The following is a 115,343-nucleotide window of genomic DNA, read 5'->3' on the forward strand; positions in this document are numbered from 1 at the left end:
CACGCCCATTTGCTTCGTGGCAGCTAGCACACTGTTGTGTGTAAATTTTTTCGCCTTGTGTAAAGAGCTTGGCGCCAAATGCTGCTGAAGTGACAAGCTGTACGGGTTCGGGCGGTTCACCTTTTTGCGGTAATGCTTTCAGATAAACTGACATAGCCCGAATATCTTCATCAGACAGATGCTGCAAGCTATTATGCACCACTTCGGCCATTGGCCCAAATACGGCGCCGCGTTGCGAAACGCCTGTTTTTAACAGATCGTCGATATGCTGGAGATGCCAATCGCCAAGACCGGTTTCTTTATTTGACGTTAATGAAGGGGCATACCAATTTTGTAATGGGATTAAGCCCCCACCAAAGGCTGCGCTTTGGTCGGAACCACCCAGCGCGTTAATGCTGGTGTGGCACATCGCGCAGTGGCCCAGGCCTTCAACCAGATATGCGCCGCGATTCCATTCAACTGATTGAGCTGGGTCGGGCTGAAACTCCCCTTCAGAGAAAAAAAGCGTGCGCCAGCCGATTAAGAGGTTGCGATTATTGAACGGAAACCGCATCTCATTAGGCCGGTTTGGTTGCTTAATGGCTGGCACTGAACGCAGATAGGCATAGATTGCATCGGAATCGGCGCGTGTCACCTTGGTGTAGCTGGGGAACGGAAAGGCTGGATAAAGCAAGCTACCATCTTTTGAGCGCCCGTTATGCATGGCGCGATAGAAATCGTCTGAGCTCCAGGTGCCAATCCCGGTTTCGTTGTCAGGGGTGATGTTGGGCGTATATAGGGTGCCAAATGGTGTCGGCATAGGAAGGCCGCCGGCGAACTGCTGGCCACCCCGCACCGTATGGCATGCAATACAATCTCCTGCGCGTGCAAGATAGTGGCCGTGCTTGATCAATTTGGCTTGATTGTCGGGTGTGCTAGCGGGGCCACTATGGCTGGAGGCTGGGATGTTACCCCGCCACAGTATAGGGGTAAACATAGCCACGGCGGCAAGTATGAGCGCTAATAGTGCGGTGGCCAACAATCCGAATAAGGTCTTACGTTGCATGCTGAGTTCCTTGATTTTTCTAAAATGGCGCTTTTAACTCAGTGAGGCTGGCTGCCACATGAGAGCGGCAATTTTAGTGAGCCTGCTGGAGCGGGGGCGGCATTGGGGGGCGCTGGTTGCATCGCAAGCCAGGTGGAGACAGCACGGATATCGGTATCACTAAGCTGGATAGCAACGGTATGCATGCAATCGGGAGCTGTCGCATGGCGAATCCCTGAACGCCATGCACCGAGTTGGGCGCTGATGTAATCAGCATGTAAGCCAACTAGGCCTGGAATGGCGGGCTCCATCCCGGTGAGGGCTTGACCATGGCACGCAATACAAGCGGGTACATTTTTAGTCGAGTCCCCATGAAGAGCAATCCGCCGGCCGCGTTCAAGCTGTGATGGCGGCAAGTTGGAGAGCTCAGGCACTGGGTAGGGTGGATGTAGGTTGGCGTAATACACTGCGATTTCACGTAGATAATCGTCAGAAAGATAGGTTACGAGGTAATTCATTGGCGCATATTTACGCCGGCCTTCACGAAAATGTTTCAGTTGGTTGTACAGGTAATCGGCGGGTTTGCCGGCTAAGCGGGGGAAGTAATCATTGTCGGTTCCTTCCCCTTGGTTGCCATGACAGATAGCGCAAGCTTGCACCCGCGCAGCAATCGTATCTGGGGCCCGTAGGGAAGAGGTCTCAGCATGGGCGAGATTAAATAATCCGCTGCTACTCACAACTAGGACCGCCAAAATGCGGTGAAAAATAGGTTTTAAAGCCACCCGGGACTCCGTTATATATAAACAGGCATCAACTAGGCTTGGTCTAGCCTAGCGATATGATAATTCTTCGTGGTTGCGTATTTTATCATCGAGTGATTCAGAGAGGATATTTGTATTTTTGACTCTATACCCAAATCACTATACAATATTGCCTTTTCGTGCTTAAAGCCGAAGAAATTAAACGATTAATTTATTAATGAGGTACACACAATGTACGCGGTCATAAAAACCGGTGGCAAGCAATATAAAGTTGCAGCCGGCGAAAAATTGAAAATAGAACAGATACCGGCAGACATTGGCGCAGAAGTGACTCTTGACCAGGTATTAGCAATTGGCGAAGGTGAATCAATCAGATTCGGCGCGCCACTGGTGAGTGGAGCTAGCGTCAAGGCTACCGTTGTTGCCCAAGGGCGGCATCAGAAGGTCACGATCTTCAAGATGCGTCGCCGCAAGCACTATCAAAGGCATGCTGGCCATCGGCAGAACTATACTGAAGTGCGCATTGACGCAATTAACGGTTAAAGCGGTCTAAGGAGTTACTCATGGCACATAAAAAAGCAGGCGGGTCATCACGTAATGGCCGCGACTCAGAGTCAAAACGGCTTGGCGTTAAAGTATATGGCGGCCAGGCAATCAATGCGGGCGGCATTATTGTGCGCCAGCGCGGTACGCGTATGCATCCAGGCGAGAATGTCGGCATCGGTAAAGATCATACGCTGTATGCGTTGACTGATGGTCACGTATGTTTCACAATTAAAGGCAAAGCGAGCAAAAAGATGGTCAACGTGGTTGCTGTAGCTGCTTAACGCAGACCACGTAGTCGTCCGGTTTGTCCGGCTCAATGCAAAAGGCTCCGCCAGCAAGCGGGGCCTTTTGCGTTAATACGCTCAATATAATCAGTGGCAGGCTGCGTACTGTAGCAGATCGCTTCGCGAGGCGACGGCGGACCAAATTGTGCAAACTATGGTCAATTAGAACTACAATGGATTTGTAGCCTATTTTAGGTGAATGGGCAATTAAAGCGGGTTGAATAAACACAATGAAATTCATTGATGAAGTAAAGATAGAAGTCTTCGGTGGCGATGGCGGTAATGGCAGCGCCTCGATGCGGCGTGAGAAATTCATCCCGTTTGGCGGGCCGGATGGGGGGGACGGCGGACGGGGCGGTAGTGTCTACGCTGTTGCCGACCGCAATATTAATACTTTGATTGATTACCGCTATGCTAAAAAGCATCTGGGGGGTAGAGGCCAGAACGGACGTGGTGCCGATTGTTACGGCAAAAGCGGCGAAGATATTACGTTGCGTATGCCAGTGGGTACGATTATCACGGATCTTAACACCGGTGAAACCGTTGCAGATCTGACGGAGCACGAACAGCGCGTTACGCTTGCTCAAGGCGGGAGTGGCGGGTTAGGCAACCTCCATTTCAAATCGAGCACGAATCGCGCGCCGCGCCAAAAGACAGAAGGAAAGGAGGGCGAATGTCGGATGCTTCGCCTGGAATTGAAAATACTGGCGGATGTCGGCCTATTAGGTATGCCTAATGCGGGTAAATCGACTTTTATCGCGTCCGTTTCCAATGCTCGGCCAAAAATAGCAGACTATCCATTTACCACGCTTGCGCCTAATTTAGGCGTCGTGCGGGTCGGCCCTAGTAAAAGTTTTGTGATTGCCGATATTCCAGGTCTGATTGAGGGCGCCGCTGAAGGGGCTGGACTCGGCCATCGTTTTTTGAAGCATTTGCAGCGCACTAGCTTGTTATTGCATTTAGTTGATATGGCGCCTTTTGATGAAGGCGTTGATCCTGTTGCAGAAGCACGGGCAATTGTGAATGAGTTGCGCAAATACGATACGCAGCTTTATACCAAGCCGCGTTGGTTGGTGCTTAACAAAATCGATATGGTGCCGGATGATCTGCGCGCGGCACAGATTGCCGAGTTTGTTAAACGCTTTGGCTGGGAGGGGCCGGTGTTTGGCATTTCTGCGCTGAATGGGCAAGGTTGTGAAGCGCTGACTTATGCCGTTTATGATTACCTTGCCAAGCATGGACCCGCCGGCCTTGCTGCTGAAGCTGAGCAGTTAGCGCTGGATGCACGCTTTCGGGAGGGGCCGCCAATAGATGCCGACGATGCAGGCCCTCTCTAAGCATACCTCGCTGCCGGCGATTGCTGTCGCCAAACGCCTGGTGGTTAAGGTGGGCTCAAGCCTGGTGACCAATGACGGGCGTGGACTCGACCATGGCGTGATGCGTAGCTGGGCTGAGCAAATCGCCGGTTTGCGCAGACTCGGTAAAGAGGTCGCGCTGGTGAGTTCAGGGGCGATTGCCGAAGGGATGCAACGCCTTGGCTGGAGCTGCCGTCCGCGTGAGATTGACGAATTGCAGGCGGCAGCGGCAGTTGGCCAAGTTGGGTTGGCGCAAGCGTATGAAAGTCATTTCAATGCGTACCAGTTGCGTAGCGCGCAAATTCTTCTGACTCATGCTGATCTGGCTGAGCGCGAACGTTATTTAAACGCTCGCTCGACCCTGCTGACATTGTTGCGTCTAGGAGTGGTGCCGATTATTAATGAAAACGATACCGTCATTACCGATGAAATTAAATTTGGCGATAACGATACGCTAGGCGCTCTCGTAACCAATCTCATAGAGGCTGATGCGCTGATCATTTTGACTGACCAGCGTGGTCTGTATACCGCCGACCCGCGCCAGGGTGCAAATGCGGTTTTCGTGGCTGTGGCCGAAGCTGGAGATCCCGCCCTTGAAGTGATGGCAGGCGGCGCCGGAACGCATATTGGCCGTGGTGGCATGCTCACTAAAATACTCGCTGCTAAGCGGGCCGCGCATAGTGGGGCATGTACGGTGATTGCGAGTGGGCGCGAACCTGATGTGCTGACCCGGCTTGCAGGGGGGGAAGCAATTGGCACTCGACTGGTTGCGCGCACGGCGCGAATGGCTGCGCGTAAGCAATGGATGGCGGATCACTTACAAGTGCGCGGCCATGTTGTGATTGATGATGGCGCATGCGCTAAGCTCGCGCGGGAGGGCAAAAGTCTACTGCCAATCGGTATTGTGAAAGTACAAGGCGTGTTTGCGCGAGGCGAAGTGATTGTTTGCCTAAGTCCAGCGGGCCAAGAAGTGGCGCGAGGGCTCACCAACTATAGTAGCGCAGAAGCGCGACTCATTCAGCGCCGGCCCAGCAGCGAAATCGAGGCTGTCCTGGGTTATATGCTTGAGCCTGAGTTGATTCATCGCGACAATCTGGTTTTAAGCTAACGTTATCTAGCGCGCCAGCGGCATTAGCCGTTTTCTACTAATGCCGCTGGCGTAGTATTGATAGGCTGCTTCTCTGCGCGTACCGGCAAATGATGGACAAAGCGCGATAATTCAGTCAGCGCCAGTTGATACACCTCACGTTTAAATTCAATCACCGCCTCGCGCGGTACCCAATACTGATGCCAGCGCCAAGCATCAAATTCCGGTTGTCCTGTGGCGCGCAAGCAAATATCGCAGTCGCGGCCGACCATGCGCAGCAAAAACCAAATTTGTTTTTGCCCACGATAATGGCCACGCGCATCGCGCTTGATATATCTGTCCGGCACCTCATAACGCAGCCAGTCGCGTGTGCGGCCAAGGACTTTGACATGTTCGGGTTTTAGGCCAGTCTCTTCATATAACTCCCGATACATTGCTTGTATCGGGGTTTCGCCATATTGGATGCCGCCTTGCGGGAATTGCCACGAGTGCTCGCGTATCCGTTTGCCCCAAAACACGTCATTGCGTGCGTTTAAGAGAATGATGCCGACGTTTGGGCGAAAGCCATCGCGATCCAGCATACAACTACCCTTGAATCCTTTAAAATAGCTCGATTATAAACAATAGCGGGCGCGGTGTACGATCTTAGTCCACAGCGCCTGTTTTTTTACACCCTGCTTGGGAAACTAAATGAAGGCCTCTCGTTTTTTTATCAGCACACTTAAAGATGCGCCCGCTGACGCAGAGATTGCCAGTCACCAGCTTATGCTGCGCGCTGGTATGATTCGGCGCGTCGCCGGTGGGATTTATACTTACATGCCATTGGGGTTGCGTTCAGTGCGTAAAATCGAAGCGATTGTACGTGAGGAGATGAATCGAGCGGGGGCGCTTGAGTTGCTGATGCCAGCGGTGCAACCTGCCGAGTTATGGCAGGAATCGCAGCGTTGGACCCAATACGGACCAGAACTGCTGCGCTTGAAAGATCGGCATCAGCGTGATTTTGTGATTGGACCCACGCATGAGGAAGTAATTACTGATATTGCCCGTAAAGAAATCAAAAGTTATCGGCAAATGCCAGTCACTTTTTATCAAATTCAAACCAAATTTCGCGATGAAATCCGGCCACGTTTTGGGGTCATGCGCGGACGTGAATTTACCATGAAAGATGCCTATTCCTTTGATCCGGATAATGCGGGTTTAGAGCGCTCATATCAGCAAATGTATGATGCTTATGGACGCATTTTTAAGCGACTTGGTCTCGTGTTTCGTGCAGTGGCGGCTGATAATGGGTCAATCGGCGGTTCTGGCTCGCATGAATTCCATGTGATTGCGGATACGGGAGAAGACGCCATTGCTTATTGTCCTGCCTCAGACTATGCCGCCAACGTTGAAGCTGCTGATGCACTGCCATTGATTGAACAACGTGTCGAGCCGCAAGCGGCACTGACCAAGGTGGCTACGCCGGACGCCGAGAAATGCGAAAGGGTCGCAGCACTCCTTGGCGTTTCGCTTGAGCATACAGTTAAATCGATCGTCCTGGCGATTGATGCTAACGCGGAGGTTGACGCTAGTCCACTCACACATCATGGTAGTGGCAGCTCTATGCCGCAGATTTGGTTGCTGCTATTGCGTGGTGACCATACGCTCAATGAAGTTAAATTAGGCAAACTTCCGGGTGCCACCGGCTACCGTTTGGCCAGTGAAGCAGAAATTATTGAATGGTTTGGCACCCGACCGGGTTATTTGGGCCCGATAGGTACGCAAAAGCCGGTCAAAGTATTCGCTGATCGGACTGTAGCTAAGATGAGCGATTTTATTGTGGGTGCGAACGAGGCGGGTTTTCATCTGACGGGAGTGAATTGGGGGCGCGATTTGCCGGAGCCGGTGGTGGCTGACCTGCGTAATGTAGTTGCTGGAGACCCTTCACCTGATGGTAAGGGAGCATTGGCCATTTGCCGGGGGATTGAAGTGGGCCATGTATTTCAACTTGGCACGCGTTATTCGCAAGCATTAGGCGCGACCTATCTTGATGAGTCGGGCAAGGCGCAGCCAATGGTGATGGGATGTTACGGCATTGGCATTACCCGCATTCTTGGGGCGGCAATTGAGCAGAATTTTGATGAACGTGGCATCATTTGGCCTGAGGCGATTGCACCGTTCGAGGTCGTTATATGCCCGATTGGCTATGAGCGTAGTGAAACGGTGCGAATGGCGGCGCAAGGTTTATACGCGGAGTTGCTTGAGATGGGAATCGATGTGATCTTGGATGATCGTGGCGAGCGTCCAGGGGTGATGTTTGCTGATTGGGAGCTGATTGGCGTACCGCACCGGCTAGTGATTAGCGAGCGAGGCCTTAAAGAGCGTCAGTTTGAATATCAAGGACGTCGGGATGCTCAGCCGACCTTAGTGGATGTGACGGCTGCGCCAGCATTCATCTCAGCTAAAATTCACGCAGCATTTGAAAATTAAAGGAAAAGTATTGTGCAATATGATTTTATAACAGCGACCATTTTATTGCTTTTGATTATTGATCCGCTTGGCAATATTCCTATTTGCATTAATGCGCTCCGCAATGTCGCCGCCGAACGGCGCGTCTGGGTGGTGCTGCGCGAAGTGGGGATTGCTTTTGTGACGTTGTTGATCTTTATGCTGATGGGCGAGCATTTTTTGCGTCTGATGCACTTGACTGATACATCGTTGCAACTTGCGGGCGCCATTATCCTTTTCATCATTGCTCTGCGGATGGTTTTTCCAGCCGCGGATGACCCAATGACCGCTGAAATCATCGGTGAGCCGTTGATTGTGCCACTCGCGATTCCTGCGTTAGCGGGACCATCGGCAATGGCGACGGTGATGCTGCTTTCTTCGCAAGGGCCCGGGCAGACTATGGAGTGGATTGGTGCGCTGACTGTCACGATGGGGGTTTGTGCATTTGTGTTGATTTTGGCAGATCGCATTCAGCGCTTTCTCGGTCCGCGCGCGGTGATCGCCATTGAACGCTTGATGGGGTTAGTATTAATTGCGATTTCGGTTGAAATGCTGCTGGCCGGAACGCGTGCGTTTATTCGTCAGCTTTGATGCAGTCATGCCTGGTAGCCGCCCCGCTCTTTTTAGGGGGGGCGGTATTGAGGGTAGATTCCGCAGTAACTTGAGGGACTTAGCGCATACCTGGCATCATGCCTTTTAGGCCACGCATCATGTTCGCCACGTTACCCCCTTTGAGCTTTTTCATCATCGTGCGCATTTGATCGAATTGCGACAGCATTCGATTGAGTTCTTGCACCTGGACCCCCGCGCCGGCAGCGACCCGGCGTTTGCGGCTGGCTTTAAGGAGCTCCGGTTTTTTGCGCTCAAGGGGCGTCATGGCGTTAATCATGCCTTCCATGCGGCGTATTTGGCCTTCGGCTTGATTCATCTTCAGCGGGTTGCTGGCTGCCTGAAATTGTGCGGGTAATTTATCAAGCAGTGATGAGAGGCCACCCATGTTTTTCATTTGCGAGAGCTGCGTCTTAAAGTCATCGAGATTAAAGTCCCCCTTTTTGACCTTATTGGCGAGTTGCTGTGCGGCCTGTATATCAACTTTATGTTGCGCTTGCTCGACAAGAGAGAATAGATCACCCATGCCGAGAATCCGGCTGGCCATGCGGCTCGGGTGAAACACCTCGAGACCGTCAAGTTTTTCACCTACGCCCACAAATTTAATCGGCCGGCCTGTAATATGACGCACTGATAAAGCCGCGCCACCGCGTGCATCGCCATCGAGCTTGGTTAATACAATACCCGTCAGTGGCAGCGTGGCACTGAAGGCTTGGGCACTATTCACTGCGTCTTGCCCGAGCATGGCATCGACCACAAACAGAGTTTCAGCGGGGTTTAATGCGCTGTGTAACGCTGCAATTTCTTGCATCATAGCTTCGTCGATACCCAGGCGGCCGGCGGTGTCGACGATTAATACATCATGGTAGTGGCGTTGTGCCCAATCGAGTGCTGCCTGCGCGATTTCAAGCACGGATTGTTCGGGCTGCGAAGGAAAAAAGTCAGCCTTGGCCTGTTCGGTCACCGTTTTGAGCTGAGCAATGGCAGCTGGGCGATAGATGTCGCATGAAACAGTCAGTACCTTTTTTTTCTGTTTTTCGCGCAAAAACTTGGCAAGTTTACCCACGGTGGTGGTTTTGCCCGCACCTTGCAAGCCTGCCATTAAAATGATCGCAGGCGCTTTAACCGCCAGCTGTAATTCGGCGGCTTGGCCTGCATAATCGCCGCCCATGACGGCGGTGAGTTCGCGCTGGACAACGCCGATTAACGCTTGGCCTGGCGTCAAGTTGCCGATAACCTCTTCGCCGAGGGCTTTTTCTTTTATGCTGGTAGTCAATGCGCGCACAACCGGTAGCGCGACATCTGCTTCGAGCAAAGCCAGGCGCACCTCGCGCAGCATTTGCTGTGTATTGGCTTCAGTTAAACGGGCTTCGCCGCGCAGCGTTTTGACGATGCGCGCCATGCGCTGAGTTAGAGTATCAAACATAGAAATAGTGAATGAGCTGTAGTTTTACAAACAACTTTTGAGAAATCAGGGACTCAGGGTAAACTAAGGTTATGACTATTGTACTGTACCTGTTGACGGCGGCGCTCTACGGTGGCTTGGCATCTGTAGCTTGGTACCAGCGCTGGCGGGGAGGTTTCGCGATTAATTATAGTGGCTTGCCGGCGCAGCCACGTTTGGGCTGGAACCGTTTATGGCTTGCGGGCGCACTCCTCTCGCATGGGGGATTACTGTATATCACCATCTTTTTGCCGGATGCGATGATTTTTGGTTTTGCCTTTGCTTTATCAGCAATGCTGTGGCTTAGCATTGGCATTTACTGGCTTGAAAGTTTTTTCTTTGAGTTAGAGGGTTTAAGTTTATTGGCCTTGCCACTGGCTTGTGTCGCCTCGTTATTGCCTCTTGCATTTGGTGGCGTGCAGTTACTGCCCTATGCCGCCAATCTGCTTTTTAAATTTCATTTTGTGATGGCGAACGTCGCTTACGGCTTGTTGGCCCTGATGGCTTTGCATGCACTGCTGATGTTACTGGTTGAGCGTAGATTGCATCGTGTTGTGGGCCAGTCTATGCAGCACGCGGCGCTAGAACAAAACTGCTTAGGCCGCTGGCTGGATTCGTTGCCGCCATTGCTCACGCTGGAAAAATTGCTATTTCGTTTAATCGGCGCCGGTTTTGTCTTACTAACGTTGGCCCTGGTTTCAGGGATTCTTTTTAGTGAGCAGTTATTTGACCGCGCTTTGCGCTTTGATCACAAAACGGTCTTTGCTGGTTTGTCATGGATCATGTTTGGCGCAGTCTTACTGGGTCGGAAATTTTATGGTTGGCGTGGCCGCACCGCTTTACGCTGGGTATTGGCCGCCTTTATGGTGCTTTTGCTGGCTTATGTGGGGAGCCATTTCGTGTTTGAAGTGCTGTTGCGGCGCCCAGCTCTTTAAAAGACTGTTGCAAAACAGTAGAGTTTAAATGCAGGATTAGAAAAGTGGCTTATTTATGCGTCGAATTCTTCTTTATATAGTTTTGTATCTGCTTGGCAGGACCCTTTGGCGGCGTGCGATGCGCTATCTTAATCTCGATCCGTACGATCCAAAGCACCGGCCTCATGCTCACTCTGACTCAGGCGTTGAGCGTGTGGTGCGCTGCGCCGAATGCGGTGTATATGTCCCTGCGGTCGAAATACAGCACGCTCATGGCAAGTCATTTTGCACTATGGCGCACGCTCGGCGCTATGCACAGGCCGCAGGGCGCAAGCGGTAAATATGCGACTGATGATTGATGAGTCTGGCTGGATTGAGGCCGTATCTCCACAAAAGTCTCCTAATTTTAATGCGCGGCCGATTGGTATTACGCCGACGCTGATTGTGATACACAATATTAGTTTGCCGCCAGGTGAATTTGGTGGGCCACAAGTGGCTGAGTTCTTTTGTAATCGACTTGATTTTGATGCGCATTCATATTACGGCGAGATACGGCGGCTGCAGGTATCTGCTCATTTTTTGATTCGGCGTAATGGCGACTTGCAGCAATTTGTCTCTTGCGATGACCGCGCTTGGCATGCGGGAGCCTCCAATTTTTTCGGGCGTGAAGGGTGCAATGATTTTTCGATTGGGATTGAACTTGAAGGGGTCGACATGGTCCCATTTGAAGCCACTCAATATCTTAAGCTTGCAGAACTGATTAAAGCCCTCATGGATCGCTATCCAATTGGCGCCCTGGTTGGGCATGAGGATATTGCTCTTGGGCGAAAAACTGACCCAGGCCCCCATTTTGATTGGCAGCGTTTGCGTGTTTTGAGCGGGCTTGCTGAAGTTTATTTTCCTTACCAAGGGCCCAGGGCGTGAGTTAATGCACGAGCGGTGCAGAGAGCGCTAGCGGAGTAAGCTTGTGGTGCATAGTTTAGTATGTTTGTAGCGCGAATTCACAAAAGTCAAGGGTGTAAATAAAAAATAAAGCAGTGTTCAGTGCCTCATAAATTCACTATACTTGGTATCCGATGTTTTATTCAACACTATATCTTGTGGTCTGCACTCTTTTAGTGACAATGCAATATGCTCAAGCACAGCGTGCAAAGTTTGACGGCAAACAGGGTGCGAATCAGTGCTAGGCTCGTCTTGTGTTCATTTTCCCAGCCCTATTCGTAGACGTAAACGCGCATAGCTTTGAAGACAATTTCTTATTTTCAGCCGCGGTTTTGCCGCGCCTTCATCAAATAGACTAGGAGTTTTGCCGATGCAAACCACCGCATATAAGGCCCCGGCCGAAGAGAGCGCGCCGATTGGCCGCCCCGTTATCAAGCAAGATGACCCCCATAGTAAAAATGCTGCGTCGGCTTTGGCTACGCAGACAGACACGTTGGCTGACTATAAAGTGATCCGCCGTAATGGCGCAGTGGTGATATTTGAGCCTTCTAAAATAGAAGTTGCCATGACGAAGGCTTTTTTGGCGGTTAATGGAGGGCAAGGCGCTGTTTCAACTCGTGTACGCGAACAAGTCGCTCAGTTCACACAACATGTAGTGCATGCGCTTATGCGTAGCCGTCCTGCTGGCGGCACGTTTCATATTGAAGACATTCAAGATCAAGTTGAGCTTGCGTTAATGCGCGCCGGCGAGCATAACGTCGCACGCGCCTATGTGTTGTATCGAGAAAAACGCGCTCAAGAGCGTGCGTTGAGTGATCAGGCGCAGCCAACTCTAGAGGGCGTGATCCAGGTGACCGATGGGCCACTGATGCGGCCGCTTGATTTATCTGCACTTAATGCGCTGATTGTCAGCGCGTGCGAGGGTTTAGGCAGCGCGGTGCAAGCCGAGCCGATTGTGACTGAAACGATTAAAAATCTTTACCATGGGGTGCCGATTAGTCAAGTCTACGATTCAGCCATTCTTGCTGCGCGTACGATGATTGAGCAAGATCCGGCCTACAGTCAGGTAACGGCGCGTATTTTGCTGCACACGATGCGCCGCGAAGTGCTTGCGGAAGAAGTCGCGCCAGCAGAAATGGCCACTCGCTATGCTGAATATTTCCCGCAATTTATTAAACGGGGTATCGCAGCTGAACTGCTTGATGACAAGTTATTGCAGTTCGATCTAGAAAAACTAGGCGCAGCGCTTGACGCCAGCCGCGATTTGCAATTTGGTTATCTTGGCTTGCAAACCCTCTATGATCGTTACTTTCTGCATCATGAGGGACAGCGGATTGAACTGCCGCAAGCCTTTTTTATGCGGGTGGCGATGGGGCTTGCACTGAATGAAGCCGATCGTGAAGCGTGCGCCATTGAGTTTTACCAGGTGCTGTCAAAATTCGATTTCATGAGTTCAACCCCAACCTTATTTAATTCTGGCACGCGTCGCGCGCAATTGTCGTCATGTTATTTGACAACGGTGGACGATGATCTGGAAGGTATTTATGAGGCATTAAAAGAAAATGCGCTATTGTCAAAATTTGCCGGCGGCTTGGGCAATGATTGGACGCAGGTACGCGCGCTAGGCTCGCATATCAAAGGTACAAATGGTAAGTCGCAAGGGGTCGTGCCTTTTCTAAAGGTGGTCAACGACACCGCGGTTGCTGTCAATCAAGGCGGCAAACGTAAAGGCGCGGTATGCGCTTATCTGGAAACATGGCATTTAGATATTGAGGAATTTCTCGAGTTGCGCAAAAACACGGGGGATGATCGTCGCCGCACGCACGATATGAATACGGCCAACTGGATTCCCGATCTCTTTATGAAGCGCGTGAATGAAGGCGCAGATTGGACCTTGTTTTCCCCTTCAAGCTGCCCGGATTTGCACGATAAATTTGGCGCTGAATTTGAAACTGCTTACGTAGGCTATGAAGAGAAGGCTGCGCGTGGCGAGATTACGCTCTTTAAGAAAGTATCCGCTGCTCAGTTGTGGCGCAAAATGCTGGGCATGCTGTTTGAAACCGGTCACCCTTGGATTACATTCAAAGATCCGTGCAATATCCGCTCCCCGCAGCAGCATGTGGGGGTCGTGCATTCGTCGAATTTGTGTACGGAAATTACGCTCAATACTAATGAGAGTGAAATCGCAGTATGTAATTTGGGCTCAGTCAATTTGGTTGCACACCTCAGCCAGCAGGCAGATGGCAGCTTAGCGCTTGATCACGTTAAGCTGAAAAAGACCATTCAAACGGCGATGCGCATGCTCGACAATGTGATTGATATCAATTATTACGCTGTGCAAAAGGCGCGCCATTCAAATTTGAAGCATCGGCCAGTAGGGCTGGGCATTATGGGTTTCCAAGATTGCTTGCATTTATTGCGCTATCCCTATGCTTCGCAGGCTGCAGTTGAATTTGCTGATCGTTCGATGGAAACCGTGTGTTATTACGCATATTGGGCTTCGACTGAATTGGCCGCTGAGCGCGGTTGCTACTCAACCTATCAGGGCTCGTTGTGGGAGCGAGGGATTTTGCCGCAAGACACACTGAAACTTCTGGCTGATGCACGTGGCGGTTATGTCGAGGTGGATCAAACCAGCTCGCTTGACTGGGATGTGTTGCGCAGCCGCATTGCTCAACACGGCATGCGCAATTCGAATTGCGTCGCGATTGCACCAACCGCCACCATTTCAAACATCATTGGGGTATCGGCATGTATTGAGCCGACCTTCCAAAATCTCTATGTGAAATCGAACCTATCGGGTGAGTTCACCATGGTGAACGATTATCTGGTGCGCGATTTGAAAGCGCGTGGCTTGTGGGATGAAGTGATGGTAGCCGATCTGAAATATTTCGATGGCATGTTGACTCGTATCGACCGAATTCCGGCTGAGTTGCGCGCGCTGTACGCAACCGCTTTTGAAATCGACCCTAAATGGTTAGTTGAAGCAGCCTCTCGTCGGCAGAAATGGATTGATCAAGCGCAATCGTTAAATATTTATATGGCGGGTGTTTCTGGTAAGCGGCTGGATGAGATTTATCGGCTCGCTTGGGTGCGCGGCTTAAAGACCACGTATTATCTGCGTACGATGGCCGCTACCCATGTTGAGAAATCGACAGTGGCGCATGGCGCACTAAACGCCGTGTCAGCTTTGGCGCCTGACAGTACTGACCTGAATAGTCTCGCACAAGCGGAGCAAGAGTCAGCTCCAGTGTGCATGCTGCGGCCGGGTGATGCGGATTTTGATTCGTGTGAAGCTTGCCAATAAGAAACGGCGCGCGCATCTTTTTTGATGCGTGCTAAGCCTCTCAATTAAGAACAAGCAAGCGGCATCGATCGATGTTTAAGATTGAATTCGATGCGCTGGGCGCGCGCTTAAGTGACTCGAAGTGTTGTATGCAGGTTGCATACAACACTAAAAAAGCGCTTTTCACAACTGAACTCTTTTATCCCTTGTGAAAAGATGGTACAAACCGATTTATATCGATGGTGAAATTTATGCTCAACTGGGACGAAGACATTACAGCTGAAACTCCCGCAAGTGGCGCACAGCACTCTTTCTCGCCTGAGTCCTCTGGACCTGTGCTTGACAGCGTGACTCGCCAACCTGATCAAGAGGCGCGCGTAAAAGCCGCGGACAAGCGCATCATTAACGGCAAAACCGATGTGAATCAATTGGTTCCGTTTAAATATAAATGGGCGTGGGAAAAGTATTTGTCTGGTTGCGCGAATCACTGGATGCCGCAAGAAATTAATATGTCGCGCGATATCGCGCTGTGGAAAGATCCGAATGGCCTGACTGAGGATGAGCGCCGAGTCGTTAAGCGCAATCTCGGATTTTTCGTCACGGCAGATTCGTTGGCGGCGAATAACATTGTCCTGGGGACATATCGTCATATTACAGCGCCTGAGTGTCGGCAATATCTATTGCGCCAGGCGTTTGAAGAGGCGATTCATACCCATGCGTATCAATATATTGTTGAATCGCTGGGCTTAGACGAAGGTGAAATCTTCAATGCTTACCATGAGGTTCCATCGATCCGTGCGAAGGATGAATTCCTGATTCCGTTCATTCATACATTGACCGATCCTGCTTTTAAGACCGGCACGCCAGCCGCAGATCAAGCTTTGCTGAAATCGCTGATCATGTTTGCGTGCGTGATGGAAGGGCTATTCTTTTATGTTGGCTTTACGCAGATCTTAGCGCTGGGCCGACAAAACAAGATGACTGGCGCGGCTGAGCAATATCAATACATTTTGCGCGACGAATCATTGCATTGTAATTTTGGCATTGATTTGATCAACCAAATCAAACTCGAAAATCCGCACTTATGGACTTCTGAATTTCGCGAGGAAATTCGCGAGTTGTTCAAAACAGCGGTCGATCTTGAATACCGTTACGCTGAAGATACGATGCCGCGCGGCGTGCTTGGATTGAATGCATCAATGTTTAAAGGCTACTTGCGTTTTATTTGTAATCGGCGTTGTTCCCAAATTGGCCTTGAGCAGCTTTTTCCAAAAGAAGAGAATCCTTTTCCGTGGATGAGTGAGATGATTGACTTAAAGAAAGAGCGTAATTTTTTTGAGACGCGAGTTATTGAGTATCAAACTGGCGGCGCGCTCAATTGGGAATAGTGACGACAGACAAGATGATGATAAGTCTGGCAAATTACACCTTCTTTAAAGACTATTCTATGAAAAAAATCACGCGGTTTTGCCGTGATTTTTTTCAGCAATGGCCGGCCTGGGTGTCGGCGTTTTTTTGGCATGTACAGTACTCAAAAGAGGGCGTATATGTGTTGCCGTATTCATTAGCGTAAGCCAAATATGAAGCGTACGCCGATGAATGGTTCGTTTTTCGCGAGTGCAGATAAGCCATGCACTTGCGAAAGGCGGACCTCGACCAAGGGTGTTGTTTGTTCGATTCTTATCTGAAACTTGAAGGAGTAAATAATGGTTACTGCTAAAAAGAAACCTGCTGTAAAGAAAGACACGGCTAAACCCGTAGTAAAGAAAGCTGCTGTGAAGAAAACGACTACAGCTCAAAAAGCTACTGCTAAGAAAAGTGTAGTGAAGAAAGCCCCAGCCAAGAAAGTTGTCGCTCAAAAGACCGCTGTAAAAAAAGTAGCGGCGAAGAAGGTAGCCGCGAAAAAGGCTCCGGTCAAGAAAGTGGCAGCTAAAAAAGTCGTAGCGAAGAAAGCAGTGGCAAAAAAAACGGTAGCCAAGAAAGCCGTGGCGAAAAAAGTGCCAGCTAAGAAAGTTGTCGCTAAAAAGGTTGCTGTGAAAAAAGTCGCAGCGAAAAAAACGCCAGTAAAAAAAGTAGTAGCCAAAAAAGCAGTGGCTAAAAAGGTCGTGGCTAAAAAAGCCGTAGTCAAAAAAGTGGCTACAGTTAAAAAGACTGTAGCAAAGCAAGCTACCGTGGCCAAAAAAGCCGTAGTTAAAAAAGTGGCTGCAGTTAAAAAGACTGTAGCAAAGAAAGCTACCGTGGCTAAAAAAGCCGTAGTCAAAAAAGTGGCTGCAGTCAAAAAGGCTGCAGCAAAGAAAGCTACCCCAGTAAAAAAAGCCGAGTCGGCAAAAAAGCCATCCTCGGCGATCACTAAACCAGCGGTAACAACGCCCGTGACAATCCCATCAAGCTCTACATCGGGTGTCAAAACCGCGTTGAATCCGGCGGCTGCTTGGCCGTTCCCAACCGGCAGCCGGCCGTAACTTTAGCGCCGGTAGGTGTAAGTTGATATGTAGGCGGCTCGCTGCATCGATTGATCGGGTTCTGACTCGATCCTATATCCCGCTGATCTGCATTTGCCAGACAGCGGGATATTTTCTTGATTTAAAGCAATCAAGAAAATGGCTGATTAGTGGGTGACGCGAGTGATCCCGCTACCTGACACTAAACGTACCCGCTCACCGGCTCGGAATATTTCTTGTGTAGCTTCCTGAGTAATTGCGCGTACCTCACCGTTGTCAAGACGTACCGTGATTTCTAGCCCACTACGCTTGGCGATTCCCCCTTCAATGGCATCGCCCGCAACGACACCGCCAAGGCCTCCCACGATACCGGTCAGCAGTGCGCCGCGTCCGCCACCAATGGTGCTACCCGCAATTGCACCTAAAGCACCACCACCGAGCGCGCCTAGGCCGCTTGGCTGGCCATTGTCTGCTTGGATTTTAACCGCGCGTACGCTGGCAATGGTACCTAAGCGCACTGTTTGTTCACGCCGCGCTTGGTTCGCCGTGTAGACATTAGCTGAACTGCTCTGTAGTGCGCAGCCTTGTAATGCAAAAGCGCTGGCCAGCAAGACAGTGGCTGTAACGCGAATCATCTTATCCATACATTTCTCCAAAAAATGACTGTAGGCTGCCGCCATTACTGTAAGCTGTAAGAAAATGTTTGTTTGAAAGATTGATGGATGGTATCCCGTCGATGAGGATAGTTTTGCGGACCTTGGTGGGCAATTTGGATTGAACCCATTAAATTCGCTAGGCGACCGGTTGTGGCCCAATCTAAGCCGTGTTCGAGGCCATAGAGTAAGCCACCTCGGAAGGCATCGCCGCATCCGGTTGGATCAATGACCTGCTCAACCGGAACGGCAGGAATGGTGGTCGTACTACCATCATGGTGAATTAAGACGCCATGCTCTCCACGGGTAATGATCAGTGCCTTAACCCGCTCGACAATCTGTGCAATTGACCAGCCGGTTTTATTGCTCAATAGCTCTGCCTCATAGTCATTGACGGTGACATAGGTGGCAAGCTCGATCATTTTTTTTAGCTCGGCGCCTTGGAACAGGGGCAGCCCTTGGCCGGGATCGAAAATAAACGGAATATTAGCTGCTGCAAATTGTTCCGTATGCTGGCGCATGGCATCGCCGCCGTCTGGTGAGACGATACCCAGGGTGATATTCTGGGTTTGGCTCACGTGGTTGACGTGTGCCTGTAACATCGCACCTGCATGAAAGGTTGTGATCTGGTTGTTTTCAAGGTCAGTGGTGACCATCGCTTGCGCCGTATACATCTCAGGTATCACGCGCAAATAATCAGTCGGTAATTTGAGCTTAGCTAGATGGGCGAGATAGTCTTGTGCATCTATTTCACCCAGTGTACCCATGATGTATGGTGTACCTCCGAGAGTGTTCAGGCTGTAAGCAATATTACCTGCACAGCCGCCAAATTCACGGCGCATGGTGGGTACCAGAAAGCTGATATTCAGGATGTGCGCCTGTTCACGTAAAATGTGCTCGCTAAAACGCCCCTCAAAGGTCATTAATGTGTCATAGGCGAGTGAACCGCAGATGAGTGTACTCATGGCCTTACCTCAGCACGGCAAGCGCGGCTTCATAATTAGGCTCGTGCTTGATTTCGGACACACGTTCTGCATGTAGAACTTGATCGTTTTCATCAAGCACCAATACTGCGCGTGCCGTCAGGCCAGCGAGTGGCGAGCTGGTTATCTCAACCCCATAATGTTTGGCAAACTCAGGGTGGCGAAAAGTTGACAGCGTAACTAGATGGTCAATCCCTTCGGTGGTGCAAAAGCGTGCTGCTGCAAACGGCAGATCGGCTGAGATGACCAGGACCACCGTATTATTAAGCTGGCTGGCAGCCTGATTGAAGGCACGCGTGGAGGTCGCGCAAACCGGGGTATCCAAGCTCGGCACAATATTTAAGACCTTGCGTTTACCCGCAAAATCAGTCAGTTTAACTTCAGCCAAATCTTTGCCGGTGAGGGTAAAAGATGGCGCGGTTTGATGAAGTGTTGGGAAGGTGCCGCTGAGATTGACGGGCGTGCCGCCGAGGGTAACTGTAGACATTGTAATTCCTATCAAAGGTTAAAAATGACTTTCAGAGTGGCCGCTGACCGGTCAAGCACACCCAGCCTTCCTCGGCGCGCCAAACCGATAATTTAAGCCAAGGCGCATAGGTGTGTATCAGTTCGTCTGCCTGGCGCTCAAGGATACCAGAAAGCGCAAGTTGACCGCCTGGGCGTATTTTTGCACATAACATTGAGGCCATCAATTTAAGTGGATTCGCCAAAATATTGGCGACAACGAGATCGAATTGCCCGCTTTCACCATCATCGGGGGACTGATAGGCGACTTCTGCCAAGTTCTGTTCGCTATTGCGGCGCGCCGCGGTAATTGCTTGTGGATCGATATCAATGCCAAGGACATGCGTTGCGCCACATTTCTTAGCGAGAATAGCCAAGATGCCGGAGCCGCAGCCGTAATCGAGCACCGAGTGGCTCGCAGTGACGGTTGCTTCAAGCCATTCCATGCATAGCTTCGTCGTGGGGTGGCTGCCGGTGCCAAAGGCAAGCCCCGGATCTAACGCGAGTATCAGCGCATCTTGAGGCGCTTCTGGGGGCAGCAGATGCCAGGAAGGGACGACCCAGATGCGCTGGCCGATCGGGATCGGCTCGAATTGCGCTTGGGTGAGCTGAACCCAGTCTTGATTCGGCACTTCACGCACATGATAGGGCGGCAGCGAGGTTAGACCAAGCTCATTGGCTGCCGCGCCGAGCAAAAGCGCGGGCTCTTGCGAGCCGGCAATCAGCACGCTGAGCCGCGAAAGTTGCCACGCGGCATGAGGCGGCTCATGACCGGGCTCGCCAAAAAGTGGCTGCTCATCAAGCGTATCGGCTTGCGCATCTTCAAGCGATACCGATAGGGCGCCTAATTCGAGCAGGATATCGGAGAGCGCTTGCGCATCCGCTCGAGTAAGCTCGACTACGAGTTCACGATAGCTTGGCGTATTCATGCTGTTTGGTTTGGGTCATGCCTTTTTTGGGGTGACTTGCAGTTTAGCTGCCAGCTTATTTTCAAGATAATGAATGCTGGTACCCCCGGCAACAAATTTTGCATCGAGCATGAGCTCGCGATGTAATGGAATATTGGTATGAATGCCTTCCACTACCATTTCGGAGAGCGCAATGTGCATCCGGCTAATCGCTTGCTCGCGGGTGACCCCATACGCGATCACTTTCCCAATCATTGAATCATAATGAGAGGGGACAAAATAACCGTTATATGCATGTGAATCGACTCGAATGCCGGGTCCTCCTGGGGTATGCCATGATGTAATGCGGCCAGGCGAAGGCGTGAATTTATACGCATCCTCAGCGTTGATCCGGCATTCGATGGCATGACCTTTGAGCACGACGTCTCGTTGTTTAAAGCGTAATTTTTCGCCCGCAGCGACGCGGATTTGTTCTTGCACGAGATCGATGCCGGTAATCATCTCCGTGACAGGGTGCTCGACTTGTATGCGCGTATTCATTTCAATGAAATAAAATTCATTGTTCTCATATAAAAATTCAAATGTGCCGGCACCGAGGTAGCCCATTTTTTTACATGCTTCTACACAGCGATCGCCAATGCGTTCGACCAGGCGGCGCGGGATATTTGGCGCAGGCGCTTCTTCGATCACTTTTTGGTGACGGCGCTGCATTGAGCAGTCGCGTTCGCCCAGCCAGATGGCGTGCTTGAATGAATCGGCCAAGACTTGGATTTCGATGTGCCGTGGGTTCTCAAGGAACTTTTCCATATACACTTGGGGGTTGCCAAATGCGCGCCCGGCTTCTTCACGGGTCATATTGACGGCGTTAATCAGCGCGGCTTCCGTATGGACCACGCGCATGCCGCGTCCGCCGCCGCCGCCAGCCGCTTTGATAATCACTGGGTAAGTAATTTGCCGCGCAATCTTGATGATTTCTTTCGGATCTTCAGGTAAGGCGCCTTCGGAGCCGGGTACACAGGGTACCGCCGCTTTTAGCATCGTTTGTTTCGCCGATACTTTGTCACCCATTAAACGAATGGTTTCGGGGCGTGGTCCGATAAAGGTAAAGCCTGACTGTTCGACGCGCTCGGCAAAATCGGCGTTTTCCGATAAAAAGCCATAGCCGGGATGAATTGCTTCGGCATCAGTAACTTCAGCTGCGCTAATGATGGCCGGCATATTGAGATAAGACTGCGGGGAAGGTGCGGGTCCAATGCAGACGGCTTCATCGGCTAAGCGCACGTATTTGGCTTCTTTGTCTGCTTCTGAGTAGACAACCACGGTTTTGACACCGAGTTCGCGGCACGCGCGTTGAATCCGTAGAGCGATTTCGCCACGATTGGCGATTAAGATTTTTTCAAACATATGATGTTATCGGCTTTCAAGCAATGACAAATAAGCGTTGCCCATATTCGACAGGTTGGCCATTTTCAACCAAAATTTCTTTCACAACACCTGTTTTATCGGACTCAATTTCGTTGAGTAACTTCATTGCTTCGATGAGGCAAAGTGTTTGGCCTTCTTTGACGCTATCGCCAATTTGCACAAAAGGATCTGAGCCTGGCGATGGCGCGCGATAGAAGGTGCCGACCATCGGTGAAGTCACTACATGACCTGGTAAAACTTCGCTAGGAGTCACTTCTGCGCTTGCTACTGGCGTAGTGTTAGCCGTGACCTCAGTCACGTTACCTTGGATCGGCGCGCTGAACTGCATAGCGGGTCCAGGCGCGGGTAAATAAACGGGTGCCGTATTTTTGACAATCCGAACTTTACCTTCTCCTTCGGTGACTTCTAGTTCAGAAATACAAGATTCCGCTACTAGGTCGATAAGTGTTTTGAGCTTACGTAAATCCATTGATAAGTCCCTATGAAATAATGGCCGCCGTAACAGCGCATAATAACTAATTAGCTTGGCTTAAGTGTATCAAGCGCAAATTCGAGCGCGAATAGATAACTTTGCCATCCAAGGCCGCAAATCACGCCAAGCGCTTGACTTGAAAGAAATGATTGATGCCTAAATGCCTCGCGGCGATGAATATTCGATAAATGCACTTCGATAAATGGAATGTCCACTCCAACGAGTGCATCACGTAGCGCTACACTCGTATGCGTGAGGCCGGCCGGATTGATGACAATGAAATCAATACCTTCAGCCTTGGCGCGGTGCACCCGGTCAATTAATACTCCTTCATGGTTGCTTTGAAAGGTCTCTACTGCGGCGCCTAAGGATTCAGCGCGGTGTTGTAAGCGCTGGTCGATTTCGCTGAGCGTCAGATGACCATATACCTCCGGCTCTCGTGAGCCGAGTAAATTGAGGTTAGGGCCATGCAACACCAGTAGCCGAGCAATCATTTAATATCTAATTTAGAGAAATTGGGCGAACTTTACAGCCGAATGGCGAAGTTTGTCCAGTTTAATAAAAAATAAGCAAGGAAAATCGCTCAGTTAGGAGAAATATATTTTGTACGCAAAACAGCTTAAATGACCATTATAAATTATTAAGTTGTTGACGGAACTCGGCAGCGCTACGGCGACCTAGCGCGGTATAGTGAATTTCTCCTGCTTTATTTAGGATAACGGTGAAGGGTAGTCCACCTTGGGCATTGCCAAAGCCACGCGCCAATTCGATACCGCCGAAACCGGCAATATATAATGGATAAGGCACTTTAACTTTTTGGGTAAATTGCTCGACATGACTGGCTGAATCGACAGCGACGCCGATAAACTGAATACCCGTGCGCGCATATTCATTATAAAGTGCTGACAGCGTTTCGATTTCTTTAATGCAATGCGGGCACCAGGGCGCCCAAAAATGAATCACCAGCGGCTTGCCGCGGTACTGCGCCAGAGATTGTTGGTGGCTGATAGCGGCGGGCGCTAGTGCCGTAGAGCCGGGCAGTTGAGGCAGTTTAGTCTGCCACCAATTGGTTAACGCAGGCGGCGGTACACGATCGCGCGCGCTAGCGTAGAAGGGGACACTTGCCGTCACAGCGACGGCCCATATAACCAAAAATATAAGAGATTTTCGTAACATTTAAATATGATACAGAAAATTTCGCCACATTGACCATGCGCGAGGGTTTTTGCGGTTCACATACCTCAGGTACAATCCTAGGTTTTATCGGCCTTCTGCGGCTGGTCTGAGTTGCGCCCAATTCTGATTCTTTATGCATATTCACATTCTCGGCATTTGCGGCACCTTCATGGGAGGGCTTGCTGTGCTTGCGCGTCAAGCAGGCCATCGGGTGACGGGTTGCGATGTACATGTGTACCCACCGATGAGTACGCAGCTTGCAGCACAAGGCATTGAACTCATCGACGGTTATAGCGCTGACCAACTTGCCTTAAATGCCGATCTTTATGTGGTCGGTAATGTCGTGACGCGCGGCAACCCACTCATGGAGGCGATTCTCGACCAAGGCTTGCCTTACACCTCGGGTCCGCAATGGCTTGGCGAATATGTGCTGTCTAATAAATGGGTCTTGGCAGTAGCCGGTACGCACGGCAAAACAACGACGGCGTCCATCCTTGCTTGGCTGCTCGAGGAGGCTGGACTGAATCCGGGCTTTTTAATCGGCGGCGTGCCATTAAATTTGAATATCTCAGCACGGCTGACGGCATCAAATTTTTTTGTGATTGAGGCAGATGAATATGATACGGCGTTTTTCGATAAGCGCTCTAAATTTATCCACTATCGTCCGCGGACTGTCGTGCTCAATAATCTCGAATACGACCATGCAGACATTTTCCCCGATCTGGCTGCGATTGAAACGCAATTTCATCATTTAGTGCGTACGGTTCCGGCTGCCGGACGGATTATTGTGAATGGTCGCGATGAGGCGCTTGAGCGCGTGCTAACACGGGGTTGCTGGAGTGAGGTTGAACTTTTTGGCGTGGCAGACGGCTGGCAATCGCAGCCGATTGATGAGCGTCCAATTGATCAATCTTTTGCCGTTTGCTGGCAGGCACAGCGAGTCGGCACCGTCAGTTGGCAGAGTTTGGGCGAACATAATCGGCTCAATGCGTTGGCGGCATTGGCCGCGGCGCGCCATGTTGGCGTAGCTCCGGCTGCCGGTGCCGAAGCGTTGGCGCGTTTTGCCGGGATTAAGCGCCGCATGGAAACAGCCGGTTGTGTGGGGGGCATCACTGTCTATGATGATTTTGCTCATCATCCGAGCGCAATTAGCACTACCATTGCTGGCTTGCGCGCGCGTATCGGGGCCCAGGCACGCATTCTGGCTGTGCTTGAGCCCCGCTCAAATACAATGAAATTGGGCGTGATGAAAGCTCTGTTGCCAGCGAGTCTGGCACAAGCTGATCTGATCTTCGCATATGGTGCGCCAGCGGGGCCTGACGCGCTTGGCTGGGATTTGGCTCAAACACTGGCGCCACTTGGTGAGCGCGCTTATGCTTTAAATCATCTTGAGGCGCTGGCGCACGCTGTCATCATGGCAGCGCGGCCAAGCGATCACATCGTGGTGATGAGCAATGGCAGCTTTGGCGGTATTCATACGAAACTGCTTGCAATGCTTTCTGCAAAAGAATGCACGGCAAGCGATTTTGATTTAGGGAAGGGTGTGTGAACGTTTTTTTTGAAGATTCCGGTAGTTTTAAGGCAGGAACTGTATTGTCGCGCCAAAATGAAACGTTGCAAGTTGAATTACTCGGCGGGCGGCGGATTAAGGTAAAAGGCAAAGATGTCTTGCTTGAGTTTTCGGCGCCGACGGCAGCAGAATTGATGCAGTCCGCTGAGACCTGCGCCCAGACCATCGAATTAGATTTTTTGTGGGAGTGCGCGGGTACCGATGAATTTAACTTTGCGGCGCTTGCTGAAGAGTATTTTGGGATGCAGGCCACCTCAGTTGAGCGAGCAGCGCTTGCACTCCGGTTACATAGCGCGCCGGTCTATTTTCGTCGTAAAGGGCGCGGGCAATATCAGCGCGCACCGGAAGAGCAGCTCAAAGCCGCATTGGCCGCTCTTGAGCGGCGTAGTCAACAAGCGGTATTACAGGCCACTTATGAAGCTGAATTAACCGCGCATCGGCTGCCGGCTGCGTTTGAGGGTAAGGTGCTGACGCTATTAACTAAGCCTGACAAAAATTCAATCGAACACAAAGCGTTGGAGGCAGCAGCCAGCGCTTGCGGTACTTCAGTCGCGCAATTAATCCTTGATTGTGGCGCCATTCCTTCTGCGCGTGCATTGCATGAAAGTCGTTTTTTGGCTGAATATTTTCCGCATGGCATCGGCTTTGGGCCAGCCGCTGCGTATTCTGAGCAGCCGGCCGAGAGTATGCTCGCCGAGCGACCTGCTACTGAAATCCAAGCCTTTTCGATCGATGATATCAGCACGACCGAAATCGATGACGCTTTCTCGGTCGAATGGCTAGCAAATGACCGCTTGCGCATTGGCGTACATATTGCAGCGCCGGCTCTTGGCATAGCGCGGGACGACATCATCGACCTGCAGGCGCGCACGCGCCTATCGACAGTTTATGTTCCGGGCGACAAAATCACCATGCTGCCCGCCGCACTGGTCGATACTTTCACTTTACAGGAAGGCGGGCTACGGCCTGTATTGTCGTTTTATACGATTATCGATAGCGCTACGCAAGATATTGTCGTGACTGAGACGCGCGTCGAGCGTGTCTTTATCGCGCACAATCTGCGCCATAATTTGCTTGAGGCGATAGTCACGGCAGAGGCCATTGCAGCGGGAGAGGGCGATTACCCCTATAAAAAAGAGATCGCGGTACTTTGGCCATTCGCGCAAGCGCTCTACGAAAAACGGCAGCAGGCTCGCATCAATTATGGGCTTAAGCGTGAAACACCACGCCACGCAGACTTCAATTTTGCCATCGAAGGTGAATCTGTCTCAATCACCCCGCGCCGGCGTGGCTCCCCGCTTGATCTGATTGTTGCTGAGTTGGCGATTTTAGTGAACAGCAGTTGGGGCGCTTTGTTAGCTAAATATGGTGTGCCAGGTATTTACCGTGCGCAACGCGCCTTTGGTCTCAACCGCACGCGCATGCAAATTGGCCCTGCGCCGCACGAAGGGCTGGGGGTTGAGCAATATGCATGGAGCACCTCACCATTGCGCCGCTATATCGATTTAGTGAACCAATGGCAGCTACTGGCATGTGTGCAACATGGTGTGGCGGCTAAATTGGTGGCGCCGTTTAAGCCGAAAGACGTAGATTTGTACGCGATTGTGCAAAATTTTGAAGATACTTATCAAGCCTATGCGGATCATCAGAACCGGATGGAACGCTTCTGGTGTTTGCGTTGGCTCAAGCAAGAAAAGCGTAAGCGTGTGCTGGCCTCTGTCATAAAAGGCGATTTGGTTAGGTTTGACGAAATCCCACTCTTGCTCCATGTGCCTGGCCTTGGCGTACATGCGCGCGATACCAAGCTTTGGCTCGATATTCTAGCGATAGACGAGCTCAATATTGAAGTTTCATGCCGTCTGTCGCAAGTACTGGAGGTAGGTGAGACACAAGAGAATCTCACAGGCGACGCAGCGGCTAGCTGCGCCTAGATATGCCGGCGCAGACGGTTGATCGCTATGCGGTGATGGGCAATCCGGTGCAACAGAGCCAATCGCCGTTCATTCACGCCCGTTTTGCAGCACAGACAAAACAAAAAATCTGCTACACACGTGTATTAGCGCCGCTTAATGGCTTCGCCGAAACCGCGCAAGATTTTATAGCGCACGGCGGACGCGGCCTAAATATCACCGTGCCATTCAAACTCGACGCATACGCGTTAGCTAATACGCTATCGCCACGCGCAGCGGCTGCGGGTGCGGTGAATACCTTAAGAGTCGATGCGGGCGGCCTCTATGGTGACAATACCGACGGCGTTGGTTTGGTGCGAGACATTGAATCTAACCTAGGACTGGCGCTGGCGGGCCGTCGTGTTTTGCTACTTGGCGCGGGAGGTGCTGCGCGCGGGGTCATATTGCCATTGCTGCAAGCTAAAATCGCTGAAATCACGATTATTAACCGTACTGCTGAGCGTGCGGTTGAGCTTGCTGATCATTTTGCGCAAGCAGCAGCAAACGCCGGGTGTAGATTAATCGGCGGAGGGCAAGAAGCTGCTCAACACGTATTCGATGTTGTGATTAACGCTACTGCCAGCAGCCTTACGGCTGAGCTTCCGGTATTCAATGAGTGCGTGCTCAGTCCAAACACGCTCGCCTACGACATGATGTATGGGCCGCAACCTACTGTGTTTATGAGTTATGCGCAGCGCTATGGTGCACGTATAGCAGATGGACTAGGTATGCTGGTTGAGCAAGCGGCTGAAGCGTTTTTTGTCTGGCGCAATATTCGCCCAAATAGTGCTCCAGTACTTGCTGAATTACGTGCATTGCTTGATCAGAAGCGCACAGATTAAATTCAATTTCTCCAGTTTGGCAAAGGAGTCTTTTGCGGCATACTTGAAGTGATCTCGCGTTATAACTTTATCTTGCGAAAAAAAATAATTGAACTATATTAGATAAAGGTTGTTGCTCTATACCTATAAAAGAAAAATTCAGTATGCATGAGCGGTTAGCTGCTAAGGGATGGGGGACTAGAGATTTTTTGATTTCCTATTGATGTTTGGGGGAGATGCCGATGGATGCGGTGAAAAGGCTTTGCGTGAGATGAAAAAAGTAGTGGTTTTGGTAATTTCTTAAATTTATTCAATGTCTTCCGATTTTTAATTGGACTTTATGGTAAAAATAAATGAAATTATCGTGAAAATTAGATAATTATTTAATCCTTTAACTTTTTCTATCAATAGCAATGAAACGAATTCTTCTATCTATATTTATAATATTTTTTTCCTTTGTGGGTTGTGGCGGAAGTAGCCAGGATAATGATGATACGCATGGAAGGAAAAAAGAAATAGCAGAAATTACCGGTGATACAGATGAAGGTGAAATTAATAAGTTAGTGCTAAGATTTAGGAAAAATGCACCTCATGTGAGAAAAAGTTTAATGGAGCCTATAGGAAGTATAGCGGAAGAAGTTATACTGCTGTTCGCTCGACAATTTGAAATTATGCAAGAAATTTCAACTGCGGAAAATAGGCCATCACCTACAGAATTAAATAAAATGGATCAAGATATCGCTCAATTAATCGAGGAAGTAGATAAAGTAAGATCAGAAATTCAAGAAATTGATAAATATAATTCAGAAGCATTAGATAAATTAAATGGATTAATATATCTCGCACAAGAAAATTTGAAGGGACTTGATGAATTGTGTCCTAATTTAAACCTATTGCGCGAACGGTTTAAAAATTCAGGCAGGGTAGCTTCTGTGTTTTGTGCTCCTGCAGCTTGAGGAAAATATAAATTTACACTCCATTTGTTTTTTTAGAGATGCATTAAGAATTTACAGGGATAGAGTAAACCCTGATTTAAATCGTATTGAGTAAGCAATTATTAATGAGAAAGCTGAGTTTTATAAGATTATTGAAAATTAATTGACGAATATTTTTTTAAGAAATTTTACTCAAATAATATTTAGTCAATGGTACACAAAAAAATTAAAATATTTGCCTCTCTCTACTCAATATTGAAATTGTTTTCTAATCCAGGCTGGATTAATAGATTTGTGGAATTTTTCGATTAAATAATTGGATGTTATTTAATCTAGGTTTTCAAGTGCTGCAGATGTAGACTTGGATATAATAATGAAAATATTAGAGAGTGCGGAGCGGGGACCTGAAATCTTATATTTCTTTACGTATCATAAGGCAGTGGCAATGCTATTTGAATTGTACAAAGATTATAGGCTTAACTAGTCGACCCTGAATAACTCGTAAGCTCTTATGTGGTAAAGGTTTTTCGTCGAAACAGAGTGGCACAAATTGCAATAAAATGGCATATTAAGAAAATAAATCTTGCAATTTGTGATGAGGCAAAAATGGGTCCAAAGGCAACGGCGAGCACAGGAGATTTATTCCGGTATCCGCTAAACGAACAGATCAATATGAAGCATCCGTTGGTGCGACTGGCGGGTTTAATCAACTGGGATCAGCTTAGCGTGTTGATGAGTGAGAGCTTCACCTCAAATAGAGGCCGACCTGCGACCTCGCCACGGCTCATAGCAAGCTTACTGTATCTGCAATACGCATTCAATTTGTCTGATGAAGAAGTGGTGTTGGGTTGGCTGGAAAACCCCTACCATGTGCGCCGGGAGACCGGCAAGGTGTCGGTGGTGAAAGTCCACTACGATGAAGGCGTAGCAAGCCACATCGCCCCCAAGCCGTGCGCAGGCATCCGCGAGGAGGTCAGCGAAGCGTCGGTAGGGGTACATATAGGCCAGCCATGGAGCCACGAAATGGTTCATATCCCGGATGCTGACGCGATGTGGTACGCGGAAAGCTATACGAGCAGGCGCGATATTGCGAGTGTCTGTCGATCCGGCGTGGTCGAAGACCCTGGCATGTATGCAAGCACCTTGCATGGGAACCGGGAGATCTCATGCCTGACCTGGTGGAAATGTAATCGCCAGGCCCGCATCGGGAAGGTGAGGAGCCGAAACCGATGATGCACGGGCATGAGAAGTCAGACTCCGCCATAGTAGCTATGAAACCTGCGAACAAAGCTGCAACAAAAGCTGCGGAGCGGGCGGAGCCAAGGGCGGGGACCAAGAGGAACATGAGCCAAACTCACACGTGCCGGGCGCAGAACCGGGGGAGCGTGTCACAGGGATTGGAGCGTGTACGAGAGTTAGCGAAACGGCATAAGAAGATGCGTTTTACCACATTGCTCCATCACCTCACGGTAGACCGCTTAAGAGAGGCATTTTATGCACTCAAACGCAAGGCAGCGCCAGGGGTAGATGGAACGAGGTGGCAAGACTACGAGGCAGGACTAGAAGAGCATCTTCAGACTTTGCATAAGCGAGTACATACGGGAAGCTATCGTGCCCAGCCAGTGCTGCGTCGGTACATACCTAAGAGCGATGGCAATCTCAGACCTCTAGGAATAGCAGCACTAGAAGATAAGCTTGTGCAGAGTGTGATGGTAGATATACTCAATGCCATCTATGAAGAAGACTTCTTGGGTTTCTCATACGGATTCCGACCAGGACGCAGTCAACATGATGCGCTGGACGCAGTAGCAGCAGCAATACAGCAGAGACCGGTGAACTGGATTCTGGACGCAGACATACGAAACTTCTTCGACTCAGTTAATCGAAAATGGTTAATCCGTTTTGTAGAACATCGTGTTGCAGACCCTCGAGTTATTCGCTTAATTAGCAAATGGCTGGAGGCAGGAGTACTGGACAAAGGACAATTGCTGGTGGTCCAAACCGGTACCCCCCAGGGGTCAGTGATTTCGCCATTATTAGCGAATATATACTTGCATTATGTATTCGATATATGGGTAAATAGCTGGCGACATCGATGCCCACGAGGGCAAGTGATAGTCTCGCGGTATGCTGACGATACAGTGTTGGGATTTCAGTATGAAGAAGATGCATTACTACTCAAACAAGCGCTTGAACAGCGTTTGGAGAAGTTTGATCTCATGCTACACCCCAAGAAGACCCGATTGTTGGAGTTCGGACGATATGCCACCGAACGGCGACAACGCAAAGGACTTGGAAAGCCAGAGACGTTTACCTATTTGGGGTTCACTCACATAAGTGGCACGTCACGTAGCGGCGCTTTCCAACTCAAACGCTCAAGCCGTAAGGATAGGATGCGCGCAAAGCTTCAGCAAGTAAAAGAGCAAATGCGCAGAAGAATGCATGAGTTGATTGCCTCACAAGGGCGATGGCTCGCGCAGGTCGTTCGAGGCTACTTCGCATACCATGCGGTGCCAACCAACATGAAGGCGCTGCGTGCGTTTAGACACAGTATTATGCATCTCTGGCGGCGGACGCTACGGCGACGCAGTCAAAAGGATAATATGACGTGGCAACGTATACAGCGGCTAGCTAACGAGTGGCTACCTCAACCAAGGATTCTTCACGAATGGCCGGATCGCCGATTTGCCGTCAAATACTCAAGGTAGGAGCCGAATGCCCGAATTGGGCACGTTCGGATCTGTGCGGGGGGTATCAGGTAACTGGTATTCCTACCGCGATCAATTTTTTACAGGGGAAACGTACCTCCAAACCGAGGCGCCGATTGACCCGTCAAGTCTAACGCGTTGGCGTAATCGGCTGGGTGAAGCGGGCGTAGAAGAGCTATTAGCGGAGACGATCGAAGCGGCCAAACGTAGTGATGTCATCAAAGCGTCGAGCGTAAAACGAGTCATCGTTGACACCACGGTGATGGAGAAAGCGATAGCGCATCCAACCGACTCGCGACTCCTAGAGCGTTGCCGAGAGCACCTGGTGAAAGCGGCGGAACAACATGGCTTAAAGTTACGGCAAAACTACAACCGAGTCGCGCCCCGCCTATCAATCCAAATCGGCCGCTATGCGCACGCGAAGCAGCACAAACGAATGAACAAGGCGTTGAGCACCCTGCGTTCGCGAGTGGGACGAGTGATGCGTGACGTTGAAAGACAAATCGAGTCAGTGGCCGAGCAAGGGCGTGAAGCATTGCGAGAGTTGATATCCCGTACGAAACGAATCATTTCGCAAAGGCGCAAGGACAAAGACAAACTCTATGCTCTGCATGCCCCGGAAGTGGAGTGTATTGCCAAGGGCAAGGCGCGTAAGCCCTACGAGTTCGGTGTGAAAGTGTCGATCACGACGACTCATCAGGAGGGGCTGGTGGTTGGCGCACGCTCGATGCCAGGAAATCCCTACGACGGTCATACGCTGGCCGAGGCGCTAGAACAGGCAGCGATCTTAAGTGATGTGACTCCAGAGGTTGCCATCGTTGATCGGGGTTACAAAGGAATTGCGATAGAGGGTGTAAAAATCTATCACTCTGGCATGCGTCGGGGTATTACCCGTACGCTAAGCGCGATCATCAAACGACGCAGTGCCATCGAGCCCACTATTGGTCATATGAAAGCGGATGGGAAGCTCGGTCGAAATTGGCTTAAAGGGGCATTAGGCGATGCCATGCACGCTGTGCTCTGTGGCGCTGGGCATAACTTACGAATGATCCTCAGAAAGCTTCGGCTTTTTTACGTCTTTCTTTTATCCGTTTTATTCTGTCATACCTTTGCTGTTGCTTTGAGTTTTTAGATCAAATAGTACGTAAAACGATTTATTCAGGACCGACTAAGTAAAAATGGAAATATTTTAAGAGGTGGGAAATGAGATATTTTAATAATTCAAAACCAATGAATAAGGCTCTGATTGAGGCAAAGCTTTCATCTGGAAATGTAGAGGAAATATGTAATGCTTTAGTGGCTATGGCTTTTTATGAATCTGATTGGAAGTGGGCTCAAGAAAAATTCCTGGCTTTATTAGATGACGATAATCCTAAAATCAGCGGAATATCAGCAACTTGCTTGGGACATATCGCAAGAATTCACCGTAAGCTAGATAAAGAAAGAGTTATAAATATTCTGCGTAATAAAATAGGCAATAGTGCTATATCTGGAAGGGTTCAGGACGCTTTAGATGATATAGAAATTTTTGTATAGTTTATCTTTGCGGATTAATTATTAACTAATTGGTGTGATCAAAGGCCGGCGCGCACACTGAGATCGTGGGAACATTGGGCCGGGAAGCGAATGCATTTATTGCCAATAGAGCCAGAGAAGCAGATCGTAAAATTCAGCAAGCTGAACATCAAGAAGCGCTTGCGAATGAAAATGAATTGATGTCTGTAGAGCAGCGGCAGGCGTTACGTGAGACTGCAACTGAATTACGCTCGCAGGCGCAAGCACTGAATAAGCAATGGGGGCCAGGTGGAACCTACCGTCGAGTGCTCACAGCCGTTACCGCAGCCGCGTCTGAAAATGTGACTGGGACGACGGCACAGTTTGTGCAATCAACGGTGGTGAATTATTTACAAAGCTTAGGTGCAGAAAAAATAAAAGAGATTTCAGATAATTTAAACAGTGAAGGTGTGCGCGCAGCTTTGCATGGGACATTGGCTTACGGCAGCGCTGCTGTGCAGGGGCAAGAGGGAGGTTCGGCAGCCTTAGGAGCAAGTGCGAGTGTATTGGTGAGCAACCTGCTGGGTTCAGTGGATGGTCTTTCTGCACAAGAAAAGGAGGCGCGTAAAAATTTAGTAACGGGGCTAGTGGCGGGAATTGCAGCAGCAAGTGGCGCAGATGCGGCATTAGCGCAGAATGCGGCGCAAATTGAAGTGGAAAATAATCAGTTGGCGCCACCTCCCCAAGCACTGCCACCGATGGGGAGGCCCATGGTGCCATTGCAACCATTTCGAATTCCAGGGAGAGAGCGGCATGAAGGTGAGGAGATACCGCTGTTTGGGGGCGCGCCTGATCGATCAAGGGATAGAGCGCGGCCATTAGTGAGTCCTAGAGAGGCTCAACAAGGAGTCGAACCAATAACTACGCCGATGAATGAGGAGGTGGGTGCGTACGGGAATGCGATTTTTAGTGAGGCCCCAAAAGAGGAGGCTGCAGTTGTTGATATTAAGCAGATGCTCACTAATCAAGAAATTAAAGCTATTCGCTCTTATGAAAAACTTATTACCGAGCACGAACAAAAACTAAAATGGTTCAAAGAAAATATGACTACCAAACCAGGAATGGAAGGTCTAGCACCAGATATTGTTTCAAAACAACAAGAGGCACGCATAAGACACTTAGAAAAAGAAATTAAAACATTTTCTGATAATATAGATAAAATAAAAGGACGCGGTAAATGAGCACCAATCTAGTAAAGCACAGTAGGAATTGTGAATTAATTATTTCATCTTTTGATGACTTTAATTTAACGAGCATTATTAAAGATAGAGAGCTTGTCTGTTTACTTATAGTAAACAATTTTTTTGATAAAGAGAAAATTTTACATCTTGTTAAAAAAATTATTGATCTTGGCGCAGTATTTTTCTTAACTTATGGTAAATTTTCAGATGAAGTCCATGATTTAATTGATAAAATCATAGAGGGTGACAATGATAGAGATCTTTCTTACATTGCCACGACCTCACATAAAAATGAGGAAATAAAAGATATTTCATATTTTTTTATCCGATCTACATATTTAGATCCTAAGGAGTATCGTTGTCTGGCACTTTTCGATAGATACGACTCTGAATCTATGGAATTGCAGTCTGAGTTAATGAAAGTATTAGACGAAGGTTATCAATGATAATTAGGTATTGTTTTTGATGGAAAATAATAAATTAGGGAAAATGTTATCGACGATCTTTAACCAAACTGAAATTGAGGCCGGCTTTGAGATCGTAGGAGCATTGAGCCGAGAAGCGAATGCGTTTATTGCGAATAGAGCAAGAGAAGCGGATCGTAAAATTCAGCAAGCTGAGCATCAAGAAGCGCTTGCGAATGAAAATGAATTGATGTCTGTAGAGCAGCGATAGGCGTTATGTGAGACTGCAACTGAATTACGCTCGCAGGCGCAAGCACTGAATAAGTAATAGGGGCCAGGTGGAACCTACCGTCAAGTGCTCACAGCCGTTACCGCAGCCGCGTCTGAAAATGTGACTGGGACGACCGCACAGTTTGTGCAAAGCGGCGTGCTGAATCTGGAGCGATCAATGAAGGCAGCCCAGCCCATGCAGCACTGCACGCGTTAGTTGGACTAGGCGGCGCCGCGGCATTGAATCAAAGCATGAGCGCCGGTGCGATAGGTGGGGCTGTATCGAGCATTTTAACGCATGCATTTAGTCCAACTCATCCAGATGAAACACGCTCAGAAATTACGGTATCCGCTAAACGAACAGATCAATATGGAGCATCCGTTGGTGCGACTGACGGGTTTAATCAACTAGGATCGGCTTAGCGCGTTGATGAGTGAGAGCTTCATCTCAAACAGAGGTCGACCTGCGACCTCGCCGCGGCTCATAGCAGGCTTGCTGTATCTGCAATACGCGTTCAATTTTAGAGCGTTGCCGAGAGCATTTGGTAAAAGCGGCGACCCAATACGGTTTAAAGTTACGGCAAAACTACAACCGAGTCGCGCCGCGTCTATCAATTCAAATCAGTCGTTATGCGCACGCGAAGCAATTCAAACGGATGCACAAGGCGTTGGGCACACTGCGTTCGCGAGTGGGACGAGTGATGCGTGACGTTGAGCGACAAATCGGGTCGGTGGCCGAGCAAGGGCGTGATGCATTGCGAGAGTTGATTGTGCGTAAAAAACGAATCATTTCGCAAAGGCCCAAGGATCAAGACAAACTCTATGCTCTGCATGCTCCGAAAGTGGAGTGCATAGCCAAAGGCAAGGCGCGTAAGCCGTACGGGTTTGGTGTAAAAGTGTCGATCACAACGACTCACCAGGAAGGGCTAGTGGTTAGCGCACGCTCGATGCCAGGAAATCCCTATGACGGTCATACACTGGCCGAAGCGCTAGAATAGGCCGCGATCCTCAGTGATGTGACGTTAGAAAAACTATTTATTCAGGATTAACTCATTAGCCTTTACGCCATAGCCAGCCGCTGAGCAGAAGGAAAGCCATGGCCATCAGCAGGGCGGTGTTAATCAGATAATATTCACCATAAATGCGGGATACCAACGGGACTAAGAGCGCGCTTAATCCATAGCCGAGCGTATGGCTGGTGGCGATAACCCCCGCCCCTTTACCGGTCGAAAGGCGTGCATTAAGCAGCAGCTGATAGCCAGGTGTTGCTATCGCCGCACCGAAAGAAGTCACAGCGATACCGCAATAAAACACCGCCAGCTGCGCTATCAACATCATGCCAAGCCCGGCTACCATCAACAGTGCCGCCAACCATAGCAACGTCATCGCCTTAAAGCGCTGCGGACGCACCACCAGAAACTGCGCTAGTAGAGTACTCGCCGCTGCCAGGCTCAGTAGCAGAGCCACATGATGGCTAACCCGCGCGGCTTCGCCTACAAATGGTTTCAGGTGCGGAGCCAGCCCAAGCTGCATCAGGCTGATACAGGCCGCCAGTAGCAGAGCCAGCAGCAGATAAGGCAACATTGTTATCTGCAAGCGGGTGGACTGATGCGCAGCCGGCGGTAAAGGAGGATCGTTTGGCTGACGCATAATCAACAAAAAAGCTAGGAACGGAGCAACCGCCATCAGCCACAATGGCGCCTGCGGATGGAAGTTCAATGTCGCTACCGCCAAAGGAGGCCCCAGCAGACGCCCGCAACTCAGCCCTGAACTGATGGTAGCTAGCGCCGCCATACGGTTTTTAGGCCCCGACCGCTGTATCGCCCACGTCTGCGCCGCCGGCACCATGCCGGACACAGTCAGGCCGTACAATGCACGTGAAACGATCAATCCCGTCACTCCCCAGAAGGCACTGACGAGCCCCGTCGTCATCCCCCACACGACCAGCGCCATCACAGCAAAACTGACCAGATAGCCGCTAAGTGCGGCCAGCACCACTGACTTGCAGCCACGAATTTCTGACTGTCGTCCCCACCAGGGCGACGCGGGAAGAAACAGCATTGAACCGAACATCAGTAACCCCGCCCAGACAGAAAGCGACAAACCGGTCATCTCTACCAACTGGGGCAAAACTACCAGTAAACCGTTTTGACCGATACCAAGTAGTCCGGCGCATAAAGCAAGCGACCAGCTAGCTTTCGGAGTGCTTCCACGCTTTAGAACTTCAGGAGATGCGCTCATACAATCGTTAAATAGAGTGTCCGTAAATGTGAGGAGATTATGAAGTTAACGCAAAAAATATTGCAGAAATGTTGCCATCGCGGCTCACAATTGTTAGAGTATATATACTAATAAATAATTATCAACACTATCTGAGTGAGATTTCATTATGCATTCCTATTTCTGTCCCGCTGGTACAGACGTTGCGGCCCAGTGTTTTTTGAACGCGCTGTTGCGCGAAACCCAGAACTGGGAGCGTTTGCCCGCTAATGCATCAGATGAGCCTGCACAAATACTCATTCCTCTTTCTGCCAGGCAGGCTCTACGAGTTTCGGTTCGCTATTTCTCTCCGACACAACACCATCAGTATTGTTTCCCCGCGCAACTTATCAATACCGATGACAGCCGGGGTGAAGACGTTGATTTTGAAAAAATGGTGTCGCTTATCCTTGCAAATCCTGCAGTGAAAGGGGAACTTGCGGATGAGGTAATCGCGCGCTTCAAAAGCCGTGTTCAGGAAAGTCACAAGTATACCTGGCAGGCCATAGATCTTCGCCACGATTGGGCACAGCAACTGCGCCATAAGCCATTGAACTTTGCCGAAGCCGAGCAGGCGTTACTGGTAGGCCACGCTTTCCATCCGGCCCCTAAATCCCACCAGCCGCTTAACGAAACCGAAGCGCGCCGTTACCTCCCGGCTTTTGCACCACGTTTCCCGTTGCGCTGGTTTGCCGTGGATAAGGCTTTTGTGGGAGGGGACAGCCTCATGATGCCCCTGCGTGCCAGGCTGCTGCGCTTTGCCGAACAGAGTGCGCCGGAACTGCTCAGTTATTTTACCGACGACCGCTGGCTGGTGCCGATGCACCCTTGGCAGGCGGAATATCTGCTTACACAAAGCTGGTGCCAGCAACTCCTGGAAAGTGGTGCGCTGAACGATTTGGGGGAAGCAGGCGCAAGCTGGCTACCAACCAGTTCCGCACGTTCGCTCTACAGCGAAACCAACAGTGACATGATCAAATTCTCTCTCAGCGTGCGCCTTACTAACTCAGTCCGCACGTTGTCAATGAAGGAAGTGGAACGCGGTATGCGCCTGGCACGCCTAGCGCATACTCCACGTTGGCAGGAGTTGCAGGCGCGCTATCCGACCATGCGCATTATGCAGGAAGATGGCTGGGTAGGCCTGCGTGATGTAGAAGGCCAGTTGCAGGAAGAAAGCCTGATGGTACTGCGCGTCAACCTTCTATTCGCAACGCCTCAAACGCAAACCAACGTGCTGGTCAGCCTGACCCAGGCCGCTCCCGATGGCGGCGACAGTCTGCTGGTCGAAGCCGTTCGCCGGCTCAGCCAGCGTCTGAATTTGCCGCTGGCTCAAGCTGCCCGTTGCTGGCTGGAAGCCTACTGTAACTGTGTTCTGCTGCCGCTGTTCAGTGCCGAGGCGGACTACGGGCTGGTGCTGCTGGCCCATCAGCAAAACATTCTCGTGGAAATGCATGAGGATCTGCCCGTTGGCCTGCTCTATCGCGACTGCCAGGGCAGTGGCTTCACCGAAGGCGCCGATGAATGGCTCGCCGAAGTGGGGGAGAGTGAAGCCGAAAACCGCTTCAGCGAAAGCCAGTTACTGCGCTACTTCCCCTATTACCTGCTGGTGAACTCAACCCTTGCCGTAACTGCGGCACTCGGCGCTGCCGGGTTCGAAAGCGAAGAAAACCTGATGGCGCAGGTTCGTGAGGCGCTTCTTAAACTGCGCCGTAAAGTGAAGCAAACCCGCTGTCTGGATTACGTGCTCGACAGCCAGCACTGGAACTGCAAAGGCAACTTCTTTTGCTATCTGCATGACCACAACGAAAACACTATCGCCGACCCGGCGGTCATCTACTTTGATTTCAGCAACCCGTTCTATAAGGAGAAAGCGTGATGCCGCACGCGAGCATTGTTCATGACGGTTATGGTTTCCGCTGCACTCAAATCGATACTGCGCTCCCGCTGACGCTGGGGTTTGATGGCAGCGCAGTACTCCAGCGTATGCCATCACCGCCCGAGGGTTGGCTTGTCGAAGCGCTGGATCAGCTCTTTGTCGTGGCTCCTCAGCTTACCGGTATCACCCTTCCCTGGGCGGACTGGCGTGATGAGCCACAGGCACAGGTGCTGTTCACTCTTGCGCAAAGTGATTATCTAGCACGAGAAACCTTCTGGCAGATGCCGCTCTGGTTGCGTGGCGAGCGCCAGACCGCTAGCAGCAAGATGCAGTACGACGAAACTCGCCAGCTCTATTTTCCAGTGCGCCCGGCGCGCCCACAGGGTGAGGTTTATCGTCGCTACGACGTACAGATTAAGCGAACTATCAGTTTCCGTCTGGCGGACGTGGAACAAGACGCAGAGCGTTTTACCTGCTGGATGAATTCACCACGCGTGAATGCTTTCTGGGAGATGGCAGGACCGCAGGCAGAACAGGAAAAATATCTGCATCGCCAGCTTGATTCTTTGTACTGCTACCCACTTATCGGATGTTTTGACGATGAGTCCTTCGGCTATTTCGAAGTCTATTGGGCGCCGGAAGATCGTATTGGTCGTCACTATCGCTGGCAGCCGTTTGACCGCGGTCTGCATATGCTGGTGGGCGAAGAAAAATGGCGTGGCGCGCAGTACATCCGCAGTTGGCTGCGCGGGCTGACCCATTATCTGTGGCTCGATGAATCACGTACCACACGCATTGTGGCTGAACCTCGTTTTGACAATCAGCGCCTGTTCCGCCATCTGCCAATCGCCGGTTATGAGAAGCTCAAAGAATTCGATTTCCCGCACAAACGCTCGCGTCTTGTGATGTGCCAGCGTAACCACTTCTTCAGCGAGGTGGGCCTGTGATGCTGGAATTGTGGAACCAGGTCAACCGCGAGATGGTAGCGAAGATCCTCGCGGAACTGGAATACGAACGTACACTCAGCGCCCATGAAGAAAACTACGGTCGCTGGACGGTTCAGTTAGGTGATGAAACCTGGCAGTTTAGCGCAAAGCGCGGCATCTGGGGCTGGCTGCATATCGATTCACAGACCCTTACCAGCAACAGCGGCAATCCCATCGAAGCGGAAAGCGCGCTGCGTCAGCTTGCCATGGTGTTGAAAATGAACGATGCTCAGACCGCAGAGCATCTGGAAGATCTCTACGCCACGCTGCGCGGAGATTTACAGCTATTCGAAGCACGCAAGGCATTAAATGCTGATGCGCTTATCGCTCTCGATCCTGACGAACTTCAATGCCTGCTTTGCGGCCACCCGAAGTTCATCTTCAACAAGGGCCGCCGAGGTTGGGGGCTGGATGCGCTAAGACAGTATGCACCAGAATACCGTGGACGTTTCCGTCTGCATTGGGTTGCCGTACGCCGTGACCTGCTGGCGTGGAGTGCTAACGAAGAGTGTCACACCAACACTCTGCTGGCAAGTGCGATGGACAGCACTGAACGCGAGCGCTTCAACCAATGCTGGCAGACGCTGAACCTTGACGGTAATTGGCTGCCAGTGCCGCTGCATCCGTGGCAGTGGCGACAGAAAATTGCCATTCATTTCTTGCCCCAACTGGCGCGCGGTGAGATAGTAGAACTTGGCGAATTTGGCGATGAATATCTAGCGCAGCAGTCGCTGCGCACCCTGACTAACGCCAGCCGCAACGTGCGTTTTGACATCAAACTGCCGCTCACCATTTACAACACTTCCTGCTACCGCGGTATTCCCGGCAAATATATTACAGCCGGTCCGTTAGCATCACGCTGGCTGCAGCAGCAATTTGCACAGGACGCCACGCTGAGAAATGTGGGCGCACAAATCCTCGGCGAACCTGCAGCTGGCTATCTGGCGCATACCGGTTACTCGGCGCTGCCCAAAGCGCCCTATCGTTACCAAGAAATGCTCGGTGTCATCTGGCGCGAAAATCCTTCCTGCTATCTGCAAGAAGGTGAACAGGCGGTGATAATGGCAGCACTGATGGAAACGGATAACGCAGGTTACCCGCTGATAGGTGCCTGGATAAAGCGATCAGGCCTCAGCGCTGAGGCCTGGCTTACAAAAATGTTCCAAGCGGCCGTCATTCCGTTCTACCACCTGATATGCCGCTACGGCGTGGCGCTGATTGCCCATGGGCAGAACGTCACGCTGATCATGAAAGGCCACATCCCGCAACGCATTTTGCTGAAAGATTTTCAGGGGGATATGCGTCTGGTGGATGAAGATTTCCCAGAAGCAGCTTCGCTCCCCCTGCAGGTGAAAGACGTGACGGCACGCCTGAGTGCCGACTACCTGATCCACGACCTGCAAACCGGCCACTTCGTAACTGTGCTGCGCTTTATTTCACGCCTGACGGAACAGTGTAGCGTCAGCGAAACCCGCTTCTATCAACTTCTGGCTGGCGTTTTACAGAGCTATATGGCTCAGCATCCGCAAATGGCGGAGCGCTTTGCGCTGTTTGATTTGTTTAAACCGCAAATCCTTCGCGTGGTGCTCAACCCGGTAAAACTCACCTTCTCCGAACAAGATAGTGGCAGCCGTATGTTACCGAACTACTTAACCGATCTAGATAACCCTCTTTACCTGGTCACCAGGGAGTCCGCACAATGAAAATGTATGATTTCATCGGTATTGGTATTGGCCCGTTTAACCTCAGCGTAGCTGCGCTTGCCGAAGGGCTTGAAGGCTTCAGTTCGCTGTTCCTTGAGCGCAAACCGCACTTTTCCTGGCACCCAGGCATGATGGTTCCGGACTGCTATATGCAGACCAGTTTCCTGAAAGACCTAGTGAGCGCGGTGAAGCCCACCAACCGCCACAGCTTTATCAACTATCTGGTACAGCGTAAAAAGTTCTATCGTTTCCTGACCACTGAACAGCGCACCGTTTCGCGTGAAGAGTTTGCGGACTACCTGTGCTGGGCGGCGAGAAATCTGGATAATCTCTCCTTCAGTCAGCAAGTACAGCAGGTCAGTTTTGATGACAAAGTCGGGCTGTTTAACGTGAAGACCCAGCGCGGCTACTACCGCGCGCGCCATGTGTGCCTCGGCATTGGAAAGCAGATCAACCTGCCGGCTTGCGTTACGGAGCAGAGCGACCGCTGCTTCCACGCAAGCGAGATGATGCTGCGCACGCCTTCGCTTGCCGGTAAACGCGTAACAGTGGTGGGCGGCGGCCAGAGCGGCGCGGATCTTTTTTTAAATATTCTCCGCAGTGAATGGGGGCAGCCTGCCGAACTCAACTGGGTGTCACGCCGCAACAACTATAACGCGCTGGACGAAGCCGCTTTTGCCAACGAGTACTTTACCCCGGAGTACATGGAGAGCTTCTCAACGCTTGGTGACAGTGCCCGCCGCCGGATGCTGGCCGAACAGAAAATGACTTCCGATGGGATCACCACCGAATCCCTGCTTGCCATTTATCGCGCCATATATCACCGCTTTGAAGTGCTGCGCGAAAAACCCTGGATACGGCTGATGCCATCGCGCTCAGTTACCCGCGTGACGCCGAGCCGTGAGAACCAGCGTTTAACGCTGCACCATCACGTTGACAATGGCGAAGAGCAGTTGGACACTAACGTGGTGATTTTCGCCACCGGCTATCGCACTGCGCGCCCTGCGTTCCTCGAGCCACTGGCACACCGCCTGCACCTGAACCGCGAGGAAGAGTACCAGGTGAATACCGATTTTACCCTCGATTGGGACGGTCCGCAGGAAAATCGCCTGTTTGCCGTGAATGCCGGGATGCACAGCCTCGGCATTGCAGAGCCTCAGCTCAGCCTGATGGCCTGGCGCTCTGCACGAATTCTTAACCGTGTGCACCCGGACGAACCGTTTGAGCTGACGACCACTCCTGGCGTTATCCATTGGCACAGTACATCAAGGCACAGTGAGAGCGAACACAGTGAGAGTGAAGCTACAATTTGACCGCATATGTACTAGTCGCGATTTGATCTGACAGTTACCTGATTTGAAAGATGCAGTTGTCAGCTGAGCTCAGAACTAGTACATATAAATAATAAAAACCGTTTATATAGTGGATTACGTTTTAAATATAACCAAGAAAGATGCGACCTAATGGGGGCGGCTACGCAGTTTATGCAAGCAACTGCATCCTTTACAAAGTTTTGATCTGCAAAGGATACCGCCTTCAGGTTATGGTGCCGAGCAAAATAATCGCAACAGTAATCGTCAGGGCGCCACCTAAACGAGTTGCCATTTGCGCAAATGGCATCAACTGTAAGCGATTAGCAGAGGTGAGAATAGCTACGTCGCCAATCCCTCCCATGCCGCTGTGGCAGGCATTGATAATGGCCCCTTCAATCGGATATAACCCTACCCAACGCCCAACAAAGAAGCCGACTGTCGTAAGGGTCACCACGGTGACAACAATCGTGATGATGTTAGCCACTGTGAAAGCAGCCATTAAATGGTCCCAGGGTGCAATTGTGACGCCGATTGCAAACAGCAGTGGGTAAGTCACAGTACTAGAGAAGAAACGATAAACAGTGCGTGCGCCATCTTCTAATTTTGGTGAAATCGCATAAGTTAATTTAGCGAGCACAGCCAAAAATAGCATGGCGACAGGAGCCGGCAGGCCAATCAATTTATGCGCTAGCATGCCCAACATATATAAACAGATGGCGACCATACCGGCGGCTGCAATATGTTCAACTGTAACGGTAGAAGCATCGGCGTGCTTTGCTAAAATGCCAGTGTCACTTGCATGCAAACGACCTTCCCCGCTATAGCGGCTATAGCGCTTGCCCAATTGGTTGAGTAAGGCAGCGCAGATAATGGCAGTCAAATTGCCGAGCATGACAGCGGGTACAATCTGAGCAAATAATTGCCCTTGTGGTAGGTTCAAAATGTCAGCGTAGCCAAGGGTAAGCGGAATGGCCCCCTCACCAATGCCGCCGGCCATAATTGGGATAATAATATAGAAGAAAGTATGATGCGCGCCTAAGCCAAAGGCCATTCCGGTGAGGGTACCTACAATCGCGGCAATGACTGAGCCAGCAGCGAGTGGCAGAAAAATTTTAGCGAAGCCTTTGACCAGAGCTTGGCGGTCCATACTAAGAATACTGCCAACGACAACGGAAGCAATAAACAAATATAATACGTTGGTCGTTTGCCAAAAATCTTTGACTGATTGGGTTAACTCATTAGGCAGTAATTGATAATACACCAAGCAGGAGGGCAAAAAGGTGGCGACAATAACGGGTCCTCCGATTCTACGTAGGCCTGGAATGCGCGCTCCTAGTTCGGCGCAGGTAAAGCCACATACTGCAAGAATGGCAATCATAATTGAAATATCGCCTGAGATTTTACCCAGCGTGAGTAAAATACCCAAGCAAATCACAACTAGACAATATACAGGCAGCGGAATAATGCCAATGCGCTTATCCATCCAATGCCACCAGAGAGAGTTCTGGCTTGGCGAATAATGTAGCGGACTGTCGCTTCTAGGCCGGTTTGCAAGTTGCCGCCAAAGTTTGCGCGTAAAAGCAAATGTGCCTAAAGAAAAAGTGCTCATTAAGGGTTTCCTGTCTGGTCTGTATTTTTTACTTATGGTGCGCCCCCCTACTATGTAAAATGAAGGGCGCTTCACTAGAATGTAGTTTTGGCGAAGTTGACCTACTTAACAAGAGTAGCGTTCAGGAACTAGTGATGCTAAATAGTCAACGAAGATTCGATTTAGTCAACAAAGATTCGATTACGGTGTTTTAGCGCACGTTCCTCAATTTTTCTGTACAGGTAAGTTTTTAGATGAAAACAATTAAAACCGGGCTTTTGGGTTTTGGCACTGTCGGTCAGGGCGTATGGAGTGTGCTCCTGCGCAATCACGGCGAAATTAGCCGCCGGGCCGGGTGCGGTATTGAAATTAAACGAATTGCCGTACGCGATATCGGTAAAGCGCGGGCAATACTGGGTGCAACCGATTCAGTTGTATTGGATACAGATGCTCATGCATTGGTCGACGATCCAACCCTTGATATTGTGGTAGAGGCCATTGGTGGCACCACGATTGCGCGAGAATTAGTGTTGCGTGCACTCGCACAGGGCAAGCATGTCGTGACCGCTAATAAAGCCCTGCTTGCGGTCCATGGCACTGAGATTTTTGCCATGGCGCGTAAGCACGGAGTGATGGTCGCATTCGAGGCCGCTGTCGCCGGTGGTATCCCGATTATCAAGATTCTTCGTGAAGGCTTAAGCGCTAACCGAATTCAATGGATTGTTGGCATTATCAATGGCACAACAAATTTTATTTTGTCTGAAATGCGCGAGCACGGAATTGATTTTGAGGTAGCGCTAAATCGTGCTCAACGCCTTGGTTACGCAGAAGCTGATCCAACCATGGATATTGAGGGCATAGATGCTGCCCACAAAGCAGCGCTGATGAGTGCGATTGCTTTTGGCGTGCCAGTACAGTTTGAGAGCGCATATATTGAGGGTATTCAAGGACTTGCGGCCCTTGATATTCAATATGCAGAAGAATTGGGTTACCGAATCAAGCTACTGGGTATTATACGGCGTGTTGCAGATGGAATTGAGTTGCGCGTGCATCCAACTTTGATCCCGGCTAAACATTTGTTGGCGAATGTGGAAGGGGCGATGAATGCAGTCGTGGTGTACGGTGATGCAGTAGGTTCGACACTTTATTATGGCAAGGGCGCGGGAGGGGAGCCTACGGCCTCTGCTGTGGTGGCCGATCTTATTGATGTGACCCGCCTGCAGACTGCAGATCAAAGCCATCGTGTGCCGCCTCTGGCATTTCAGCCGGATCGACTATCAAAATTGGCAATCTTGCCAATCAGTGAAGCGAGATGTGGTTATTATTTACGGCTGCGCGTGGCGGACGTGACAGGGGTATTGGCTAACATCACAAAGATTCTTGCTGATAACGACATTTCAATTGATGCTCTGTTGCAAAAAAAATCCCATCTGCCTGAATGCGCGGGCGGCAGTCAGACGGATGATTTAATTTTAATTACCCATCTGACACTTGAAAAGCAAATAAACACGGCGATTGAGAAAATGAGTGCATTGCCGACGGTGATGCCGCAAATGACTAAACTGCGGATTGAAACATTAAATGAAGAGTGTTAGTGCATGAACTACATTTCTACCCGTGGTGCTCATGCGGACGAGCGCCGGACCTTTACCGATATTTTGCTTGCCGGCCTAGCTGAAGATGGTGGGTTGTATCTACCGGCGGTCTACCCTTCGATTACACGGGACGAACTTCAGCGCTGGCGAGGCCTGTCATATGCAGATCTTGCCTATGAAATTCTCGCAAAATTCTGTGACGATATTCCTGCTGATGATTTGCGATCGCTTACGCGCCGCACCTATACGGCTCAAATATATAGCCATGCGCGTGAGTCTGAGAGGGCGACACAGATCACACCTCTTAAAGCTTTGGGTGCTGAAAAAGGCGCACCTCTTTACCTGCTTGAGCTATCCAATGGCCCTACGCTGGCATTTAAAGACCTAGCGATGCAACTGCTTGGCCAACTATTTGAGTATATGCTGGCAAAATCAGGCGAGCAGCTCAATATCCTTGGCGCAACCTCAGGCGACACAGGTAGCGCAGCCGAATATGCGATGCGTGGCAAGCAGGGTATTCGTGTCTTTATGCTCTCGCCCCATCAAAAAATGAGTGCGTTCCAAAGCGCACAGATGTATAGCTTGCAAGATCCGAATATCTTCAATCTTGCGGTTGCCGGGGTGTTTGACGATTGCCAAGATTTAGTCAAAGCGGTCTCAAACGATCACGCGTTTAAAGCGCGGCATAAGATTGGTACCGTGAATTCGATCAATTGGGCGCGGGTAGTTGCGCAAATTGTGTACTACGTGAAAGGTTGGTTGGCGGCAACTGAGCCAATGCTTACTTGCGCAGAAGGAGCCACTGAGGCTTTTCCGGCTGGATCTACTGCAACAGTAGTGGGGCAGGGGGGGAGTGGCCAGTCACTCCCTAAAGTCTCGTTTTGTGTCCCCTCGGGTAATTTCGGTAATGTGTGCGCGGGACATATTGCCCGCATGATGGGCTTGCCGATTGATAAACTTGTTGTAGCGACCAATGAAAATGACGTGCTGGATGAATTTTTTCGTACGGGCATTTACCGCATCCGCGACGCTGCGCGTACGTATCATACGAGCAGCCCGAGTATGGATATTTCAAAGGCATCGAACTTTGAGCGCTTTGTATTTGATCTGCTTGAGCGTGATCCAGCGCGTGTGCGGCAGCTATTTAATGAACTTGAAGCAAAGAAAGGCTTTGACTTATCGGGCAGCAGCGATTTTGCGCGCATTAACCAGTTTGGCTTTGTTTCAGGCCGGAGTTCGCATCAAGAGCGTATGGCGGCCATCGGAGATATCTATGCGCGCTATGCCACCATGATTGATACACATACTGCCGATGGCCTGACGGTGGCTCGCCGTTATCTAGAGCCTGGCGTACCGATGGTGGTGCTTGAAACGGCGCAGCCGGTTAAATTCAGTGCGGCCATTCGCGAGGCGTTGGGGCAAGACCCTGCAAGGCCTGCTGCATTCGCCGGTATTGAAGAGTTGCCGGTGCGCTTCAAAGTGGTGCCGCCTGATGTGCAGTCTTTGAAAGAATTCATTGCTGCTCATACTGGAGCGTAAGCTAGGCAGGGGCAAAAACCGATAGTCTCGATAACTGTCAGATCAGATCTCAACTAGTACACCTAAGTAATGTTTAATATAGGATTCTCTATTATTGATTGTGCTCGCTATCAAAATAAGTCGATCACGTCATGCGAGTGAGCCAACAGCTAGATTATTCACGGCAGACATGTTCGGCATAGGAGCGTCATTGAAAACAATGTGGCCATCTTCCAGTTTGACCAAACGATCTGCCAGGTGGAAATATCGGTCATCGTGGCTGATAACGATCAGTGTTTTTCCTTGCTGTTTAAGCTGCGGCAGCAAGGTAAGATAGAAATGTTCTCGAAAGCGTGGATCTTGGTCCGCGGCCCACTCGTCGAACAGACAAATCTCTCGATCTTCAGCGTAACATTGCAGGAGCGCTAAACGTTTACGCTGTCCCGTCGAAAGATTTGTATGCGAAAGCTTGCCATGCTCCACATGCAATTGCTTCTCTAATTTTAAGTCGCGCAATAGCGCACGTGTCCGAATATCAGGTAGGGTATCGCCTTTCGAATCAAGCACGTGGGGGAAAAGAAAGAAGTCGCCAAAAACACTGGAGAAACGTTCCCTGTATGCGCTTGATCCGTATGGAACAGGATATTCGTCAAGACAGAGTTGCCCTGAATTGGGCGGCAATAAGCCACACAACAAATGCATCAGGGTGGATTTACCACTGCCATTACTACCCACGATGAAGACCATTTCACCGCGGCGGATACTTAGAGTGAGGGGGCCGACTCCTTGGCCCATTTCGCTTTCTTGGTAGCAATAGGATAGATCTCTGGCGTGAATAAACTGCCAGTCAATATTCACTTGTGGCTCTGCAACTGGCTTAGCAAGTTCAGATCGCAGGTCTAGACCAACGCGCCTAATATGACGCAAACTGCTCAGGCCAACACCCACCGGTTGGCCCGCGTGGATCACAAAAATTAAAGGCCCCACCATAAACAGCGCGCCGATGACAAAGCGCACAATGACGTCGGAGGGCAGCGCGAATGCTGCGTATCCTAGATAGACAACGATAAACACGATAGCGTATGACGCTGCGGATGTCCACGCTTCATTCACGTTCCAGCGCAGATGGACTTGCCGCATGAAAGTTTGTGCTTGTGCAATGGCTGGCTGCAAAAGCACCTTATGAAAGTGTTCGGCGCGTGCTTGACTCAAGAGCATTTCTTTCTTGCCATCAGCAATCGTGCGGAAATGCTCAAACAGCGCTTCTTCGCTACGTCGCATCGCATCGAATTGCACGCGACTTGATTTAACTAAAAAGAATGAAAGTCCGAGAGGAAGGCTTAAGCCCGCCATCAAAGCGAGGAAAAGCGGGCTTGACAGCGTGAGCAGATAAATCCCGCAGACCAGAGCAAGGGCGATATTGTAGGCAAGATGTGGCGCGAGTAAGACCAGTGGGCCGATACGGTTAATGTCTTCAATCAAAACGCCGAAGATTGATGATTTATGATTGGCCAGCTTGTGATATTCAACTCTAATGAATTCCTTGGATAAATCTTTACGTAGCTGAGCCACAAATTCACTACCGAGCCTTGCTAGGATAATCTGCGCGATGCCATTGACTAGGCACAGTGCAACGAACCATCCCAATCCCACCGCAAGGCAATTCCAATGTGCTTGCGGCAATCCTTCCGTCGCCAGTCGATTGATATAGGCAAGTAGGCCGATGGTTAACATGGCGCCGATACAAGAAAGGGTCGCCGTCACTAACAAAGGCCGAAAATATTGCTTTAAGTATTGCGCCATTAACATCCGCCTCTCCTCTCTAATCAGTTAGCGTTATTTTGTTTGTAACCGCCCTGACTTAACTCAGCTGGCGCTGCTCACGATCGTGAGCAGCGCTTTGATGCAGGTCGCTATACCCCCAAAAAACACCTTCACCCTAGAGTGAAGTGTGCCGATTATTAGCCACCTATAGTTTCAATCAGACTTTGAGGGCGCATATCGGCCCAGTTCGTTTCGATATAGTCAAGACATGCTTGGCGCGCATCGGGTCCATGCACGGTTTGCCAGCCTGCGGGTACTTCAGCAAAGTTAGGCCATAGCGAGTGCTGGTTTTCGGCATTAACCAATACCAAAAAAACACCATTGGGGTCATCAAACGGATTACTCATTCTAAAAGTCTCCTCTTGCTTTTTAATGCGGTGCTGGATTTAATCATTTATCCAGTTTCCAAGCCAGAATTTAACCAATCATGGTTGTTAATTCTGGTCCATCCATTTCATCATGTTTTTTATAACGGACATCAAAAACTTCTATTATTTTTATATTGCTTAACAACGTATAGGCTCCCTCCCACGGGAGGGAGCCTATTGCATTGAATCCAGCTTTTTGAAAAGCATACACGAAAAAAAAGTATACTTCTACTACGAGTTGCCTCACATTAAAAGTAACCCAATGATGGTAGCGGATTTAATGAGTGAGCAGCGAACGCAGCACAAACGGCAAAATACCGCCATGTTGGTAGTAATCCACTTCAATCGGCGTATCGATGCGCAGCAATAAAGGCACGCGTTGCAGCACGCCATTGGCGCGGTGGATGGTGAGCGTAACGTGCTGCTGTGGCTTGATGTGCTCAAAGTCCTCAAGATCAAAGCTTTCATCGCCCTGTAGATTTAACGTTTGCGCGCTTACGCCACTCATAAATTGCAGCGGCAAAACCCCCATCCCGACTAAATTCGAGCGATGAATTCGCTCAAAGCTGCAGGCAATCACAGCCTTTACGCCGAGCAATTGAGTTCCTTTGGCCGCCCAGTCGCGCGAGGAGCCTGTGCCGTATTCTTCACCACCAAAGACAATGGTTGGCACGCCTTCATCAATGTAGCGCATGGCTGCATCATAAATGGATAGCAATTCTGAGCTGGGTTGATGCAGGGTAATTCCGCCCTCAACGCGCGTACCGTCTGCCTGCAGCGGCACCATCAAATTTTTGATGCGGACATTGGCAAAGGTTCCGCGCATCATAATTTCGTGGTTGCCGCGGCGTGAACCATAACTGTTGAAATCGGCTTTAAGCACGCCATTTTTTTGCAGCCATAAGCCAGCAGGGGAGGTTTCTTTGATCGCGCCGGCTGGACTGATGTGGTCAGTCGTGACTGAATCGCCAAAAATACCGAGTGCGCGCGCGCCTTTGACGCTAGTCTGATGAGCCGCAGGCTGCATCCTAAAATCAGTAAAAAAGGGTGGCTGTGCGATGTAAGTCGATTTTGGCCAGTTATAAGTTTGGCCTTCAGTGCCTTCAATCTTGCTCCACAAATCGCCTTTTTGGGTAAGCTGCGCGTAGTTTTTTTTGAATACTTCTGCATTCAGCGCGACCTTGAGCAATTGATGGATTTCATGGCTTGATGGCCAGATATCGCCGAGATAAATATCTCGTACTTTTCCATCCTTGCCTTTACCCTGGCCAAGCGGTTCAGTCATTAAATCGCGCATGACCGTACCGGCGATTGCATATGCTACTACCAGCGGAGGCGAGGCCAGAAAATTGGCCCGCAGATTCGGGTGAATCCGTGCCTCGAAGTTGCGATTACCCGATAACACGGCAGCGGCCACGAGATCGTGCTGGATGATTGCCTCGTTAAGGGCTGGCGTGAGGTCGCCTGCATTGCCAATACACGTTGTACAGCCATAGGCGGCGAGTGTAAAACCGAGCTTCTCAAGATAAGGCGTGAGGCCGGTTGCATTTAAATATTCGGTAACAACGCGTGAACCAGGCGCCAGAGAAGTCTTAATATGCGGGGCGACACTAAGGCCCATTTCAACCGCTTTCTTGGCAAGTAAGCCAGCGGCAAGCAGCACGCTTGGATTGGATGTGTTGGTACAGGACGTAATCGCAGCAATCAAGATGTCGCCGTTTTTAATTGGCAGGCCATCACCGGTCTTATAGGCTTGATCGAGCACGCTGTTGTCTTTAGAAAAACCGTTTTCAGTGATTGGCTTTGAGAAGAGTTCAGTGAAAGTTTGTTTCATCTGACCAAGCTCGATGCGGTCTTGCGGCCGCTTAGGGCCAGCCAGTGAGGGAGTTACGGTAGCTAGATCCAGCGTGACGATCCGGGTATAGTCGATTTGACCGGCCGCGGGCATGCCATAGAGGTGCTGCGCTTTAAAGTAATTACGGAACGCGTCAATTTCTTGTGGGGTACGGCCGGTGTTTTCAAAATATTCGATAGTCTTATCATCTACTGGGAAAAAACCCATCGTAGCCCCATATTCGGGCGCCATATTGCTGATGGTTGCCCGGTCCGGTACGGCGATTGAAGCGGCCCCTTCGCCGAAGAATTCAACAAATGTGCCGACGACTTTTTCTTTGCGCAAGAGTTCAGTCACTGTCAGTACCAGGTCGGTGGCAGTGAGACCTTCACGTAGTTGGCCTTTTAACTCAAAGCCAATCACATCAGGGGTCAGCAAATATACTGGTTGACCGAGCATGGCTGCTTCCGCTTCAATACCACCGACTCCCCAGCCAATCACGCCAATACCGTTAATCATGGTTGTATGGCTATCCGTACCAACTAGCGTATCGGGGTAGTAAATGGCGTTGTGGCGAGGATCCGTTAGATCTTTCTTCTGGTGCACACCCCGTGCAAAATATTCAAGATTGACTTGGTGGACAATGCCAATGCCAGGCGGCACCACGCGGAATGTATCAAACGCTTGCATGCCCCATTTCATGAACTGGTAGCGCTCTTGGTTGCGCTGAAACTCCAGCTTCATATTTAAATCGAGCGCATCTTTGCGGCGAAAATAATCGACCTGAACTGAGTGATCCACCACTAAATCAACAGGCACCAGTGGCTCAATCGATTTTGGATCCTGCCCCATTTGTTTAGCCACATCGCGCATGGCTGCAATATCGGCCAGTAGCGGCACACCTGTGAAATCTTGTAAAACGACGCGCGCGACAACAAACGGAATTTCTTCAGTGCGAATTGCATTGGGCTTCCAGTTTGCGAGTTGCTCGATATGCGTGCGAGTGATTTTGAGGTCGTCATAGTTACGCAAGACCGACTCAAGTATGAGCCTGATTGAAACGGGCAGGCGCTCAAGCTTAAGTTTAAGCGCCTGACCTAGCTGCGGCAGCGAGTAAAATGCACCGGTGCCAGTACCGCTATCAAATTCTTTGAGTGTGTTGTAAAGAGTGTGAACCATTTTGTCCTTATGGGCAGAAATCGCAAATCCTATGCGCCGCTTTTTCCCACTTATGCATTGCGTTTATAGCAATGTGCGTCAGTACGGGAAAGCGTCCGCGCTATGATTTGCGAACGACCGTTCGTTAGTGAGCTTTGCGGATTGCCTCTGCTTGGGTTGGAGCGGGAGTATCCTTAGCAATCATTGCGGGTGACTTGCATTCATCGGCAAGGCGTCTTTTATGCTGGCCTTTATCATTGAATAGCATTGCTTTGGACGGAATAACAATCCAATTCATACCGCTAGCCGGATCATAGAAACGATCAGCACCAGTCGTAGTTCGGACGCGCGGCAGTTGGTAGTTTTTACGGCCCCAACGCATGGTGAGGATTTGGTCGCGCTGCATATCGCCGGTGATCCAGAGTGTTTCTTTGCCTTTACACGACCATTTCACTGGCTTAGCAGCCGTTTTTTTGTGTGCGGCATGCTTGATGCGCAAGCGCTCGGCCTTAGCGGATGCTTTTGAGGAGGTGGCGGTTTGCGCTGTGTGCGCCACAGCATTGCTCGCTAGCACCCCCGGTACGATAGCGAATAGATAAGTGAGGACAGCGATAACTAGGGTTCTCATACAAGTCTCCTTATCTATCGTAACTTCAAGCAACAACAATCGCGACTACCCAAGCAGATGCTTTACACCGTTCTGTTCTTCGAGCAATTCTTGCAGCGCCAGATCCATCCGCTCACGTGAAAACGTATCGATCTCAAGATCTGACACCAAAGTGTACTCTCCGTTTGCTGTCGTCACTGGAAAACCATAGAGCACATCTTTAGGAATGCCATAGGCTCCATTGGATGGAATGCCCATGCTAACCCAGCGCCCGTTGCTGCCCAGTACCCAGTCGCGCATATGATCAATCGCTGCATTGGCTGCGGAGGCTGCTGACGACAAGCCACGCGCCTCGATCACGGCGGTTCCGCGTTTAGCAACAGTTGGCATAAAAACCTCGCGATTCCAGGTCTCGTCATTGATCATCTGCTTTAAGCTAGCGCCGTTAACCGTGGTGAAACGGAAATCGGGATACATCGTAGGCGAATGATTGCCCCACACAATGATCTTCTCAATGTCTGTGATTGGGGTACGCGATTGAGCGGCGAGTTGCGACAAAGCGCGATTATGGTCAAGGCGCATCATTGACGTGAAATTTTTCTGCGGTAAATCGGGCGCAGATTTCATCGCGATGTAGGCATTGGTGTTAGCGGGGTTGCCGACCACTAGTATTTTGACATTGCGGCTGGCTACCTCGTTTAAAGCGCGGCCTTGCACGGTAAAGATTTCAGCATTGGCGCTAAGTAGATCTTTGCGCTCCATCCCTTTTGAACGCGGTCGTGCACCAACTAACAAAACAAAATCGGCGTCCTTAAAAGCAATTTTAGGATCATCTGTAATAATAATGTCTTGCAGCAGTCCAAAGGCGCAATCCTCAAGCTCCATCACCACCCCTTTCACGGCTGCTTGAGCCTGCGGCAGATCCAGCAGTTGCAAAATTACAGGCTGATCTTTACCAAGTAGATCGCCATTGGCAATACGAAAGAGCAGCGAGTAAGCAATTTGCCCGGCAGCACCGGAGATGGCGATACGCTTTGCAGGTTTAGACATAATTATTTCCTGAATGAGTCATTGAACAATCCGCGTGTAGGCGGCGCGGCGCCTAATTGATCCCAAGTCTAAAAGCCACTGTCTTGAAAGTCAACATTATCATGTATCTTATATAAGACATATAAATTAAAGCAGCGGGTAGACGGTATGAGTGCGCTGTGATCCAATACTACAATGAATACTCGTTCTGCCACTTTGTCGAAGGCGACTACTGAAATTGAGCGCAGCGCACAGGTAGAGTTGCCGCTTTCTCCTACCTTTAGCCCTCTCTATCAACAAATAAAAGCTCTCATTACACAGAGTTTAGAGGTCGGTGAGTGGAAGCCAGGTGAACCGATTCCGAGTGAGGTTGAGCTTGCCACGCGCTATAAAGTCAGTCAAGGAACTGTACGCAAAGCAATCAGTGTGTTGGCTGCTGAAAATTTGCTTATCCGCCGACAAGGCAAAGGCACTTTTGTTGCGACGCATAGTGAAGCGCGTGCGCAATTTCGTTTTTTGCGCTTACTGCCGGAAGCGGGCGTGCCGAACGTATACGAAAGTCATTTGCTTGAGTGCCGGCGCCTACGTGCACCGGTTGAGATTGCTCGGCCGCTCGAGCTTCAACCCAATGAGCCAGTTGTACTCATCAAACGTACTCTGCAGTTTAGTGGAGTTGTTGCCGTCTTCGATGAAATTTGGTTACCAGGCAATTTATTCAGGGGCCTGACGCTAGAGCGGTTGGTTGCGTATCATGGGCCGCTTTATGTACTATTTGAAACAGAATTTGGTACGCGCATGATTCGCGCTTCGGAAAAAATTCGTGCGCTAGCCGCTGCTGATGAGGTTGCAGCAGTGCTTGGTGTTGAACCAGGTCACCCGCTATTAAGCGTTGATCGAGTGTCTTATACCTATGGCGACCGGCCGATTGAAGTTCGGCGCGGTTGGTATGTAACTGACGCGTTTTATTCAGAATGATTTAAGCTAATTTAATGAGTATGTTTGTGGGTATTGACTTTTGATTCATGTCTTCAGTCGTCAGCTGCCTTCAATAGAAAATTATTCATTATAAATATTTTATATTTTCTAAATAAATTTTTTATATTTTAGAAATATGAACGAAAAATTTGTTTGCGGAAAATAAAACAAGTACAATTCCCAATCTATTCAAAGCAACTCTTAATCAATTACTGTTTAAATAGGGCTAAAATAATGAAAAGGTATCAAACTGTACTCGCCATGGGACTGGCTATAAACTTTGTTTTAACCGGCTGTATGCGCAGCATAGCCAATCCGGTGCCAATCGCACAGATAGGAGATGAAACCAAGAGTTGCCAGTCACTCTCGGAAGAAATCCAGCAAGTGCAGATACTGCTAAACACGAGTGAGTCAGATGGACATCGTCAAACGGCACAGAATCTTGTATTAGGAGTGACGGGGGCATTTTTACTTGTGCCTTGGTTTTTTATGGATTTGGGGAATGCAGCGACGGTAGAGAAGAGAGCTGCACAGGCTCGACTGCAGAGGCTACAGTCGACCTATGCGAACAAGCAGTGCCGGGATTCAGCTGGATCGTTAGCTCATATTGAAATCAATAAAGAGGCGCCAACCTCTAAATAAACCATACCTTGTTGTAAGTTTTTCTTATGAAAATTTTACTGTTTCCTCAATAGGGGAAGCAGTAAGACGATTGCCAAATAATGCGGAGATTCTTTTGAGACGATTGGTACTAGGTCACCCGCTATTAAGCATTGATCTAGTGCCTTATACTTATGGTGATCGCCAGGTCCGATGATGCGTTGTTTAGTTTTTAATTGAACATGAGAGTACGACAAGCGCTCTTCCGCCGTTCAAACTCTCAAGAATTTAAATTTTTTAACCGGCCTTATAACTTGCTTAACCCCTCTATTTGCAAAGGGTCTCGTGCGCAGGTTTGAGTTATCGAAGTCTCTATAGTGTCAGACAAGCAGAAAACGCGTTAAAATCTCGGGCTGTGTGATTCAATGAGGTTTAACCGTATGGCTGAAGCTAGCAAAAAACCAAGGCCGGAATTTCGTAATATTGGAATTAGGCAGATACTCAGTTACCGGCTTCCGTTAGCAGGGATGGTGTCGATTTTGCATCGTATTAGCGGGGCGCTGCTTTTTCTTTCCTTGCCGTTTTCTTTGTATTTGTTCGAGCAAAGCCTGGCTTCTGCAACGAGCTTCGAGGTGCTAAAGGGTTTCGCGAGCGGTGTGCTGGTCAAGTTAAGCCTTTTGTTGGTTATTTGGGCATTTGCATTTCATTTTTTTGCAGGTCTTCGTCACGTGCTGATGGATATGCATTATGGGGTGGCTAAAGCCGCCAGTAAGAAGACAGCTGCTGTTGTATTCGTCCTTTCGTCAATAGTCACGTTTGCTATTGCGCTCAAACTATTCGGGGTTTTTTAAATGGCAAGCCAAAATAATCTTGGCCCAAAGCGCCTCGTGGTGGGCGCACATTACGGTTTGCGCGACTGGCTGGCGCAACGGGTGAGCGCCGTGGTGATGGCGATTTATACCCTTATTTTGCTCGTCTGGTTTTTTGCTGCGCAAGCTTTTTCATATGACGGTTGGGTATCGATTTTTGCTGCGCAATGGATGAAGGCAGCTACTTTTGTTGCATTGCTGGCGCTTTTTTATCATGCTTGGGTTGGCCTGCGTGATATTTGGATGGATTACGTGAAGCCGCTTAGTGTGCGGCTTACGTTGCAAGTGTTGACGATCGTATGGCTGCTTGTATGTGCAGGTTATGCCGTGCAGATTCTGTGGAGAGTATAAGAATGGCCGCAATTAAGAGTACGCTACCCCGCCGGCGTTTTGATGTAGTGATTGTCGGTGCGGGAGGCTCGGGCATGCGTGCCTCTTTGCAATTGGCGCAAGCGGGTTTGTCGGTCGCCGTATTATCTAAGGTGTTCCCAACTCGCTCACATACCGTTGCAGCTCAAGGCGGTATTGGCGCCTCGCTGGGCAATATGAGTGAAGATAATTGGCATTATCATTTTTATGACACGATTAAAGGCTCAGATTGGCTCGGTGACCAAGACGCGATTGAATTCATGTGTCGTGAGGCGCCACGTGCAGTTTATGAGCTTGAGCATTTTGGCATGCCGTTTGATCGTAACCCTGATGGTACGATTTATCAACGCCCGTTTGGTGGGCATACTGCAAATTATGGCGAGAAACCCGTACAGCGCGCTTGTGCCGCGGCGGATCGAACCGGTCATGCATTACTGCATACGCTTTATCAACAAAATGTTAAAGCAAAAACTCACTTCTTCGTTGAGTGGATGGCGCTTGATCTGATCCGCGATCAAGAGGGCAACGTGCTTGGCGTGACTGCGCTCGAAATGGAAACGGGTGAGGTTTATATTTTGGAAGCCAAGTGCACACTCTTTGCAACGGGTGGCGCTGGCCGTATTTATGCGGCTTCAACCAATGCATTCATCAATACGGGCGATGGTCTTGGCATGGCTGCACGAGCCGGTATTCCTCTCCAAGATATGGAGTTTTGGCAGTTTCATCCAACTGGGGTAGCAGGCGCTGGCGTCTTGATTACAGAGGGGGTGCGTGGCGAGGGTGGAATTTTACGCAATGTCCACGGCGAACGTTTTATGGAGCGTTATGCGCCAACTCTGAAAGATCTTGCTCCGCGCGATTTTGTTTCCCGCGCGATGGACCAAGAAATCAAGGAAGGCCGCGGCTGTGGGCCACAGCGAGACCATGTGCTATTGGATCTATCGCATATTGGGGCTGAAACCATTGTTAAACGACTGCCATCAATCCGTGAAATCGCACTTAAATTTGCCAATGTGGATTGTATTTTAGAGGCGATTCCAGTGGTGCCTACAATTCATTATCAAATGGGCGGCATCCCGACCAACATTAATGGCCAGGTGGTTGGCAAAGAAGGTAATAGTCAAACCCCAGTCAGTGGTTTTTACGCTGTTGGCGAATGTTCGTGCGTATCGGTGCATGGCGCTAATCGTCTCGGCACTAATTCATTGCTGGATTTGGTTGTATTTGGCCGGGCTGCAGGTAACCATATTATTCAGCAAGTGAAGGCTCAAGCGGAGCATAAACCGCTGCCAGCTGATGCGGCCGAACGTACGTTGGCGCGGTTAGCTGAGCTTGAGGTAAGCACGACTGGTGAGTATACACAGCATATTGCGGGCGATATTCGTCAGGCCATGCAAGCTCATGCAGGCGTTTTTCGGACCAGTGAATTACTCGCAGCAGGCGTTGCAAAAATGAGCGAGTTGACTGAGCGCGTTAAACATGTGCACTTGCGAGATAAATCAAAAGTATTTAATACGGCGCGGGTCGAAGCACTGGAATTGGCTAATTTGATTGAAGTTGCACGTGCCACGATGACTTCAGCCGAAGCGCGTAAAGAAAGCCGTGGCGCACATGCGCATCGCGATTATCCAGAGCGCGATGACGGAGATTGGCTGCACCATACTCTTTGGTATAGCGCGGATAATCGCTTGGAATATAAGCCCGTGCAAATGAAGCCGCTGACAGTTGAAACGATACCGCCAAAGGCTCGCACCTTTTAAGTGCTGCCTATTTTTGCTAGATATGTCTGACAAAAGCATCAAGCGCAATCAGTTGATACAGTGTGCCTGCATGCTAGGTTAGGCCAACGGAAGTTCGAGATGACAAAACGTATTTTTGAGATTTATCGCTATGATCCAGACCAGGACGCAGCACCACGCATGCAAACTTACGAGCTTGAGCTCGACGCGCATGACAAAATGCTGCTCGATGTATTGATCAAGCTGAAATCGATGGATGAATCGATCGCCTTTCGCCGCTCATGTCGCGAAGGCGTATGCGGCTCGGATGCGATGAATATTAATGGTAAAAATGGGCTTGCCTGCCTAACCAATATGAATGAGCTGCCGCAGCGAATTACGCTAAGGCCGTTGCCAGGGTTGCCCGTAGTACGTGATTTGATTTGCGATTTTACGCATTTTTTTGATCAATATTATTCAATCAAGCCCTATTTGATTAATGATGAGCCACTACCAGAGAAAGAGCGTTTACAATCTCCACAAGAACGTAATGAGCTGGATGGATTGTATGAATGTATTTTATGCGCTAGCTGCTCGACTTCTTGCCCGAGTTTTTGGTGGAACCCAGACAAATTTGTTGGCCCCGCTGGTTTATTGCAAGCGTATCGTTTTATTGCTGACAGTCGGGATCGTGCGACCGGCGAGCGCCTGGATAACCTGGAAGACCCTTATCGCTTGTTCCGTTGCCACACGATTATGAATTGCGTTGATGTCTGCCCGAAGGGGCTGAATCCAACTAAGGCAATTGGTAAAATCAAAGAACTCATGGTGCGCCGTGCAATTTAAGCATAGACGTTGAAGCGGGCATTTAAAATGGAAACTGTTTCTCATCAAGCAGACCCCGTGCAACGGGCCCGATTGCGTTGGCGCGCGCGGCGCGGGCTGCTGGAAAATGATCTCATCATTGAACGTTTTTTTAGTCGTTATGAGCATACGCTGAGCGATGCTGACGTAGGGGCGCTGACTCAGCTGTTGGAGCTTAGCGATAACGATTTGTTAGACTTACTTCTTGCTCGATCGCAGCCGCAAGGCGAACTCGCCAGCGCGGATGGATTACGTGTATTGGCGCTGTTACGCGCCAGTTAAATGAACAACCCATTCTAATTTTACCGCAGAATCTAAACAGGTTCACGGCCTGCTTTTTTTGGCAACACCCGCTATGCCATTTTTTAACTTGAGGACGCTTATGACTCCATCCGATGTAAAAGCGACGCTTTCTTTTAGTGATGGCTCGCCCAGCGTTGAACTGCCAATCTACCAGGGTACCCAGGGCCCCGATGCGATTGATATTCGCAAGCTATATGGACAAACCGGTAAATTTACCTATGACCCAGGTTTTATGTCCACGGCAGCGTGCAATTCGGCCATTACCTATATTGACGGTGACAACGGCGAACTCTTGCATCGCGGCTATCCGATTGAGCAACTTGCAGTGCATGGCGATTTTTTGGACGTTTGCTATTTACTCTTAAAAGGCGATTTACCCAAGCTCGAACAGAAACGGGAATTTAACGAACTGGTCACTAAGCATACGATGGTGCACGAGCAGATGCAGTTTTTTTTCCGGGGTTTTCGGCGGGACTCGCATCCAATGGCAGTATTAACGGGGTGTGTCGGTGCCCTCTCCGCGTTTTATCATGACTCATTGAATATTAACGATGCCCGTCATCGCGAAGTATCGGCCATCCGGTTAATTGCTAAGCTGCCGACGTTGGTTGCAATGGCGTATAAATATAATATTGGCATGCCGTTTGTGTACCCACTCAACGAATTGTCATATAGCGCTAACTTTATGCGCATGATGTTTGCCAATCCATGCGAAGAGTATAAGGTTAACGAGGTATTGGTGCGCGCTCTTGACCGCATTTTGATCTTACATGCTGACCATGAGCAGAACGCTTCAACGTCAACGGTACGGCTTGCCGGGTCATCGGGCGCTAACCCATTTGCTTGCGTGGCAGCAGGCATTGCCTGTCTATGGGGACCGGCGCATGGCGGAGCGAATGAAGCTGCACTCAATATGCTAGAAGAAATTGGCTCGCCAGAGCGGATTTCAGAATTTATCAAGCAGGTCAAGGATAAGCACTCAAGTGTAAAGTTAATGGGCTTTGGCCATCGCGTCTATAAGAATTATGACCCACGCGCTAAACTCATGCGCGAGACGTGCCATGATGTGCTTGAAGAGTTGGGCTTGCAGAACGAACCACTCTTCAAATTGGCGATGGAGCTAGAAAAAATTGCGCTGGAAGATGAATATTTCGTCTCGCGCAAACTCTATCCTAATGTTGATTTTTATTCAGGCATTGTGCAGCGCGCGTTGGGTATTCCGACTTCGATGTTTACCTGTATTTTTGCGATGGCGCGCACGGTTGGCTGGATTGCGCAATGGAATGAAATGATTTCCGAGCCGGATCAAAAAATTGGCCGGCCACGCCAGCTTTTCGTTGGGCAGACACCGCGCGAAGCAAAACCGATCGAGCAGCGCTAGCCATATAGGATGCTCTCGCAGTGACGTGAGCGGATTTTTAAATGAGTAAAAAGATGAAAATAGTTGGTTTTGTCGGCTGGCGTGGCATGGTGGGCTCAGTTTTATTGCAGCGCATGTGCGAAGAAAACGATTTTGCCTTGATCGAGCCGTTATTTTTTAGTACGAGTAATGTTGGCGCAGCGGCGCCACCTTTCGCTAAAAATGAAATCAAGCTGAAAGATGCGTATGAGTTGCAGGCGCTCAAGCAGTGCGACATTATCATAACTTGCCAAGGTGGCGACTACACGGCTGAGATATTCCCTAAGCTGCGTGCGGCTGGCTGGAATGGCTATTGGATTGACGCTGCTTCTTCGCTGCGCATGCAAGAGGATGCGGTGATTATCCTAGACCCGGTGAATGCGGATGTTATTCAAGATGCACTAGGCCGTGGCATTAAAAATTACATCGGCGGCAATTGTACGGTCAGTCTCATGCTGATGGCGCTCGGTGGTCTTTTTCATGCGGGCTTAATCGAATGGGTCAGTGCGATGACCTATCAGGCCGCTTCTGGCGCTGGCGCGCAGAATATGCGCGAATTGCTGCAACAAATGGGCGTGCTATATGGCGCAGCCAATCAAAGCCTGGCTGATCCGGCCGCCGCAATCTTGGACATTGATCGCTGTGTGCTGGCGGCAATGAACAGTGAGCAGATGCCGGTGGCTCAGTTTGGCGCACCGCTGGCGGGTTCACTGCTGCCATGGATTGACCAGGATCTAGGACAGGGTATGTCGCGCGAAGAATGGAAAGGGGCGGCTGAAACCAATAAGATTCTTGGCAAGCCCTCATTGGGCATGGCCGGTTCAATACCCGTTGATGGTATTTGCGTGCGCATTGGTGCGATGCGTTGTCATGCACAGGCAATGACGATTAAGCTCACGCAAGATGTGCCGCTGGCCGAGATCGAAAATATATTGGCCGCGGCAAATGACTGGGTGAAGGTGGTGCCGAATGAACGCGTTGCATCGCTTAGCCAGCTTACGCCGGCTGCTGTAACGGGTAAGTTATCCGTACCGGTTGGCCGGTTGCGTAAGCCCGCGATGGGCGCTCAATATCTCTGCGCCTTTACCGTAGGCGACCAGTTACTTTGGGGCGCGGCTGAACCTTTGCGGCGGATGCTGCGAATTTTGTTGGCCGCAGCATGAAGTTTAACCCGCACTGCGGCTTTAGACCGTAAACTGCGATGCGCATTGCTTTAGGCTTGCAGTACGATGGTGCGACGTTCTCCGGCTGGCAGTCGCAGCAGCACCGCAACACGGTGCAAGATGCGCTTGAACGCGCATTGGCGTTATTTGCTACCCGTCCGCTGAAGACCGTGGCGGCGGGTCGTACAGATGCAGGCGTGCACGCGTTGGGCCAAGTGGTGCATTTTGACACCGAAGCGCAGCGCCCGATATTTGCATGGGTGCGCGGGGTCAATGCTTTTTTGCCGGCTAGCATTGCCGTGCAGTGGGCGCAGCATGTACCTGCAGAGTTTCATGCGCGTTTTAGCGCATATGAGCGTACTTATTACTATATGCTGTACTCGCATCCTATTCGCTCACCCCTATTGGCTGGCCGTGCCGGTTGGGTGTATCAGGCAGAACTTGACCTGACAGCCATGCGCGCCGCTGCATGCGTGCTGCTTGGCGAGCATGATTTCTCCGCCTTTCGTTCCTCTGAATGTCAGGCCAAATCGCCTTGTAAGCACCTCTATGCGTTGGATATCGAAGCGCGTGGCCATTTTATTTATTTTCGTTTTCGTGCTAATGCTTTTTTGCACCATATGGTGCGAAATATCATGGGCTGTCTGATTGAAATTGGCCGTCACCGGCAGTCGGTGAGCTGGTTGCAAACGGTGCTTGAGGCGCGTGAGCGACGCCAGGCAGCGCCAACTTTTATGGCGGATGGCCTATATCTTGCTCAGATTGGCTATCCGCCCACTTTCAAGGTGCCACTGCCGGACTTGACTAGTCAGCCTTGGGGAGAGCTATGGGCAAGCCACAGCTAGCTGCGGTGGTAACCGGTAGACGTATTGTGCAGCTTCTGGCCGAGGCGCCGCCCGCAGACGCGGTACAATTGCTGATTAATTTTATTGCGCAAATGCGACAGGTGCTCGATACAGCCGTAAAGTTAGAGCGTAACCAAGAAACTAAGGATAGATGATGAGCTGGCTTGATAAACTACTGCCACCTAAAATTAAACCGACTGATCCGGCAAGCCGCAAAAGCATGCCTGAAGGGCTATGGATTAAATGTCCATCATGTGAGGCCGTACTCTATCGCAATGATCTAGAGAGTAATCTGCACGTTTGCCCCAAGTGTGATTACCATATGCGGATTGGCGCGCGCGCGCGGCTAGATAGCTTGCTTGATGCAGAGGGCCGTTATGAAATTGGCCAGGAAATTGTGCCGGTCGACTCGCTTAAATTCAAAGACAGTCGCAAATATACCGAGCGCATTAAAGAAGCGATGGAAGATACCGGGGAAACCGATGCGATGGTCGTACAGGGTGGCGTCATCCATACCTTGCCAGTGGTCGCGGCTTGTTTTGAATTTTCTTTTATGGGCGGGTCAATGGGCTCGGTCGTTGGCGAGCGTTTTGCGCGCGGCGTGAAAGTTGCGCTTGAGCAACGTACGCCATTTATTTGCGTGACAGCTTCGGGTGGCGCGCGCATGCAAGAAAGTTTGTTGTCGCTGATGCAAATGGCCAAAACGACGGCGATGTTGACCAAACTTTCCGAAGCTAAACTACCGTTTATTTCCGTCTTAACTGATCCAACCATGGGGGGGGTTTCAGCGAGTTTCGCATTTCTAGGCGATGTTGTGATTGCTGAGCCTAAAGCATTAATCGGTTTTGCCGGGCCACGCGTGATTGAGCAGACAGTACGTGAGAAACTACCGGAAGGTTTTCAACGCTCTGAGTTTTTGCTGCAAAAAGGCGCGATTGATATGATCGTTGACCGTCGTCAACTGCGCGCAAAAATTGCGCATTTGCTGGCCATACTTACGCTACAACCGCATGATGCCGTTGTTTCTTAGAGAGCCTAGGCCGCTATGATTCACTAATATGAGCGTTTTTATAACGGTGTTTTTTGATCACGAACCCTTTAATCTCAGTACCTATTCAGCAGTACATATCAGCTAAATGATCGCTTTTCCAACCCTAACCGCTTGGCTTGCTCATCTCGAAACAGCCCATCCGATTGGTATTGATTTTGGTCTTGAGCGGGTGAGCAAAGTGAAAGATGCGCTCGCGCTGGATTTCAAGTGTCCAGTGATTACTGTCGGAGGGACAAACGGTAAGGGCTCGACCTGTGCGCTACTCGAATCTATTTTGTTACATGCCAGTTATCGTGTTGGTTGTCATACTTCACCGCATTTACTGTCGTTTAACGAGCGTGCGCGTATTAATGGTGAGATAGCCTCTGATGCCGCTTTATTGCCTCACTTTGAAGCGGTCGAACGTGCGCGCCATAGTTTTGCCGAGCCGATCTCGCTGACTTACTTTGAATTTACGCTGCTGGCGATTGCGCATTGGTTTGCCGCCAGTAAACTTGATGTCGTGATTCTTGAAGTAGGCTTAGGCGGGCGGCTAGATGCAGTCAATAGTATCGATCCAGATTGCGCGGTGATTACGAGCATTGATCTCGATCATACTCATTACCTTGGTGACACGCGCGAGAAAATTGGCTTTGAAAAGGCGGGTATCTTCCGCCCTGGCAAACCGGCAATTTGCGGCGATCCATTACCGCCGCGCAGTTTAATTGACCACGCTCAGCGCATTGGCGCAGATTTATGGCTGGTTGGCCGTGATTTTGGTTATCAGGCGCAAGCGGGTAATGAGCGTCAGCAGTGGTGTTACACCGGCCGTACCTTATCGCGGGCGGCGCTTGCTTATCCGGCATTGCGAGGCGCGAATCAATTGCTCAATAGCTCAGCGGCGTTGGCGGCGCTTGAAGCACTGCGCGACAGACTGCCGGTCGCCGCGCAAGAGATTCGGCTTGGCCTAGCCAGGGTTGAATTAGCCGGCCGCTTCCAGGTACTGCCTGGCAAGCCGGCAGTGGTGTTGGATGTTGCACATAATCCGCATGCCGTGGCGGCGCTCGCAGAAAATATAAGTAATATGGGATTTTTTCCGTATACCTATGCAGTATTTGGCGCCATGGAGGATAAAGATATTGCTGCCGTCCTGCAGCGGATTAAGGGCGAAATTGATTACTGGTATATCACTGATCTGCCCACGCCACGTGCAGCGCCAGCAGCCATGATCGAGGCGCTATTGCATGAAATACAGGCGGTTGATCAGAATCGTACCGCGGCCACCAATGTGCCTCGCCGCATCGAATGTTTTGCTACACCGGCGCAAGCTTACGCAAAGGCATTAGCGAATGCCGCGGAGAATGATAGAATTATCGTTTTTGGATCTTTCTACACGGTGGCTGATGTCATTGCATATCGACAACGCCAGCTATAAACCGGTCGACCTTCCAAAATTTTACGATACAAGTAAGGCGGTTTAAGCCATTTATGGGACTTTTCTCGTTCGGTAACAAAGAGAACAGCCGCCGCAGTGCGGGCTATGATACGCGCGACGCATCTAGCGGGCGAGCGAGCCGCGCGGATAAGGCCGCATTGGCTCGCGAGAAAGCTGCGCAGCGTGAACGCAGTGCTCGCCGCACTGGGCAAGAGGCTCTACTAGATCCGCTGCTGCTAGAAAAGCGGCGAGCGCGTCGTCGTTTGCTGGGAGCGGTAGTCCTGGTGGCTGTCGCCATTGTGGTTTTGTCTAAAGTGCTCGAGCCGGGCCCTAGGCCACACGTTGATGACATCGCAATTCACGTGGCTGCGCCGACTAAAATAACACCGGCGACAGCGTTGGGCATAGATACAGCTGTATCTGGTGTTCGTTCGCGCTTGCCTGAGTCGCTTCCCACTGCCCAAAAATCTATTCCTAATCCAACGAGTCTAGCGGCCAAGGCTGCACCGAATATACTGTCCGTTGCGTCTAGCCGGTCCGCTCAGCCAACTCGTAAGCCAGCTTCGCCCCCTACCGTAACGAATATGCCGCTGGTTACGGCGACTCATTCTTCAAAGCCTGTCAATGTGACGGACGCAAGGCGTGCGGCCACGGCGCCTTCTGCACCTGTTAACCCGCGTATAAAAGCCAGCCCTCAGACCACAAATGGAGTTGCCGGCAGTGCGCCTAGCAATCGCTTCGCGGTTCAGTTAGGCACTTTATATGATGAGCCGCGCGCCCGCGCATGGATTGCGCGCTTAAAAGCAGCTAACATACCCGCTTATGTGGAGCGTAAAAAGCTGGCTAACGGCAGCCAACAACTGCTCGTGCGAGCTGGGCCATTTAATGATCGCGTGAGTGCTGAGGCAGCTAGCAAGCGCATCCGTGAGCTAGGTCTGGCGCAGATGAAGGTCAAAACTGGTAAACCAACACTTAAATAGAGGTGCTCATGCTAACCGTATTCGACTTTACCGTGTTGCTCGTGCTTGGCCTTTCGGCCTTGCGTGGTCTATGGCGGGGTTTAGTTGCTGAAATCTTTGGTTTAATTGGTTGGATTGCTGCTTTTATCATTGCTGCCAAGTGTGTAAACGGGGTTGCGCCTTATCTGCCGGCGCACTTGCCGGGTGGCGAGTTGACACAGTTTTTGTTGGCATTTGCTCTGCTGGTGATGGCTGTACTGCTCGCCGCAAATGTGCTCAATGCCTTATCAAACCGATTAGTCGGCGCGATTGGACTAGGCTCGCTCAACGCATCATTGGGCGTACTATTTGGTTTATTGCGCGGCTTTGTACTGGTGGTGGTGTTGGCGGCTATGGCCAGTATGACCGATTTGCCACAGCAGCGGTTTTGGCGCGAGGCGTTGCTACGGCCTTATGTGCAATCAGGCGTGTCCCTCATGAAGCACCTGCTGCCTGATTCGCTAGCGCGTTATGTGCGCGCCTACCCCGAATGAAGTAAAATAACTACCTGGTTGCTAAAAGTTGCTAAGAAAGCAACAAGCGGGTGTTAGCAAGTCAGGGTAGGTGTTCTAAAACAAGAATGCAAGTAATAATTGGTGTCATTTGAAGGGACCCGCCATGTGTGGCATTGTAGGTGTAGTTTCAAAATCTCCTGTTAACCAGTTGCTGTATGACAGTTTGCTCTTGTTGCAGCATCGTGGTCAGGATGCGGCTGGTATTGCCACGGCAAATGGCAATACTTTCTATATGCATAAAGCCAATGGGATGGTGCGCGATGCTTTTCGCACGCGCAATATGCGTGCCTTGCCTGGCACCTGCGGCATTGGTCAGGTGCGCTATCCAACGGCAGGTTCGGCCAGCAGCCAAGAAGAGGCGCAGCCTTTTTATGTCAATGCGCCATACGGTATTATTTTGGCCCATAACGGCAATTTGACGAATTCCCGGCAATTAAAAGACGAGCTGTTTCGGATTGACCGGCGTCATATTAATACCCATTCTGATACAGAAGTTTTGCTCAATGTGCTCGCGCATGAATTGCAAATGGCGAGCGCGGGCTATTCGTTGGATCCTGCTATGCTGTTTAAAGCAGTCAGCGGGGTACACCGGCGCGTACGTGGCTCATATGCGATTGTCGCACTTATCGCGGGTTATGGCTTGTTGGTATTTCGTGATCCTTACGGTATTCGTCCGCTCTGTATCGGTAAGCGTGAAACTGAGCAGGGCACCGAATGGATGAGCGCATCTGAATCGGTTGCGCTTGAAGGTATTGGCTTTGAGTTGGTGCGCGATGTGGCGCCGGGCGAAGCGATTTTTATTGGCCTTGACGGCGATTTTTATAACCATCAGTGCGCGCTTGAGGCCAGCCTTAATCCTTGTATTTTCGAGTATGTGTATTTGGCGCGGCCGGATTCTTGTCTGGATGGAGTGCCCGTCTATAATGCTCGGTTGCGCATGGGCGATTATCTAGCGAAAAAAATTGCGCGGGTGATATCGGCAGGGGATATTGATGTGGTGATGCCGATTCCTGATTCAAGCCGGCCGGCGGCGATGCAAGTGGCAAATCGGCTTGGCATTGAATACCGTGAAGGGTTTTTTAAAAACCGTTACGTAGGCCGCACTTTTATCATGCCAGGCCAGGCAGTGCGCAAAAAGTCGGTGCGCCAAAAGCTAAATGCAATGCCGGTTGAGTTTAAAGGACGTAACGTGCTGATTGTCGATGACTCAATTGTACGCGGCACGACCAGTCATGAAATCGTACAAATGGCGCGCGATGCGGGCGCCAACAAGGTTATCTTTGCCTCTGCGGCGCCCCCGGTTAAATTTCCAAATGTCTATGGCATTGATATGCCAACCCGAGGTGAGCTTGTTGCCCATGGCCGTAGCGATGAAGAAGTGGCGCGCATCATTGGCGCAGACCAACTCATTTATCAGGACGTGACGGCGATGAAACAAGCTGTGCGCGACTTGAACCCGGCGCTCACGTCTTTTGAAGCAGCCTGTTTTGATGGCCATTATCTAACCGATGATATTACGCCGGATTACTTGAACAGCCTCGAATTGGCGCGACTTGCCCCCGCGGCACTGAGTGAGCGCGATGCCGGTTCCGATGGTGAAAAAGCGTTTTCGCAATTACATTTGCAATTGTCAGTGGAATAAATAAAGGGTGTTGACCTATGATGGATAATTTGAATTTTGATACGCTGGCGGTTCGTGCCGGCAGCTTGCGTACAGAATTCAATGGACCGCCACATCTGAAGCAAAACGCGCGAATGCTTGTCGTGTAATAGAGATGAAACACAGCGGTGTTCAATTACTGGCAACCTGGGTGATACGCGCACGAGCCACTACCACGCATAGCCGTATTTCGCCGCAAGCACGCGCGGCGGCAGGGATTACTGAAGGTTTAATCAGGCTTGTGGTTGGCCGCCCGGTTAAAGCGTGCTGAGAGTATTTAATGCTGGGGCGCTACTTTTTTGATGTCGTCGTCAAAAAGACCGGTTACCTTTTTAACAAAAGCAAATTCTGATCCCTCGGCTAGCATTTTTTTAGCAATAGCGAGGGCTTTCTGGCGTTCACCTTCTTGCCTACCTTCCTGCCGCCCCTCTTGTCTACCTTCTTGCCGTAATTGTTCGTTAAAAGTCATTATACTCTCCCGCTTCTCAGGTAATACTGTGCTTAGTAGCTTAAATAAATCTTCCGCTTTTTGCGGTTGCTGCCCTTGTTCATGTGAACCAATATACTCTAGCATAGCAAAAAAATATGACTCTGTCGTATGAGATATCGCCATCTTCAAGGTGCCTTGGTCTGCAAGCTGCCGAATTGTTTCAATAAAATCGCGTGCCCGATAATGCTTAAAAAGTAATTCCATCAGTGCCGCTACCCCATGCTGTTTCAAGGTATCAACAGGCAGCGTCGTCAAATCAATGAGCTTAAATTGTTTGAAGACTAGCGCTCTTGCCATCTCAACATCATCAAAGTCTTCAAAGATATCTGTTGAATATGGATAGGGAGATACGGCGCCATGATAAAGACATATCGGCAAGACTAATGGGAGAGAGTCGTGGCCAGCTTTTAAATGATCGTCCATTAAATTTAAAGTGTATTGCAGCAGTCTAAAAGCCATATGTTTGCTGGCGGTAGATTGATGCTCAAGCAGTAGCAAGATGGGGATATAACCTGCTTTGCCATTGATTTGGCAAGCATAGACCATATCGCTATGTGCTTCACGCAGCTCAGCATTGACATAACTTTTATCAATGGCTCGCAGAGTGCTGAGGTCAAGCTGTTGATAGATATTGGCAGGCAAATGGGCTTTCAGAAAATCGAGCGCAATTTGTTTTTCTTTGAGACTTCCTTTAAAAAATTTGTCATGGGGGTGGGAAATAATGGACATAGAAGTCCTCGTAGAACTAAGTTTAAATGCTAAAGAAAAAATTATACCAGTTTAACTAGTATAAATAGACGCGTTATGATAAATTTTTCGAAACTTATGAGATGCCTGTGCGCCTATTGTGCTTGAGATAAAGCTAGGCAGTTTCAAGGTTTGATTGAGATTGCTATTTACAACGTCAAATGTACTGAGCTCGCCAAGATGCAAAATTTAATAGTGAAGTGCCGCAGCAACTTAGTTGAACGTTATAATTTCTGTAGACCGATTTTTAGCGAAAATCCATATGGTCTTATCTTTACGCAGGCGCTCGCAGGCTTGCTGCCTGGCGTACATGGCCTCTATCTTTCATGAAAACCCATCATGTGCGCCGGGCAAGGGTCCACAAGGACTTGCTGCTGACATGGCTGCCGGAAGGGGTGTTGGGACCCGCGGCAGACAAAGCGTCACACGGATCCCTATAGGCAAATGATGGGCATGCCCGCGCTTTATGTGGAAGCCGACGGCCAGCGCCACTTATCCGGTGTTAGCTCCGCGCCTCAAACCACTCAAAGCATTTCGTGGTGATAACGTGTTACACGATCAACTTCATTTTTTGACCCAAGGAAAACGGCCACCCGTTCGTGTAGTTGAGTTGGGGTGACCTCAAGAATGCGCTGCTGACCATTGGTTGCAGCGCCTTGTGCCTGTTCCACGATAAAAGCGATCGGATTAGCTTCATACATCAGGCGCAGCCTGCCAGGTTTGGCAGGATCGCGCTGGTCGGCCGGATACATAAAAATACCGCCGCGATTCAAAATACGGTGCACATCAGCCACCATCGAAGCGACCCAGCGCATATTAAAATCTTGCTCACGCACCCCAGTTTTGCCCATCAGTAGCTCATTGACATAGCGTTGTACCGGCGGATACCAATGCCGTGCATTTGAGGCATTGATGGCGTATTCATGAGTTGTTTGCGGGATACGCATATTGCTTTGCGTAAGGACCCATGAACCCAGTTCGCGATCAAGCGTAAAGCAGTGTACGCCGTGACCTGTGGTGAGCACAAACACAGTTTGTGGGCCATACACAACGTAACCCGCAGCAACTTGCTGCGTACCTGCTTGTAAGAATGATTGCTCGGTAGGCGGCTGGGTTTTATCTGTGCAACGCAAGACCGAGAAAATTGTGCCAATTGACACATTGACATCGATGTTCGATGAGCCATCAAGTGGATCAAACAACAGCAAGTATTCACCTTTAGGGTAATGGTGCGGAATCAGGTGAATATGCTCAAGCTCCTCGGATGCCATGGCGGCGAGGCTGCCCCCCCATTTATTGGCTTCGAGCAGAATATCATTTGAAATCACATCGAGCTTTTTTTGCACTTCGCCCTGCACATTCTCGCTGCCGGCGCTGCCTAGTACACTGCCTAACGCACCTTTACCGACATAATGGCCGATCATTTTGCACGCTCGTGCAACGACCTCGATTAAGAGCCGTAAATCGGCGGGGAGACTATTGTGTTGGCGTTGTTGTTCAATTAAAAATTGAGTAAGCGTGGTACGGTCTTGCATGAGGATGACTCCAAAAAGCGTTCAAATCGCCGCGATGTTACCAGTTTGCGCAAAAAGTGCGCGAATCTTTATCAATAACAACACGCGATCTGCGTTAATTCCTATTCTGCACTCTATAATTTTGTATTACGAGCAGGATGAGGGTGGATTTAAACAGAGATATGCGCATGAGGGATATTTTATTGCCCTCGCCAGTGACGTCCGGGCGGATCTGCAGGTTAACGAGTAAAGGCCTTCACCGCACACTACGCCGGCGCAACCGATCCGCACATCCAATAATAATCGCCACGAAGAAAAACAGGCAAGTTGAAACGGCTGCAATCGTCGGAGAGACGTTTAATGTAATCTCGTCCCAAAACTGCTTAGGCAGCGTTGCACTGAGACCACCCGTGACAAAAAGTGCAATCGTCAATTCATCAAATGAAGTGGCAAAGGCAAACAAAAACGCTGAGGCTAAGCCAGCGGATAAAATCGGAAAAGTGATATAACGTAAAGTCTTAAACCGGTTAGCCCCCAGGCTTTGAGCTGCCGCATCAAGCTGGGTATCATAATTTTTAAGAACCGCTATGATTGTGATGACGACATAGGGAAGCGCAATGGTCGTGTGGCCTAACACCAAGCCAAACATGGAGCCTACTAAGCCTAGCTTAGCGAAAAGATAAAAGAAACCAATCGCTAGAATCATCCTTGGCACAATCATCGGCGTTAGAATAAAACCCAGCAGTGCTACTTTCCAGCGAAAACCTGAGCGAGAGAGCAAAAAAGCGGCAGGTGCGCCAATCAGCATCGATAAAAATCCCGTGCTTATGCCAATCAAGATGGAACGTATAGCGGCATGGCTCCAATTGGGCGAATGAAAGATAGCTTCATACCACTGTAAGGAAAACCCTCGAGGGGGCCAATCGATTGCTCGGCTTTCAGTGAAAGAGATTGGAATCATCACGAGTATCGGAGCCATCAAGAATGCCAGCATAGCCAGCGCAGCGATCCGCAGCGCCCATCCTTGTTTGCCGGAGAGATGCCGGTTTTTTGCAGGATTTTTGACGTAGGTTTGTGTTCTCCAAGAAACCGTATGGCGCCACAGACTACCCAAACCATCAAAAATATCGGCCAAACGTTCAAGGATCCAGTAGCCAGCAAGTCGTATCCTGAGATGGGTGGGGCTAGCCGCTTGCTGAGTGGTCGTGGTCCTTTCTCCGGCTAAACTTGAAAGCCCGATGAGCCGACTATATAAGAAAAAAACGGCTAACACTGCCACCAGCAGCAGCATTGAAACAGCACCAGCAAATCCCCAATTGAGCGTACTCTGAATTTGGTCCATGATAATTTGCGTCATCATGATTTCTTTACGCCCACCTAACAGCGCTGGCGTGATAAAAAAGCCAATCGACGTGACAAATACCATCAGCGCTGCTGCCGCTACGCCTGGCAAAGAAAGTGGAAAATACACGGTCCAGAATGCTCTAGCGGGTTTTGCGCCCAGTGTTAATGCAGCACGAGGCAGGGTGCGGTCAATATTTTTCATGACCGACAGCATGGTCAAAATGGCCAGCGGCATCATTGCATGCACCATGCCAGTTAGGACAGCTGGAAAGTGATAGAGTAAATTGAGTGGGGCGTCTGTCACCTTGGTGAGGGCCAGCATCTGATTGAGCATACCATTGCGGCCAAGCAGTACCATCCAACCAAAGGTGCGCACGAGAAAGCTTGTCCAAAATGGCAACAAAACCCAAAACAGCAACGAACTCTTAAACTTTGGGGGCGCAAAAGTAATCAGATAGGCAACTGGATATCCTCCCACGACAGCAAGCAAAGTGGTATAGGCGGCTGTTTTGAAGGTGATGGCAAGCACTTGCAGGTAGACTGGCGACAAAAAGAGCCGGCTGTAATGGGTCAGCCCTAATTCTCCTTCAGGCAGAAAGCTTAGACTGAACAACTGGGTGATGGGTAACACCAGCGTCACCAGCAGATAAATGATAATGGGTGCGCCGAGATAAAATTTTGGGCTACTCAATAGTCTAAATAGCTTGGGCCAATACTGTGCGGTGAGTAGCCTGGAGGCTGCTCGAACTTGCCAGGAAGACTCTTTTTGTTTCATTAGACCTCAATGCCCATTGGGTCTTGTGGAATTGCGATCGCATCCGCTGCATTCCAGGTCAACGTAAGTTTCTCACCTTGAAGGCGAGGTGAGCGGTGGCCCTGGGTTAGCTCTGCAATGATGAGTTGCGTGTCCCTTGGGGCCGATAGGTACGATTTGCTGGTGGCGCCAGTGACCACGAAATCAGTGAGCATGGCTTCAATTCGGTTTTCGTTTAAGTCGCTCTCTGTGCTGACGCGCAAATGTTGCGGCCTAATCATGACCTCAATGTGGCTGCCAGGCGTGACCGGCTTGCCATTGGAGGTGGCAATGCCGCCCCCACTCATACCGTTGAAGCTGAAATGCACGGCTTCACCAGCGACTTGGCTGACGCGCGCTGGCAATAAATTGGACTCGCCAATAAAATCTGCCACGAAAGCGGTCTGTGGGCAAAAATAAAGCTCAATAGGCGTACCCAATTGCTCGATCTTGCCCCCGTTCATTAAGCAAATGCGATCCGACATGGTCATCGCTTCCTCTTGATCATGCGTGACATAAAGGATCGTTGTGCCAAGCTCGCGATGGATGCGTTTAATCTCCAGCTGCATTTGGTTGCGCAATTTTTTATCTAATGCGCCGAGAGGTTCATCCATCAAAATAATGGACGGGCGATACACCATACAGCGAGCGAGTGCGATGCGCTGTTGCTGACCGCCGGATAATTCACGCGGGAAGCGCTCAGCCACATGCGGCAGCTCGACAAGCTCAAGTATGCGTGCAACGGCTTGCTGAATCTCGCGCGCGCTCACTTTGCGCATTTTAAGAGGAAAGGCAATATTTTCTGCCACGGTCATATGCGGAAATAACGCATAGTTTTGAAAAACTACACCAATATCCCTTTCATACGGCGCCTTGTTAGTGACATCGATACCACCGATATAAATGTTGCCGCCATCGGGCTGTAATAATCCTGCAATCAAGCTCAGCAGCGTTGTTTTACCTGAGCCCGAAGGGCCGAGTAAGGTTAGAAATTCCCCTTGCGATACGGCCAAATCAGTTGGAGCTAATGCAACGACATGGCCATACTGCTTACACAGCTGATTGGTTTGTAATAATTTTAATGGTTCGGGCATTAGAAAATTTTCTTAAAAGGCGTGGGTTAACTTTGCCCCTAGTTGTGCGCAATCTTTTGTGCAGGAGTGATGCTGCTTGGTGGTAATGCTGCAATCCGCGTGCGACTGCTAAGTGCAAGCATGAAGACAACCGCTGCGGCAAAAAGCCAAGTGTCCGAGCCAACTTCCTCGCCAAAAAAGCAGGTAGAAAAAGCCAGCGTGAAAAATACCTGTAACTGTTGCACTTGGCTAACCCGCGCAATACCGCCTAACGCAAGGCCCGCGTACCATATAAAAAGACCAAAAAACTGCGAAATAAGCGCAGCATAGCCAAAAGCCAGCCAGGATTTAAGAGAAATTGGGCCCGTATGGTGCCAAGCCAGCAAAGTAACCGGTATGACTAGCACTGGAGCGGAGATAACCAAGGCCCAACAAATTACTCGCCAGCCACCCATTTGCTTAGCCAGGCGACCCCCTTCTGTATAGCCGAGCGCGCCAAAAACAACGGCAATCAACATGAAGATATCCCCGGCCATTAACGTGCCGCCACTTGCGCGCATTGCATAGGTGATAATGAGTGTGCTGCCTATGATTGAGCATAGCCAAAATGTACGGGAGGGTTTTTCACGGGCGAACCACACTGCATAGATGGCAACGCATAAGGGTTGTAGTCCATTGACAATCGCGCCGTGCGAGGCAGGCAGGGTACGCATAGCCCAGGCAGTACATACCGGAAACACTATAATTGCGCCTAAGGCGACAACGGCTAGCCCCTTCATTTGTTGTTTAGTTGGCCATTTTTCCCGGCGCCAGGCCAGTAAGATGGCTGCAGGTATCGCCGCTATGAATGAACGCCCAAGCCCATTGAGTAATGGATGAATTTCCATAATGGTAATGCGTGTCATCGGTAACGTTATGCTGAAAAGAATAACGCTTAGCAAGCCAAGCAGCATGCCTTGAATTTCACGTGGACTCATCAAAGAATATCCGATAATGTTGAATTTGGCCGACAGCGCCGAGATAATAAGTATAGGCGAATGTGATGGAATAATTGTACGACAATGTGGCAAGAGCCATTAAAATAGGCCAACTAACGCAAAAATGTTATTGCAGTAGCCCACCAACCTGGCTTGCTGCTTGTGCTGGCATTTCATGTGCGCGCTTATCTAATCTCTCTCTTGAAATACGGAAAAGCGCCTCCACTATTTGGCACGATCAATTAATATCAATTTAACAGCCCTTAAGGATTTTGACAATGACGCAAGAAACCCTAAGCTTTCAGGCAGAAGTAAAGCAGCTTCTGCAGTTGATGATTCACTCACTCTATAGCAATAAAGAAATTTTTCTGCGCGAATTGATCTCAAACGCGTCAGATGCCGCGGACAAACTACGCTTTGAAGCCATTGCAGATGCGTCACTTTATGAGAGTGATGCGGATTTACGTATTCGCATTTCATATGATGCCGCTGCGCGCACCATCACAATTGACGATAATGGGATTGGCATGAGCCGCGAGGAGGCAATTGCCAACCTTGGCACGATTGCTCGCTCCGGTACCAAAGAGTTTTTTGCCAAACTTTCTGGCGATGAGCAAAAAGATGCGGCGCTGATTGGTCAATTTGGCGTGGGTTTTTATTCCGGTTTTATCGTTGCTGACCAGATCACAGTCGAATCGCGCCGCGCTGGCTTGCCAGTTGCTGAAGGAGTCCGCTGGCAAAGTACAGGAGATGGCGAGTTTAGTATAGACGCTATTGAACGGACCGCACGCGGTACGTCCATTACCTTGCATCTGCGCGCAGGCGAAGATGATTTTCTGTCTGCGTGGCGCTTGAAATCGATCATCAGAAAATATTCGGATCATATTGCCCTGCCGATTCTGATGGCCAAGGAAGAATGGGATCAAGAAAAGCAAGAAACCGTACGCCGTGACGAGGACGAAACGATCAACCAGGCAAGCGCTCTATGGGCACGCGCAAAAAGCGATATTGATGAAACCCAGTATAAGAATTTTTATCAGCATCTGTCGCATGATCAACAAGAGCCGTTGATCTGGACACATAATCGCGTTGAGGGCCGCAATGAATATACGCAGCTCTTATATGTCCCTGCTCAAGCGCCTTTCGATCTAGGGGACCGTAATCAGCGTGGTGGGTTAAAACTGTATATCAAGCGCGTCTTCGTGATGGACGATGCAGAGCAATTATTGCCTACGTATTTACGTTTTATTCGCGGCGTGGTCGATTCAAACGACTTACCATTGAATGTCTCACGTGAAATTTTGCAGGAAAGCCGTGACGTTAAGGCAATTCGAGATGGTGTGACTAAGCGCGCGTTATCCATGCTTGAAGAGCTCGCTGAGACAGATGCGGAAAAATATACGGTGTTCTGGCAGCAATTTGGTCAGGTATTGAAAGAAGGAATGGGCGAAGATCATGCCAATCGCGATCGAATTGCGCAACTTTTGCGGTTTGCCAGCACAGCCACTGATACAGCAGCTCAGACGGTCACTTTGGCAGAATATGTGGCACGCATGAAAGAAGGCCAGAGCAAAATTTATTATGTCACGGCAGATAGCTGGCAGGCAGCGCGCAATAGCCCACACCTTGAGGTATTTCGCAACAAAGGAGTCGAAGTATTATTGCTGACGGACCGGGTAGATGAATGGATGCTCTCTTTCTTAAACGACTTCCAAGATAAGCCACTGAGCAGCGTAGCGCGCGGCGATCTTGATCTAGGCACGTTAAGCGATGATGAGAAAAAAGAGCAAGAAAAAACCAGCGAGTCATTGCAGCCGGTGGTCGAAAAAATGAAAGAGGTCTTGAAAGACAAGGCAAAAGATGTGCGTGTTACATTCAGGCTGACTGACTCACCCTCTTGCTTAATTGCCGATGCAAACGAGATGAGTGGCTATTTGCAACGCCTATTAAAATCGGCGGGCCAAAAAGCACCTGAATCGAGGCCAATTCTAGAAATTAATCCAGAGCATGCATTGATTAAGCGTTTGAATGCTGAACAAGCCAGTTTTGATGCCTGGTGTCATTTGCTTTTCGACCAAGCAATGTTGGCCGAAGGGGGCGCGCTAAACGATCCGGCGGACTATGTAAAACGCGCTAACACGTTGTTATTGGAAGGGCTGGAGCGCAGCTAAACAGTTTTATCCGTTTGATGCCCATGCCTTTTAATGTGTCCAATGCACACTGGCGAGTGCTGCCGCGCCCGGCTTTTTCTGCTGATCAGAAAGATTGGCTGACGCGCGGTGGCTCGTTGACGCGTCGTTTGCAAACATTGGGCAGGGTAGACGTGCAGGTCGTGCGCGAAACAGTTGATTTTGTTTGGGCGAGTGAAGCGCATTGTTTAAAGACACGTGCCCGTCAACGTGTATGGGCGCGCGAGGTGCTACTGCTGGTAGAGGGAGAACCTTTTATTGCCGCGCGTAGTATTGTGCCGTTGGTCGCAAGCCGTAGTGTTTGGGGCGGGATTCGCCAGTTACATACGCGCTCACTGTCTGAGCTATTGTACGGTGGCGCGATTCAACGCTCGGCGCTGGCCAGCCGGCCAGTTGGAAGGCGCGATCCACTCCAGCGTTTTGTTAGGCGGTGCCTTGCTCAACCGGCGCTAGGTTTATTACCGGCTCTGCCGTCGATCGACGCGCAGCCATGTGTTGCGCGCCGTTCGATTTTTATGCATGCTGGCGAGCCTTTGCTCGTCACTGAATGTATGCTGGCAGCATTATGGACACGCCTTGCTACGCATAATAGGTGAAACCGGATAATGTTATATGGTTTTCCACCTGTGCTCGCAAACGATACACGCATCCTTATTTTGGGGAGCTTTCCTGGCGAAGCATCCCTGCTGGCAACACAATACTATGCACATCCACGCAATCAATTTTGGCGTTTATTGAGTGAATTGCTCAATGAACCACTCACAGAACTGACTTATCCGGCTCGTCTTGAGCGCCTGCTAACTTATCGGATCGGTCTTTGGGATGTACTGGCGGCTTGTCAGCGCAAGGGTAGCCTCGATACCGCGATCCGCCAGGCGGCGCCCAATGATTTTGCTGGTTTGCAGCAGTTGGCTCCGGCCCTTGAGAAAATCTGCTTTAATGGCAAAACCGCGGGCCGCTTTGCGCCAGTGCTGTGCGCGGCGGGTTATCAGACATTGGCTTTGCCCTCTTCAAGCCCAGCTTATGCTGCGCTCTCATTTGAACAAAAACTGCGCGCCTGGCGTGAAATTTTGCATGACAACTTCTAATAAACGTAGCTTACGTTACCCGCAAACCCCGCGTTTTGCACCCGTTACTTTTTCTGAGGAAGGGGGCGTGCGTTATTTGCATTTTGGCACTCAATGGGTGCAGGGCGCGATGCGATTGCGTGCGCCAACGCGGATTGAACTCGAATATGCGCAGCAGATGATGGCGTGGCTGCTCTTTCTTGATCCGCCTGCGCATATTGTGCAACTGGGTTTAGGGGCGGCAACATTAACCAAATTTTGCTACCGATACTGCCAAGCTTCACGGGTCACGGCAGTTGAATTGAATCCGGCTGTTGTGCTTGCTGCGCGTACCATGTTCGAGCTACCCGCTAACGATGAGCGCTTATCGGTGATTGAATCTGATGCTTGGGATTTTGTTCATGATTCATCTCACTATGGTGCCATCGGTATTTTGCAAGTCGATTTATATGACGCAACTGCACATGGCCCGGTACTTGAGAGTACAGCATTTTACCGTGCTTGCCGTTCTTGTTTGGCTGCGCCGGGCATCTTAACCGTCAATTTGTTCGGCGACCATCCTAGCTTTGCGCGCAATATGCGTAGTTTACGTGAAGCTTTTGAGGGGCGCGTGGTGGCTTTGCCTATAGTTCATGATGGTAATCGGGTAGCGCTTGCTTTTAGTGGTCCACCGCTGGCCTTTGATTGGGATGCGCTGGCCGCCCATGCGCGTGTGCTTGAAAAGAAATGGCGGCTGCCAGCGCGTGCATGGCTGTCAGCGTTATCTGAAGTGATGGATATGAATGCCCCGCATCAATTGTTAATTTAGCAGAAAGGCAAAATATCCGCCTGAGCTTCACTCTGCAATTTGTCCAATATCCGTCGTACTGGTGCGGGCAAACCATAAGCTTGGACGTCATCTGCTGAGACCCAAGCTTGGTTGGCGTCGGCCACTGCTGCGGCAGTTGCAGTAGAGGAGGGAAGTGCCGCCAGCCTAGGTTCTATGGTGAGCTGAAAATGCGTAAAGGTGTGGATGATCGAAGGCAGCGCGGTCAAAGGGCCAAGCACGCCGAAGCGCGCTGCATAAGCGGCCAGAGTGGCATCATCCGTGGCTTCTGGCAGGCTCCATAAACCACCCCAGATGCCTGCGGGAGGGCGGCGCTCAAGCAGTACGGCATCACCGTTACATAGAATGAGCATTAGCGTGCGCCGCATAGGTTTGATTTTTTTGGGCCGGGCCGTTGGCAATGTTTTTTCACGGCCGCTAAGATAAGCTACGCAACCGCTTTGAAAGGGACAGCGTGCACAAGCAGGACGACCACGTACACATAAAGTAGCGCCAAAGTCCATTAAACCTTGGGTATACGCTTTGATTGCGAGGTTGTTGCTGACTTTATCTTGGCCAGAGTAGAGCGGCAATAGCGACTCTGCTAATTTCCACATTGCGTTCTCAATCTGTTTTTCGCCAGGAAAGCCTTCAATTCCAAAAACGCGGGCCAGTACGCGCTTCACATTGCCGTCCAGAATGGTTGCGCGCGCGCCAAAGGCAAAAACAGCAATGGCTGCCGCCGTTGAACGGCCAATACCCGGTAATGTGATGAGTGTATTGACATCGTTTGGGAAATGACCATCATGTTCGGCCACCAGCTGTTGTGCGCAACGATGCAGATTGCGTGCGCGCGAGTAATAACCTAGTCCGCTCCATAAGGCCATCACTTCATCAAGCGGCGCATTGGCTAATGCCGTCAGATTAGGAAAGCGCTCAATAAACCGTAGATAATAGGCAATCACAGTTGACACTTGCGTCTGTTGCAGCATGATTTCAGATAGCCAAATACAATAAGGGTCGTCGTGCTGCCACGGCAAATCGTGGCGTCCAGATTGACGTTGCCAAGTAATCAGGCGAGGAGCGAATTCTGCAATCGAAATCATTGAGGGAGTGGATGAATTGTAAAAAAATCAAATGAAGGGCTTGGATACTATCCGCTGCTGGATCATTTATTGTTTAATGCTGGCAGCGCGGACAATAATAAGTGGAGCGCTGCTGTTGCATAATTTGGCGAATGGGCGCGCCACAGTTGCGGCACGGCTCACCGCTACGGCCGTAAACGAAATAGTCCAGCTGAAAATAACCTCGCGCGCCGTCGCTACCAACGAAATCGCGCAACGTGCTGCCGCCTTTTTCAATGGCTTCGGCCAATGTTGCACGGATCTCAGTGACGAGTTTTTCATAACGCTTAACTGAAATACGTCCAGCCGCAGTTGCTGGATGAATGCCCGCGCGGAATAAACTCTCTGAGGCATAGATATTACCCACCCCCACGACAATCTGACCCGCTAGCAAGATCTGCTTGATAGGCGTGCTGCGCGCGCGTGTTAGGCGGTGAAAAAGCGCGCTATTAAAATCAGCCGATAGTGGCTCAATACCTAACTTGGCTAATAATGGGTGTAGCAAGACGGGTCCAGCATTGTGCGGATGCCACAAAACCGCGCCAAAACGCCGTGGGTCCCGAAAACGCAGCATACATTTATCGAAGATCCAATCGATATGATCGTGTCGGTCCGTTGGCAAGAGCTGGCTCTCGCTGGCCGTGCCACGCGACAGGATACGCAAAGTCCCGGTCATGCCGAGATGAATCAGTAGCCAGCCGTTTTCTAGCTCAAGCAATAAATATTTACCACGCCGCTCAACATGCTTAATTAAGCCATCGTTAAGCAAGGTGCCAAGCTGCGTTGGCACGGGCCAGCGCAGCTTGGCAGTACGCACCACGACGCGTTGAATTCGTTGATTCGTTATATATGGCATGATGCCGCGGCGGGTAACTTCTACTTCTGGTAATTCTGGCATAGTGCAAGATGGATTAGGTTAAGCCAAATTTTATCCGATTCTTGTCGGTTGATCGCGTTACAATTCTTCAATCAGATTGCCGCTGGAGACTCATGAATATTTTTCTTACACAGTTGTTGATGTATCGATCTGAGCGTACGGCTCTGCCGCGCGTGGCGTATTCGATTGGCGTAATGGTGCTGGCAACCGCCGTATGGGCGGCTCCCTTCAGCGTAAATGCGCGTGCAACCGCCATCTCAGGCGAAGAGAGCGTCGTCGCCGGCTTGCCAGCGCCGCTTGACGCGTACAGAACACTGCCGGCAGTTAAGCTGACAAGCCAGATTATGTTCTTGGTCCTGGCGGCTGAGATTGCGCTACAGCGGGGGCAGCCTGCGCCTGCTTATCAGACTTATCTTGAACTGACGCGTACTACCCATGATCCTCGTATGGCTCAGCGAGCGGCAGAAATCGCATTGGGTGCGCAGAGCCCATCTGATGCGCTGGTGGCCGCCCGTCTATGGCGCCAATATGAGCCAAATTCTGGGCGTGCCGCACAATTTGAAGCTGCTTTGCTGGTACTAAGCGGTAAGTTTAATGAAGCGCGGCCTATTTTGGCTGCTGAACTGGCCAAAGTCCCAGCAGACGATAAAGGGGAGGCGATGTTGGCGCTGCAGTTACTGTTAGCACGCAGCCCAGCCCCGGCGAGTGGCTTGAACTTACTGCAGACGCTACTCAAAAGCGAGTTGGCGCGTCCTGAAGCGCACCTTGCGCTGGCGCGGCAGCAGCTTTTGTTAAATGACTCAGCCAAAGCTTGGCAATCATTGCGCCAGGCGCTTACTCTTAAGCCAGACTATGAAGCTGCCGCCTTATTGTTGGGGCAACTTGGGCCCCTCCAGCGGCAGCAGGCGATTGAGTTGATGCGGGCTTTTGCTCAGAAAAATCCAAAATCGCGTAATGCGCATATTGCGCTAGCGCAGCTCTATCTAGCCGATCAGGAGTTTGATCAGGCCCGTAGAGAATTCCAAGTAATGCGCGCGCAAAATCCGGCTGATCTTGCCCCGTTAATGGCTTTGGCCCTGATTCATATCCAGCAAAAGCACTATGACGATGCGCAGCAGTATTTGCAACAATACGTGCATGCCGTAGAAAAGCGCAAAACCAAGCCAGAATTGGATGCCGGGCAGGCCTATATTTACTTAGCGCAGATTGCCAGCGAAAAAAAGAATGATGTGCTCGCCATGCAATGGTTAAGCAAAATTAATGCCGCCAGCGGCCAATACATTCCGGCGTTGTTTGCCCGCGTACAGCTGTTAGCTAAAGCTGGCAAAGTCGATGAAGCACGCAAATTGCTTGCTGATTTGCAAAGCAATGAGCCGCGCGTCAAAATATTGGCCGCGCGCACCGATAGTGCCTTGCTGGCTGAGGCGCAGCATTATGTCGAGGCCGAAGCAAGTCTAGCGCGGGCGCATAAAGCGCATCCAGATGAGCCGGAGTTGCTTTACGAGTACGCCATGATGGCCGAAAAAAATCGCCATTACACGCTGATGGAAAATTTACTGCGTCGTTTGATGACGTTACAGCCCGATAATCCCAATGCGTATAATGCTCTTGGCTATTCATTGGCAGATCGTGGTCAACGGCTTAATGAGGCAGACAAGCTGATTGAGAAAGCTTCTTCTTTGGCGCCAGACGATGCTTTCATTATCGATAGTTTAGGCTGGGTCAAGTACCGACTTGGCAATCCACTGCAAGCAGCTAAATTACTGCGTCGCGCTTATCAGCTACAGCCTAATGCCGAAATTGGCGCTCATTTGGGTGAGGTCCTATGGATACAAGGTTTGCAGGAAGAGGCCAAACAAATCTGGAAAAAAGCCAGAAAACTTGAAGAAAACAACGATATCTTGCTGCGAACGCTAAAACGTTTTTCGATCAAACGGTAATGAGACAGTAAAGAACAAAAATAGATATGCGATATCCAATCAAATCTCAACTCAAAAAGTTTACGGTATTGGCTATTTTGTTAGGGTGGCTGGCGGGTTGCGCGTTGCCACCGCTTGCGCCCCCTGCACCCACATCGTTTGCATGCAATGGCCGTTTTTCAGTGCGCTACCAAGAGGTCAAGGGCGTTCATAGCCGAACCTGCAATATCTATGGGCATTTTGCCTGGCGCGACGATGGCAAAGCAGTGACCTTGCGTTTACTGAGCCCGCTTGGTCAGACGTTGGCTATAGTCCAATTATCGGCTTTGGGCGCAGTGCTTGAACTGCCTAATCGGCCGACACAGGTGGCTGACAATGCGGATGAGTTGATGAAAACCACACTAGGTTTTTCCTTGCCGGTGACAGGTTTGCGCAATTGGCTGCGGGTACCGGAAGGTTGGGAGCGCCCTGTGCAGATTCGGCAAGATGGGTGGACGATTGACTATCTCTCTTATACAGAGGCGCCTGTAGTGCGGGTGCAACGTATGAATTTAACGCGTGATGATTCATCGATTGAGGTTAAGCTTGTGCTTGATCGTTGAAGCTCAACTGAGCACTAGGCCGTTATCAGGCAAGCAAAATCGAAGCAGATAAGGCCTGTTAACAGAAATTGAATGATTTAATGATATAAAACATATGCCTGATTTTTCATGTTTGGCGCCTGCCAAGCTGAATCTTTTTTTGCACATCACCGGTCGCCGGGCGGATGGATATCACTTTTTACAAACGGTATTTCAGCTGCTCGACTACGGCGATACGCTACATTTTAAGGTGCGCGCTGATTCACTCATCACGCGCGCGGCGCCTGTGCCGGGCGTGTCTGAGGCGTCCGATCTGACCTTGCGCGCAGCGCGCGCGCTGCAGGCGCATGCGCGTTGTCCCCTGGGGGTTGAGATTGGGCTTGAAAAGCAGATACCGATTGGCGCCGGCCTAGGTGGCGGTAGTTCAGATGCGGCCAGCGTCTTACTTGCGCTGAACCGGTTATGGGAGCTCAATTTATCACGTGCACAACTACAGGAATTGGCTGTATCATTAGGCGCAGATGTGCCATTTTTTGTATTTGGCTACAATGCATTTGCACAAGGAATTGGAGAGCAGTTGCAGGCTCTCGAGCTACCGCAGCGCCATTTTTTGGTCGTGACGCCGGCCGTGCAAGTGTCGACTGTTGAAATTTTCTCTACGCGGGAATTGACACGGGATACGAAAGTCATCAAAATAGCGGACTTTCTAGCGCAACGAAGTGGCGCGTTAGGGCCTGGCGGTTTTGGGCGTAACGATATGCAAGCTGTAGTTGCCGGAAAATACGCAGAAGTAGCGCAAGTGTTGGATTGGTTTAAAGCTGTTGCGCCAGCTCGCATGACGGGGTCAGGTGCAAGTGTTTTTGCGGTATTTCTCAGCAAAGATGAAGCCCTCTCGGTGCAAGCGGCGTTGCCTGCTGGCTGGCATAGTCAGGTAGCGACAAGTCTTGACAGCCACCCGTTGCTTGCTTTTGCGTCGTAAAAAGTTAAAGATAAGGTTTAAGCGATTTAGAAGTTGTTGTTTGTAGGGGAGTCGCCAAGTTGGTCAAGGCACCGGATTTTGATTCCGGCATGCGAGGGTTCGAGTCCTTCCTCCCCTGCCAAAATTTCGCGAAGAGCCGTCCTGAATAGGTATATATGAGTAGTGACGGCTTAATGGTGTTCACTGGCAATGCTAATCCTAAGCTTGCTCACGATGTAGTTAAGATCCTTGGTATTCCGCTTGGTAAAGCAATGGTCAGCCGCTTTTCCGATGGCGAGATTCAAGTCGAGATTCAGGAAAACGTGCGTGGTAAAGAAGTTTTTGTCCTCCAGCCTACATGCGCGCCAACTAACGATAACCTAATGGAATTAATGATCATGGTCGATGCGCTAAAACGCGCTTCCGCTGGCCGGATCACTGCTGCTATTCCTTATTTTGGTTATGCCCGCCAAGATCGTCGGCCCCGCTCAGCGCGGGTTGCGATTTCCGCTAAGCTGGTTGCCAATATGCTGCAAATTGCTGGCGTTGGCCGGATCATTACGATGGATTTGCACGCGGACCAAATTCAAGGTTTTTTCGACATCCCGGTTGATAATATTTATGCGACGCCAATTCTGCTAGGGGATTTGCGTAAGCAAAACCACAAAGATTTGCTCGTTGTGTCGCCCGATGTAGGCGGAGTAGTGCGTGCCCGCGCATTAGCTAAGCAACTCAACACCGACCTTGCAATTATCGATAAGCGGCGCCCTAAAGCGAATGTTGCGGAAGTCATGCATGTGATCGGCGAGGTAGAGGGTCGCACCTGCGTGATCATGGATGATATGGTGGATACCGCTGGCACTTTATGTAAGGCGGCGCAAGTATTGAAGACACGGGGTGCGCGGCAGGTTTTTGCGTATACGACGCACCCAGTTTTGTCAGGTGAGGCCGTCAAACGAGTTGCCGAATCTGAGCTAGACGAGCTTGTGGTTGCCGATACCATTCCGTTACGCGATGACGCCCGTGCTTGTGCAAAAATTCGACAGCTATCAAGCGCAAGCCTGCTGGCTGAGACATTCTCGCGGATTCGCCGCGGTGATTCAGTCATGTCGCTTTTTGCAGATAGTTAAACATTGAATTGCCCCATTTTTTAGCGCATAAAATGCGCTAAAGAGCGATGCGAAATGAATCAAAATTCGCTTGCATCGTTTTTTTATGAGAAGCGCGCCGATTAAAAATGTAATGGGCGCGATTTCTTTTTCTGCCTGGTCGTGGGCGGTTTTTTAGGAGAAGTATATGAAAATAGTCGCTTTTGAGCGCAACCTGCAGGGTACGGGTGCGAGCCGCCGTCTGCGTAATGCTGGCAAAACACCCGCTATTGTTTATGGCGCGGATAGCCAGCCACAATTAATCGAGCTAGATCATAATGTGATCTTCCATGCACTGAAGAAAGAAGCGTTTCATTCTTCGATTCTGGAGCTTGAAATTGGTAGTACCTCGCAGCCGGTATTATTGCGCGATGTGCAATATCATCCATTCAAACCTTTAGTGCTGCACGTTGATTTTCAACGTATTGATGCCAGCAAAAAGCTCCACAAAAAAGTGCCTCTGCATTTCTTGAATCAAGATATCTCTAAAGCGGTCAAGCTAGATGGTGCGATTCTTTCCCATGTAATGAATGAACTCGAAGTGACCTGTTTACCTGCCAATCTGCCCGAATTTATCGAGCTTGATCTGGCCGATATGGGGGTCGGTCAGTCACTACATGCAAAAGACGTGAAATTGCCAGAAGGGGTTGAACTGATGCAATACCTAGAGCAAGAAAACCCAGTGATCGTCTCGGCAACAATCCCTGCAGCCGCGTCGGCAGCTGAAAATGCGTCTGCTGTTGAAGGAGGCGAAGCGCCAGCAGCTTCTTAAGGCATTCTTCTATGATTAAGCTCATTGCCGGCCTTGGCAATCCGGGTGCGGAATATAGTGCAACCCGGCACAATGCCGGCTTTTGGGCGGTTGATGCGATTGCCCGCGCGACGCAAACAACGCTACGTCATGAAGCGCGTTTTCATGGCTTAGCGGCGCGGGCGCGTTTTCATGGCAGTGAAGTATGGCTACTACAGCCAGAGACCTTTATGAATCGCTCAGGCCAGTCAGTTACTGCGCTTGCTCGCTTTCATAAAATTCTTCCTGCTGAAATTCTAGTGATGCATGATGAACTTGATTTGCCGCCTGGCGCTGCTAAATTAAAATTTAGTGGCGGCAGTGGCGGGCACAATGGTTTAAAAGATATTGCTGCGCATTTGGCAACTCCGCAATACTGGCGCTTGCGTTTAGGGATTGGTCATCCACGGGATTGTGCGATAGACGAAAAAAAATCTGACGTAGTTAATTACGTACTCAAGCCGCCGCGTAAAGAGGAGCAGGCATTAGTTGACGATGCTATTCGCCGCAGTCTTGCAGTGATGCAATGGGTGGTACAAGGCGAAATGGAGCGTGCAATGATGCAGTTGCATGGTCAGTCGCGCTGATTCCAAACAAAAATTCCAGACTAAACTCCACACAAGAAAGTACACGCTCTGCAAAAGCCCGGTTTCGTTGTCACCCTACTATTTTGCACAGTCATTCACAAATTTCTGGCTCGCCTTGAGCCGTCACGCGTTCCACGCGCGAGAGCACAAGGCAAACACCTGCTTAGTGCGCTTAAACTGTTTCGTCCGAGAGATTGGGCAGAGGGATTATTTAGAATTTCATCCGCAAGCCAGTCGTGATCGCTATTTGTCTGTTAGTGCTGGAGTATTTGAAGCCATTGATATTGGTAAGGCTTAACTGGCTATCTCGTACTTGAGATTGCTGAGCGACCGCTGAAATAAAAACATTCGTGCGTTTTGATAGAGCGTAGCTGGTGAGCAGGCTGGTTTGATGCCATTTCGCCTTTAAAGCGCTAATATCTTGAGAGGGGGAGAATTTGCCCGTGCTGAATGTGTACGCGCCATTTACGCTCCATGCTGGCGTTATGCGATAGCGGGCATTGAGTTCATAGTTATTAAAATTAGCATAATTGCCAAGCAATGGGCGGTCTGGAAGGTTTAATTTCTTTCCAATCTCATCATTCGACGGACGGTCAAATTTTGCTTGGGTAAATACGAAACCTACTGTGGTTGGGCCAAACATATAACTTGCCCCAGCTCCCCATATGCGCTGACGGTCAGCGGGTAAATTGGACTCCTCCTCCATCTCTGCGCCGGTGTTATTCGCGCCAGCGTGGTGAGCTTGCAGATACCCTACTGCGGCGCCGAACGGGCCATAATTATAGGCAGCGCCAAGGCTGTAATTACGGTTATTGGCGAACTTGCCTGCTTCATTCGAAAAACCATATAAACCACCGAACGTAAAGCCGTTATAGTCGATACTTGAGAATTTAATTGAGTTGCTAACACTAAACGTGCTATTCAAATTATCGTTATCGAAGGGATGCGAGAATTGTCCGCCCCCTAGACTGCTGCCTGCTAAGCTGAATGTCGCAAGGTAATCGGTCAGAGAGTCATATTGGCGGCCAAGTGTGATTGTGCCAGTTCCTGAGTCGGACAAACCGATAAAGGATTGGCGGTCAAAGCCCACGCCCTTTAGTGGAAAGCGGCCATTGTTAATTTTAAAGCCGCTTTCTAGCAGAAAAATTGCTTTTGTGCCTGCACCTAGATCTTCTGCGCCGCGCAATCCCCAGTAGTTGCTGCCCGCCCCGCCGCTGCCGATTTGCCAGTTTGGGTGACCAGCTTGCTCTTTCCCTGTTTGGTTGTTGGTATAAATAATCGCAGCCCCTAGTGAGCCATAGAGCGTTAAGCTGCTCTGAGCATAGGTAGGAGCGGCAACTGCGCTAGTGAGAACAATGCTTAAAAGAGCTTTCTTCATCTTTACACCCCGCAATATAATAGTGGTCAAATCTTTTAATAAAAAATAAAAAAGCCGTACGAGCATTGTGCTTGTACGGCTTAGTCTGTATTTCTTATCGCAACACCGACTGAGTGATTGCTAAGCGAACATTTAATTCCGATTCCCGCCAAAAACGCCGAGCAGTGCTAACAGATTAGCGAACACGTTGTAGATATTTAGATAGATAGCCAGTGCTGCGGTAATGTAATTGGTTTCTCCTCCGTTCACTACACGCTGCACATCAAACAGCATATAAGCGGAGAAAATCACAATCGCCAGCACAGATACGGTCAGCATCAAAGCGGGTAGCTTGAGCCAAATATTAGCGACTGACGCGATGAGCAGCACAACTACGCCCATGAATAGCCATTTGCCAAGACCGGAAAAATCCCTTTTTGAAACAGTTGCGATCGATGCCATCACGGTAAAAATAACGGCCGTGCCGCCAAACGCGAGCATGATTAACGACGCGCCATTTGAAAAACCCAGCACAAAACTCAATAGGCGTGAGAGCATCAAGCCCATAAAGAATGTAAAGCCCAGCAGCAAGGCGACGCCGACGCCACTGTTTTTAAACCGCTGAATCGCAAACATAAAGCCAAATGCAATCGCCATAAAGAGCATTAAGCCGATACCTGGACTGGTTGCGCTGAGCAGCGAAAAGCCGGCGCTCACACCAAGCCAGGCGCCGAAGACACTTGGAATCATCGATAGTGCTAGCAGCCAATATGTATTACGCAATACCCGGTTGCGAGTCTCAACCGTGGTGATGCTTCCATTACGGCCGAAGCTGTAAGTTTGAAAATCGTTTTTCATATACTCTCTCCTGAAAATACGGGGGCTTGGCAACGTACCCTACCCATAAGAAAGGACGCCGCCCAAATAGAGCGCCCGCACAGCGTTTATATAGCACATTTATAGAACTATGTATAGCCCCTTGGTTTGTGTGCTTATGCTTTGGCCTTTTGGCTAGCTGGTGGAGGCAAGGATAAAAACCTACAATATTATTAATTACGCAAAGAGCCACGCCTATTTTTCTCCTGTAACGAAGATATTTAGCATGGCTAGCATATAGACAGTATCCTCGTATTTGGCTACATGTTAGAATATTAGGCTTGCTTTAGATGTTGCCAAGCTGACTGACGCTTACTGGTAAGGGGTTTTGGCTGAGTAGAATTTATGATGCTAATGCTTTATTCATTTCGCATAAACATCATCATCCTTTAGGGAGATGAATGAGGGCGAGGTCATCGCTTGTGCGCCTGTAGAGAAAAGAATGCAGTCAGGCCGTTCTGTGAAACAGGAATCCACCGAAGCGGCTCAAGTGATTATTGCTTGAATGTTGTCGGGATCCCCTCACTGTCAACAGGAAGGGGAGAGGGCTGATTAAGTAATATTAAATAAACATTTATTGAGTGGAGTTTTTTATGGCGTTTGAACGCACTTTGTCAATTATTAAACCTGATGCTGTAGTCAAGAATGTAATTGGCAAGATTTATAGCCGTTTTGAAGATGCTGGCCTGAAAATCGTGGCCGCTCGCATGACTCATTTGTCGCGTGAGCAAGCAGAGCAATTTTATAGCGTTCATAAGGAGCGTCCGTTTTTTAAAGCGCTCGTTGATTTCATGGTATCGGGGCCGGTTATGATTCAAGTGCTCGAAGGCGAGGGCGCAATTGCAAAAAACCGTGATTTAATGGGTGCGACTGATCCGCAAAAAGCAGATAAAGGCACAATCCGTGCAGATTTTGCTGATAGCATTGATGCGAATGCTGTCCATGGTTCTGATAGTTCAGATAACGCGCGCATTGAGATTGGTTTTTTCTTTCCAGAAATCAATATTTATTCGCGTTAAACTTATAGGCCACTAAAAAATGGCAACCGCCGAAGCCGTCAATTTGCTCGATTTCGATGGGCCTGGGCTGAGCGCTTATTGCGCCAACAGCCTGGGCGAGAAGCCATTTCGTGCAAAGCAATTACAACGCTGGATTCACCAATATGGCGTAGCCGATTTTGATCAGATGACCGATCTGGCGAAATCATTGCGGGCAAAACTTAAAGCACATGCAACGATCCAGCCTCCTGGAATTGCGAGCGACCACCTATCGGCTGATGGCACCCGTAAATGGCTGATCGATGTAGGAAATGGCAATGCGGTTGAGACCGTATTCATTCCCGAAACGGCGCGCGGCACCCTCTGCATTTCATCTCAGGCCGGATGTGCCGTGAACTGCCGCTTTTGCTCCACGGGCAAGCAAGGCTTTAGCCGGAATTTAAGCGCGAGCGAAATCATTGGCCAACTCTGGCTGGCAGAATTTGCCTTGCGCAATTCTTTGCCGCCAGGCGATCTTGGCGCTAATCGCCCAAGTCGGGTGATTACTAATGTGGTCATGATGGGAATGGGCGAGCCGCTACTTAATTTTAATCCAGTAGTCAGTGCGATGCGCCTGATGCTGGATGATAATGCTTATGGGCTTTCGCGCCGGCGTGTGACTTTGTCGACTTCCGGAGTTGTGCCGATGATGGATCGGTTGGCGGCAGAGTTGCCAGTCGCCCTCGCTGTCTCGTTGCATGCGCCTAACGATAAACTGCGCGATGAACTGGTGCCGCTGAATAAAAAATACCCGCTGCACGAATTAATGAGTGCATGTCAGCGTTATTTGAAAGCCGCGCCCCGTGATTTCATTACGTTTGAATATTGCATGCTGGATGGGGTCAACGATGAAGTTGCACATGCGCATGAATTGGTTGCGCTGGTGCGTGATGTGCATTGTAAATTCAATTTGATTCCTTTTAACCCGTTTCCTGAGTCTGGACTGAAGCGTTCCAGCGCTGAGCGGATTAAGCGCTTTGCGCAAGTTTTGTTGGCCGCTGGCATTGTCACGACAATTCGCAAAACGCGTGGCGATGATATTGACGCAGCATGCGGCCAGTTGGCGGGGGATGTAATTGACCGCACCCGCCTTGCCGAACGTAGTCAAAGCATGAAAGGCGCCGTCGCGGCAGATACCACGGCTCAAAATAAAGGGCGAGCAATGATCGAGATTCATTCGGCATGATGCTAAGGCGCCTCTTTGTTTTATGTGTAGCATGCTTTTTAAGTGGGGCCTGTTCAGCGCCATCGTTAGTAGTTGTTAGCCCTGGTCCGGCGAAGCAAGCGGCGTTGCGTTACCGGGCGGATTTACATGCGGAACTTGCGCTGACTTATCTGGACAAAGAACAATTTGAGGTTGCCCGCCGCGAAGCTGCGTTGGCGCTACAACTCACTGCGGATCACCGTGAGGCGCTACACGCGCTAGCGCTGATTGAGCGTGCTGCCGGTAATGTGCAAGCAGCAGGGCAATATTTTCAGCAGGCGCTAGCAGTCAAAAGCGGTAAGGACGACCCGTTGTTACGATTAAATTATGCGAGATTTTTAGATGAGCAAGCACGACGAACAGTCTTTGATGACTGATAGCAAGGAACCATTGCCCGCTACTTCGGCAGCGGCTGTTAGCACGGTATGGACTGCCGATGATGGTTCAGCGCGTGTTGCAGGCGAGCAACTTGCTCAATTACGTCAAGCTAAAGGTTGGCTGATTGAAGATGTTTCTGCCCGGCTTAAGGTGCCGGTGGCCAAAATGCGCGCGCTTGAAGCGGGCGAGCTTGAGCATTTACCAGAAGTCACTTTTGCGATTGGCATTATGCGTAGCTATGCAAAAATCCTCGGCACTGATCCGCAGCCTTTAGTCGATGCTTTGCGTCGCACCAGTGGCCAAGGTCCCTCTAACCTTTCAACCTTGAGCTTGCGCGATCCAATTCAGCCACCAAAGCGCTGCGGCTTGACTGCTTGGCAGGGTAAGCGCAGACGTTATCCATGGCTATGGGGCGCGAGCCTACTTGCTTTAATCGTGGCGGTGCTTTTGACATACCGGCATGGCAGCACAACAGCGCAATGGCTTGAGCAGAAGTTCTCTGACCCAGCGCCGGCAGCGTCCACCAGCGAGGCGCCTGTGGGTGCTGCCGAAGAGCGCTCGGTTCTAGCTAGCCAAGCCAATTGGCTCACTGCAACTCAAGAAACAAGCTCGGATGTGGTGCCAGCTATTTCATCGACTGCATCGGCTTCAGAAAGCCAGCTGAATACGCCAAACGTATACTCAACCCTGCATATCAAAGTTTCGCAAGACAACTGGATTAGCGTAAACCAGCACGATGGCCAACAAGTGTATGCAAATACTCTGCGGGCAGGCGCTCAACACACTCTGAAAGGGGCGCCACCATTCAAGGTGGTGGTTGGCAATGTGGTTGGGCTGAGTGCGCTAGAATTGAATGGCAAGCAGGTAGATTCAGCTAAATATATGGGTGCGCGCCAAAATGTTGCTCGTTTTGAGTTACCGTAGCCAGATGAATGTGAATGGATAGAAGCGGGATGCAAACGCACAACAAACCAGCGTTACAGGATGTGCCTGTTACTGCTGCTATGGCATGTCGCCGTCTGTCGCAGCCGGTACTCGTGCGCTGGGGGGAGCATCAAGTCACGATTGGCGGGGCGGCCCCAGTTTGCGTCCAGTCAATGACCAACACGGATACAGCAGATGCGATTGCGACTGCAATCCAGATCAAAGAGCTAGCGCAAGCGGGCTCTGAGTTGGTCCGGATTACCGTCAATACGCCACAGGCGGCCCAGGCGGTGCCTATTATCCGTGAGCAGCTGGATCGGATGGACGTGCCCGTGCCGCTGATTGGTGATTTTCATTACAACGGTCATGTATTGTTGCGCGATTACCCTGCGTGCGCGCAGGCTTTGTCAAAGTATCGGATTAATCCGGGCAATGTTGGCCAAGGCGCTAAGCGCGACCTTCAATTTGCGCAGATGATCGAAGTAGCATGTCGTTATAATAAGCCTGTGCGTATCGGCGTTAATTGGGGTAGCCTTGACCAGACTGTCTTAATGCGCATCATGGACAACAATGCGCAGCGTGCCGAGCCTATCTCGGCGCAAAGCGTGATGGTTGAGGCATTGATTGAATCTGCACTAAGTAGCGCCGAGCGAGCACTTGAGCTCGGGCTTACGGCTAAGCAGATTGTGCTGTCATGCAAAGTCAGTAGTGTGCAGGATTTGATTGCCGTGTATCGTGAACTCGGGCAGCGTTGCGACTATGCTCTTCACCTCGGATTGACTGAGGCTGGCATGGGCTCAAGAGGTATTGTGGCATCCACTGCTGCGCTGGCTATTCTATTGCAAACTGGCATTGGCGACACCATTCGTATTTCACTAACGCCTGAACCTGGCGCTACGCGTACGGGCGAGGTGACCGTCGCTCGAGACATTTTGCAAGCTCTAGGTTTACGCGCATTTTCGCCAGTGGTGATTGCTTGCCCGGGGTGTGGACGGACGACGAGCACTTCTTTTCAAACGCTGGCCGCCCAGATCCAAGATTATTTGCATCTGAACATGCCGGTATGGCGCAAACGCTACCCAGGCGTTGAAAAAATGAAGATTGCGGTGATGGGCTGTATTGTGAATGGGCCGGGCGAATCGAAGTATGCTGATATTGGCATCAGCTTGCCGGGTTCTGGCGAAAACCCGGCAGCTCCGGTTTTTATTGATGGTGAAAAATCAGTGACCTTGCGTGGCGAGCGAATTGCTGAAGAATTTCAGCAAATTATCAGCCACTATATTGAGCGCCGTTTCGGCAGTGCGCTTGCAGTAAACTAAAAAAGATTCAACAAAATAGAGTCAATTAAAATCCATGATAGAGCAACGTAAGAAGGTTGAAAAACTGACCGGAATCAAAGGGATGAATGACATCCTGCCGCAGGACGCAGCCCTATGGGAGTTTTTTGAAAATACTGCGAAAGCAGCACTAAGCGCATACGGCTATCATAATATCCGTACTCCAATTGTTGAACAAACGCAGCTTTTTACGCGCGGTATCGGTGAAGTGACGGATATCGTTGAAAAAGAAATGTATAGTTTTGTGGATGCGCTAAATGGCGAATGCTTGACGTTGCGTCCAGAAAATACTGCTGCCGTTGTGCGGGCAACCATTGAACATAGCTTGTTATACGATGGTCCTAAGCGTTTATGGTATAACGGGCCGATGTTTAGGCACGAACGCCCACAGCGCGGCCGCTATCGGCAGTTTCACCAGCTTGGTGTTGAAGCATTGGGTTTTGCTGGTCCAGATGCGGATGCTGAAATTATTTTGCTGTCTCAGCGTTTATGGGATGAGCTTGGTTTGACTGGTATCCGGCTTGAGCTTAACTCGTTAGGCCAGCCTGCTGAGCGTGCCGAACATCGCAAAGCGTTAGTCGCTTACTTAGAGCAGCATATGGAGTTACTTGATGACGAAGCGAAGCGGCGCCTATATGCTAATCCGCTACGTGTGCTGGATACTAAACAGCCAGCGTTGCAAGAACTGGTGCAGCAGGCACCTAAGCTAATGGATTTTTTAGGGGAAGCATCGCTGGCCCACTTTGATGCGTTAAGTCAGTTGCTAAAAGCAAATAATATTCCATTTACCCTGAATCCACGCCTTGTGCGCGGGCTTGACTATTACAATTTGACGGTCTTTGAATGGGTCACGGACCGACTTGGGGCGCAGGGTACAGTTGCTGGGGGCGGGCGCTATGATTTGTTGTTTGAGCAGCTTGGTGGCAAGCCCGTGCCAGCGTGTGGCTGGGCCGTAGGTATTGAGCGGGTTCTTGAACTGCTTAAAGAAGATCAACTCACGCCGCAGCCGCAGGGTTGCGATATCTATCTTGTTCATCAGGGTGACGTTGCGCGCACGCAGGCTTTTATTATCGCAGAACGGCTGCGCGACGCAAGCTTTGACGTTATTTTGCACTGTAGCGCCAATGGCGCTCCCGCAAATTTTAAAACACAAATGAAGCGTGCGGATGCGAGTGGCGCACAATATGCGGTTATCATTGGCGAGGACGAAGTTGCACAAGGCTCGGTCACCGTCAAAGCTTTGCGCAAGACCCATGAAGCAGGTAGCGATGTCACGCAGCACAGCATCTCTAACGAGCGTTTACTAGACTATCTAATCGATGCAATGGTTGCCGCCTAGCAGCGCAACCCGTTTCTAAAAGGAAGCAATGGTATGAGTTATCACGACGAACAGGAAACACTCGATAATATGAAAACATGGTGGACTCGGTGGGGTAATACCCTCATCCGATCATTAACCATAGTGCTATTGGTCGGGGCTGGCTGGAGCGGCTGGAATTACTGGCAAAGCCGGCAGGTAGCGCAAGCAGCGGTCCTTTACGAACAGCTGCAACAAGTTGCGCAGGCATCTGCCCAGGAGTTCGATAAAGAGCGACTTGCTCGTATCATAAGCGATATGCAAAGTAAATTTAAGCATACGCCGTATGCCCAGATGAGCGCACTGATTGGCGCCAAAGCCTTCTACCAAGCAGCCGATAGCGCGGCCGCTAAAACCCAATTGCAATGGGCTATTGAGCATGCGCGAGATACTGAATATCAGCAAATCGCACGATTACGCTTAGCTTCAATCTTGCTTGATGAAAAAGCCTACGATCAGGGTTTAAGCTTGCTTGCCCAGCCACCGATGGATACATTTAAAGCGCTCTATGCAGATCGCCGCGGCGATTTATTGGCGGCCCAAGGCAAACGTGATGACGCGCGGCAAGCGTATCAAGACGCATTGCAGTGGTTGGCGACGGATAATGCAAACAATGGCCCGGTACGTCGCCTGGTCCAGCTCAAGCTTGATGCGTTGGGCGGCTAAGATAATATTTTTATGATTTATTCACCTCGCTCTCTGTTTTATCCGCTTGCCTGTAGCTTGGCTGTGCTGCTATTCGCCGCTTGCTCATCGTCGAAAGATTTGCGGCGCGTTCCTACCCCTCTCGCCGACCTTTCCCCAGTGCTTGGCGTCGAGCAAATCTGGACTGCAAAGGTCGGTAAGGGCGGCCGTTATCTATTTCAGCCGATTGCTTTCGATGATGCAGTTTATGCTGCTGGGGCCAACGGTACGGTAGCAAAATTTGATGCCGGCAGTGGCCAGACGCTCTGGCGCACCAAGCTTGATACTGACTTATCCGCTGGGGTTGGCAGCGACGGCACAGTGGCGGCCGTTGCTAGCTTAAACGGCACTGTCTATTTACTTGATGCCAACGGCAAATTGTTATGGCAGGCTAATGCAAACGGTGAAATCTTAACCTCCCCTTTAGTTGGCCAGGGTAAGGTGCTAGTGCGCACAACAGATAGCCGCATTATTGCGTTTGATCTGCAAACAGGCGAACAAAAATGGGTGTTTTATAATCGTGCGCCGTTGCTGAATTTGCGTACCAGCGCTGAGATGATATTTGCGGGTATGGGCGCGTTTCTCGCTGGCTTTCCAGATGGTTCATTGGCAGCGATTAATCTTTCAAACGGCGCGCCTTATTGGCAAACCCCAGTGGCCTATCCAAGGGGCGTGACCGAGGTCGAGCGCTTAAACGATGTGGCCGGCGCTCCGACGTTGGTAGATGACCAAACTTGTGCCGTGACTTTTCAAGGTAGCCTGGGCTGTTTTAATGTGCATAATGGGCAACCTTTATGGGAGCAGCCATTCTCAAGCTACCATGGGATTGCACAGGATAAAAGCGCATTGGTTGCAAGCGATGATTGGTCAGTGATCTCGCTCTATGATGCTGTCAATGGTAGGCTGCTTTGGCAAAATGCCAAGCTTAAAAGCCGTGGACTAGGAACCCCGATCATCGCTGGCCAAACAATTGCGGTTGGCGATTATCGTGGTTTCGTACATTTTTTCTCACGTGAGCAAGGCGATTTGGTTGCGCGAATGGCAACAGACGGCAGTGCAATTAGCGCGCAGCCGGTGTTAGCCAAGCGCACCCTCGTTGTGCAAACGAGCAATGGTAGTTTATACGCATTCCGCCCCAAATGAAGCCAGTAATTGCCCTAGTAGGGCGCCCCAATGTCGGCAAATCAACTTTATTTAATCGCCTGACGCGCTCGCGTGATGCGCTAGTTGCCAATTTACCTGGCTTAACGCGAGATCGCCATTACGGTGAGGGCCGTTTAGGTGAGCGACCCTATTTAGTGGTGGATACGGGGGGCTTCGAGCCAGTCGTCAAAGAGGGTATCGTCCACCAAATGGCGCGTCAGACACAGCAAGCCATAGATGAGGCAGATGTAGTTGTTTTCATCGTAGATGCCCGCCAAGGAATGACGCCGCAGGATAGTTTGATTGCTGATCATCTACGTAAGACCGGACGGCCATTGAGTTTAGTGGTGAATAAAGCCGAAGGAATGAAGCATAGCGCGGTAGTTGCTGATTTCTATGAGCTTGGTTTAGGTGAGCCCTGTGCGATTTCATCGGCACATGGGGAAGGCGTGCGCGACATGATAGAGCACGCCCTCGAACTTGCTTATGCTGGGCGTGCGGATGAAAGTGAGGCCGATAATGCAGCGCATGGTGTTAAAATTGCAATTGTCGGCCGTCCTAATGTAGGTAAATCGACGTTGGTGAATACGTTGCTTGGCGAAGAACGCGTTATTGCGTTTGATATGCCGGGGACAACTCGTGATTCAATCTATATTGATTTCGAGCGGCAAGGGCGACCTTACACGCTGATTGATACAGCGGGTTTGCGTCGTCGTGGTAAAGTGTTTGAAGCAGTTGAAAAATTTTCGGTAGTTAAAACCCTGCAAGCTATTTCTGATGCAAATGTTGTTGTGCTTTTGCTTGACGCATGTCAGGATATCAGCGAGCAAGACGCGCATATTGCGGGTTTTGTGATTGAACAGGGGCGGGCATTAGTCGTTGGCGTTAATAAATGGGATGGGCTTGATGCTCATACGCGCGAGCGTTTTAAAACTGAGTTAACACGACAATTACAATTTCTCGATTTCGCGAAGTTTCACTTTATTTCGGCGACAAAAAAAATCGGCATCGATCCGTTGGTACATTCGGTTGACGACGCATATGCAGCGGCAATGGCAGATTTGCCAACACCGAAGTTGACGCGGGCGTTGATCGAGGCAGTTGAGTTTCAGCAGCCACGTCGCAAGGGGCCGGTACGACCAAAGTTGCGCTATGCGCATCAGGGTGGTCAGAATCCGCCGATTATTATTATCCATGGGAATGCGCTTGACGCGATAACAGATTCTTATCGGCGTTACCTTGAACGAAGATTTCGCGAAACATTTGCGTTGACGGGTACTCCATTAAGAGTAGAGTTCCGATCAGGGCGCAATCCTTACGTTGACAGAAAGTAGGGCATAATTTTTTAAATTAATTTTTTAAATTAATTAGAAATGAATTTTGCTTCACTTAGTAAATTGGCTGTAGTTATAATAGCTGGCTGAAATTAGAATTTTTTAATATTTTGATTTATTAATCCAATCGCAAAAAGCAAAATGGAGTTTACTATGAGTAATAAAGGGCAACTATTACAAGACCCGTTTCTGAACGCACTGCGTAAAGAACATGTGCCGGTGTCAATTTATCTTGTTAACGGCATTAAATTGCAAGGTAATGTTGAATCTTTTGACCAATATGTAGTATTGCTAAAAAATACCGTAACCCAGATGGTATATAAACACGCAATCTCTACCGTTGTACCTGCTCGTCCAGTCAATTTTTCTACAGATGCTGACGCAGCTCAGGACTAAAACGCTATCTGGAAACGGGTGGTTTTCGGTTGTGCATAAACGGGCCCGGTTAGGCTTTGATCGTTTGCAAGGGCAAAGATTGGAAATCAACGGGGCCGTTAATAGCCGCAATAATCCACCCGATTTGGATGAGCTTTGGCGCGACTTCAACCGCCGTTTAAGCCGCTTGTTTGGACTAAAAGAGGCGGCTAATGGCGGGCGTGGTCCATTTGGCGGGGGCAAAAACAACCGTTACTATGGCATTGGGATTGGGTGTGCGCTCCTGCTGGCTATTTGGCTGGGCAGTGGTGTTTATATTGTAGGAGAAGGTCAGGCAGGCGTGATTACACAGCTTGGAAGCTATAAATATACGACCACCTCGACTGGCATCCGGTGGCATTTACCCTATCCATTCCAGTCATGTACATTGGTTGATCTGGTCCCGGCGCAGCCGGTTGAAATCGGCGGCAATAAAAGCAATGAGTCGGCTGGCGTTAAAGCTTCGCCAATGCTGACGCGAGATGGCAAGCTCGTCGATGCGCGTTTTACTATACGGTATCAGATCAAAGATGCGCATGCCTTTCTCTTTAATAATGTCGATGCGCAGGCTAGCATTGCGCAGGCAGGTGAAGCCGCTGCTCGCGCGGTTTTGGGCAAACTCAAACTAGACGATCTGCTCTCTCACAGTCGTGAAACGGCGGTGTTTGAACTCAAGCAAAAGCTGCAAAATAGACTGGATCTGTACCACACAGGCATTCTCATTAAAGATGTGACAATGCAAACGATACGGTGGCCCGCACAGATACAGGCGGCATTTGATGATGCGCTTAAGGCAACGCAAGAGAACGAACGTCAAAAGAAGCAGGCCAACGCGCATAGCGATGCACTCCTAGCGCGCGCGCGCGCGGACGTTGCACAGATGATTAATGAGGCTGAGGGCCATAAGGCACGTGTGATCGCTCAGGCGCAAGGGGATGCAGAGCGTTTTAAGCAAGTCCTTGCCGAATATTTAAAAGCGCCGGCGGTCATTCGCGAGCACCTGTACTTGGAAACGATGCAGCAAATCTATGGCAATGCAACTAAAGTGTTGGTAGATAACAAAATGACTAGCGCTCTAATCCATCTGCCGCTTGATAAGCTATTGGCAAACAGCGCAGTGCCTCAGACTGCAACGCCTGATGCAAGTCCAAGCAAAGGGCCTGCGGCTACAGAAAAGGGAGCGGCAGGCGCGGCTCATGTGGCTGGACAGCCGCCGGCCAAAGATCGTCAGCAAGCAACTGGTCCTACTACGCCAGCGAGCGCTGATCCGGCGAGTCTACGCGACATGCTGCGCACTCGGGACCGTAACGATGATGGACGTTAATGCGGTGAAAGGACAAAAATTCAAGATGAACCGAATCGCCCTATTGATTGCCTTTTTCTTTGCACTGACCTTGGGGGCCTCAACGTTGTTGGTGGTGGACCAGCGTCAATATGCTGTGGTCGTTTCTGGGCTGGGTAGCCTCAAGCGAGTGATTAGCGCTCCCGGTCTTTACTGGAAATTGCCGCTGCCATTTGACAGAGTCATGTTATTGGATAAACGGACGCAAACTGTGACGGCTCAGAATCCAGAGCATTATTTGACGGCCGATAAAAAACAAGTATTAGTCAGGCTATATATTAAATGGCGCATTACTGATCCAGACAAATACTTTAGTCACTTTCGTCACGAATTGGCGCCTGCGCAGAGTCAATTATTGCAATTGGCACACACGGCACTCAATGTAGAACTCGGGCAACACTCGGTAGCTGAGTTGGTCGCCAACAACGACAATCGGATAATGCACGCCGTGCAGACACAAATCACGCGTGAAACAAGCATGTTGGGCATTGAGATTGCCGATATATCTATGACTCATCTGGATTTTCCGGCAGAGTTGAATGATGCGATATACAAACAGATGGGAGTCGAGCGCACCGAGGTTGCTCACCAATTACGTTCGGCGGGCATGGTTGAAGCTGCTGAAGAGCGTTCCTATGCCGACCGTCAGCGTGAAATGATCTTGGCGCAAGGTTATAAACGAGCGCAGATGGTGAAGGGCAACGGCGATGCGCAAGCCATTGCAATTTATGCAAGCGCGTTCGGACGTGATCCACAATTCTATCGTTTTTACAAAAGTCTTGATGCTTATCGGCAGACTTTTCGTGAACGTGATGTGATCGTGGTTGACCCAACGAGCGACTTCTTCCGCTTTATGCATAGTTCGGCAGGAATGCCAAGTAGCAAGCGCTAAAATTGAACGAATCTTCGATCGTATCCTAGTTAAACGCTGCGATCAGTGGCCGATCGCAGCGAAAGAGTAACATTCATTTTTAATCCAACTAAAGATTCCAATATGTCTGGCAGCGCAGTAACCCAAGGACGCAATGTCGTCGTGGTCGGCACCCAATGGGGTGATGAAGGTAAAGGAAAAATTGTTGACTGGTTGACTGACCATGCGCAAGGAGTCGTGCGTTTTCAGGGTGGGCACAATGCTGGCCATACACTGATCATCGGCGGCCAAAAAACCATCCTGCGCTTGATTCCATCAGGCATTATGCGCGCGGGAGTGAAGTGCTATATCGGCAATGGCGTGGTTCTTTCGCCTGAGGCGCTGTTTAAGGAAATTGGCGAACTTGAAGCGGCAGGTCTTGCGGTGCGGGATCGACTCTTTATTTCTGAGGCGGCCACCTTAATTCTGCCCTATCACGTGGCGATTGATCAAGCGCGTGAAGCATGGCGCGGTGGCACATGCAAGATTGGCACGACTAAGCGCGGCATTGGCCCAGCGTATGAAGACAAAGTGGGCCGGCGTGCGTTACGGGTGCAAGATCTATTCGATCCGGCAAGCTTTAGTGAACGGCTGCGAGACACGCTCGATTTTCATAATTTCGTACTGAGCCAGTATCTGGGTGGCCAACCTGTGGATTATCAGCAAACGCTAGACACGATGTTAGCTTTTGCTGAGCCACTTGCACCGATGGTCGCTGATGTTTCTGCTGCTTTATATGAACAAAACCGCGCCGGCAAAAATCTGCTGTTTGAGGGCGCACAAGGCACCCTGCTCGATATTGACCATGGCACCTATCCATTTGTCACCAGCAGCAATTGTATCGCGGGTGCGGCGACCTCAGGCGCCGGGGTCGGGCCGCAACAGTTGCACTATATTCTCGGGATTACTAAAGCCTACTGCACTCGTGTCGGTGCCGGGCCTTTTCCTAGCGAACTCTATGATGCGGACAATCCGCAACGGCAAGAGCCAAGCGGCTTGGCGTTGGCTAAGGCCGGCAATGAATTTGGCTCAGTGACGGGGCGGCCGCGCCGGACTGGCTGGCTTGATGCTGCAGCCTTGAAACGCTCGTTGCAAATCAACGGTGTCAGCGGTTTATGCATTACTAAGCTCGATGTGCTCGATGAATTCGATACCATCAAGCTATGCGTCGGCTACAAAATGAATGGTCACTTGCTTGAGTTGTTGCCACCTGGCGCGACTGCTGCTGCCAAGTGTGAACCCATCTATGAAAGCTTTGCCGGCTGGCGGCAAAGTACAGCAGGTATCCGTACTTGGGATGATTTACCATTGAACGCGCGCCAATATCTGCAGCGCATTGAGGCCATTACGGGTGTGCCGATTGATATGATCTCGACAGGTCCAGATCGTGACGAAACGATTCTGCTGCGTCATCCATTTAAGGCATAATACAAAAATACATCATACCCGCGGCCCTTTCAGTTTTGCAAAAGCCGTGGCCATCGCGCCAGCAGGTTCTGGTTTGCGCTCATGTCGCTGCGGATTACGAGGCGGCTGCGCGACGCTTTTAGTCGCCGGCGCCTCATCGTCAAGCCGCATTGTCAAAGCAATACGTTGTCGTTTTAAATCAACTTCAAGCACCTTAACGCGTACCACTTGGCCCGCTTTGACGATCTCGTGCGGATCTTTGATAAAGCGGCTCGACAGCGCAGAGACATGCACTAAGCCATCTTGATGCACACCAATGTCAACAAAAGCGCCAAAGGCAGCGACATTGGTGACCACTCCTTCAAGCACCATGCCCGGTGTTAAGTCGCTTAATTTTTCAACGCCTTCACGAAAACTCGCTGTCTTAAATTCAGGACGCGGGTCCCGCCCTGGTTTTTCAAGTTCAACCAGAATATCGCGCACGGTTGGCAGCCCAAAGCGTTCATTAACGAATTCACTTGGCGAGAGGGTGGCTAATACTTCGCGCTTGCCGATGATCGCCGTAATAGGCTTGCCTAGCTTTGAAAGAATACGTTCAATGATTGGGTAGGCTTCTGGGTGGACGGCCGATTGATCTAGCGGATTCTCGCCGCCATTGACGCGCAAAAACCCTGCCGCTTGCTCAAACGTCTTGTCGCCTAAACGGGGTACCTTCTTCAAATGAGCGCGCGAAGCGAACGGGCCATTGAGGTCACGGTAATCGACAATATTGCGCGCTAGCGTACTGTTTAGCCCAGATACACGCGTCAGTAACGCAGAAGATGCGGTATTTAAATCGACCCCGACAGCATTCACGCAATCTTCAACTACGGCATCCAGAGTGCGGGCTAATTCGCGCTGGTTAACATCATGCTGATATTGGCCAACGCCGATCGCTTTGGGTTCTATTTTTACTAATTCAGCGAGAGGATCTTGCAAACGTCGTGCGATAGAGACCGCGCCTCGTAACGAAACGTCGAGCTCGGGGAATTCATGAGCGGCAAATTCAGACGCAGAATAAACCGACGCGCCCGCTTCTGAGACGACAAGCTTTTGCAGTTTTAATTCAGGATGGCGCTGGATTAATTCGCTCGCTAGCTTATCCGTTTCACGCGAAGCCGTGCCATTGCCAATGCTAATTAGGCTTGCTTGGGTTGTTTGAGCAAGGCGCGCGAGTTTGGCAATCGAGCCATGCCAATCCCGCCGGGGCTCATGTGGATAAATGGTATCTGTTGCAAGTAATTTGCCGGTACGGTCAACAATCGCAACTTTGACACCGGTACGTAGTCCCGGATCGAGGCCCATCACTGCCAGCGGACCGGCCGGCGCGGCTAACAGTAAATCTTTCAAATTGCGGGCGAAGACCAGGATGGCATCATGCTCAGCCTGCTCGCGCAATTGCGTGAGAAGTTCATTTTCTAGCTGAGGCTGAACTTTTACGCGCCAACACCAGCGGCAGACACTGGCAAGCCAGATATCGGCAGCCCGGTTGCGCTGCACAATACCGACATGCTCCGCAATCATCGCTTCACCTGGATGAGGTATTTGCGTTTCAAGTATCTCCTCTAGGGTCAGCTTGAGCTGCAACACGCCGGCGCCACGTCCACGAAAAAGCGCCAGCGAGCGGTGTGACGGGATCAGACGGATGCTTTGTGCATAATTGTAGTAATCGCGGAATTTCTCGCCCTCATCCTGCGTATTGCTAGCAATCACGGTCGATGACACGATACCTTGCTGCCATAAATAATCGCGTAACTTACTGAGCAACTCTGCTGTTTCAGCGAATTGCTCAGATAAAATATCTCGTGCGCCATCAAGCGCGGCTTTAACATCTGGAATGTTATGTTCGGCATTCACAAAGCGTTCTGCTTCATGCTGCGGCTCAAGCGACGGGTCTGATAGCAGGGCGTGTGCGAGTGGTTCAAGCCCCGCCTCGCGGGCAATTTGAGCGCGTGTTCTACGTTTGGGCTTATACGGTAAATAAAGATCCTCTAATAGTTGCTTACTCTGCGCGGCGTTAATTGCGTTACGCAAAATCTCTGTCAGTTTGCCTTGTTCTTCGATACTGTTCAGGATGGTTGCGCGCCGCGCTTCGAGTTCACGCAAATATACAAGCCGCGTATCCAATGTGCGCAATTGGGTATCGTCAAGGTTACCGGTTGCCTCCTTGCGATAGCGTGCAATAAAAGGAACGGTAGCACCGCCATCTAATAATTGCACTGCCGCCGCAATTTGCTGTGGCGCCACGGCAAGTTCAGTGGCAATGCGTTGGATAAGGGCAAGAGTGATGTTATCCGTCATAAGTCAAACTTCGATCGATTGAAGAGCCAGTTGGCCGCAAATTTGTCATTTTGCCATAGGCCGCTCCTATGTTTTAAAACATTCATTGTTTTCGAAGAGTTTATGCAGCCCTAACCCAGAAAGCCATATCTGGCAATAGATGAAAGTTGACTGCTATAAATGAGCTAAGCAACTAAGAACGCGTTAGAATCCTCTCTATGTTCTATTCATTTCTTGCCATTCTTTTTTGGGCGCTCTCTTTAGGCGTACGCGCTGATGATGGTGTGCAGGCTATGCTTGATGCACGCCAAGTAGCGCTTAATGAGCGTGCCGCGGCACTCGATTACGGCTACGCATTCGAGCAGCATCATTGCTATTCTCGTTTTTTTGTTAATTATTGCTTAAATAAAACTCGTGCCAAGATGCACGACGATAGCGCTGCGCTGCGTAGAGAGCAGTTAGCACTTGATCGTGAATGGCGCGCGCTGCGCGCACAGCAGTATGCTGAACATTTAGCGCAACGGCGGGCGCAAGAAGCGGCTTCTTTGCCGCAGCGCAAAGTGCAAGAGCGGCGCAACCAGGCGCGTTACCAAGATAAACAGGCTGACCATCGGCGTAAGCTAGAGCAAGCGCGTTTGCGTTCTGCACGTAGCGCCCAGCAAGTGGCGCGTTATGATGCCAAGCAACAAGCCGCGAAACGACGTCAAGCAGCCCGCTCGGCGCAGCGTCAGCACAAGCCGGATTCAGATGCCGCTCAATGAATCGGAGCTAGCAAGCGGCTTGGATGCGCAACACACCGCTCAGCTTGAGCACCTCTTTGCGACGGATGGCCCGCTCGCGCGAAAGCTAGCGGGGTATCGCCCGCGCGCAGCCCAGCTTACGATGGCGCGGGCAGTTGCTGCGACCATTGAGATAGGGGCTCATAGCGACAGCACATTGCTGGTTGAGGCCGGCACTGGCACAGGTAAAACCTTCGCCTATCTGATCCCGGCTATTTTGTGGGGCGGCAAAGTGATTATCTCGACTGGCACTAAGCATTTGCAGGATCAGCTCTTTGCGCGCGATATCCCGATGGTGCGTGATGCTCTGACGGCGCCGGTATCGGTTGCGATGCTCAAAGGCCGGGCCAACTATATTTGTCATCACTATTTGCAGCGCACCGCCAGTAGCGGTAGATTGCCCTCGCCACAAGACGCTGCCCAGTTACGCGACATTATCCGTTTTGCCAAAATCACGCAAAGCGGCGACAAAGCAGAGCTTGCGACGGTGCCTGAAGCAGCTCCAGTCTGGGGACTGGTTACGTCAACGCGGGAGAATTGTCTCGGCCAGGAATGTTCGCACTATAAAGAATGTTTTGTGATGCGCGCCCGTCGCGAAGCGCAGCAGGCCGATATGGTGGTGGTCAATCATCATCTCTTTTTTGCAGATATCATGCTGCGGGATAGCGGCGTAGCTGAGTTATTACCCAGCGCCAATACGGTTATCTTTGACGAAGCGCATCAATTACCCGCCACCGCCACGCTTTTTTTTGGCGATGCCATTTCTACCAGTCAATTTCTGGAGTTGGCGCGAGATATCACTGCTGAAGGGCTTCAGTCCGCACGCGATGCGGCTGACTGGGTCGATCTAGGGGCCATGCTTGGCCAAGCTGCACGTGATGTACGGCTTGCGTTTGAGACGCAAAGCGCCAAATTTCCGCTGGCTCAGCTCACCTCCGATCATCCTTTGCATGAGGCGCTTGCCGATTTAACGGCTCAGCTTGCCACCCTGATGGTGACGCTTGCAGCTCAAGCCGAGCGGGCCGAGCCCCTGCTCGCTTGTTTGCGGCGCACGCGTGAGTTGCATGATGCCCTGGAATATTTTCAGACAACTGCGCCGGCTCAAACAGATCAGGTCTGCTGGATCGAAGTTTTTTCACATACGGTGCAATTGCATATCACGCCACTGTCGATTGCCGCGATTTTTGAGAAGCAGCGCGCGGATACCCCACGTGCTTGGATTTTCACTTCGGCGACGTTATCGGTTAAAGGTAATTTTAAGCACTATGCAGCGCAAATGGGGCTTGATGCAGACCGCTCAATGAGTTTACCCAGTCCATTCGATTACGCTCAGCAAGCTTTGTTATATGTGCCGCAAGGATTGCCGCAACCCGCTTCGCCCCATTTTATCGATGCGCTTTGGGAGGCTGTTTTACCCGTGCTTGAGGCCGCGGGTGGACGCGCCTTTGTTTTATGCACGACGTTGCGCGCGGTCAACCAAATTGCGCAGCGCTTACGCGCAGTCAGTCAAACGCGCACATGGAATTTTCCATTATTGGTGCAAGGGGAAGCGAGCCGAGGAGAATTGCTTGAGCGTTTTCAACAAGCCGGCAATGCCATCTTAGTGGGAAGTCAAAGCTTTTGGGAAGGCGTGGATGTCCGTGGCGGTGCTTTGTCAGTGGTCATCATTGATAAATTGCCGTTCGCGCCACCCGATGATCCGGTGCTTGCGGCACGGCTTGCATTGCTTGAGAAGCAAGGGCTGAGTCCGTTTGTTGATTATCAATTACCGCAAGCGGTGATTGCCTTAAAGCAAGGTGCTGGCCGGTTGATTCGGGCTGAAACGGATCGAGGCGTATTGATGATTTGTGATTCGCGCTTGATTGATAAGCCGTATGGACGGCGGATTTGGCAAAGTTTGCCAGCGTTTAAACGTACGCGTGATTTGAGTGAAGTGCAGGCGTTTTTCGATGAAGCACAGCATGTGTGAATATGATTCGCGTGCGTATTCATTCGTTCGCAAAGAAGCGGCGCAGTCCGCTTCGTATCGTTAAACGCCCCTGAAGAGCGGCTGGATTATTGGCGAGCGGTACGCATATTATTGGGTAGCGATAGATTAAAATTCGCTCTGAAAGGGTTAATATCAAGCCCGCCACGCCGCGTATAGCGCGCATAGACGGCGAGTTTGTCCGGCCGGCAAATCTGCATGAGGTCCATAAAAATACGCTCAACGCATTGCTCGTGAAAGCCAGTATGCAGCCGATAAGAGATCAGATAGCTCAATAATCCGGCATGATCAATTGGCGCGCCAGTATAGCGGATCTGAATGCTTGCCCAGTCAGGTTGGCCGGTGACTGGGCAGTTTGATTTGAGTAAATTAGAGACGAGCGTTTCTTCTATGTCAGCCTCGTTAAAGTGTGCTGATAATAATTCAGGTGCGGTCTCATACTGATCGATATCAAGTTCAAGCCGGTCAAGCAGCAAGCCGTCGAGTTCTTGCCAGTGCACGGTGGCGAAAGCTGCGGGTTGAGTCAAAATAATGGACACTGGCATGCCACATAGTGCAGACAAATCATCACTGATCAGGGTGCGGACTTGATCTGCTGAGGCAAATTGTGTTTGGGCAAATGCGCCTAGATATAACTTGAGCGATTTTGATTCGACCAGGTTGGGTGATTCTGCTGGAATGACGATACGCGCTAGCGCGATCTGAGGCTTGCCTCGTTCATTAAGCCATGATAGCTCATAGGCATTCCAAATATCGGCTCCCAAAAAAGGCAAAGCCGCTGAAATGCCAATTTGCTCGCGTAGCGGCTGGCGTGCAATCGGAAAAAGCAAGTTAGGGTCGTATGGTGTACTGTATTCAGTCGCTTGACCAAGCGGGGACAGGTGCGGATGCATTGATTCTTAACCTAAAAATAGCGGGTAGACTGGGTTTGCGCTCTCATCCCAGTGCGGTAGCCCAAGGGTAACTAAAAACTGTTGGAGTGCTGATGAAAAACAGCAATCATAGCGCTAAATGCCCTAAATATTCGGATAGTGCAACCTTATAGTAAAATTAGCCGGAACAGATGATTCAATGAATTGAACAAAATTAAGGGGAAAGCCTGTCAATTTGGTCCTTATCGACTTGATGGGCTTAGGCTGGTTAAATACTTATTAAGGAGGCAGTTAAAAAATATGAAAGAGAAATTTAATGAAGTCATTGATTGTTACGGTAATTCTAAGCTTAAGTGTGGTTGCTTGTGGAGGGGGAGATGAAAATAGCCCTTCTCTTGCGAGCCTTTCCAGTGAGTCAGTAACGCCTCCTGTCACACCTCGGCCCGACTTTATAAATAAATTTCCAGCGGGTGAGAATTTCGTAGAGCCGCTTGAGATACTAATTGGAAAGCACCAAGGCTTATCACAGCCTTCGACGGAGAGTGATTCCGTACCATGGCCCTCGTCTGAGCTTTATAACTCTATTAGGGGGAGTCGTGCGGGCCAAAAGAAAGACCCTCTGGTTAGGCGTTATTCTTCTGCTATTAATTCGAGATCAATCGTATCATCCCCTACCTCACCCGTTTCTAATTCTGCGCTTAGTATGGTTCAGTTTTCGACCAGGAAGAGCTCCAGAAATTCTATTGAGAGTCATCGCGCAGGCCAGCAGGTAGAGCCTCTTATTAGGCGCTGTCCTCTCCCTTCTAATCCAAAATCAATCGCCTCATCTTCCGTCTCGCCCCCGTCTAATTTTAGGCATAGTATGGATCAGTCTTTGATGGAGAGGAATTCCGCATCATGGCCTTCGGAGGTTTATATTCCTCTTGCGAAGAATTATGCATGCCCAAAAAAAGAAGCTCTTGTTAAGCGTTACTCTCTTCCTGTTTCTGTTGCCGCGGCATCTTCCATCTCGTCTGTGCTTGCGATTGTGACTGATATAAACCAACTTTCCATGAGTGAAAATTGGGTGGAGTCGCCGAAGTCTGGTGTAAATAGCTTAGAACATCAGGTTTCTCATTTAGGTATTTCATATAACGATTTGAAATCAAAGGTTTTTTCTGGGCTTTCTAGTGATTTTTCTCTCCTTTTATGTTTGGATACGTATTGCTTGTATGCTGATGATTCCAACGAAGAAGTAAAATTAAAGATATATTTCAATCGGCTATCCGAATCAGATTTTTGTGAGAAAAAATTTCTTAAGCTGAGTGAAGATAATATTACAAAAGATGAAATAATAAATACTGAAAGAGTAGTGTTATTAACTAATTTCGATATTGCCTCTGAGAATCTTGAAAATTTTCAAAAAAAAGAGGATGAATCTTATTTTCTGATAGTATTTCGCCGTTTTGAAGGAAATAAAAAATGGTATAAATATGCCCTAGTAGGTGATCAACCCTCATGGGAAGAGATCGAAGATAACCATTTTGAGCATTGGTTTGAGACGGGCGCACAATTTGTTTACTTTACTTCAGATGAGCTTAAAACAGTGAGGGAAGAGGAACAGGTGCCTCATTTGGAAGAAGTACAAGAGGAAGGAGTGGAGTAAGGTCTCTTTTAAGCCGCGTGAGCGATACAGTACAATTCGATCTCGCGCCAATTATTGCCGGCAAGGCCGCTGGCTCGCTATAAGTAGACATGAACGTATCATCTCAGGCTTTTGAAGCACAACAACCCGCTGCGCGCTTGCGCGAAATTCCGTATAACTACACCTCCTTTGCTGATCGAGAAATCGTCATCCGGCTGCTGGGCGAAGAAGCTTGGCATGCGCTCGACGAATTGCGCGGGCAACGCCGTACAGGTCGCTCCGCTCGGATGCTCTATGAAGTGCTAGGGGATATTTGGGCGGTACGCCGTAATCCCTATTTACAAGACGATCTGCTTGATAATCCAAAGCGCCGGACCCTGCTTATCAAAGCACTGAACCACCGCTTAGCTGAAATCGAAAAGCGGCGCCGCCTTGATTTAGATGCGTGTGCTGATGAAGTGAGCCGTGCGCGCACGGCTCGAGTGCAGCAATTACTCGTCGCCGCTCATGGGGCCGTGGCAGCGTTTAGCGCTGAGTTTGAGCGCATACGTGCGCTGCGCCAGCGTACGTTAAAAGTGCTAAGTCACTATACGCATAAAGATAATGTGAAATTCGATGGTCTCTCGCGCGTCTCGCATGTGACCGATGCAACCGATTGGCGTATTGAATTTCCGTTTGTTGTCCTGACCCCGGATCATGAAGCCGAAACGGCTGGTTTAGTTAAAGGCTGCATAGAACTTGGGTTGACGGTGATTCCGCGTGGCGGTGGCACCGGCTATACCGGCGGCGCTGTGCCGCTAACGCCCTGGTCAGCTGTCCTGAATACAGAAAAACTTGAGCAACTTGGCGCGGTTGAATTGATTGAACTGCCGGGTCACACAAGAGAGTGTCAAGCGGCCACGATTTTAAGCGGTGCGGGGGTCGTGACGCGGCGCGTAACTGAGGCGGCTGAGCAAGCAGGTTATGTCTTTGCGGTTGATCCCACTTCGCTCGATGCATCATGCATTGGTGGCAATATTGCTATGAATGCAGGTGGCAAAAAAGCGGTTTTGTGGGGTACGGCGCTTGATAATCTGATCTGGTGGCGGATGGTCGATCCAGATGGAAATTGGCTTGAAGTGACGCGCCTTGAGCATCATCAGGGTAAAATTCATGAGGTGCCGCTGACCCGCTTTGAATTGAAATGGTTCGATGGTAAACGCGCGCCAGGCGAAGCGTTGCTGCGCACAGAGACACTCGTGATAGAGGGTTGGCGTTTTCGTAAAGAAGGGCTTGGTAAAGATGTCACGGATAAATTTCTAGCTGGCTTGCCAGGGGTGCAAAAAGAAGGCTGCGATGGGCTGATTACAAGTGCGCGCTGGCTTTTACACAAAATGCCGGCGCATATCCGTACCGTTTGCCTTGAGTTTTTCGGTCAGGCGCGCGACGCGATTCCAGGCATTGTTGAGATTAAGCAATATTTATTTGAAGCCTCTGCAGCGGGCCGTGCGACCTTAGCAGGCCTTGAGCATTTAGATCAACGCTATCTACGCGCTGTGGGCTATGCGGCTAAATCGAAGCAGCATGGCGTGGACGCTACTTTGCCCAAAATGGTGCTGATTGGCGACATTGTTGGCGATGATGCAGACGCAGTGGCGGCGGCGGCCTCCGAGGTCGTACGCATAGCCAATAGCAAAAATGGCGAAGGCTTTGTTGCCGTGAGTGCGGAAGCGCGTAAGCGTTTTTGGCTGGATCGCTCGCGCACAGCTGCCATTGCGAAGCACACCAATGCGTTTAAAATCAATGAAGATGTAGTGATTCCACTCCATCGCATGGGTGAATATACGGATCATATCGAGCGGATTAATATTGAGTTGTCACTCAAGAATAAGCTGCAGTTGGTGAGCGCGCTTGAAACTTTTTTTAAGAGCCGGGCCCTGCCACTCAGTAAGAGCGGCGAAACCAATGACATTCCAAATGCTGAATGGCTTGAAGGCCGGCTACAGTATGTTCTCGATGTGCTAGACAAGGTCCACGTGCGCTGGGAATATGTGCGCGCAGAACTCGCTACGCCACTCGCTAGCGCCTATACTCAATTGCTGCAACTTGGCTATGCGCCGCTTGAATCCGCCTTTGAGCAACGCCTCAGCGCTCAGCCACAGGCCAGCCTATTCGATATAGTGCAAGACCATACCATCCGAATCTCATGGAAAAACGAAATTCTTAAGCCATTGCAACAGATTTTTAATGGCGCTGCATTTAAGCCGATTCTCGATGAAGTGCAGGCGATTCACCAGCGCGTACTGCGTGGGCGGCTGTTTATCGCCCTGCATATGCATGCCGGCGATGGTAATGTGCATACCAATATTCCCGTCAACTCAGACAATTATGAGATGTTGCAAGACGCGCATCAGGCCGTTGCACGCATTATGCAGCTTGCACGTTCGCTTGATGGCGTGATTTCTGGCGAGCACGGCATTGGCATCACTAAACTTGAGTTTCTGAGCGAGCCGGAGTTGGCTGACTTCCGGGCGTATAAGCGGCGGGTTGATCCTAATGGGCATTTTAATCAAGGCAAATTGCTTGAAAATGCAGATTTACGTCATGCGTATACGCCTAGTTTTGGGCTGATGGGCTATGAATCGCTTTTAATGCAGCAATCTGACATTGGTGCGATTGCCGATAGTATTAAAGACTGCTTGCGCTGTGGTAAATGCAAGCCAGTGTGCGCCACCCATGTGCCGCGAGCGAATCTATTATATAGCCCGCGCAATAAAATTCTGGCTACTTCGCTGTTGATTGAGGCTTTCTTATATGAGGAGCAGACGCGCCGTGGCATATCGCTGAAACATTGGGATGAATTTAACGATGTGGCTGACCATTGCACGGTGTGCCATAAGTGTTTGTCGCCCTGTCCCGTCAATATTGATTTTGGCGATGTGTCGATGAATATGCGTAATTTATTGCGCAAAATGGGTAAGAAAAAATTTAATCCAGGAACGGCGGTCAGTTTATTTTTTCTGAATGCGACGGCACCGAGAACGATTCGTTTCGCTCGTCAGATAATGATTGGCTGGGGCTATAAAATGCAACGGCTAGGTCACGTCGTGCTGAAAAGATTCGCCAAAAAGCAAACGGCGCGGCCCCCTACAAGTGTAGGTAGGGCTAAGGTTGTGGAGCAGGTGATTCACTTTGTTAACAAGAAAATGCCGGGTAATTTGCCGAAAAAAACCGCGCGCGCGTTGCTTGATATTGAAGACAATAAAATTGTGCCGATCATTCGCAATCCGCACACCACGACGGTCGATTCAGATGCCGTGTTTTATTTTCCCGGTTGTGGCTCCGAGCGGCTTTTTTCGCAAGTCGGGCTAGCGACGCAAGCGATGTTATGGCATGTGGGCGTGCAAACCGTACTGCCTCCTGGTTATTTGTGCTGTGGCTATCCGCAACGCGGTGCCGGGCAAGAGGACAAGGCAGGAAAAATCGTCACGGATAACCGCGTGCTATTTCACCGAGTGGCCAATACCTTGAATTACCTGGATATTAAGACTGTTGTTGTCTCGTGTGGAACGTGCTATGACCAGCTGGCAGGCTATGAGTTCGACAAAATTTTTCCAGGTTGCCGGTTAATTGATATTCACGAATTCCTCCTCGAAAAAGGGGTTAAACTGGAAGGCGTAGCGGGGGTGCGCTATATGTACCATGATCCTTGCCATACGCCAATTAAAACCATGAATCCGACGCAACTGGTCAACCAGTTAATGGGTACCGAGGCGGGTCCAGGCCAAATTGAAAAAAGTGACCGTTGTTGTGGTGAGGCGGGTACATTTGCGATTACGCGCCCGGATATCTCGACGCAAGTGCGTTTTCGTAAAGAGGAAGAGCTTAAGAAAGGTGCAGCGCGCGTGCGCGCGGATGGTTTTGCTGGCGAAGTTAAGGTGTTAACAAGCTGCCCATCTTGCTTGCAAGGGCTAGCGCGCTATCATGACGATGCTAATATTG

100 protein-coding genes, 1 tRNA gene and 6 pseudogenes (2 of these 107 cut by a window edge) are annotated in these 115,343 nt (G+C 50.2%); 76 read left to right on the plus strand and 31 right to left on the minus strand.

The window, feature by feature from the left end; genetic code table 11:
- Both NQD60_RS02195 and NQD60_RS02200 read right to left on the minus strand, forming a co-directional pair.
- A protein-coding gene (locus NQD60_RS02195; RefSeq protein WP_257100880.1) for a cytochrome c crosses the window boundary here: on the minus strand, window positions 1-1,045 show its 5' portion. The gene continues 269 nt to the left of window position 1, outside the view; the window shows 1,045 of its 1,314 coding nt (coding positions 1-1,045); it begins with the start codon at window positions 1,043-1,045; its stop codon lies off the left edge, out of view.
- A gap of 38 nt (window positions 1,046-1,083) precedes the next feature.
- Window positions 1,084-1,806 (minus strand): cytochrome c, encoded by a 723-nt coding sequence (locus NQD60_RS02200; RefSeq protein WP_257100881.1) that lies wholly within the window; start codon window positions 1,804-1,806, stop codon window positions 1,084-1,086.
- A 210-nt stretch (window positions 1,807-2,016) separates the two neighbouring features.
- Here NQD60_RS02200 and rplU point away from each other — a divergent pair, with 210 nt between their 5' ends.
- The 4 genes from rplU (at window position 2,017) to proB (ending at window position 5,078) form a co-directional block, all read left to right on the plus strand.
- On the plus strand, window positions 2,017-2,328 hold the full coding sequence (gene rplU, locus NQD60_RS02205) for a 50S ribosomal protein L21 (protein ID WP_026921389.1): 312 nt from the start codon (window positions 2,017-2,019) through the stop codon (window positions 2,326-2,328).
- A 20-nt stretch (window positions 2,329-2,348) separates the two neighbouring features.
- Window positions 2,349-2,612, plus strand: a complete 264-nt coding sequence (rpmA, locus tag NQD60_RS02210; protein ID WP_223693739.1) for a 50S ribosomal protein L27 — start codon at window positions 2,349-2,351, stop codon at window positions 2,610-2,612.
- A gap of 233 nt (window positions 2,613-2,845) precedes the next feature.
- Window positions 2,846-3,952 (plus strand): GTPase ObgE, encoded by a 1,107-nt coding sequence (obgE, locus tag NQD60_RS02215; protein WP_257100882.1) that lies wholly within the window; start codon window positions 2,846-2,848, stop codon window positions 3,950-3,952.
- On the plus strand, window positions 3,936-5,078 hold the full coding sequence (proB, locus tag NQD60_RS02220; RefSeq protein ID WP_257100883.1) for a glutamate 5-kinase: 1,143 nt from the start codon (window positions 3,936-3,938) through the stop codon (window positions 5,076-5,078). The genes obgE and proB overlap by 17 nt, the downstream gene beginning before the upstream one ends.
- Window positions 5,079-5,173: 95 nt before the next feature.
- On the opposite strand, the pseudogene NQD60_RS02225 reads toward proB, so the two are convergent.
- Window positions 5,174-5,638: pseudogene (locus NQD60_RS02225) on the minus strand (RNA pyrophosphohydrolase); the annotation flags it as partial.
- Window positions 5,639-5,747: 109 nt separating this feature from the next.
- Between NQD60_RS02225 and NQD60_RS02230 the strand changes: the two are divergent.
- Together NQD60_RS02230 and NQD60_RS02235 are read left to right on the plus strand one after the other, a co-directional pair.
- Window positions 5,748-7,526: a proline--tRNA ligase gene (locus NQD60_RS02230; protein ID WP_257100884.1), complete on the plus strand. Its 1,779-nt coding sequence runs from the start codon at window positions 5,748-5,750 to the stop codon at window positions 7,524-7,526.
- A 12-nt stretch (window positions 7,527-7,538) separates the two neighbouring features.
- Complete coding sequence (locus tag NQD60_RS02235) at window positions 7,539-8,135, plus strand: MarC family protein (RefSeq protein WP_257100885.1); 597 nt, start codon at window positions 7,539-7,541, stop codon at window positions 8,133-8,135.
- 79 nt (window positions 8,136-8,214) lie between these two features.
- Here NQD60_RS02235 and ffh read toward each other — a convergent pair whose 3' ends face one another.
- Complete coding sequence (gene ffh, locus NQD60_RS02240) at window positions 8,215-9,579, minus strand: signal recognition particle protein (protein WP_257100886.1); 1,365 nt, start codon at window positions 9,577-9,579, stop codon at window positions 8,215-8,217.
- A gap of 71 nt (window positions 9,580-9,650) precedes the next feature.
- Here ffh and NQD60_RS02245 point away from each other — a divergent pair, with 71 nt between their 5' ends.
- The 7 genes from NQD60_RS02245 to NQD60_RS02275 all read left to right on the plus strand — a co-directional run bounded on the left by NQD60_RS02245 (window position 9,651) and on the right by NQD60_RS02275 (window position 17,201).
- Window positions 9,651-10,532, plus strand: coding sequence for an inner membrane protein YpjD (locus NQD60_RS02245; RefSeq protein WP_257100887.1), 882 nt, complete (start codon window positions 9,651-9,653; stop codon window positions 10,530-10,532).
- 118 nt (window positions 10,533-10,650) lie between these two features.
- Entirely contained in the window at window positions 10,651-10,851 is a 201-nt protein-coding gene (locus NQD60_RS02250; protein WP_223693756.1) for a hypothetical protein, read from the plus strand.
- A 2-nt stretch (window positions 10,852-10,853) separates the two neighbouring features.
- Window positions 10,854-11,435 (plus strand): 1,6-anhydro-N-acetylmuramyl-L-alanine amidase AmpD, encoded by a 582-nt coding sequence (gene ampD / locus NQD60_RS02255; protein WP_257100888.1) that lies wholly within the window; start codon window positions 10,854-10,856, stop codon window positions 11,433-11,435.
- Window positions 11,436-11,823: 388 nt separating this feature from the next.
- Window positions 11,824-14,760, plus strand: a complete 2,937-nt coding sequence (locus tag NQD60_RS02260; RefSeq protein ID WP_257100889.1) for a ribonucleoside-diphosphate reductase subunit alpha — start codon at window positions 11,824-11,826, stop codon at window positions 14,758-14,760.
- Between the two features lie 230 nt (window positions 14,761-14,990).
- A complete protein-coding gene (locus NQD60_RS02265) occupies window positions 14,991-16,127 on the plus strand; it encodes a ribonucleotide-diphosphate reductase subunit beta (protein WP_223694651.1) in 1,137 nt (378 codons plus the stop codon).
- 59 nt (window positions 16,128-16,186) lie between these two features.
- Entirely contained in the window at window positions 16,187-16,312 is a 126-nt protein-coding gene (locus NQD60_RS02270) for a hypothetical protein (RefSeq protein ID WP_257100890.1), read from the plus strand.
- A 133-nt stretch (window positions 16,313-16,445) separates the two neighbouring features.
- Window positions 16,446-17,201, plus strand: a complete 756-nt coding sequence (locus tag NQD60_RS02275) for a histone H1-like DNA-binding protein (RefSeq protein ID WP_257100891.1) — start codon at window positions 16,446-16,448, stop codon at window positions 17,199-17,201.
- Window positions 17,202-17,347: 146 nt separating this feature from the next.
- On the opposite strand, the gene NQD60_RS02280 is transcribed toward NQD60_RS02275, so the two are convergent.
- From NQD60_RS02280 to NQD60_RS02315, 8 genes are all read right to left on the minus strand, one after another.
- Window positions 17,348-17,824: a hypothetical protein gene (locus NQD60_RS02280; RefSeq protein ID WP_257100892.1), complete on the minus strand. Its 477-nt coding sequence runs from the start codon at window positions 17,822-17,824 to the stop codon at window positions 17,348-17,350.
- Between the two features lie 35 nt (window positions 17,825-17,859).
- Window positions 17,860-18,798, minus strand: a complete 939-nt coding sequence (locus NQD60_RS02285) for a carbohydrate kinase family protein (protein WP_223693766.1) — start codon at window positions 18,796-18,798, stop codon at window positions 17,860-17,862.
- Between the two features lie 4 nt (window positions 18,799-18,802).
- On the minus strand, window positions 18,803-19,303 hold the full coding sequence (gene tpx, locus NQD60_RS02290) for a thiol peroxidase (protein WP_257100893.1): 501 nt from the start codon (window positions 19,301-19,303) through the stop codon (window positions 18,803-18,805).
- 31 nt (window positions 19,304-19,334) lie between these two features.
- Window positions 19,335-20,249: a 50S ribosomal protein L11 methyltransferase gene (prmA, locus tag NQD60_RS02295; protein WP_257100894.1), complete on the minus strand. Its 915-nt coding sequence runs from the start codon at window positions 20,247-20,249 to the stop codon at window positions 19,335-19,337.
- Window positions 20,250-20,264: 15 nt separating this feature from the next.
- Window positions 20,265-21,632 (minus strand): acetyl-CoA carboxylase biotin carboxylase subunit, encoded by a 1,368-nt coding sequence (gene accC / locus NQD60_RS02300; protein ID WP_223693773.1) that lies wholly within the window; start codon window positions 21,630-21,632, stop codon window positions 20,265-20,267.
- A gap of 16 nt (window positions 21,633-21,648) precedes the next feature.
- On the minus strand, window positions 21,649-22,122 hold the full coding sequence (gene accB, locus NQD60_RS02305) for an acetyl-CoA carboxylase biotin carboxyl carrier protein (RefSeq protein WP_257100895.1): 474 nt from the start codon (window positions 22,120-22,122) through the stop codon (window positions 21,649-21,651).
- Between the two features lie 50 nt (window positions 22,123-22,172).
- Entirely contained in the window at window positions 22,173-22,616 is a 444-nt protein-coding gene (gene aroQ / locus NQD60_RS02310; protein WP_257101238.1) for a type II 3-dehydroquinate dehydratase, read from the minus strand.
- A 139-nt stretch (window positions 22,617-22,755) separates the two neighbouring features.
- Window positions 22,756-23,301: a redoxin domain-containing protein gene (locus tag NQD60_RS02315; RefSeq protein WP_257100896.1), complete on the minus strand. Its 546-nt coding sequence runs from the start codon at window positions 23,299-23,301 to the stop codon at window positions 22,756-22,758.
- A 133-nt stretch (window positions 23,302-23,434) separates the two neighbouring features.
- Between NQD60_RS02315 and mpl the strand changes: the two genes are divergently transcribed.
- The 12 genes and pseudogenes from mpl to NQD60_RS02375 form a co-directional block, all read left to right on the plus strand.
- A complete protein-coding gene (mpl, locus tag NQD60_RS02320) occupies window positions 23,435-24,850 on the plus strand; it encodes a UDP-N-acetylmuramate:L-alanyl-gamma-D-glutamyl-meso-diaminopimelate ligase (protein ID WP_257100897.1) in 1,416 nt (471 codons plus the stop codon).
- Entirely contained in the window at window positions 24,847-26,802 is a 1,956-nt protein-coding gene (locus tag NQD60_RS02325; RefSeq protein WP_257100898.1) for an RNB domain-containing ribonuclease, read from the plus strand. Before mpl ends, NQD60_RS02325 begins: the two co-directional genes overlap by 4 nt.
- Before the next feature lie 2 nt (window positions 26,803-26,804).
- A complete protein-coding gene (aroE, locus tag NQD60_RS02330) occupies window positions 26,805-27,662 on the plus strand; it encodes a shikimate dehydrogenase (protein ID WP_257100899.1) in 858 nt (285 codons plus the stop codon).
- 392 nt (window positions 27,663-28,054) lie between these two features.
- Window positions 28,055-28,597 carry a hypothetical protein gene (locus NQD60_RS02335; protein WP_257100900.1) on the plus strand — a complete coding sequence of 181 codons (543 nt, stop codon included), beginning with the start codon at window positions 28,055-28,057 and terminating at the stop codon, window positions 28,595-28,597.
- 585 nt (window positions 28,598-29,182) lie between these two features.
- Window positions 29,183-29,443: pseudogene (locus NQD60_RS02340) on the plus strand (transposase); the annotation flags it as partial.
- A 365-nt stretch (window positions 29,444-29,808) separates the two neighbouring features.
- On the plus strand, window positions 29,809-31,284 hold the full coding sequence (gene ltrA, locus NQD60_RS02345; RefSeq protein WP_368736113.1) for a group II intron reverse transcriptase/maturase: 1,476 nt from the start codon (window positions 29,809-29,811) through the stop codon (window positions 31,282-31,284).
- Window positions 31,285-31,363: 79 nt separating this feature from the next.
- Window positions 31,364-32,416 (plus strand): annotated as a pseudogene (locus tag NQD60_RS02350) (IS5 family transposase); the annotation flags it as partial.
- A gap of 71 nt (window positions 32,417-32,487) precedes the next feature.
- On the plus strand, window positions 32,488-32,820 hold the full coding sequence (locus NQD60_RS02355) for a hypothetical protein (protein ID WP_257100902.1): 333 nt from the start codon (window positions 32,488-32,490) through the stop codon (window positions 32,818-32,820).
- A 65-nt stretch (window positions 32,821-32,885) separates the two neighbouring features.
- On the plus strand, window positions 32,886-34,019 hold the full coding sequence (locus NQD60_RS02360; RefSeq protein WP_257100903.1) for a VENN motif pre-toxin domain-containing protein: 1,134 nt from the start codon (window positions 32,886-32,888) through the stop codon (window positions 34,017-34,019).
- The gene (locus NQD60_RS02365) at window positions 34,016-34,465 is read left to right on the plus strand and encodes a hypothetical protein (protein WP_257100904.1); all 450 of its coding nucleotides are present in this window, start codon (window positions 34,016-34,018) and stop codon (window positions 34,463-34,465) included. The genes NQD60_RS02360 and NQD60_RS02365 overlap by 4 nt, the downstream gene beginning before the upstream one ends.
- 19 nt (window positions 34,466-34,484) lie before the next feature.
- Window positions 34,485-34,694 (plus strand): hypothetical protein, encoded by a 210-nt coding sequence (locus tag NQD60_RS02370; protein WP_257100905.1) that lies wholly within the window; start codon window positions 34,485-34,487, stop codon window positions 34,692-34,694.
- Window positions 34,695-35,015: 321 nt separating this feature from the next.
- Window positions 35,016-35,688: pseudogene (locus NQD60_RS02375) on the plus strand (hypothetical protein); the annotation flags it as partial.
- A gap of 58 nt (window positions 35,689-35,746) precedes the next feature.
- On the opposite strand, the gene NQD60_RS02380 reads toward NQD60_RS02375, so the two are convergent.
- The gene (locus NQD60_RS02380; protein ID WP_257100906.1) at window positions 35,747-36,934 is read right to left on the minus strand and encodes an MFS transporter; all 1,188 of its coding nucleotides are present in this window, start codon (window positions 36,932-36,934) and stop codon (window positions 35,747-35,749) included.
- 148 nt (window positions 36,935-37,082) lie between these two features.
- Here NQD60_RS02380 and NQD60_RS02385 point away from each other — a divergent pair, with 148 nt between their 5' ends.
- Genes NQD60_RS02385 through NQD60_RS02400 form a run of 4 tightly spaced genes read left to right on the plus strand, consistent with a single transcriptional unit; the run spans window position 37,083 to window position 42,830 of the window.
- Entirely contained in the window at window positions 37,083-38,828 is a 1,746-nt protein-coding gene (locus NQD60_RS02385; RefSeq protein WP_257100907.1) for an IucA/IucC family siderophore biosynthesis protein, read from the plus strand.
- Window positions 38,828-39,775: a GNAT family N-acetyltransferase gene (locus NQD60_RS02390; protein WP_257100908.1), complete on the plus strand. Its 948-nt coding sequence runs from the start codon at window positions 38,828-38,830 to the stop codon at window positions 39,773-39,775. The genes NQD60_RS02385 and NQD60_RS02390 overlap by 1 nt, the downstream gene beginning before the upstream one ends.
- Window positions 39,775-41,517, plus strand: coding sequence for an aerobactin synthase IucC (gene iucC, locus NQD60_RS02395; protein WP_306438078.1), 1,743 nt, complete (start codon window positions 39,775-39,777; stop codon window positions 41,515-41,517). Before NQD60_RS02390 ends, iucC begins: the two co-directional genes overlap by 1 nt.
- Window positions 41,514-42,830: a lysine N(6)-hydroxylase/L-ornithine N(5)-oxygenase family protein gene (locus NQD60_RS02400; protein ID WP_257100910.1), complete on the plus strand. Its 1,317-nt coding sequence runs from the start codon at window positions 41,514-41,516 to the stop codon at window positions 42,828-42,830. The genes iucC and NQD60_RS02400 overlap by 4 nt, the downstream gene beginning before the upstream one ends.
- 223 nt (window positions 42,831-43,053) lie before the next feature.
- Here the strand turns inward: NQD60_RS02400 and NQD60_RS02405 are convergent, their stop codons facing one another.
- Window positions 43,054-44,439: a 2-hydroxycarboxylate transporter family protein gene (locus tag NQD60_RS02405; protein WP_257100911.1), complete on the minus strand. Its 1,386-nt coding sequence runs from the start codon at window positions 44,437-44,439 to the stop codon at window positions 43,054-43,056.
- A gap of 233 nt (window positions 44,440-44,672) precedes the next feature.
- Here NQD60_RS02405 and NQD60_RS02410 point away from each other — a divergent pair, with 233 nt between their 5' ends.
- Window positions 44,673-46,013: a homoserine dehydrogenase gene (locus tag NQD60_RS02410; protein WP_257100912.1), complete on the plus strand. Its 1,341-nt coding sequence runs from the start codon at window positions 44,673-44,675 to the stop codon at window positions 46,011-46,013.
- 3 nt (window positions 46,014-46,016) lie between these two features.
- Window positions 46,017-47,552: a threonine synthase gene (locus tag NQD60_RS02415; protein WP_257100913.1), complete on the plus strand. Its 1,536-nt coding sequence runs from the start codon at window positions 46,017-46,019 to the stop codon at window positions 47,550-47,552.
- Window positions 47,553-47,681: 129 nt separating this feature from the next.
- Here the strand turns inward: NQD60_RS02415 and NQD60_RS02420 are convergent, their stop codons facing one another.
- The 6 genes from NQD60_RS02420 to NQD60_RS02445 form a co-directional block, all read right to left on the minus strand.
- The gene (locus tag NQD60_RS02420) at window positions 47,682-49,340 is read right to left on the minus strand and encodes a cyclic peptide export ABC transporter (RefSeq protein WP_257100914.1); all 1,659 of its coding nucleotides are present in this window, start codon (window positions 49,338-49,340) and stop codon (window positions 47,682-47,684) included.
- A 152-nt stretch (window positions 49,341-49,492) separates the two neighbouring features.
- Window positions 49,493-49,702 carry an MbtH family protein gene (locus tag NQD60_RS02425; RefSeq protein ID WP_257100915.1) on the minus strand — a complete coding sequence of 70 codons (210 nt, stop codon included), beginning with the start codon at window positions 49,700-49,702 and terminating at the stop codon, window positions 49,493-49,495.
- A 70-nt stretch (window positions 49,703-49,772) separates the two neighbouring features.
- Window positions 49,773-49,970, minus strand: coding sequence for a hypothetical protein (locus NQD60_RS02430; protein WP_257100916.1), 198 nt, complete (start codon window positions 49,968-49,970; stop codon window positions 49,773-49,775).
- Between the two features lie 30 nt (window positions 49,971-50,000).
- The gene (gene acnA, locus NQD60_RS02435; protein ID WP_257100917.1) at window positions 50,001-52,736 is read right to left on the minus strand and encodes an aconitate hydratase AcnA; all 2,736 of its coding nucleotides are present in this window, start codon (window positions 52,734-52,736) and stop codon (window positions 50,001-50,003) included.
- A gap of 124 nt (window positions 52,737-52,860) precedes the next feature.
- Complete coding sequence (locus NQD60_RS02440; RefSeq protein WP_257100918.1) at window positions 52,861-53,343, minus strand: hypothetical protein; 483 nt, start codon at window positions 53,341-53,343, stop codon at window positions 52,861-52,863.
- 45 nt (window positions 53,344-53,388) lie between these two features.
- Complete coding sequence (locus tag NQD60_RS02445; RefSeq protein WP_257100919.1) at window positions 53,389-54,372, minus strand: malate dehydrogenase; 984 nt, start codon at window positions 54,370-54,372, stop codon at window positions 53,389-53,391.
- Window positions 54,373-54,621: 249 nt separating this feature from the next.
- Here NQD60_RS02445 and NQD60_RS02450 point away from each other — a divergent pair.
- The 17 genes and pseudogenes from NQD60_RS02450 to NQD60_RS02530 all read left to right on the plus strand — a co-directional run.
- A pseudogene (locus tag NQD60_RS02450) lies at window positions 54,622-55,336 on the plus strand (GntR family transcriptional regulator); the annotation flags it as partial.
- Between the two features lie 224 nt (window positions 55,337-55,560).
- The gene (locus tag NQD60_RS02455; protein ID WP_257100920.1) at window positions 55,561-55,968 is read left to right on the plus strand and encodes a hypothetical protein; all 408 of its coding nucleotides are present in this window, start codon (window positions 55,561-55,563) and stop codon (window positions 55,966-55,968) included.
- Window positions 55,969-56,366: 398 nt separating this feature from the next.
- The gene (gene sdhC, locus NQD60_RS02460) at window positions 56,367-56,777 is read left to right on the plus strand and encodes a succinate dehydrogenase, cytochrome b556 subunit (protein ID WP_257100921.1); all 411 of its coding nucleotides are present in this window, start codon (window positions 56,367-56,369) and stop codon (window positions 56,775-56,777) included.
- Window positions 56,778-57,146 carry a succinate dehydrogenase, hydrophobic membrane anchor protein gene (sdhD, locus tag NQD60_RS02465; protein ID WP_257100922.1) on the plus strand — a complete coding sequence of 123 codons (369 nt, stop codon included), beginning with the start codon at window positions 56,778-56,780 and terminating at the stop codon, window positions 57,144-57,146.
- Between the two features lie 2 nt (window positions 57,147-57,148).
- Window positions 57,149-58,924, plus strand: coding sequence for a succinate dehydrogenase flavoprotein subunit (gene sdhA / locus NQD60_RS02470; RefSeq protein ID WP_257100923.1), 1,776 nt, complete (start codon window positions 57,149-57,151; stop codon window positions 58,922-58,924).
- Between the two features lie 99 nt (window positions 58,925-59,023).
- The gene (locus NQD60_RS02475; RefSeq protein ID WP_223693868.1) at window positions 59,024-59,728 is read left to right on the plus strand and encodes a succinate dehydrogenase iron-sulfur subunit; all 705 of its coding nucleotides are present in this window, start codon (window positions 59,024-59,026) and stop codon (window positions 59,726-59,728) included.
- Between the two features lie 27 nt (window positions 59,729-59,755).
- On the plus strand, window positions 59,756-60,028 hold the full coding sequence (locus NQD60_RS02480; protein ID WP_223693871.1) for a succinate dehydrogenase assembly factor 2: 273 nt from the start codon (window positions 59,756-59,758) through the stop codon (window positions 60,026-60,028).
- Window positions 60,029-60,128: 100 nt separating this feature from the next.
- Window positions 60,129-61,430, plus strand: coding sequence for a citrate synthase (locus NQD60_RS02485; protein WP_257100924.1), 1,302 nt, complete (start codon window positions 60,129-60,131; stop codon window positions 61,428-61,430).
- Window positions 61,431-61,483: 53 nt separating this feature from the next.
- On the plus strand, window positions 61,484-62,611 hold the full coding sequence (gene asd, locus NQD60_RS02490; RefSeq protein WP_257101239.1) for an aspartate-semialdehyde dehydrogenase: 1,128 nt from the start codon (window positions 61,484-61,486) through the stop codon (window positions 62,609-62,611).
- A gap of 38 nt (window positions 62,612-62,649) precedes the next feature.
- Window positions 62,650-63,456, plus strand: coding sequence for a tRNA pseudouridine(38-40) synthase TruA (gene truA / locus NQD60_RS02495; protein ID WP_257100925.1), 807 nt, complete (start codon window positions 62,650-62,652; stop codon window positions 63,454-63,456).
- Window positions 63,438-63,611 carry a hypothetical protein gene (locus NQD60_RS02500; RefSeq protein ID WP_257100926.1) on the plus strand — a complete coding sequence of 58 codons (174 nt, stop codon included), beginning with the start codon at window positions 63,438-63,440 and terminating at the stop codon, window positions 63,609-63,611. The genes truA and NQD60_RS02500 overlap by 19 nt, the downstream gene beginning before the upstream one ends.
- Window positions 63,611-64,486: an acetyl-CoA carboxylase, carboxyltransferase subunit beta gene (gene accD / locus NQD60_RS02505; protein ID WP_257101240.1), complete on the plus strand. Its 876-nt coding sequence runs from the start codon at window positions 63,611-63,613 to the stop codon at window positions 64,484-64,486. Before NQD60_RS02500 ends, accD begins: the two co-directional genes overlap by 1 nt.
- A gap of 106 nt (window positions 64,487-64,592) precedes the next feature.
- The gene (gene folC / locus NQD60_RS02510; protein ID WP_257100927.1) at window positions 64,593-65,921 is read left to right on the plus strand and encodes a bifunctional tetrahydrofolate synthase/dihydrofolate synthase; all 1,329 of its coding nucleotides are present in this window, start codon (window positions 64,593-64,595) and stop codon (window positions 65,919-65,921) included.
- Window positions 65,922-65,974: 53 nt separating this feature from the next.
- Window positions 65,975-66,901, plus strand: a complete 927-nt coding sequence (locus NQD60_RS02515) for an SPOR domain-containing protein (protein WP_257100928.1) — start codon at window positions 65,975-65,977, stop codon at window positions 66,899-66,901.
- 8 nt (window positions 66,902-66,909) lie between these two features.
- A complete protein-coding gene (locus tag NQD60_RS02520; protein ID WP_257100929.1) occupies window positions 66,910-67,413 on the plus strand; it encodes a CvpA family protein in 504 nt (167 codons plus the stop codon).
- 124 nt (window positions 67,414-67,537) lie between these two features.
- Window positions 67,538-69,076, plus strand: a complete 1,539-nt coding sequence (purF, locus tag NQD60_RS02525; protein WP_257100930.1) for an amidophosphoribosyltransferase — start codon at window positions 67,538-67,540, stop codon at window positions 69,074-69,076.
- A 43-nt stretch (window positions 69,077-69,119) separates the two neighbouring features.
- Window positions 69,120-69,365 (plus strand): annotated as a pseudogene (locus tag NQD60_RS02530) (PLP-dependent transferase); the annotation flags it as partial.
- 6 nt (window positions 69,366-69,371) lie between these two features.
- Here NQD60_RS02530 and NQD60_RS02535 read toward each other — a convergent pair.
- The 5 genes from NQD60_RS02535 to NQD60_RS02555 form a co-directional block, all read right to left on the minus strand.
- Window positions 69,372-70,313 carry an Rpn family recombination-promoting nuclease/putative transposase gene (locus tag NQD60_RS02535; RefSeq protein ID WP_257100931.1) on the minus strand — a complete coding sequence of 314 codons (942 nt, stop codon included), beginning with the start codon at window positions 70,311-70,313 and terminating at the stop codon, window positions 69,372-69,374.
- Between the two features lie 542 nt (window positions 70,314-70,855).
- On the minus strand, window positions 70,856-71,872 hold the full coding sequence (locus NQD60_RS02540) for a class 1 fructose-bisphosphatase (protein ID WP_257101242.1): 1,017 nt from the start codon (window positions 71,870-71,872) through the stop codon (window positions 70,856-70,858).
- 229 nt (window positions 71,873-72,101) lie between these two features.
- On the minus strand, window positions 72,102-73,964 hold the full coding sequence (locus NQD60_RS02545) for an ABC transporter permease subunit (RefSeq protein ID WP_257100932.1): 1,863 nt from the start codon (window positions 73,962-73,964) through the stop codon (window positions 72,102-72,104).
- Window positions 73,964-75,076, minus strand: a complete 1,113-nt coding sequence (locus NQD60_RS02550) for an ABC transporter ATP-binding protein (protein ID WP_257100933.1) — start codon at window positions 75,074-75,076, stop codon at window positions 73,964-73,966. Before NQD60_RS02550 ends, NQD60_RS02545 begins: the two co-directional genes overlap by 1 nt.
- Window positions 75,077-75,114: 38 nt before the next feature.
- Window positions 75,115-76,032 carry a DMT family transporter gene (locus NQD60_RS02555; protein WP_306438079.1) on the minus strand — a complete coding sequence of 306 codons (918 nt, stop codon included), beginning with the start codon at window positions 76,030-76,032 and terminating at the stop codon, window positions 75,115-75,117.
- A gap of 278 nt (window positions 76,033-76,310) precedes the next feature.
- Between NQD60_RS02555 and htpG the strand changes: the two genes are divergently transcribed.
- The 4 genes from htpG to NQD60_RS02575 are packed head-to-tail and all read left to right on the plus strand — an operon-like array spanning window position 76,311 to window position 80,096.
- Complete coding sequence (gene htpG / locus NQD60_RS02560) at window positions 76,311-78,203, plus strand: molecular chaperone HtpG (RefSeq protein ID WP_257100934.1); 1,893 nt, start codon at window positions 76,311-76,313, stop codon at window positions 78,201-78,203.
- 17 nt (window positions 78,204-78,220) lie between these two features.
- Entirely contained in the window at window positions 78,221-78,817 is a 597-nt protein-coding gene (locus NQD60_RS02565; RefSeq protein WP_257100935.1) for a chorismate lyase, read from the plus strand.
- 9 nt (window positions 78,818-78,826) lie between these two features.
- On the plus strand, window positions 78,827-79,309 hold the full coding sequence (locus NQD60_RS02570) for a DNA-deoxyinosine glycosylase (protein ID WP_257100936.1): 483 nt from the start codon (window positions 78,827-78,829) through the stop codon (window positions 79,307-79,309).
- Window positions 79,296-80,096, plus strand: coding sequence for a spermidine synthase (locus tag NQD60_RS02575; protein WP_257100937.1), 801 nt, complete (start codon window positions 79,296-79,298; stop codon window positions 80,094-80,096). Before NQD60_RS02570 ends, NQD60_RS02575 begins: the two co-directional genes overlap by 14 nt.
- On the opposite strand, the gene mutY is transcribed toward NQD60_RS02575, so the two are convergent.
- Window positions 80,093-81,199: an A/G-specific adenine glycosylase gene (mutY, locus tag NQD60_RS02580; RefSeq protein WP_257100938.1), complete on the minus strand. Its 1,107-nt coding sequence runs from the start codon at window positions 81,197-81,199 to the stop codon at window positions 80,093-80,095. The genes NQD60_RS02575 and mutY overlap by 4 nt on opposite strands.
- Window positions 81,200-81,272: 73 nt before the next feature.
- Complete coding sequence (gene mutM / locus NQD60_RS02585; protein WP_257100939.1) at window positions 81,273-82,115, minus strand: bifunctional DNA-formamidopyrimidine glycosylase/DNA-(apurinic or apyrimidinic site) lyase; 843 nt, start codon at window positions 82,113-82,115, stop codon at window positions 81,273-81,275.
- 92 nt (window positions 82,116-82,207) lie between these two features.
- On the opposite strand from mutM, the gene NQD60_RS02590 reads away from it, so the two are divergent.
- The 7 genes from NQD60_RS02590 (at window position 82,208) to pth (ending at window position 88,077) form a co-directional block, all read left to right on the plus strand.
- Window positions 82,208-84,034 (plus strand): tetratricopeptide repeat protein, encoded by a 1,827-nt coding sequence (locus NQD60_RS02590; RefSeq protein ID WP_368736109.1) that lies wholly within the window; start codon window positions 82,208-82,210, stop codon window positions 84,032-84,034.
- Window positions 84,035-84,060: 26 nt separating this feature from the next.
- Window positions 84,061-84,615: an outer membrane lipoprotein LolB gene (locus NQD60_RS02595; RefSeq protein ID WP_257100940.1), complete on the plus strand. Its 555-nt coding sequence runs from the start codon at window positions 84,061-84,063 to the stop codon at window positions 84,613-84,615.
- A gap of 94 nt (window positions 84,616-84,709) precedes the next feature.
- Window positions 84,710-85,573: a 4-(cytidine 5'-diphospho)-2-C-methyl-D-erythritol kinase gene (gene ispE, locus NQD60_RS02600; protein WP_257100941.1), complete on the plus strand. Its 864-nt coding sequence runs from the start codon at window positions 84,710-84,712 to the stop codon at window positions 85,571-85,573.
- Between the two features lie 44 nt (window positions 85,574-85,617).
- Window positions 85,618-85,694: transfer RNA gene (locus NQD60_RS02605), tRNA-Gln, on the plus strand.
- 34 nt (window positions 85,695-85,728) lie between these two features.
- On the plus strand, window positions 85,729-86,682 hold the full coding sequence (locus NQD60_RS02610; RefSeq protein ID WP_223693934.1) for a ribose-phosphate pyrophosphokinase: 954 nt from the start codon (window positions 85,729-85,731) through the stop codon (window positions 86,680-86,682).
- Between the two features lie 166 nt (window positions 86,683-86,848).
- Complete coding sequence (locus NQD60_RS02615; protein WP_257100942.1) at window positions 86,849-87,472, plus strand: 50S ribosomal protein L25/general stress protein Ctc; 624 nt, start codon at window positions 86,849-86,851, stop codon at window positions 87,470-87,472.
- 11 nt (window positions 87,473-87,483) lie between these two features.
- The gene (pth, locus tag NQD60_RS02620; protein ID WP_257100943.1) at window positions 87,484-88,077 is read left to right on the plus strand and encodes an aminoacyl-tRNA hydrolase; all 594 of its coding nucleotides are present in this window, start codon (window positions 87,484-87,486) and stop codon (window positions 88,075-88,077) included.
- A gap of 211 nt (window positions 88,078-88,288) precedes the next feature.
- Here pth and NQD60_RS02625 read toward each other — a convergent pair whose 3' ends face one another.
- Both NQD60_RS02625 and NQD60_RS02630 read right to left on the minus strand, forming a co-directional pair.
- A complete protein-coding gene (locus NQD60_RS02625) occupies window positions 88,289-89,455 on the minus strand; it encodes a porin (RefSeq protein WP_257100944.1) in 1,167 nt (388 codons plus the stop codon).
- A 132-nt stretch (window positions 89,456-89,587) separates the two neighbouring features.
- Window positions 89,588-90,292: a Bax inhibitor-1/YccA family protein gene (locus tag NQD60_RS02630; protein ID WP_223693942.1), complete on the minus strand. Its 705-nt coding sequence runs from the start codon at window positions 90,290-90,292 to the stop codon at window positions 89,588-89,590.
- A gap of 611 nt (window positions 90,293-90,903) precedes the next feature.
- Between NQD60_RS02630 and ndk the strand changes: the two genes are divergently transcribed.
- The 13 genes from ndk (at window position 90,904) to NQD60_RS02695 (ending at window position 103,802) form a co-directional block, all read left to right on the plus strand.
- A complete protein-coding gene (gene ndk / locus NQD60_RS02635) occupies window positions 90,904-91,329 on the plus strand; it encodes a nucleoside-diphosphate kinase (protein WP_223693945.1) in 426 nt (141 codons plus the stop codon).
- 19 nt (window positions 91,330-91,348) lie between these two features.
- Window positions 91,349-92,533 (plus strand): 23S rRNA (adenine(2503)-C(2))-methyltransferase RlmN, encoded by a 1,185-nt coding sequence (gene rlmN, locus NQD60_RS02640; RefSeq protein WP_257100945.1) that lies wholly within the window; start codon window positions 91,349-91,351, stop codon window positions 92,531-92,533.
- On the plus strand, window positions 92,530-92,928 hold the full coding sequence (locus NQD60_RS02645; protein ID WP_257100946.1) for a hypothetical protein: 399 nt from the start codon (window positions 92,530-92,532) through the stop codon (window positions 92,926-92,928). Before rlmN ends, NQD60_RS02645 begins: the two co-directional genes overlap by 4 nt.
- Complete coding sequence (locus tag NQD60_RS02650; RefSeq protein ID WP_257100947.1) at window positions 92,894-93,853, plus strand: helix-turn-helix domain-containing protein; 960 nt, start codon at window positions 92,894-92,896, stop codon at window positions 93,851-93,853. Before NQD60_RS02645 ends, NQD60_RS02650 begins: the two co-directional genes overlap by 35 nt.
- Before the next feature lie 29 nt (window positions 93,854-93,882).
- Complete coding sequence (gene ispG, locus NQD60_RS02655; RefSeq protein ID WP_257100948.1) at window positions 93,883-95,172, plus strand: flavodoxin-dependent (E)-4-hydroxy-3-methylbut-2-enyl-diphosphate synthase; 1,290 nt, start codon at window positions 93,883-93,885, stop codon at window positions 95,170-95,172.
- Between the two features lie 34 nt (window positions 95,173-95,206).
- Window positions 95,207-96,529 (plus strand): histidine--tRNA ligase, encoded by a 1,323-nt coding sequence (gene hisS / locus NQD60_RS02660; RefSeq protein ID WP_257100949.1) that lies wholly within the window; start codon window positions 95,207-95,209, stop codon window positions 96,527-96,529.
- A gap of 33 nt (window positions 96,530-96,562) precedes the next feature.
- Window positions 96,563-97,213, plus strand: coding sequence for a tetratricopeptide repeat protein (locus NQD60_RS02665; protein WP_257100950.1), 651 nt, complete (start codon window positions 96,563-96,565; stop codon window positions 97,211-97,213).
- A 12-nt stretch (window positions 97,214-97,225) separates the two neighbouring features.
- On the plus strand, window positions 97,226-98,374 hold the full coding sequence (gene bamB / locus NQD60_RS02670; protein WP_257100951.1) for an outer membrane protein assembly factor BamB: 1,149 nt from the start codon (window positions 97,226-97,228) through the stop codon (window positions 98,372-98,374).
- Window positions 98,371-99,708 carry a ribosome biogenesis GTPase Der gene (gene der, locus NQD60_RS02675; protein WP_223693960.1) on the plus strand — a complete coding sequence of 446 codons (1,338 nt, stop codon included), beginning with the start codon at window positions 98,371-98,373 and terminating at the stop codon, window positions 99,706-99,708. The genes bamB and der overlap by 4 nt, the downstream gene beginning before the upstream one ends.
- Before the next feature lie 153 nt (window positions 99,709-99,861).
- Entirely contained in the window at window positions 99,862-100,104 is a 243-nt protein-coding gene (gene hfq / locus NQD60_RS02680; RefSeq protein ID WP_223693962.1) for an RNA chaperone Hfq, read from the plus strand.
- Window positions 100,105-100,135: 31 nt separating this feature from the next.
- Window positions 100,136-101,446: an FtsH protease activity modulator HflK gene (gene hflK, locus NQD60_RS02685; protein WP_257100952.1), complete on the plus strand. Its 1,311-nt coding sequence runs from the start codon at window positions 100,136-100,138 to the stop codon at window positions 101,444-101,446.
- Complete coding sequence (gene hflC, locus NQD60_RS02690; RefSeq protein ID WP_257100953.1) at window positions 101,433-102,356, plus strand: protease modulator HflC; 924 nt, start codon at window positions 101,433-101,435, stop codon at window positions 102,354-102,356. Before hflK ends, hflC begins: the two co-directional genes overlap by 14 nt.
- Window positions 102,357-102,458: 102 nt before the next feature.
- Window positions 102,459-103,802 (plus strand): adenylosuccinate synthase, encoded by a 1,344-nt coding sequence (locus NQD60_RS02695; protein ID WP_257100954.1) that lies wholly within the window; start codon window positions 102,459-102,461, stop codon window positions 103,800-103,802.
- A gap of 12 nt (window positions 103,803-103,814) precedes the next feature.
- On the opposite strand, the gene NQD60_RS02700 is transcribed toward NQD60_RS02695, so the two are convergent.
- Entirely contained in the window at window positions 103,815-106,121 is a 2,307-nt protein-coding gene (locus NQD60_RS02700) for a Tex family protein (protein ID WP_257100955.1), read from the minus strand.
- Window positions 106,122-106,318: 197 nt separating this feature from the next.
- Here NQD60_RS02700 and NQD60_RS02705 point away from each other — a divergent pair, with 197 nt between their 5' ends.
- On the plus strand, window positions 106,319-106,861 hold the full coding sequence (locus NQD60_RS02705) for a hypothetical protein (protein ID WP_257100956.1): 543 nt from the start codon (window positions 106,319-106,321) through the stop codon (window positions 106,859-106,861).
- Window positions 106,848-108,848, plus strand: a complete 2,001-nt coding sequence (locus NQD60_RS02710) for an ATP-dependent DNA helicase (RefSeq protein ID WP_257100957.1) — start codon at window positions 106,848-106,850, stop codon at window positions 108,846-108,848. The genes NQD60_RS02705 and NQD60_RS02710 overlap by 14 nt, the downstream gene beginning before the upstream one ends.
- An 86-nt stretch (window positions 108,849-108,934) precedes the next feature.
- Here NQD60_RS02710 and queF read toward each other — a convergent pair whose 3' ends face one another.
- The gene (queF, locus tag NQD60_RS02715) at window positions 108,935-109,759 is read right to left on the minus strand and encodes an NADPH-dependent 7-cyano-7-deazaguanine reductase QueF (protein ID WP_257100958.1); all 825 of its coding nucleotides are present in this window, start codon (window positions 109,757-109,759) and stop codon (window positions 108,935-108,937) included.
- Between the two features lie 841 nt (window positions 109,760-110,600).
- Between queF and NQD60_RS02720 the strand changes: the two genes are divergently transcribed.
- A complete protein-coding gene (locus NQD60_RS02720) occupies window positions 110,601-111,383 on the plus strand; it encodes a hypothetical protein (protein WP_257100959.1) in 783 nt (260 codons plus the stop codon).
- An 89-nt stretch (window positions 111,384-111,472) separates the two neighbouring features.
- Window positions 111,473-115,343, plus strand: the 5' portion of a protein-coding gene (locus tag NQD60_RS02725) for an FAD/FMN-binding oxidoreductase (protein ID WP_257100960.1). The gene runs 110 nt beyond the window's last position; 3,871 of the gene's 3,981 nt are visible here — the first part of the coding sequence; the start codon lies at window positions 111,473-111,475; its stop codon lies off the right edge, out of view.

The organism is Mycoavidus sp. SF9855, assembly GCF_024582735.1.
GTDB lineage: Bacteria > Pseudomonadota > Gammaproteobacteria > Burkholderiales > Burkholderiaceae > Mycoavidus.

Bases quoted from the DNA above. Each gene is read 5' to 3' on its own strand.
- rplU (WP_026921389.1), top strand. From the start codon at position 2,017: ATGTACGCGGTCATAAAAACCGGTGGCAAGCAATATAAAGTTGCAGCC.
- rpmA (WP_223693739.1), top strand. From the start codon at position 2,349: ATGGCACATAAAAAAGCAGGCGGGTCATCACGTAATGGCCGCGACTCA.
- obgE (WP_257100882.1), top strand. From the start codon at position 2,846: ATGAAATTCATTGATGAAGTAAAGATAGAAGTCTTCGGTGGCGATGGC.
- proB (WP_257100883.1), top strand. From the start codon at position 3,936: ATGCAGGCCCTCTCTAAGCATACCTCGCTGCCGGCGATTGCTGTCGCC.
- NQD60_RS02230 (WP_257100884.1), top strand. From the start codon at position 5,748: ATGAAGGCCTCTCGTTTTTTTATCAGCACACTTAAAGATGCGCCCGCT.
- ffh (WP_257100886.1), bottom strand. From the start codon at position 9,579: ATGTTTGATACTCTAACTCAGCGCATGGCGCGCATCGTCAAAACGCTG.
- NQD60_RS02245 (WP_257100887.1), top strand. From the start codon at position 9,651: ATGACTATTGTACTGTACCTGTTGACGGCGGCGCTCTACGGTGGCTTG.
- NQD60_RS02250 (WP_223693756.1), top strand. From the start codon at position 10,651: ATGCGCTATCTTAATCTCGATCCGTACGATCCAAAGCACCGGCCTCAT.
- ampD (WP_257100888.1), top strand. From the start codon at position 10,854: ATGCGACTGATGATTGATGAGTCTGGCTGGATTGAGGCCGTATCTCCA.
- NQD60_RS02260 (WP_257100889.1), top strand. From the start codon at position 11,824: ATGCAAACCACCGCATATAAGGCCCCGGCCGAAGAGAGCGCGCCGATT.
- NQD60_RS02265 (WP_223694651.1), top strand. From the start codon at position 14,991: ATGCTCAACTGGGACGAAGACATTACAGCTGAAACTCCCGCAAGTGGC.
- NQD60_RS02270 (WP_257100890.1), top strand. From the start codon at position 16,187: ATGAAAAAAATCACGCGGTTTTGCCGTGATTTTTTTCAGCAATGGCCG.
- NQD60_RS02275 (WP_257100891.1), top strand. From the start codon at position 16,446: ATGGTTACTGCTAAAAAGAAACCTGCTGTAAAGAAAGACACGGCTAAA.
- NQD60_RS02280 (WP_257100892.1), bottom strand. From the start codon at position 17,824: ATGGATAAGATGATTCGCGTTACAGCCACTGTCTTGCTGGCCAGCGCT.
- NQD60_RS02285 (WP_223693766.1), bottom strand. From the start codon at position 18,798: ATGAGTACACTCATCTGCGGTTCACTCGCCTATGACACATTAATGACC.
- tpx (WP_257100893.1), bottom strand. From the start codon at position 19,303: ATGTCTACAGTTACCCTCGGCGGCACGCCCGTCAATCTCAGCGGCACC.
- prmA (WP_257100894.1), bottom strand. From the start codon at position 20,249: ATGAATACGCCAAGCTATCGTGAACTCGTAGTCGAGCTTACTCGAGCG.
- accC (WP_223693773.1), bottom strand. From the start codon at position 21,632: ATGTTTGAAAAAATCTTAATCGCCAATCGTGGCGAAATCGCTCTACGG.
- accB (WP_257100895.1), bottom strand. From the start codon at position 22,122: ATGGATTTACGTAAGCTCAAAACACTTATCGACCTAGTAGCGGAATCT.
- NQD60_RS02315 (WP_257100896.1), bottom strand. From the start codon at position 23,301: ATGTTACGAAAATCTCTTATATTTTTGGTTATATGGGCCGTCGCTGTG.
- mpl (WP_257100897.1), top strand. From the start codon at position 23,435: ATGCATATTCACATTCTCGGCATTTGCGGCACCTTCATGGGAGGGCTT.
- aroE (WP_257100899.1), top strand. From the start codon at position 26,805: ATGCCGGCGCAGACGGTTGATCGCTATGCGGTGATGGGCAATCCGGTG.
- NQD60_RS02335 (WP_257100900.1), top strand. From the start codon at position 28,055: ATGAAACGAATTCTTCTATCTATATTTATAATATTTTTTTCCTTTGTG.
- ltrA (WP_368736113.1), top strand. From the start codon at position 29,809: ATGCACGGGCATGAGAAGTCAGACTCCGCCATAGTAGCTATGAAACCT.
- NQD60_RS02355 (WP_257100902.1), top strand. From the start codon at position 32,488: ATGAGATATTTTAATAATTCAAAACCAATGAATAAGGCTCTGATTGAG.
- NQD60_RS02365 (WP_257100904.1), top strand. From the start codon at position 34,016: ATGAGCACCAATCTAGTAAAGCACAGTAGGAATTGTGAATTAATTATT.
- NQD60_RS02370 (WP_257100905.1), top strand. From the start codon at position 34,485: ATGGAAAATAATAAATTAGGGAAAATGTTATCGACGATCTTTAACCAA.
- NQD60_RS02380 (WP_257100906.1), bottom strand. From the start codon at position 36,934: ATGAGCGCATCTCCTGAAGTTCTAAAGCGTGGAAGCACTCCGAAAGCT.
- NQD60_RS02385 (WP_257100907.1), top strand. From the start codon at position 37,083: ATGCATTCCTATTTCTGTCCCGCTGGTACAGACGTTGCGGCCCAGTGT.
- NQD60_RS02390 (WP_257100908.1), top strand. From the start codon at position 38,828: ATGCCGCACGCGAGCATTGTTCATGACGGTTATGGTTTCCGCTGCACT.
- iucC (WP_306438078.1), top strand. From the start codon at position 39,775: ATGCTGGAATTGTGGAACCAGGTCAACCGCGAGATGGTAGCGAAGATC.
- NQD60_RS02400 (WP_257100910.1), top strand. From the start codon at position 41,514: ATGAAAATGTATGATTTCATCGGTATTGGTATTGGCCCGTTTAACCTC.
- NQD60_RS02405 (WP_257100911.1), bottom strand. From the start codon at position 44,439: ATGAGCACTTTTTCTTTAGGCACATTTGCTTTTACGCGCAAACTTTGG.
- NQD60_RS02410 (WP_257100912.1), top strand. From the start codon at position 44,673: ATGAAAACAATTAAAACCGGGCTTTTGGGTTTTGGCACTGTCGGTCAG.
- NQD60_RS02415 (WP_257100913.1), top strand. From the start codon at position 46,017: ATGAACTACATTTCTACCCGTGGTGCTCATGCGGACGAGCGCCGGACC.
- NQD60_RS02420 (WP_257100914.1), bottom strand. From the start codon at position 49,340: ATGTTAATGGCGCAATACTTAAAGCAATATTTTCGGCCTTTGTTAGTG.
- NQD60_RS02425 (WP_257100915.1), bottom strand. From the start codon at position 49,702: ATGAGTAATCCGTTTGATGACCCCAATGGTGTTTTTTTGGTATTGGTT.
- acnA (WP_257100917.1), bottom strand. From the start codon at position 52,736: ATGGTTCACACTCTTTACAACACACTCAAAGAATTTGATAGCGGTACT.
- NQD60_RS02440 (WP_257100918.1), bottom strand. From the start codon at position 53,343: ATGAGAACCCTAGTTATCGCTGTCCTCACTTATCTATTCGCTATCGTA.
- NQD60_RS02445 (WP_257100919.1), bottom strand. From the start codon at position 54,372: ATGTCTAAACCTGCAAAGCGTATCGCCATCTCCGGTGCTGCCGGGCAA.
- NQD60_RS02455 (WP_257100920.1), top strand. From the start codon at position 55,561: ATGAAAAGGTATCAAACTGTACTCGCCATGGGACTGGCTATAAACTTT.
- sdhC (WP_257100921.1), top strand. From the start codon at position 56,367: ATGGCTGAAGCTAGCAAAAAACCAAGGCCGGAATTTCGTAATATTGGA.
- sdhD (WP_257100922.1), top strand. From the start codon at position 56,778: ATGGCAAGCCAAAATAATCTTGGCCCAAAGCGCCTCGTGGTGGGCGCA.
- sdhA (WP_257100923.1), top strand. From the start codon at position 57,149: ATGGCCGCAATTAAGAGTACGCTACCCCGCCGGCGTTTTGATGTAGTG.
- NQD60_RS02475 (WP_223693868.1), top strand. From the start codon at position 59,024: ATGACAAAACGTATTTTTGAGATTTATCGCTATGATCCAGACCAGGAC.
- NQD60_RS02480 (WP_223693871.1), top strand. From the start codon at position 59,756: ATGGAAACTGTTTCTCATCAAGCAGACCCCGTGCAACGGGCCCGATTG.
- NQD60_RS02485 (WP_257100924.1), top strand. From the start codon at position 60,129: ATGACTCCATCCGATGTAAAAGCGACGCTTTCTTTTAGTGATGGCTCG.
- asd (WP_257101239.1), top strand. From the start codon at position 61,484: ATGAAAATAGTTGGTTTTGTCGGCTGGCGTGGCATGGTGGGCTCAGTT.
- truA (WP_257100925.1), top strand. From the start codon at position 62,650: ATGCGCATTGCTTTAGGCTTGCAGTACGATGGTGCGACGTTCTCCGGC.
- NQD60_RS02500 (WP_257100926.1), top strand. From the start codon at position 63,438: ATGGGCAAGCCACAGCTAGCTGCGGTGGTAACCGGTAGACGTATTGTG.
- accD (WP_257101240.1), top strand. From the start codon at position 63,611: ATGAGCTGGCTTGATAAACTACTGCCACCTAAAATTAAACCGACTGAT.
- folC (WP_257100927.1), top strand. From the start codon at position 64,593: ATGATCGCTTTTCCAACCCTAACCGCTTGGCTTGCTCATCTCGAAACA.
- NQD60_RS02515 (WP_257100928.1), top strand. From the start codon at position 65,975: ATGGGACTTTTCTCGTTCGGTAACAAAGAGAACAGCCGCCGCAGTGCG.
- NQD60_RS02520 (WP_257100929.1), top strand. From the start codon at position 66,910: ATGCTAACCGTATTCGACTTTACCGTGTTGCTCGTGCTTGGCCTTTCG.
- purF (WP_257100930.1), top strand. From the start codon at position 67,538: ATGTGTGGCATTGTAGGTGTAGTTTCAAAATCTCCTGTTAACCAGTTG.
- NQD60_RS02535 (WP_257100931.1), bottom strand. From the start codon at position 70,313: ATGTCCATTATTTCCCACCCCCATGACAAATTTTTTAAAGGAAGTCTC.
- NQD60_RS02545 (WP_257100932.1), bottom strand. From the start codon at position 73,964: ATGAAACAAAAAGAGTCTTCCTGGCAAGTTCGAGCAGCCTCCAGGCTA.
- NQD60_RS02550 (WP_257100933.1), bottom strand. From the start codon at position 75,076: ATGCCCGAACCATTAAAATTATTACAAACCAATCAGCTGTGTAAGCAG.
- NQD60_RS02555 (WP_306438079.1), bottom strand. From the start codon at position 76,032: ATGAGTCCACGTGAAATTCAAGGCATGCTGCTTGGCTTGCTAAGCGTT.
- htpG (WP_257100934.1), top strand. From the start codon at position 76,311: ATGACGCAAGAAACCCTAAGCTTTCAGGCAGAAGTAAAGCAGCTTCTG.
- NQD60_RS02565 (WP_257100935.1), top strand. From the start codon at position 78,221: ATGCCCATGCCTTTTAATGTGTCCAATGCACACTGGCGAGTGCTGCCG.
- NQD60_RS02570 (WP_257100936.1), top strand. From the start codon at position 78,827: ATGTTATATGGTTTTCCACCTGTGCTCGCAAACGATACACGCATCCTT.
- NQD60_RS02575 (WP_257100937.1), top strand. From the start codon at position 79,296: ATGACAACTTCTAATAAACGTAGCTTACGTTACCCGCAAACCCCGCGT.
- mutY (WP_257100938.1), bottom strand. From the start codon at position 81,199: ATGATTTCGATTGCAGAATTCGCTCCTCGCCTGATTACTTGGCAACGT.
- mutM (WP_257100939.1), bottom strand. From the start codon at position 82,115: ATGCCAGAATTACCAGAAGTAGAAGTTACCCGCCGCGGCATCATGCCA.
- NQD60_RS02590 (WP_368736109.1), top strand. From the start codon at position 82,208: ATGAATATTTTTCTTACACAGTTGTTGATGTATCGATCTGAGCGTACG.
- NQD60_RS02595 (WP_257100940.1), top strand. From the start codon at position 84,061: ATGCGATATCCAATCAAATCTCAACTCAAAAAGTTTACGGTATTGGCT.
- ispE (WP_257100941.1), top strand. From the start codon at position 84,710: ATGCCTGATTTTTCATGTTTGGCGCCTGCCAAGCTGAATCTTTTTTTG.
- NQD60_RS02610 (WP_223693934.1), top strand. From the start codon at position 85,729: ATGAGTAGTGACGGCTTAATGGTGTTCACTGGCAATGCTAATCCTAAG.
- NQD60_RS02615 (WP_257100942.1), top strand. From the start codon at position 86,849: ATGAAAATAGTCGCTTTTGAGCGCAACCTGCAGGGTACGGGTGCGAGC.
- pth (WP_257100943.1), top strand. From the start codon at position 87,484: ATGATTAAGCTCATTGCCGGCCTTGGCAATCCGGGTGCGGAATATAGT.
- NQD60_RS02625 (WP_257100944.1), bottom strand. From the start codon at position 89,455: ATGAAGAAAGCTCTTTTAAGCATTGTTCTCACTAGCGCAGTTGCCGCT.
- NQD60_RS02630 (WP_223693942.1), bottom strand. From the start codon at position 90,292: ATGAAAAACGATTTTCAAACTTACAGCTTCGGCCGTAATGGAAGCATC.
- ndk (WP_223693945.1), top strand. From the start codon at position 90,904: ATGGCGTTTGAACGCACTTTGTCAATTATTAAACCTGATGCTGTAGTC.
- rlmN (WP_257100945.1), top strand. From the start codon at position 91,349: ATGGCAACCGCCGAAGCCGTCAATTTGCTCGATTTCGATGGGCCTGGG.
- NQD60_RS02645 (WP_257100946.1), top strand. From the start codon at position 92,530: ATGATGCTAAGGCGCCTCTTTGTTTTATGTGTAGCATGCTTTTTAAGT.
- NQD60_RS02650 (WP_257100947.1), top strand. From the start codon at position 92,894: ATGAGCAAGCACGACGAACAGTCTTTGATGACTGATAGCAAGGAACCA.
- ispG (WP_257100948.1), top strand. From the start codon at position 93,883: ATGCAAACGCACAACAAACCAGCGTTACAGGATGTGCCTGTTACTGCT.
- hisS (WP_257100949.1), top strand. From the start codon at position 95,207: ATGATAGAGCAACGTAAGAAGGTTGAAAAACTGACCGGAATCAAAGGG.
- NQD60_RS02665 (WP_257100950.1), top strand. From the start codon at position 96,563: ATGAGTTATCACGACGAACAGGAAACACTCGATAATATGAAAACATGG.
- bamB (WP_257100951.1), top strand. From the start codon at position 97,226: ATGATTTATTCACCTCGCTCTCTGTTTTATCCGCTTGCCTGTAGCTTG.
- der (WP_223693960.1), top strand. From the start codon at position 98,371: ATGAAGCCAGTAATTGCCCTAGTAGGGCGCCCCAATGTCGGCAAATCA.
- hfq (WP_223693962.1), top strand. From the start codon at position 99,862: ATGAGTAATAAAGGGCAACTATTACAAGACCCGTTTCTGAACGCACTG.
- hflC (WP_257100953.1), top strand. From the start codon at position 101,433: ATGATGGACGTTAATGCGGTGAAAGGACAAAAATTCAAGATGAACCGA.
- NQD60_RS02695 (WP_257100954.1), top strand. From the start codon at position 102,459: ATGTCTGGCAGCGCAGTAACCCAAGGACGCAATGTCGTCGTGGTCGGC.
- NQD60_RS02700 (WP_257100955.1), bottom strand. From the start codon at position 106,121: ATGACGGATAACATCACTCTTGCCCTTATCCAACGCATTGCCACTGAA.
- NQD60_RS02705 (WP_257100956.1), top strand. From the start codon at position 106,319: ATGTTCTATTCATTTCTTGCCATTCTTTTTTGGGCGCTCTCTTTAGGC.
- NQD60_RS02710 (WP_257100957.1), top strand. From the start codon at position 106,848: ATGCCGCTCAATGAATCGGAGCTAGCAAGCGGCTTGGATGCGCAACAC.
- queF (WP_257100958.1), bottom strand. From the start codon at position 109,759: ATGCATCCGCACCTGTCCCCGCTTGGTCAAGCGACTGAATACAGTACA.
- NQD60_RS02720 (WP_257100959.1), top strand. From the start codon at position 110,601: ATGGATCAGTCTTTGATGGAGAGGAATTCCGCATCATGGCCTTCGGAG.